This is a genomic window from Vibrio profundi (genome assembly GCF_043642225.1).
Lineage (GTDB): Bacteria > Pseudomonadota > Gammaproteobacteria > Enterobacterales > Vibrionaceae > Vibrio > Vibrio profundi_A.
In genome coordinates, this window is record NZ_JBHZSF010000001.1 from 1 (window position 1) to 115,343 (window position 115,343).

Sequence of the window (115,343 nt, forward strand, 5' to 3'; positions counted from 1 at the left end):
TCGGCTTCAATATTTATAAGTATTTACGGAGACAATTATGAAATGGGACATTGGTGTTGGCTTAGTTTCATTAAAAAGCCTCAGTTAAGACTGGGTTTTTGCTTTTTCCATTCCTAATAAGCCCTTTTCACTTAAATGCACTTAATTTACCGATTGAAAGAAATTCAATTGGAACTTCCGTTCTTCAACGGTATCCAATCTATACTTTGTAGTATTGAAGAGCGGAGCTACGCAGCTTCTATCTAACAACATCAGAAACAATAAAGCTTGAGAAGTACAATATCCTCTCATCATTTTTTGCTCTAAACACATTATCCATCATCGGTAAATCTATCTAATTTCTACTTAGACCGTCAACCTCCCTCGGTAATCACACCATTCCCAAAAAGTGAGCACTAAGGCGATCTTGTCCCAGAGCACGGTGTTTACAACACGTCTTTGAACAGAATCATTTAGAGTCGATGGTCTAAATAACCCTCGATTTATTACTTTATGTATTCTGACCCAACCAATACCGCTATACACATTAAAATCAGTAATGAATAAATACACAAAAGGCAAGGTACTCACGCCTTGCCTTTATTCTACTTAAGCCGCATACCAACCGTCAGCCAACACCTCAGCCTGCTCCAGCACAAGCTTAATTGCTTCTTCTGCCGCATCTGGCGGGTATTTCCATCTACGCAGTAATCGACGTACAAGATTACGCATACGAGCACGAACACTATCCCTCTTTTGCCAATCAACCGTAGCTGACTTACGCAGTTGATGAGTCAGTTCAATAGCAAGCTTACGTAAGTTGTCGTCACCAAGTTCTCTGACCGAAGATTCGTTGTCGACCAATGCGCGATAGAAGGCAATTTCGTCGACAGAAAGGTTGAGCTTATTTAGTAACTCTCCATCTTCTTGCATCTCTTTGGCCCATTGAATCAGCTCTTCAATGACCTGAGCCGTTTCAATACTACGGTTATGGTACTTTTGCAGCGTCGACATAATACGTTCAGAGTATTTCTTCTCCTGTACGACATCATTCTTCATGCGAGATTTAACCTCATCACGAAGCAATTTTTCTAACAGCTCTACCGCGAGGTTCTTCTCTTTCATGTTCTTTACATCTTCTAAGAACTCCTCAGACAGAAGCCCAATGTTTGGCTTATCCAGCCCAACCATAGAGAAAATATCATCAACCCCATCAGCTATAACTGCATTATTTAGAATTTGCTTTAACGCTGTATTGCGTTCTTCATCGGTGCGTTTTTTGTCTACCGTTGAATGTTTAATGAAAGCTGTCTTAATCGCAGAATAAAAAGCAATTTCGTTCTTATAACCGTGAGTTTCATCCATGGTATTACATAGAGAATATGCCTTAGTTAACGCTGCCATTACATCAAGAAAACGTCTCTTACCATCTCTTACTTGTTTGCCATTAGCATCAGTATGAGATAGTCCTGACAAATGGTTTACTGCTCCCGGTAACAAGCGCAATGCATCCGTTTCAAAATCTGGACGGTAATTGAAGACCTTTGTATCAACGGGTGTTGCGAACATCCCCCTGATGATATCAACTTTCTCCATCAATACTGAAAACGCTTCTGCCGTATCGACGGTGGGTTGCCCTTTTCCTTGGCTGTTGGTATAGGTTTTCAATGCATTTTTAAGCTCATTTGCGATACCAATATAATCGACAACCAAACCACCGGGCTTATCTTTGAATACTCGGTTAACACGAGCAATAGCCTGCATCAGGTTATGCCCTTTCATTGGCTTATCGATATACATGGTATGACAACAAGGCGCATCGAATCCTGTTAACCACATGTCTCGAACGATAACGAGTTGAAGCTCATCGTCAGTATCTTTGTAACGCTTCTCGAATAGTTTTTTGGTTTTCTTATCGTGGATGTGAGGCTGCATTTTTTCTTTATCGGATGCAGAGCCAGTCATCACAATCTTGATTGCACCTTTATCTGTATCTGGGTGATGCCATTCTGGTTTAATTGCCACAATAGCATTATAGAGATCGACACAGATTTCTCGACTCATCGAAACAATCATCGCCTTACCAGGAAAGGTCGACGTTCGAGTGGTGAAATGTTCAACGAGATCTTTTGCGACTTGTTCAATACGAGGCTCTGCGCCTACAAGTTTTTCTAACGTCGCCCATTCTGATTTAACTTTTTCACGATCTGCTGTTTCTTCATCTTCACCGATTTCATTATCGACTTTATCGTTAAGTTGCTCTATTTCATCTTGATTGATATCAAGTTTAGCAAGTCGAGATTCGTAATAGATAGGAACAGTGGCACCATCATCAACGGCATCTTGAATATCATAGATAGATACATATTCGCCAAATACACCACGCGTGTCTTTATCATCCATCGCGATTGGCGTGCCTGTAAAGCCGATAAACGAAGCATTAGGTAAAGCGTCACGCATATACTTGGAATAACCATAAACGTACTTGTGACCCGTTACCGTGCCATCCTTGTCCTTCACCTCAACCATTTTAGATTTATTGCCATACTGGCTTCGGTGCGCCTCATCAGAAACGACAACGATATTACTTCGTTCAGATAGTCGAGGGTGCTCTGTCTCTTCATCTAATAAAGCAAACTTTTGAATCGTCGTGAAGATAATACCGCCAGATTGGCGATTTAAAAGTAGTTCACGTAACGCGTCACGATCATCCGCTTGCTGAGGTATTTGCTTTAACGTCTCTTGCGCCATCCCGAAGGTGTTATAAAGCTGACCATCTAGATCATTTCTATCCGTCACCACCACGATCGTTGGGTTATTCATTGAGGCTTGCTGTAACAGTTTACTCGCGTAGCAAACCATAGAGATGCTTTTGCCACTACCTTGAGTATGCCAAACAACCCCAGCCTTACCACTGCCTTGCTTAATCTTTTCTAATGCAGGGATAGGGCTCTCAAGGAAGTTACCAGAGGTATTGGCGGCACGAACCGTCGCCTCAACAGCAGCTCTCACTGCGTGGAACTGGTGATAACCTGCAATTTTCTTGATTATTTTGTCGTTGTCGGTTTCGAATAGTACAAAGTAACGAATGTAATCGAGCAATAAATCTTGCTTAAAGAAGCCACGAACCATGGTTTCTAATTGAAACTCCAATAACGGTCTATCATCCTCTGTAGCAACGGTTTTCCAAGGTAAGAATCGTTCTTTATTAGCCGTTAATGAACCAACACGGGCAGTCCAGCCATCGCTAACAATCAACGCTTCATTGAAAACAAACAGATCTGAAATTTCATCTTTGTAAGTTTGAAGTTGATTAAAGGCATTCCAAATGTCGGCATGTTCATCGGCTGGATTTTTCAACTCAATAACAGAGATGGGTAGGCCGTTAATAAACACTACAACATCAGGGCGGCGATTGCCCTTGGTACCAGTAATGGTGAACTGATTCACGATAAGGAACTCATTGTTATCTGGCGTCGTAAAATCCATTAACTGAGCGTGAGTATGCTTTGTCTTCGATTCGCCATCTTCAACAGCCGTGTATTCAACAGGCACCCCTTCAATCACAAACTTATGGAAGGCGTGGTTGTTTTTAATAAGAACTGGCGTATCAGGGGAAGATACCGTGTTAACCACATCATTCAATGCCTCTATCGGAATCTCTGGGTTGATGATTTGTAATTGATTTAAGAGCCTCTTCTTTAAAATTACCTGGTGATAATCGTCACGTTCTGGAGTATCTCCGTCTGGAGCGATGTCATAACCATTTTTGTACTGATAGCCTTGTGCCATAAACCAATTGAGGCATTGCTGCTCTAATAGATCTTCCGTAATCATATAGCGCCCCCTAAACTTATTTTTTTGTTTGAGACATCAATCGCCAAATTAAGAATTTTTTCGAGTAATGAATGATCTCGCCCGGCAGCACTATACCAAATAGGTTTAATGTTCATACGTAATAAACGCCCCATTTTTTTTGCTTTTTCCTCAGCGTCACAGTCTGCCAGCAAAGCAAAATGACTTGGTATTTCAAAGTGCCCCTCTTCCTTAACAGATTTAAACAATTCAAGGGTTCTATCTTGCTCTAATGAACAACCAATAAATAATAACGAATAACTGATATAAATTTGTCTCAAAGAGCGTGGAAGTTGTTTTTTAAAATCTATTACGCCATCCCCATAAGCTTCTTTGTATTGAGATTCAGTAAAAACATAAGACTGTGGTTTTTCTGAGTCTCCGTGAAGCTTCATTAAGCAATTTTCCCCTTTGAGTAGTTGGCTTACAAAACTGTTTTCTTCTTGTTTTCCATACATGCAGCCGTCTAAAATTTTACCCGTATGAGTTTCAAAGCGCTTTTCAATTAAACGGTCAAAATTTGTCGTTACAACACAGCCTTTTGTTAAGTTGGGAAGCAATTCAATCACAGGGGGGAAAAGAGGTTTACCCTCTTCATGAGTTGGCTTTAACCTGAAATTGTTATGAACAAAGTATTTGAAAACGTCCTCATCTTTTTGATATAGCGTCTCTGCTGCTTCAAGATATTTGTAATTTGCAAGGTCTTCTTTGACCTCATTTTCAACGCCTCCCCCCATCTCTACAGAAAGTTGTTCAAGAGCAGCTCCCCAGCCTAAATAACCAGCAGGTTGAGATGCCCCAGCACCAATGAAAGGAGCAATACGTTGGCGTTTCAGTGCATCAACTAAATCCAAGAATACTGAAAATTGATTAGACTGTTTAAGAAAAAGTTTTGCTTCTTTATGTTTCTCTTCAAGCCTAACACCACTCCATTTTGTTAGCTCATCAAAATAGGTATCACGCTCTACCCAATAAAGTATATCGCTAACGTCATATTCAAAGGCTGTATCACAATCAGATAAGCTAGTAATTTTAACTTTTGGGCCTTTGGTCGAAATTTTTACCGCGGAACCAATATTTAGCTCTTTATTAAACTCATCATTTTCTTGCAGTTTTGATTCTAGATATTGCTCAACTCGTTCTATAACATGATGGCTGTCATTAAATGTTTTACTCACACTTAACCTCCTGCGTATCTAAGTCGATTTCGCCAGAAAGCAATTTAGGAAGTAACGTATCTCGCAGTGCCGCAAGCTCGATATTTTGCTGCTTATTGTTAGCTATAGTTCCGAAAAAAGATGCAAACACATCCTCTAGTTTTCTACATAGTTCTTCATTAGGAACAGCTATCATCAAGCGTTCGAAGTCTCTTGGATAAATATGTGGCTGGGCTGCCCCAGTTTGCATATCGAAAATCTTTTTCTGGTTATACCTGAGAGCAACATACTGTAAGAAAAACAATGGCGTGGTTGATTGACTTATGTAAGAGCAATCCGAAGCCCAAATATTTTCAAAATACAAATTAACATAGCCAGCATTTGCGCCAGAGGCACTGATAGTTATCGCTGGGCCATTAACATTGTGGGCGTTGTGAAAATATGCTGGTTTTAACCCACCTGCTACAACAGGAACATCGCCTTCAACAATGGTTTTCTTGGTGATGTTTTTACCTTTAGTTATTTTCACCCACTCAGAAAATGGTTTTACTTCCCAACCATTTGGGATCAAACCAAGTTCAGACTCAACTAGCTTTTCTGGGAATAGCGAGGCAGTGGTAGCATTCATACCTTCTGGTTGCTCACCACTCATCTTGGCTTTGACTGGGTCGAAATCGACAAACCATGACTTGAAGATGGCTTGTGCCATTTGTTCTAGGGTTTGATTAATCTCATCGTTAAGGTGAATCTTGTCATCCAGCTCGCCTAAAACCGCAGCAATACGATTTTGCTCTTCTAGAGCAGGAATCGGAAACAACAAACGTTCAAGAGTTTGAAGGTTTATATTGTCTTGTACACTACCAGTAGCTTGTGCCTGAATGCGCTTCCTTAATAATCGAAATACGTACTCTATGAAGTAAACATTACATTTTGATTCATCAGCAATAAAGCCAATAACACTGTCGGGGAAACATGCTGGGTAAGTAAGTATTCCGGTTTCTGCAATGTTAGCGGCTATAGTGATACACATAGTCCCCTTTGGCCACAATCGACTCTGAGCTAAACCCTCTTCGCTATACGTCTGAGAGTGCTGAGTAACGCGACCTTTAGAAGCTTTTACATCACCAGTTTGAACAAATGGGTAAGGCCCACCATACAAATGAGCCGCATCTCGTGGACGATGACGTGAACGCCCTCTATTAACCTCACCAAGATCGCTGAGTTTTACTTGAGACCACCCTTCAGGAATGTGAAGTTCAAAGCTCATAACCTAACCCCGCTAGGTTCTTCTTGATTTCGGCTTCTAACGTCGCCGACTCAGCGAACTGTTCACTTAACTTAGAAGTCAGCGTTACCATCTTCTCACCAAATGGAATACCATCGTCTTCTTCTTCAGCAGCACCAACGTAACGACCGGGAGTAAGTACGAAGTCATGCTTAGTGATTTCTTCTAGATTTGCTGATTTGCAAAAACCAGCATGGTCTTCATATCCAACTCCATTAACCTCTTCACCCGTTTTCCATGCGTGGTAAAGGTCTGCAACTTTCTTAATGTTATCAAAACTGAAGTCACGTAATACGCGGTCTTTCATGTAACCAAGGTTACGAGCATCGATAAACAGCACTTCACCCTTACGACCGCGCAGTTTACGTCCTGCCTTATCAACGCGAGGGTTCTTGTTCTTAGTTAAGAACCAAATACAGGCTGGAATCTGTGTGTTGGTAAACAGTTGACCGGGAAGTGCCACCATACATTCAATCAAATCATTCTCAATTAACGCCTGACGAATAGTGCCTTCGTTGTTGGTCGTTGAACTCATCGAGCCATTTGCCAACAGAAGCGCCTGAGAACCTTCAGGAGCTAGGTGGTGAAGCATGTGCTGCATCCATGCGAAGTTCGCATTACCTGACGGTGGTTGACCGTATTTGAAGCGCGGATCGTTATCATCAACGCCCGTGTTCCACTCTTTCATGTTAAATGGAGGGTTAGCCATGATGAAGTCAGCACGTAAATCTGGATGCTGTACATTGGTGTAGGTACTTGCAGGCTCTTTACCGAAGTCGTAATCAAGGCCACGGATCGCCATGTTCATCGCCGCTAGCTGCCACGTTGTATGGTTATATTCTTGACCGTAGATTGAGATCTTCTGTTTCTGCGTTATTGCGTCGACTTTCTTCTCATTCGCATGACGCTCAATGAACTTCTCTGATTGAACAAAGAAACCGCCAGAACCCATTGCTGGGTCATATACACGACCTTCAAACGGTTCAATCATCTCAACAATCAGCGTTACGATTGACGCTGGCGTGTAGAACTGACCACCTTTTTTACCTTCAGCCAGTGCAAACTGACCAAGCATATATTCGTATACATGACCTAGGATGTCTTTACTGTTGAGGTCGGCATGAACAAACGGGATTGTCGCAATCAGGTTAATAAGCTCATTAAGCTTGGCTTGGTCAATCTTCAATGAAGAGTATGATTTGTTAAGTACACCTTTCAGTTTCGGGTTATCACGCTCAATGCCTTCAAGTGCATTATCAATGAGGTGACCAACAGAAGTAATCTTCTTAGTTTTACCATTGATATCTAGCTCAGCACCACCAATAACCAATGGGCCGTTATCTTGCAGGAACTGCCAACGCGATTCCGTAGGTAGCCAGAACACGTTTTTCTCTGTGTAGAAATCACGCTGTTCTAGTTCAATCGCAATCTCTTCTGCTAGTTCTTCTTCCGAGAAGTCAGCAGGATCTAAGTAGTATTCGTGCTCAGGGTTAGCGATGTCAGCTTTAATCTCATCCTGACGCAGCTTAAACGCATCAGAGACGTACTTAACGAAAATTAGACCTAATACTGCGTGCTTGTACTGCGCAGCGTCTAGCGTTGATCGTAGCTTGTCTGCTGCGTTCCAAAGCTTGCCTTCAAGCTCTTTCAAATACTGTTGTTCTGTTTGATTCATCTTGTTTTTATTCACCTAGAAAGATTTTCTCCATGATAGCACCCAAGTCCCAAAACTCTGTAATTTATGCCTTACTTAATAGTGAATTTTATGAAGTAAGGAGCACATCATGGTTGCTTGGAACAAAGGTAAACGTGTTGGTCAGAAGAAAGCGTTCAAATTAGAAGATATTTGGCGAATTCGCATTCGATTAGAGCTGGAAGAGCGACTGTTCGAACTAGCGCTTTTTAACCTTGCCATCGATAGTAAGCTTCGGTCATGCGACTTACGGAATTTGAAAGTACAAGACGTCAGTCGCAGTGGTTGCGTGATGTCGAGAACCATCGTTAAGCAGCAGAAGACACACCAAGAAGTGCACTTCGAGATCACTCCCAAGACTCAACAGACGTTGTCGCAATGGATCATAAAAAATGCATTGTCACCTACCGACTTCTTGTTTCCTAGTCCACGCAGGGAGGGGCAGCCCATCTCGTATCACTACTACACCACATTAGTAAACAAATGGGTGACCGACATCGGCTTAGACAAAACACAATACGGGACGCACTCATTACGCCGCACCAAAGCTTCTTTGATCTACGCCAAAACCAAGAACTTACGTGCTATCCAGTTGCTTCTTGGTCATGCTAAATTAGAAAGTACGATTGAATACCTTGGTGTCGAGATTGAAGATGCGCTGAGGATTTCAGAGAGTTGTGAGACGTGAGATATCTCGCTCAATCAATAAGAAAGTATAATGAAATATAAAGAAGAATTTACGCTAGCTACTATTGGGCTATTATCGTCTATTGGTGTGTTAGTAGCTAGCACAGACCCACTGTTAAGCGTATTACAAGACACACTCATCGAATCAATTCTCGTAAATGATTTTTCCGGTAACAGCATCATTTTCAATTTGTCCATTGGTGTTCTTGTGAGCACCATATTCTACATAATGATGGTGTATATCCCTGAAAAGCGTAAACAAAAGCAAATTGACCCTACAATTTTTAACTTGATAGAAAAGTTAATCTCCAGCGGCTCCATGGTTGCTCTAGAGGTAAGTAACCAAGCAAATGCAAGTACGAGGTTCGCATCGAAAAAAGACTTCACAGAAGCCGACCTATTAGCTGCATGCCACACAGTCGACCCTAAAAGAATGATACTGCCGCCAAACAGCGGGATTCCGGCCGCATTCAATAAAACCAAGGGAGCAGCTATTCGATCGCGATGGGAGCAAACCGAACATCATTGTGACCAGTTGGTAAAGTACATTCAGTTTGTTGACACAGGACTAATCACCGAGATCAACAAGCTGAGCGACTGCTTCTTGCGTTACGAAATAAACTTGCTTGGCCACCCTAATGTCAATAACACTGATATGAGTGTACACAGCAAAGGTATCTTTGATTACCATCAGCAAGTGAAGGCCATAGCTGTCTACTACAAGAAAAACATTAACACCTCATATCAATCACGACACTTTGATTTATGATTAGAATAAACTCCTCCCCAAAGAGCTAACAACATAACTCGCTTTTGTCCCGAAGCGACCTTACCAACATAAAAAGTCATTTTTACTGCATGAGTCTTGTTATCGTCACATGAGCAGGGGTTGGGTAAATTCCAGTTTTCTACGAACGCGCATGTTGATGGCCGAATATAATAATGGGCAATAATAGGATAAGCCACTCCCAAAAAGTGGCTTTATAGGGATTCAAGATAACTACCAACTCAAAAAATCCAACTCAGCTCTAATATCACTTATCTGCTCATCCGTTAATTCTGGCAAAATGTTGAATTTCCCTTTTATTGCCTTTGGTTCGGGGTTAGGTTTGTCTGCCTTCAATGCCTTTGTGGTACGTTTTCGTTTTCTGGGCTGTACTTCTTTAGGCTCGACTAACATCCCCGTTATTACCGCCCCCAGAGTATCTACTGCCTCTGTCACATGGCATTCACTAACATGCATATAACGAAGTGTTGAAGAGATACGTTTATGACCAAGGAGCTTAGCGACCATCGGGAGCGGATAACCTTCCAGTACCGCATAACTGGCAAAAGTATGGCGTAAGTCATGAATACGTACATCTGCAATATCAGCTAACCCCCGTACTCTTTGCCATACCATCCCAACCTTAGTAGGCCGACTCACATAACAGCGAAGAGGTGGAAAAACATCATTACCATTAGAATCAAAAAACTGTTTCCCTATTCCCGAAAGGAGTTTTCGAGCATCTTTACCCACATAAACCACCTTCGCCCCCGTTTTACTGTCTGGCAAATGCCATTCATCTCCTTTGATAAAGGACCATTGCAATCCCGTCACCTCTGAAATCCGACACCCCGTCAAAAGCACCAGCTTTATGACCTGACAGCAACACGCCTCAATTTCTCCCTGCTGACTAACCGTTCGTAAAGCCCCTTCAAGTCGCGATAATTCCTCCAGACTTAAAAAGCGATTCAACTTCTTTTTTCGGTTCTGCTTGATACCATCGCAAGGATTTTTCAAGCAATACCCTTGTCTCTCGGCATATTTAAAAATGGAACGCAGCACATCAAGAGTGCGATTAGCCGCTCCAGCATAGTCTTGGCTTAACTCATCAAACCAACGCTGCACATGACACGAATCAATACGAGTGACGGGGTAATGCCCAAATTCTGGTAATAAGTGTTTATTTAATGCCCCTCTTGCCCCTCCCTGTGAGCTGGTTTTCCATGTTGAGCACACTTTTTGTAACCATTCACCCTGTACCAATACATCAAAACGCATCACCCCGATTGCCCTACTCTTATTATTACCCTGCATCAGGCTTAACGTTTTTTGACGAGCCTGACGAAGAGACAGGCTATCGACAGGTGCTATAATCTTATTGCCACCGCCTGTCTTCATGACATAAAAACAGGAAGCGTCTTTGCCTACTCGCACCCCAAGCCCATATTGCTTTGTATCCCAAACAACATAAGTTTTGGGTTGGGGCAATAAATCCTTAATCTTTTTCTGAGTGAGTTTGATATAGCTCATGAGCGCATCCCCTTAGCCAAAGTGGCTGATATATGAGAGGCTGCTTTACAAACATCCAGACTGCTTAAGTGGGCATATTTCAGCGTCGTTTCTACTTCCGCGTGACCCAGTAAGCGACTAAGCACCGTCAGATTAATATTGGATTGAATTGCAATACTGGCGTACGTGTGGCGTAAATCATGTAGGCGCACCCCGGCTAACTCGGCTAAACGGCGCACTTTATGCCAGAACGAACTCAAGGCCACTTGAGAGATCGGTTTGGTATGACATTGAGCAGGAAAAATATAATCACTCTCTGTTCGCCACTCTTTTAGATACGCCCTAACCTGTGAGCAAAGGTACACAGTTTTTGCACCTGTTTTACTGTCTGATAAATGCCAATGCCCTCCCCTGTAATCTTTCCATTGCAACGTTCTCACTTCCGAAGAGCGGCACCCTGTATATATCAATAAACGGATAATCATCACGAGAATTGGGTTATCGGCTTCTAACGTTTCGAGTACATGCCATAGGTTACGCAACTCTTCCGGACTAAGGTAGCGTTCGACCTCTCCCGCCTTATAACGCTTAAAGTGACGACAAGGGTTAGTGTTTCTATGTCGATATCCCCACGCTTCACACTGCTGCATCATGACAGACATCAACACTAACGCCTGATTCGCTGAGCCTTTCACGTGATTCAACTGAGCAAACCACCCTTCAATGTCTCTTCGCTCTATGGAATGAACCAGTTTATCGCCTAAAATAGGCGCGATATGTAAACGAAAGGCGCTCTTATTCTTTACCGTCGTTCTTGGTTTCCAATGGCGAGGATAACGCTTAAAAAATTCCTCTGCGAAGACCCGAATCGTTATTGGTGGCAGCTCTTTTATATCTGCCAGATAACGAGTCTGGTGAACTTCATTCACCACTTGCTTTCGCACCTCTCGTAATGATAAGTCTGTTGCTTTACCAAGCTTGCGGTGAATCCTTAACCCTTCATGCTGAAAGCGAATATAAAATCGCTTACCTCCTGACGGATAAACTCTTAAATACAACTCAGGGACTTTTGTATCGTAAAACTCTTGAACCAGATGGTTAGAAGGGATGCGCTCAACAAAGCGTTGTGTGAGTAAGATTTTTTTCATCATTTAGTACCTTCATATAGGGACATAGAATCACGAAATTTCGTGAAAACATGCCATACCAATGAAAGACACAAACTACACATCGCTTAGCTATCAAACACTTAATACAGACAACCATCCATAATCGCCAGATTATGACGTGGGGTGTGGTGAAGAATTGAAAATACAGGGGCATCTTGGGAACGCTTGCCAATTAGTCTTTGTTTTCGCTAAGAGACTAAATTATCGATGAAAAACGCCCCTATTGGAAGGGGTTGGGGTGTAGATTTGACCACACTGTTTTTACATTAACGCCTAGTTACTCTTATACAGGGGCACTTTACCCCCCAAAATACAGACCAAAAATGACGAGATTACAGTTAACTGAAATTAGCGCTAGAACGCCTCTGGACAATAAGCGAGTTAATCATTTTTAAAATCAATACAAAAAAGAGGTCACATTGACCTCTTTCGTAGATTCATTTTCTTGAGAGTAAACTACATCTATCATTATTTTGACCTACTGGTGTTTAATTACTCTTAATTTTTCTGCTCATATTCTTAGCTATCATGCGCTAATTTAGAAAGCGTTAAAGTTCCAGATCAATGCTCTAAAGATCGTAAAGCCTCACCTAGCAGGTCTTCTGGCGAAAGGCTAGAGTGGGTGTTCATTATACTTTCGATTCTCCTTGTAGGAAAAGATTTACAAGTCTTCCCTTTACCATCAAAGTCCTCTTGTCTTCTGCCGTATGCAATGTACACATTAATGAGAGTACACTCCCTCTCTCTCACTGAGCAGGTAATTTTCCTGAGTTTTTTTTGAAGACCTTCAAACATTCTATCGAGGCTTTGGTCACTATTTGCCTTAGTAAAGTGACCATAGACTTCAGAGATAGTGCTATTTATTGATAGCTCAAACCTATGTACTTCTTGTTTCATTTAAAATAACTCAAGTATTATTGGGATTTATATTACACATACTATAACCAAAAAAATTGAAAGTTATTGGTTAATCAATTTAGTCAGCTTTAGCTCTCTTTGTTATCAGCTTTTGTCGACAAAGCTAACTGCTTCCAGTTACAAAATACATCATTGGCACTCGCCATGAGTCGGTTTGTTGCGAGTATGACCACTTCATCACTATCGTTAATGACACTCGAAACCGTTTCTTTCATCCTCTGAGAAAACGTATCCGTCAAAACACACGTTGAGAACTTAGTCATGGGCACCTCAAAACACTGAATGGCTTTCATTCGAGTCTCTGGATCTAGGGCTCTTAGCAATGTGACCCGTGTGTCTAAGTCCGTTGTATATCTATCGAACAATGCACAGATTGCTTTTTCGAAGTACTTCATGTTGGTAATTTTCCCTAGATATGGAACCAACTTTTGGGCAGAAACATAATGTTCAGAGTTGGGATATGCAGCCCAATCAATGACTAGATACATCATAAAGAACTCGTCCGATGCATCTTTACGATGATTCTCTAAAGACAAGTGGAAGTTTCTCATTAGTGATTGTAGTTACAATTTATTGCATTAGAAATAGTAGTCATGCTTTGTTACTCGTAATTAACGATAGCCCAAACCCTATAAATATCCCGCCTGTAGCTCTGTTAAACGCTTTACTTACTTTTTCTTTCATCAGTAGAACACTTAACTTGTTAGCCGCTATTGCATACATTGAAAGAGCTACAAATGAGAGAAATGCAAACGTCAAAGTCAAAAGAACAAACTGCTTTGCAAAAGAATGTTCAAAGGCAATAAATTGAGGGAATAGAGCCATATAGAAGATAACTGCCTTTGGATTTGTGACTCCAACAATATACGCTTCACCCAATAACTTATATCGACTTACCCCATCTAACGTATTAGGTTGCATACATGCTACCTGAGTACTTGAGCGCCAAGTCTTGATACCAATATAGATGAGGTATAAGCCTCCAAGAATCTTCACTGAATGGTATAACGGCTCAGATGCTGAAATGACAACACCCAAACCGGCAGCAGATAAGCAAGCCATTGTAATCATAGCTGCAACATTTCCTCCAATACCCCACATCGCTTTTCGTAGCCCATGTACGGCTGAGTTTTTCACAGCTAAAAGTACTGCGGGACCGGGTGAAAAAGTAGCAACAATACAAATCAGTAGAAACAACAAATAGTCCATTATTTACCCTTAAGCTTTCTAATATCACCAAGAAGCATATCGCTCTGCTAAGCGGCAAATAATCCCACCACTTAACTTAAAATTCATACCTTACACACCTCTGCCAACCATCCCGACAATGCTACGCGTTTATTTATCCGTTTAGCAGTTTGTTAAGACTTGCTTCACAAACCGATTTCGCCTTGACACTGTAGCAAACGGCTAATGACAAAGCTGAAATCACCGCTAAACGACAGACAATACCGCTTTCAAACGATAAACACTCACTGTGCGAAAAAGCCTAACTCAACGAGTGCGATGAGAGTTTGTGAGAGCCACATAACCACTTCAATTTTAAAACGCGACAAACTCATCGAGTCTGGTTACCAAACTATTTAGCCTAAAAATAACATCGAGTCTCTACGCTTTTTAAACGGAGTTTTTCGGAATTTTTCCGAATCCCGTCCAGGTCTTACGATTAGATTGCTTTGCTTAAAAATGAGGTGCTGAATGATGCGGCTTGAGAACTCTAAGAAGCTTTTGGACACAAACAGCTTAGGCACCTTACATTAAGCCATAAGGTTAGACGAAGTATCTTGAGACTCTCAAACGTTTGGTTGTCCTTTGTAGTTAGTACATATAGCCAAGCCAGTCAATATGGCCGTCTCCCCAATTCTTTGCATTCATTGGCTTTATATAAAGTTCATCAACATGTTCAACAGCAACACCATAATTCGTGTGTTCATGAAGCCTTAACCATGAATTGGTTCCCTTAACTTGAATATACCCTCGTGCTGAATAGAAACTGTGCAGCTCTGAGACAAGAATGATGAAGTCTACCCCCTTACCTTCGCAAAACAAGGAAACCTCGGATAACATCAACGTACCAATACCTTGACCTCGATAATGTTCAGCAACACAAAAGTCGACTATCCCCAAAACCCTGTGTACTTCATTCCCAACTTTTATTACCCGATAATCTAATCCGAGATACCCGACAAGCACATCTCCTTCATACTGTAGCGCACGAAAGTGAGGGAGTTGTTTAAAATAGGAACGCGCGACGTGATGCTTTGGAAATGATTGGTTCCTCAACATCATTATTGCTTTATGCTGCTTTTCGGTCACATTAATTTCATACACAATTTCCATACCTATCCTTGTAGAACTTACGGCGCGACACCAGAAATTTTTATCCCTTGATATTGCATGCCAATGGTGAGCGATCTGATTATGTATTCAGTACCAAATTTCCAAATTAACACCAAGCAATGACCCTCCCCTAATTTTAAGAAGAGTTTACCAAAGCCATAACACCTAACAGTATAAAATACCCCCGACATGAAGGCCGAAAGCAGCCATTATTCCTACTTTCTTCCCTCCTGACACCGCTTGAGCAATACTATAAAGCATCGCTGGACCCGGCATGAACGCATATAACAAGGTAAAAACTAAGTAGGTAAACAATTCCGTATTTGAAGCCATTATTATTCAAACTCCCTTTTGTTTTTAACCATTTCATTATCCAAGACTACTTTCTATGTTGTAGTCATTCTTTTCTAACCCTAAGGCAGCCAATCGATGAAAATTTGTTTGTTGATTTCCTCGAACCGCGAGTAATTTGTCTCTCATCTTTGCGACCATCGCACACCTAACTTCTCTACCATTCACCGAAGAAAATGACTCACGAAATTTTCTGGCAGAAATTTGATCCTGTTTAAGCAAGAAAACATTCGTCCCAATCACGTCAAAAAAATCGGAACTAATTTTATTATGTCTCAGAGAATCAACTCTATTATAAGTAGGCCTACTTGTAATTTGTTGCCCATAGCTATTAACGAGAGTATTAGCCGCTTTCAGACTTTTCCCCCATTCGATCCTCATACTTTTAACCGTCAAATATTTCGTTGGTAGATTATACTTATTGTGTTCTCTGATGGCTATTTCCACTAACATCTGTGTATGATTGTCACTCAACTCCAGTTCATTCAAGTGAAAAGAACCATAATCCCTTATTAACTTCTCTCCCCCTTGCAGGATTGCTAGTGCCAAAGGGGTCCTCAATTGAGGCCACATTATACCCATAGACAAATAGCTATAGAATAAGGACCCCGATACCATCGCAATACCACCGAAAACATAAAATCTTTTATAGTAAAATAAACCACTAATCTCGATTTAATAAATAATTAAATCATAATTTATTAATTACAACTCAAGACATACCCTAGAATTACAGGTCAAAAATCATCGGAAAAATATAAGACATGGATAACTATAACGCCCATTGGAATAAAATACGCTGGCATAATGAAGAACACTTCTCTATTGACGAAGTTGAATTTCATTTGGTTTCTTGGGGGAGTCCAAAAAAGAAAACTACGGAAAATAATTTCGTTCTAGTTAAAGATCCTTCATTCGCCAAATCAATGGCACGAATCTGTGCACCTTTGACTCCAAAGAACATTATTGAGTTTGGGTTATATCACGGTGCTAGTCTCGTTTTACTAGATAAGATTTTCACCCCTGACTCCATCATAGGTATAGACGAACGCCAAGAACACCCAGCCTTAAGCCAATACCGAAAGGGATCTTCAGCACACTCTGTAATAGAGCCTTATTGTGGAGTAAAGCAAGATCATACAGACAAGCTCATTAAAATATTAGAATCACACTTCCCAAAAAAAAATGTAGACCTGATTATTGATGATTGCAGCCATTTATATGAACCAACAAAAGCCGCCTTTTTGACATCATTCCCTTATTTAAAATCAGGTGGGATATACATCATAGAAGATTGGGGATGGGCGCATTGGCCGGGCGAGTTTCAAAAGAAAGAGTTTTTCCGCGGAACTCCTTTAAGTAAATTGGTTTTCGAATTACTCATGCTTCAAAGCGTCATTCCAAATGTCATAGCTAAAATTGAAACTGATTATAATCACGTTGCTATTACTAAAGGAGAGGAGAGTAGCCCCAATAACCGAAAACTATTTGAACTCATAAAATGCAAGACCTCGATTCACATTGAGAAACAATGATAAGTTCATACTCCATACTAGCTATAGCTATTATTTTAAGTTCATTAGATAAATGGATATCACGAATCTTCCTTAAGAAAAATAATTTATGCAATGAATACTTACTAGCCTATCAAATAACATGCAGTGTACTAGCTGCGCTGTTTGTTGTATTCGAAATCAAACAAATCCCCACAACACTCGACAATACAAGTAAACTTTTGGAGCTGTTGATTTTGAGTATATTCAGTATTTTCTCGTGGATGGGTTTTGCATACTCGACCTTCAGGGCTCGTACTTCAATTGAATTAGGCGTTGTCTCTATAATCTCTAAAACAAAGATAATCTGGAGTGCTATTTTCGGAGTTAGCTTTTTAAATGAGAAACTTACTTTCCTTCAAATAGTGGGCGTTATGCTCATACTTGTCGCCTCACTACTCATCAGTAAAAATAACAAAATAGGTCTTCTTTTTTCAAACAATTTTCACGCGTGGCTCGCCCCAATCTTTCTCACTATAGCTATAGGTCTTGATAAAGTGCTTACGATGTACTTACCCTCTAGCATTATCCTTTTCATCGGTTTTTCTGGAACTGCTCTTTTGACGCCTCTACTATTTAAAGTTCATTATGGGTTAATCAAAAAAGTTCTAGCTAACGCGGTAATAACAGCTACTTGTGGCACGGCAAGCTACTATCTTCTCTTAAAAGTGCTCAACACTAGCGCTTTTAGTTTAGTCATGGCTTTATTCCAAGGAGCCTTCATCCTCGATATTCTTTTTGGTTACTTCTTTTTAAAAGAGCACACTAACCTTACAAGGAAAATAGTCTCTTGTTTACTCGCCACCCTTGGTATTTTTACTTTGGCTTCATAACGTACACTTATTTACAGAACTCCAAGTGTGGCTCCTCAAAACACAAACTTCACCAAAAAACCTAACCTTGAAATTTGATGTACTTATGTTATTCCGACAGATATTTTAATCACCATTCCCAAAAATCCACTTCATATCTAAACCGTTCAACCTCCTCATCGGTCAGTTCCGGTATTACTTTGATAGGTCTTCCTCTGCGTTTAGGGGAAGATTTCGTCGGCTTAGGTTTGGAGGCTCTCACTTTTCGAGTTTTAGGGTTATTCACAAGCTGGCCTGATACTATTCCACTAATAACTTCCCCTATCGCCTCAGCAGATTGCGATACTTGCACATCATCCACGTGAGCATAACGAAGCGTGGATGAAATACGCGTGTGACCCAACAGTTTCGACACCATCGGAATAGGGTACCCCTCTAACACCGCATAACTGGAAAAAGTATGACGCAAATCGTGAATGCGAACATCCTCGATATGGGCTAAGGCTCGCACCTATTGCCAGACCATACTAACCTTAGTCGACCGACTCACAAAACGACGCAAGGGCATAAACACATCATCGTGTGATTCGCTACGATGCTCCCATACTTGCTGTGGTATGTCTGAAAGGAATTGTTGCGCTTCCTTGCCCACATACACCACCTTCGCACCCGTTTTACTGTCCGGCAAGTGCCACTCCCTGCCTTTAACAAAAGACCATTGCAGGCCTGTTACCTCTGAAATTCGACACCCCGTTAACAGCACCAGTTTTAGCACCTGACAACAGCACGCTTCTATATCACCTTACTGGCTAACAATGATCACTCATCGGTTAACCATCTTGAGCGAAGGGGTTGCAGCCCGTGCGAAGCTAAAAGCCGAACAATGGCGACTGAATCGGAGCGAACAGGCAACGTGTGCCAGGATTGGAAAGGAGATCAGGAAGACGTCGTTTGCACTATAGCAGTGCAATGCGTGTTATTTGAAGTTTGGAGAAAAATAAACATCCTGGACTTTTTGGATGTATATTTTTCGGGCGCTCTCGGTACGTTTGGAAAATCCCGCATTATAAGCACCGACACTGTTCCAGTTATAACCATGACTGGCAAAATTAGACGCTAATACCCAAGCACCAAGCGACACGTTAAAGCAGGGTTCGTAAACATTGGATTCGTTAACATTGAATTCAGCAAGCCGAGGAAACCAAGACGAGTTAATTTGCATTAATCCAAAATCTCGACTTGTCATATTTCCGTGTTTGTCTTTGTTCACATTATATGCTTTGGGGTTGAAGCTGCTTTCCACTTGCGCGATCGCTCGGAGCAACTTTGGCGAAACATTATAATGCGCGGCGGCCTCTTCGAAACAAAAGGCCGAAACCGCACTAGGAAAAATAAGCAATAGTAAGCATGGTTTTTTCATAATAAAAAAATGGAGTCCGCCAGAACTCCATTTTATCGCAAATTTGAAGAGATTAATATTCACTAGGCAGCAAAACCGTGGTGACACTTCTATCTCTTTCGGTAATAATCCAGATACGAGCACCACATAATTTATATTCAGATAAAACACGTTCACCTGTTTTGGTGGCTTCATCATTCGTGATTTTATCTTCAATACAGATAGAGCCCCAATCACCATTTTCATGACGAGCCAGTGCATTAGACAAACTCCCCTGTGAACCAATGTTATTTTCTATTATATCAGCAACCCCTTGTGTCATTACCGTTTTTCCAAGCTCAAACGGAATAGCCGTACACATATAACTCTGCACTTTCAATTGTTCTTGTGATGATGTAGTAGTTATCTTGTTCATAATAAAGCACCCAGTGTATGATTGTGACCCTGCCTCAATGCTTCTGCCGATACATTGAGGCTTTTTATTTTCGCTTAATGCACGTCTTCTGTTTTACAAATGTGGCGATAGACTTGATAAATATCGTCGTAGCTGTAACCGTACTCTTCTAATTTTTCTACGCAGTCACAAACATTACCGGTATAAAAGCATTCGTGATTAAATAGCTCACGTCGAATAATGGCCTCCTTGCTATTTTCGGCAATGTCTTGTTTGATCCCTTCTTTTTGAATTTCCTCTAAGCGTTCGATTAATTTTTTAGCGTTGTTCTTAGGCACAATCATTCCCATACCAAGCGAGACATATTCAACGCCTTTTTTCTTTGCTGCATCGAACTGCTTATTAGAAAAAGCGAAAAATGCGCCTAGCTCATCAAATAAAGCGGTTTGTGGTTGTTGGGTGTAATCTGATAAATATTTCATAGCTTAAGCCTCAACATTAAAATTAATGTTGGTATCAATTAATGTGGCGGTGAGTGCTTTTGCAATCGCGCCACATTCTTGTTTTATTGCAGATATTGAAAGTTGCGAGGGTAGAAAATTCATAACGTGTTTCTCATCGCCATTTGACTCAACGGCCATGACTTGAAAGCCTTCCTCCCATTGCTCACGCGGCGTATCCCATGAACCAAAGTGCTCCCCACGAACGACCACACTAACCACCTTTGACGGGTCAAGATAAGCCGGTAACTGCTGAAGCAAATGACAAGAGATATCATTTTTTGGTGAGCTTTCGTGCCCAGCGGCGAAACGCTGGTCGCTGACCTTCGATTTAGAGAGAGTTGGGGTTGAGTGTCGTTGTGCCATAAGGAGTTTCCTTCTGTTTGAGTATCACTTTTATGGAGCCGCTTAGCTGTCCCATTCCTCAAACAGGGTTCTTCTTTGCAAGGGCGCGTAGCGGCTTCGCCCTACCTTGCAAAGAGGGTTCTGGGTGAGGATGGTTTACAGCCTGCGAGCGCCATCAAATGATACGAGTTGAAAGGAAAATCGGCATATAAGACACCGAGCCCTTACTCGAACTTAAGCGAAGTCAGTGAAAGGTTTACGTGAGGAGATACGACGAACGGCAACGAGGAAGTATGACGAGGCGCAGCTACGCAGTAGCGAAGGCGCTGGGTGATTGTCCGCAGGAACTTAGAGCCATATCGAGCTTGCTCGATGAACATGGCTCAAGTTATCGAGGGAGGAACGCAATGACGGAATGAACCGACCGGAGGGAGAACACCAATAATAATGCTTACATACAAAACTGCTATGTGACACTGAATTTAAACGGATATAACCTCTAAGCTGTTTCTGCCCCATACTTTCTTAGACCCAACAAACTAGTCACCTAAGGTTCACCATATTTGACCAAATTAATCTAACCCAAATGTTGAGGAAGTTATACGGAATGCTTCCGTAAACTCTCCGTACAAATTGTATAAGCCCAATCTTTGCACTATAATCGCAATTATTACGGAATATATCCGTACGTAGGAGGTTCTATGGCAACAGCACGTTTAGATATTCGCCTTGACGAAGAGATCAAGGCAAAAGCAGAAAAAGCATCAGCTTTGCTTGGTCTTAAAAGCCTAACAGAGTATGTAGTTAGGTTAATGGACGAAGATGCAACTCATGTTATTGAAGAACACGAAAGTATCGTAGTTAAAGATAGTGTCTTCGATGAATTTATTATGGCATGTGATAAAGCAAGAGCACCTAATCAAGCTTTGCTTGAAGCAGCAAAATTCACAGATGAGAGTGGCATCAAGTGAGGTGGGGAAAAGAGTTTGTTGAGCTTAGTAAATCAAAGCATGATCGTGGTTCATTTGATTGTGGTGAGTCAGAGTTAAATACAGTTATCAAAACTCAAGCAGCAAAACACATGCAAGCTGGTATTAGCCGAACTATGGTTTTACCAAGCTCTCAACCATTGCTTAATAAAAAGTACGCTATTTGTGCTTTTTATAGCGTTGCGCCTAGCTCAATCAGTCGAGAGACTTTACCTGCTAAACGAGCGAAAAAGTTACCTAGATATCCAATTCCTGTTTTTCTATTAGCTCAGTTGGCTGTTCATAAAGAGTTTCATGGCTCAGGGCTAGGAAAGGTCAGTTTGATTCGCGCTTTAAAGTACCTTTGGGAAGTTAACCACCATATGAAAGCTTATGCTATCGTAGTGGACTGCCTTACTGATTCCGCACAAGCATTTTATACGAAGTTTGGTTTTGAAGTCCTGTGTGAGCATAATGGTCGTATTCGTATGTTCTTAGCAATGAAAACAGTAGAACAGCTTTTTAATCAATAGGTCGTGAATATAACAAATAATGATTAAGGTGTTGCACAGCCAACACTAAATCCCGAGTGTTGAACTAGCCCGAAGCCACCTTATCAATCAGTTAGCTATTTACACTCTATCGTCTGATATCACTTCTCCTGTCGTTTTACCTTTATCATTCTCCTTATTATCGATGCCTTTCAGCTACATCGATCGACTCCCCCCACGCGCGTCATCTTATACTATAGAGCAGGGGCATATTCTTATTGCTTTGGCCTTAACGTCTCTACTAAAGGAGGTATGAGAGTGAGCAAGTTTACTGCCGTGTTGACTCTCCTTAATTCTACTTTGCAATACCTGAAATTATCCGTGAGATGCTAATTTAGAATATTCACTAAAACGTTAATGTCCAGAAACATTTTTAAAATTGATCAAACTCTATTGTCCTCCGACAGCAATGGCTAGATATAGAACGAGCATAGGGTCAGATAGAGTCTAAAAGTAGGTAGTGGTTAGGGGGGAGTTGGTGATCTTAATTACACATCCCTGTGTAACGTATTCTGAATGTCAGCTGGCTTTAAAGCGCTTCATAAATTGACTAAAGCTTGGAATCAGGTTTTGCACAGTCGGCGCATCGGGAATCTCATTTACAAAAATCATAAAGCGCTGTGCCTTACTTTTATCACCTTGAGCAGTCCCTGCTAGTATTGCTTGAGCTAAAATTACATGCTCAGCGGTAACGTCCTTATTCGAAAATTCGTGAATCAACATAGAAAATCCTAATAAGTATAAATACGGATATAATAATACAATATATTGATGTTTATATCGATAGCTTATGGCATTCATCAATGTCAGATTTGTGTAAAAGCAAGACAGTGATGTGCACCATCAATACTGGACAGTGAGCTTAGTGACTTTCCATACTTATGCTAATTCGTGATTTGCTAATACTTGGTTCTCCGAAACTCATTTCTGTCCAAAGATGTGCTGACGGGGTGTGTAACACAGAAATGCCCCGAAACCGTTTAGAGTAGTGACTCATTCACATCCTGTTAATGCGAGTTTGCCCTATAAAAAGTTATTCAATTTGACTTCAAACATTCAATTCAAGACAGTTTGGCCAATTGAGTTTGATAGTTAGTAGGTTGGCAGTTAAAATAATAATGTCAGACACCTTAGTAGAGTAAGCTTATGAAGCACGTCAAGGCTGAAGCGAACAGCTCCAAGACTAATCGTCAATTTGTTCCTAAAGCGAAAAACTTTAAAGTGAGCACGTCTTATGAAGGGCTTACTGCAGAAAGTAAATCTCAATCACTGGAAGCGTTAAAACGGCAATATGCGAGATAAGTACGGAGTCGCTCAGGACCATTATTGCTATCCTCACTCTAATACACTTATAAATCTACTTAATATTCGTGATAGCGAAAAACTGGATGAAGCTGAAGTCGCATTCTCTGAACATCGATATATTGAATATTCGAGTCTTGTCTCAGATTTAGAAGACTTCGATATAGGTCACTTTAGACATCTTCATTGGGTGCTTTTTCAGGATCTGTATGGATGGGCTGGAGAAGAACGTGATGTTGATATCAGTAAAGGCAACACGCGCTTTTGCCATTGCTCTTTTATTGAAAGAGAGCTTATACGGCAGCTAGAACGTATCCCCCAACTTCGTGAATGCTCAGATCGTGTTGAATTTATTCGACTAGTCGCAGATATTTTTTGTGAAATTAATATCATTCACCCTTTTCGAGAAGGAAATGGTAGGGCCACACGGTTTTTCTTTGAAGAGCTTGTTTTTGTGGCTGGATATGAACTTAATTGGCCTGAGATTCCAAAAGAACAATGGATTGAAGCCAACGTACAAGGATATCTTGGTGACGTATCATTCCTAGAGCTTATTTTTGATATGGCAATCAGTTAAAGCCCCTTCTATCTACCCAAAGTCCGCTCAGGCAACTGTTAAAGCTAGCCCTTTTCAAATCAAAAATGCCCCGTTACGAGTTTGCGCAACCAGACCCTGAAAAATATAACCTGATAATTGCCCAATTTTTTCTTATGTCTAGAGCTCTAATTATGCCGACAAATTCACTATGCCACCATACTTACTCACTACTAAATGAGGTTAATTAGTTTAGCAAATCTGCAAGTGTAATGAAGAACCGAAAGGCTGCCCTCGGTGTCTTGATAACATGTATGTAGCCGCGTTTGATGTTGTGATAGTTGTTGATGTTATAAAGTCTCTTACTCGCCACCCATTGTTAAAATATTTAACCTGAGAATCTACATGAGTGCTGCCATAAATAGTTGCGGTTATTCGATAGGTCGTAGCAACAACGTGATGTCCAATAGTACCCCATGGACTCCATTTTAGAGGTGGTGCGTAGGATCCCACTCGATAGCATTTAAATGGTTCTACTTCATCAATAAAGTCATGCTGCAAAGGGGCTAAGCTTGGATCTAGGTACACCTTCGAATTTGTTCCTAAATTTGACTCTACTTCAACAAGCTTACAACTAGCATCTGGAAGATTGGCCTCCTTGAGTGGCTGTATAGATGGGTTCCCGTAAAAATCAGCTTGAGAACAATCTAACTCTTCAAGTACTCCATTGTTATTCATACGTTGGTATGTGCCCATTAATCTATAGGTTCTACCATCATTGCTGTAGATGTTTTTTGTCACTCTGTCTTGATTCAACTGAGTAATATCTATTATTACTTCATTCCCATTTAGATCAGTTGCTACCCCTTCAACTGCATAGACAGAGAAAGCAACGAATGAAGATAATAGTGACGTTAATAATAGTTTTCTCATAATATTCCCTTTATCTCAAGCTAATTAATATTATAAGGAGGCGCACGAATCTAGCATCTATCTAATATCTAAAACCGAAAACTAAAACCCGACCAATTACCTGTGTCACTAACGCTGTCGTTAAGATTAAGCCATCGCAGCATCTTTATTATGGTCCCCTTAGCGGGTAGCGGGAAACAGAGATGGTGACGGAACTACGGAGTGTCAGTGCTTGTATGCACTTAACTATTTAAGAAAGAGATCGCTATTGGATGCAAATTATTAATCATAAATTATTCACTACCCCGCACAGAGTAGAATAACGGTATAGCTAGCTATTAAGCGCTCAACAATCGTTGCGTTCTAAATTGAAAGTGTCCAGAATCTTCACAGCCTGAGTTTTTACGCGTGGCACTTTCTAGCTCGAAAGTGCCCCTTTTTAATTTAGTCCTCAATCAAAGGGGAAATGAATTAATAATGATTTGACCTAATTCATCTTATGCATGTAATCTTATATCGATACAATAATAGTAGTGATATAGGGAACACTAATTGCGCTGTGAATGATCTTTTGAACAATTGGTGTTGAGACACCTAGAACAAGAAGTTTTGACACGGTTCACATAGTATCTTCACAGGAGCAGCGCTGTTATTTATCGAAGGCTTCAAGAAAACTCCTTCAGGATAGCAATATTTCTTTATATCAAAATGGCGAAGCCTCGAACGAGGGAACATGGAAGACGCAATACAAGTTAGAACTGCTAAGCGTTCAGATTCATCTAATATTTTCAGATTTATCAATGATCTCGCTAATCACGTAAAAGCCAAGAGTGATGTCAAAGCGAGCATCAATGATATAGAGGTCAGTTTGTTTTCATCAGACTCAACTGCTCATGCCCTGATATGTGAAGTTAATGATGAGGCTGTAGGCTTTGCGGTGTACTTCTACAGCTACTCTACATGGTTGGGTAAAAACGGATTATATCTAGAGGATCTTTACGTAGCGCCAAAATATAGAGGAATTGGAGCGGGAAAATCCATACTTAAACACTTGGCAAAGCTTGCTATTGAAAATAACTGTGGCCGTTTTGAGTGGAGTGTTCTCGACTGGAATGAACAAGCTATGGACTTTTACAAATCATTGGGAGCGAAGCCTCAGAACGAATCGGTAGTTTACCGTTTAGCAGGCAATGACCTAAAGAACTTAGCTAGATGACATTCTTACATGATAGGCCCCAAAAATCATAAAGTAACGGGTTATTTTAGATTTGGTCGCTTATAGAAAGCCCACCCCTTTTAGAGTTTGTAGAGTTCAATGACCCTAATTCACGCAAGATGGTCGCAAGGAAGATTGATATGGATTTCAGAAGCTTACACTTTCAATCAGAACCAGTTTTGATATGTAACGTTTGGGATGTATCGAGTGCAGTTATCGCGGAGCAGGCTGGTTACCAATGTATAGGTACATCTAGCGCAGCTATTTCTGGGATGCTTGGGTATTCAGATGGTGAAGACATGTCTTTTTCTGAGCTGCACGATCTTGTCGCGAAGATTAAGAGTCGAACAACCATTCCATTAACTGTTGATATTGAAGCTGGCTATGGGGAAACAGTATCTGAAATTTACGAGAATATTAAGGCGCTTACTGAAATTGGAGTCGCTGGAGTTAACATCGAAGATAGTGTAGTCATAGGTGGAAAGAGAGTTCTTAAAGATCCATATGTAATGGAAAATACCATCTCTGGTTTGGTAGAACTACTACGTGCATCAGACATTTCCATATTCTTGAACTCAAGAACAGATGCTTATTTGGTCAAAAACGACACTCCACTTGAGGAAACAAAGCGTCGTATATCCTTGTATCAGAAGGCAGGTGCAGATGGCATTTTTGTTCCGTTTTTAGAGGAAAAAGAAGATATTAAGGTTCTAGCGGAATTTGCGGATCTACCTCTGAACGTAATGTGTACCCGACATTTGCCGGATTTTAGGACTCTTACTGAATTAGGGGTAAAGCGCATAAGCATGGGGAACTATGCATATAGTAGGATCTATAAAAAGCTAAAAAAAGACTTGTTGGAAGTCGCCGATAGTCAATCATTTGCACCACTTTTTAGTAATGTCAATTGAGTTAGAGTGAAGAGAACTCTCTCCCAAACTTCTTAGGTGGGCGATTTTGTCCACTACTTCCATCTCTGGCACTGCGTTCAGCGGTACCTAATCACGATTTGGGATACTAAAACTTATGCGAAGGATAAATTGTAGCCAATGGCCCCAACTCATTAATGTCCAACTCCAAGTTAATTACGTGATTAACTTATTGCTGCCGAGGCACTCGCTGGATAGCAATGTGAACACAGTGTTCACGAACATTGTGGTATGCTCAATGTTCAACGGAGCACTTTGGTAAGCGCAGTACTTTAGTACTTCCCAATCTGTACAGTCATTAGCATAGTAATGGCGAATATCTTCAACAGTTAACTCATTGAGCGAGTCTGCAATACATCCCATAAACCACTTTAGAGCCGGATGTTTTCTAACTGTATCTGCAATCAGCCAGTTTAAGTATTCAGCTTCATTCATTGTTTAATGATGTCAGAACGTTACTATTAAAAAGCACTATAAAAGTATGGCTATTAGCGTTGTAGTTATCAGATTCTGTAGAGATCCAAGACTCACTAATTGATGCCCAAACTGTTTTAGAGCATGTTTGTTATGAAACATTGGGATTTAATTTATTTTTGCAAATATGGATTCGATTAGGAATGAGTGACTAAAGAGGACTCTATTAGAGTGAGAGTCCTGTCATTAGAGTGATAATCAAGAAATGACGGCTGTGATACTATATTCCCTATATGTTTTACCACCTAGAAACTCATCTATACTTTTAAGCCGTTTGTGATTTCGGCTATACCATTCGCCCGTACGTTTTGGTCGAAAGGTTTTACCAACTTTCCAAGACTCATAGTATGTTAGAAACATTGGAACATAAATCATGTGGACATCCCTTCCGGTACCGACCATCACATCTTTGGGGCGCGCGCTATTGAAGTCAGCTTTACCGAACTTTTTTATCTCTCCTTGATAAACCATCGCCATCATAACGGCATCCATCTCTCCAGCATTATTTGTCCCCCTTCCTTCACTAAATAGGTTCCAGAACTCCATCGCAAAACTCCCATCACGTAGAACACTAATTAGCATTGCTGCCATGATAGATGCATTAAACATAGAAGGGTTTAGATCCGTATGTTCATCAATATGCTTCAGAGCATTAACAACTAAGGGGTGTTTCTGCTTTAACTCATACATGGAATCATCTGATATAGAGGTATTATTGTTAAAGGCAACCTCAATAGCTGTTTTAATTCCTCTTTTTAAATAAAGGGCAACGAGGTACTCTACCAAAAGCGTCACGAAGAGCCGAAAACACTTTGTCTAATCCTGTTTCAACCGCTTTATTGCTATCATAAGACCTGTAATACTCTTTAGCCTCTTCTTCTGAGGTGACGGGGAATATCAAGGCTGTTACTTGATTCGGTTTATCTAGTTCTTCCGAGTCCCAACGAAAACATCTCGTATGTCCGTCCAGCTTCCAGCATTGGACTAGCTCTTCAATAAATGACTCCTCGGTAAGCGGTAAATCATCTTCATTAAAAATGGCAGCTACGGAAACTACTGTATGTGTGGGGTTTGGATACTTAAGGTGATGCTTTCCAGCCTTTTCTGCTCTTGCTAGTGTGTCACGCTGTCTAGGGTTGTCTTTGAGTAAAATGAATGTATCCGTATTCATTTTTACCACGATGGGGTTGAGATGTGGGTCTTTATACATTTTTTCGTACCTATGACTAAGACCGAGGCAATTCACGTTGATGCGGAATATAGTCATTTTGTAGAATTACGTATTCACTGTTGAGAACACACATAAGCCTTCTGAGTTTTTAGTGTAGCGGCTTCCTCTCCACTCCCTTGACGGTGCTCTTTATCTGTACAAAATTCAACCACCGCTATCAAGTTCATAGAGACCCTAGTTCCATTCTAGTTATTTATAATAGGCCACCCTTTACTTTCACAGGACTAATTGTCCTATTTTCCTCTTGATAAACTCAATTTTATGTCTACTAAGACCTAAATTATTAAAACTTGGGAAAGTTATGCCCCAAAATTTGTTAAATCAAATACTCTACACACGTTACGGGGCGTGCGTTTTCCCTACTAAACTTATTCGATTACGTTGATAACTGTTCATTCCCGTCATAGCCGACATCATACAGTCTAACGTCACTTAATGTTTCATAACTTGTTGATTATCAGTTGAGTTAATATGAATCACATTGCAATATTAAGGAGTAAAAGACGAAAATTCGTCGTCTATCTAATAAGTGTTAGGCTTTTTTCGAACATGGAGCGTAAAAATGAAGCAAGACTTTTCTAACTTAGCGACAACCGAGTATGGAAACATACTAACTAATGACCACTTTATTGATTACAACATCGGCCCTCTTTGGCAAGGTATGCCGCGCATCTATGGGGAGGCATTCACGGTTCAGTTAGCCTCAGGTGATAATTTAATGCTTCATTCGGCGATATACGAAGCGCCTGAAGGCTCCATAGTCGTCGTGGATGGCGTTGATAGCGAATATGCAGTCGCGGGAGGCAACGTATGCGCAGTTGCTAAGAAGCGAGGGATAAAAGGCTTTATTATTGATGGTGTAATTCGGGACTTGGGTGAAATTTCAGATATGAGGTTTCCAGTTTATGCAAAAGGTGTTCATCCTGTACCAGGCAAGAAAGAGGTCTATTGTGAGTTGGGTGTTTCAATTACTTGCGGGGGGGCAAATGTATCTACGGGAGATCTAATTGTCGCTGATGTAGAGGGTATTGTGGTTATTCCTAAAGAAAGAAAAGAGGAAGTATTGTTATTGGCCTCAAAGAAAGCATCTGAGGAAGCGTCATTAACTTTATCTGAGTGGGAAGCGAACCACAGAGCTAAAATAGCTCAAGCAATAAGCTCTGCCAAACAAAAAGCCTAACGAGCATTTAAGGCTTCAAGATACTTTTTCTAATCGATATCGAGCGCGTTAGCTCTCAAACTCTAACGCGTTTCTGTCCAAAGATGTGCTGACGGGGTGTGTAACACAGAAATGCCCCAAAAACATTTAGATTAAATACTCTGCACAATTGAGAGGACGTGCGTTTACCCTACTAAAACTTATTCGATTGAGTTGATAACTGTTCATTCTCGTCATTAGGCGACATCTTGCAGTCTCGTCATGTGCCATAACTTATTGATTATAAGTTGAGTTAATATGAAAACGATGGCATTACCGAAAGATGAAAGACGACAATTTGTGGTCTAATAAGCGTTAGGTTTCTTTGAGCCACCCCGTAAATACAGGGTGGTTAATTAAAGACTAGACAGTTGCACCGAGGTGGTGTTCAATTCTATCCACCACTTTAGCATCCTCTAACAGATCAAATTTTCGAGCGAAAAGATTAGGGCTCGATATTAAGTTGGAAATATCGGCCATTGTAAATGTCCTTGGCCTTAGCTTTATGTCTCCATCTGGTACCCAATCGATAAAACGCAAATCATCTTGAACTATTTCACCATGACAATCGTTATTCATCATAACCGTTTGGAAAAATCCCTCATCAGCAATAAAAGTATTTTTATAAAATTCTTTATAGGGCTGAGATGCATCCGTATTACAGACAAAATCACAGAACTGTCGCGACACAATCATCCATTGAGTGCCTATAAACGGTGTTATTCCTGACATGAATTTTCTGGCTATTTTAGGTCGGTAAATATGTCCTTTATATTCAAAACACATATTTTCTATGCGATTCATCGTTTCGGGCCTAGCTTCATTTTGGTCTAGTGCTCGAATGAATTCCTTGTCTGGATTATTTGACAAAAAGTCATGAATATATGGCTGAGTTTTCAATGGAAAATCTTGTCCACTTAGGTTTATAAAATGAGTCCAGCTTTTATTCATATTTAATAACTTAGCCATACCACGAAGTTCAATATTAACTAGGCTATACCCACCCCATAGCGCATCTTCTGATTCAAGAATTTCTGCATTTTTGTAATCACCTATAAACAAAGATATTTCATCTAAAATTTCTTTGCCAGAAGTTTTGTCAACATGGATAACGTAGTGATTATTTGGATGGTATATGGCATGAAATAACCGTTTAAATTGATCTGGATAGCGGTGAACGAGAATAAGATAAGCAATCATTAGATCATTCCTTGAGAAATCTGGAATATTTATTTTCACGCTCCAGTTGTCTCAGTTAGTGAATGTATGCTCTGAGTGGTAAGGCGTGTTCTTATCCTTATACCATATGGGGGCTCTGTCTTGATTAATCAATAGCAATGAAATATAAACCTACAAGCAATTTAAGGCTTCAAGATACTTTTTCTAATCCAATTTTGGCACGTTAGTATCCATACTCTAACGTGCTTTTGTCCAAAAATTATTTAGCACACCATTATCAAAATTCGGATACTCAAACTTTCATCATGCAACCCTAACGGGCTGCATGATTACGTTGATAAGGTTCACTTAATCAACTTAAACACGGAATGGCGTGGAGCCGGATTGGGACAAGCTTTCAGATTTAGTCACATCGAGGTTAAGACATTGACGCCTACCATAACTATTTAGCCATTACCCTTCGATGTTTTAATGAAACTCCTTCAGCGCCACCAAATTAACGTTAAGAGCGCCTCATTATGTATTACCTATGTAATACATAATGGCTTTAATTCATTTTGTCGATCAGTTTGATTAACTCTTCATCATCGATATTGCTTCGATACAAAACCAAAGCTCGAAACAATTTAGCGGCGGATACACTTCGCTCAGTCAACGCCTGTAAATCGTCCACCCAATCGCCTATTGCTTGTTTATCGCAAAGAGACATTCTCAACGTCAATGGAGGAACTTTATATGACGTAGTCACCTTCTTCTTAACGGTGGTAATCCCATTAGATTTACCTGAATCTTGTTTTTGGGAATTTGAGATCGCAGTAATAGAGCCGCGTTTTTTCAACTTACTCATATGTATTACCTATGTATTACACTTTTCGATAATAATTGACGCGAGTTTGCGATAATCATTATTGACAAGAGAACCCGCCATGTAAAAACGTACAGGCATGGAAACAGCATTGGCTTGACCAACATGTTCTGAACGACGAATGGATACCGACAACACTTTATCTTGTGCAACCTCTAGCTCTTCTTCAATAAATTCATTGATGATGGAGTTTCTCTGATCAACCTCATTTCTCAAAATCAAATAGTTTGCGTCATCATCTTTTATCTCAGAAACCGCTTCAAGAAGAGGGCTAATACCATCTAGAGAGAACGCACCGGAATCAACTGGAATCAAAATCAGATCGGATGCTTGGATCGCGTTGAGAGTTGTTAGAGCTAGGTTTGGTGGGGTATCTAAAAGAATAAAATCGTAAATATCAACCAACTTACTTAATTGCTTCTCAAGAATACGCTCTCGATTAATCTTTGTTAATGACGTTTCGATAATCCGAGACAACTGGAAGTCAGCTGGAACAATGTCTAGGTTTCTAATTGGATAATCGTCAAGCAATGCTGGTCGAACTAAATCAACGACCGACACAACCTTAGGTTTGTCGAACATAGCAGCAATAGTGTCTTCAAATTTGAAATTGCGTTGCCCTGTTAAAGTCTTAGAGCAGTTTCCTTGAGGGTCAAGATCTATAATTAACACCTTTTTTCTTCGCGTTAATTCAGCAGCTAAATTGACTAGGGTTGTGGTTTTCCCTACCCCACCTTTTTGATTTGCGGCACAAATAACGTTAGTTTTCATAACAAACACCAAGATGTATTACATATGTAATACACAAATAAGTTATAGAAAGTTCCCCTCTAAAGGGTCACTCGCACTTGGGGCTCTTTGCCCAGTCCAGCAGAAGACCCTGTGAAGGCTCTCAAGCTAAGATTTTAAGAGCTATAGAAACGATGACTCTTTAACATCAATAGAATCAGCACCAATAAAGCTGTATCACTTTTGAGTAAACTTCTAGAGCCTTCTCTCACCGCTTTTATTGCAAATTTAGGCTCACCAATTGCGAGCCTAAATTCTTAAAGCCACGTAACGAGGCCTACTATCTCTATGCTGAGTTCTCTTGAGACAGTATTACTTCAGGGCTATTGACGGTCTCTTGACTCGCATCGTTCTGATACTCCGTAAGCACCAAGCTCATTAAATAAATACCGATTTCAGCACGACCTGTAGCTTTTGTTTCCACGGCAACAGAATCAATAATAAAACTCATCACTTCAACTAGGTGGTTGTCTTCTAAAGATGACATATCCCTCTCCAATTAATGTTTGAATTTACCAATAGATACCGTTTTATGACTACGTGGTTGCGCAGAACATCACAACCTTGTGGTTACTACTATTTTTATTCAAGGAAATGACAACTTAGACAAGGTGCTTTTTTGCTTCATCACATAACCCACTAAGTACGGCTCAACAGGAGCAGATATCTGATGTACAGCATCATTAACATGACAAATCGGCCCGTTTCGTTCGCTCATAGCAAGTGCAGACCTAACTCGTTCAAGTAAATAAACATAACGACTGATTGTCTGACGACACAGGCGAGCCATACGAGCCACGCTACCAATCGTAAGTAGTTGGTTGCACCGAAGTAGACGTTGACAGGCGTGGACAATGCGACGAGCTGTATTCGTTCGGCGTATCCGGTGCGTTCTCCTGGCCGCTCTTCGCTGCCTTTCATGCAAACTCAAGCGTCTATCCAGTTTCATCACGCCGCGCTGACAGTCTGCTCTGGCAAAATACTTATCCCAAGTCCAACGAGATACGCTTTTCACTAGTGCTTGAACCTCACTACTTGGCAACGCTGGACTCTCCGGCATAGCGCTTACATTTTTGTAGCGCGCAAACCCCTCGATCCGTGCTTTAAAATCGATATAACATCCCTGCTCTCTTGCCTTGCCAACAATGCTGTAAGCGTACTGGCGGGTGTGTTCAAACAGTGTGCAGTTTCGGGAGTAGGAAGTATCATGCGCTTTTCGTTGCCACAAACGCTCTGTCTCAAGTTCAAGGGAATCTGCAAGCTCACCAAGCTCGTAAACACTTCGGTGGAGTTCGGTCGTCAGCCACTCAGCATGAAAAGGCGTTTTGGCCACTGGACCACAGTAGCTCATATCAGCCTCTAGCCTTAATGCAAGTGCTCGATAAATAGCTTGGTAATAAGCGATGGGTTTGGCGTTTGCGTTATCACTGGTGCAAACAGGCACAATGGCATAAAAAAGATGGGCTTTGTTGCTGGTGCGATCGCGCACAATCAAGTTCGGCGGTGGCAGCCCTTCATCTTGCCAGATGTAGGGATTTGGCAAGGCACGGTGTTCATGATCAATATCGAACACCATCCAAGCCTTCATATCTTTACGATTGACTTGCATGTATGACCACTTTACAGCGTAGTCACGTGGCCTAACGAGCATAGCGGTTTTATTATCGCTACACCTCGAAAAATAAGGCGCTTCCTCAATCAAGCGAGTTTTCAACGAATACGATGGGGCTGTGATATGAGCCTGGCCTGAACGAATCATCGTCATAATAAGGTCAACACAATTTACTTCTTAGTGCGCCAAAAAGCGCAAGGCCAAACACTACCTTCATCGTGGTGAATATCATCACGCTGGCTGAGTTGCGTTTAATTAGATCTCTCGATCGAACATTGATAGCAATGCCCTCTTTAGCGTCATTTTCTAAGACTAAATTGAGAGAAAGGCGGCATTCTTGATCTACCTTATAATTTAAGGCCTGAAATACTTGATGGTTCACAGGGTTTACCTTGTCTAGCCCCCTCCCAAGTTAGGAGGAGCCATTGGCAAAAATCAGGCTAATGTATATAACTTAAAGCCAACGTTTTCGGATCTTGTCTATTCGCTTTTCAACACCAAGTAAACGTATCCGCAGACGCACTTGCGCCAACACATGAAGTGTGTTGTGTAACTGGCGAATTAAGCTCTTCTGCTCGTGTAATAACGGGGAAAGCTGACGCCGATAAAGCTCATGTCGAATTTGCCTGACTTTTATAAGTCCTCTGCGTATGTCGTTCTCTGTCAAAAAACTAGAAGACCTGTCTGGGCATGGTTTATGGTAATGAACTACGGACATCGCTCCTCCAAATTGATACACGCTTACCCTGCCCTGACGACAGATTCAATCTCCATACATGGAGAGACATCTTGACTGAGTTTTTCAAGGCTATTGATGATCAAAACATGGTTACTGATACTGGCCTGTGCCGTTTGAACAATCTTATGTTTCATCGTTCGACTCAGCTCTTGCTTACCAACACAATCAAGCGCCATACGAGACAACTCACCAGAATAAATGGCGTTATCTATTGCCCGTCGCAACAAAGTCGCTTCAGTTTCGTCAGGAGGAATAAGAGCTGTTACTACACCCAGTCCTATAAGTAACGCGTTCACAATGGAATGATTCCCACTTATTTTTGAGATCGTAATGAGCTCTGTACAGCTGAGAACATGGGGTTGCTCGGGGTTGAGTTTATTGCGCAGCATAGTGGCATTCATATCCACGGCCTTTGCTAACTTGGTCATGTTCTCCGAGTTCGCAAATGCACAACACGCTTCATTAAATGCCTTTTTTTTAGAGCCACGGAATTCGCACATTGAGTCAATTTCGTTCATAGCGAATACTCAATTGAAGACAAACGGGACGAAAATGAAAGCCCAACCAAGGACATTAAGCCAAAGTGGGCAATGCTCTTTGGTAGGGATTAAGGAAAATAAGCGCATGGCAACCTACCCTAACTTTTCCATGGTTTCACGAGTCGCCATTTCTACTAAGGCGATCATGTTGATTAACGGAGTTTCTTTACCTTTTGCTTTAGTTTTAATAGGTAAGCGACCATCAGCAACCCAATCCATGATGGTACGTTTTGGCATTCCAGAGAACTGAGAGTATTGGTCATACGTCATGAAAGGCGTATTTAGGACTACTTGATATGAGAGCATAATGATATCCTGTTAAGTTACTAAATGCTTTATAACGGTCTAGTGAGCTGCACCTCGCTAGTCATTGAATTGAATTTTAAGTGATCATTTGAATGACTGTCAATAAGAAAATAGAACCATTTGAATACATTGGTGGGCGCGACTTCACATCTAAAGTCGTAAAAGTCATGAATTTAGAACGTTACAATCAGTTAACTGAAGTTCTCGGCGTGAACAAGGGTACAATTTCGACTTGGCACACTCGCAACATGACACCATTTGAGTTAGCGGTACGCATTCATTTGAGTGAAGGAGTGTCTTTGAAGTGGCTGTTGTTAGATGAAGGAGAACCTTTTCCTGATCAGAACGTACAAGATCACGTCTCCAAAAAGAATGAGGCTAAAACTCTTTTAGATTTAGATTACTTCACTCTGACGAATGGAAAACTTGTTGGAAATGAAACATTAGCTTTCGATAAGAGCTACTTAGATAAGCTTGGAGTTTTGAATGTAATGGGCATCGAGCACGATGGAACTACATTCATTGTCGATAAAGAAGTTCACCAAGCAGTAAGCGGAACATACCTAGTCGATATGGATGGCCTACTCTCGCTAAACGACATTCAGCGTTTACCAGGCAAGAAGCTAGCCATCAGCTTTAACGGCTCGACCCTAACAGTCGAAGAAGATGATGTAAGGGTTGTGGGTAGAGTTGCATTGACGATGGTAAAAAAGTGATTTGCAGTTTTCTATGAATATTAATATCTGTCAGTTATAGGTAATACAAAATGAGCAATTTTTTTGTTCCTCAAAGTCTCAAGGATAAAATTGAGGGAGGATGTGTAATCCCGCTAGTTGGCGCCGGCGTTTCCATGGCGATCAAAGATAAAAGTGGGAAGAAAGTTTTCCCCTCTTGGAAAGAACTACTTACATCTGCCGCTGATAAGCTAGGTGAGGAAGGTAAAGAAACAGAAAGACAAGTTGTTCTCGGCACCATAGAAATGAACCAGTATGGAATGGCAGCTACGATTGCTAAGGACAATTTAATGGGCTCACTATGGTATGAATTTTTAGATGACCACTTCAAAGTCGATTTTTCTGAATTAGACCCTAATAGTGCAAACCTTCAAAAAGAAATTTGGAAAATCAGTAACAAGATTATTACCTTAAATTACGATGATTGTTTGAAGTGGGCTAACCCAGCCCCACCAAATGTCGTCACTTTTGATAATATAAATAGCGTACAATTAAGACAATTTAAACTCCGTAACAATATTGACGAAATGATCTGGCACCTCCATGGAAATATCAACAATCCAGAAAATATCATTCTAACTCCAAATAGTTACGAACGACTCTATAATACAACTGAAAATACCAAGTCATCTTATGACGCTGCATTAGTTTCACTAAGAGAGGTTGTTTCTACAAATTCGATATTATTCATAGGTAGCTCTTTGAATGATATAGAGTTTATATGTGAACTTGAGAAACAAAACCAATTGTTCTCAAACAATACCGGCCCTCATTACGCAATCATAAAAGAATCTGACAAGCAGAATGTTGAACAGAGACTTTCACATATTTCTTCGAATATTGAAATAATCACATTTGAAGATTACGGACTTCCTTTAATACAATTAGTTCGTAGTTTGGGCAAAGACTCGAAATTTAATAATGTAGAACAAAAAGAAAAAGAACCTACACGACAAGACACAGAAAAAAGTTCCAAATTAGACATTGTGAAAATTTTTGAGTCCAACCCCTTAGACAAACCGAAAACTTATGACTCATTATATAAATCATTTAAAAAATTAAAGACCACAATCAATATAGAGCCATTTAACATTGATAATATTTATGAAAAAGTTGACTATGCATTTATATTTACTAAATGGTCAAGAAACGGTTTTTTGATGGAGGATGATGATGCTTGCAGTGATTACACTTCATTAATCGACATCTTAGATTGCTTGCCAAGTCAACTAAAAGGGCTGGTAATTTTAGTTGATGAGCTTCCTCAAGATATCGACATAGATATAATTGAAAGTCAGTATGATACTCCTGTATTAATTCTACCCCACAACAACTTTGACACCAATACCCTAAAAAAGTTGGCTCAGATTCAGCACAAAATTTTCAAAAAGAGAGATTTTACTTTCATTGAAAATACTATTGCAATCAACCACTCCAACTTCGACACAAATATAAATCTAACCGGAAAAAATACCCTAGTAAGAACTAGCTCTAACAATCTGTTTAATATCGACAAATCGAGTTTTTCCAACTTTGTAGGGAGAGCAAGTGACCTAGCTACAGTCAGCAGGGAAATATCACGTATTGAAGATAGGAATCTGGCCTTAGTTTTGAAAGGTAGTGGTGGAGTTGGAAAAACTGAGGTTGCAAAAAAAGTCGCGATTGAGTTGCACGCTAGAGGTAAATTTAGTGATGGTGTCACCTTTATAGATTGCGAACCAATTTCCGATTTAGATCAGTTCAAACAAAAGTTATCTTTAGCATTTAACAAACAAGGTAGTGATGACCTATTGGCCGAATTAGCCCAGTCCATTGACAATGGTAGCCGTCTCATTATTCTCGATAACTACGAATCTATTCTTAATATACAGAACCAAAAAAACGAATTCCTTAGTCTAATAGGCCCAATTACTGAATACGCCACAGTATTAATTACTTCTAGAGAAGTTTCCGGGGAATCCTGGGAGGAAGAATATACTCTAAGATCTTTAGAATCAGATGAAGCATTAGTATTATTCAACAATATAACAAAACATAGATATACAAGCGAAAGTAACCAAAAGTTTCTCAAACAAAACATCCTGGAGAACTTATTAGATCGAAATCCTCTAGCGATTAAGTTGATTGCTTCAAGCCTACCCCCTGGAAAATCACTACGTGAATTAGAAAACGACTTGGAAAATGAATTTTCTAACTGTGACGCTCTGAACCTTTTTTCCAAGGATATAGATAGAAACATAAATAGACAGCAATCCCTTCTTGCATCAATTGTCTACTCTTATAAAACCCTGAACACAAGTGAAAGAAAAGCATTAGAATTAATATCTTACTTTCCGGATGGTATAAATCTTTCGACATTAAAGACTATTGCAAATAAAAGTAACGAGTTAGACAAGTTAAAAGGAAGCAAAAATATAATATCAGATAAAGATATTAAAACGTTATCTGACAAATCATTACTAAATAGAGACTGCTCTAAGATTAAGCTTCATTCTATAATTAATAGATATATACTTGCCAAGGCAAACATTAATGAGAGCAATAATTATTACTGGACTGAAGTCGCAAAATACAACATGGCATTTTTTGACTATCTGTACAACATAAAGTCAAAAGACAAAAAAGTTGCTTTAGATCATGCCCTGTCAAATGCAAACAATGCTTTGCTAGCTGCATCTATAGGCGATAAAATCGATTTCTCACGAATTGAACAAGAAGAATATATAAACTATTTAGATACATTAGATTATTTTACAACTTCATTATCCATCTGTGATTCATTTCACAAGGTATTAGTTGATTTACTTGAACGTCTAAAAGAAAAGAAATTTGAAGAAAACTTCAACTTATCCATCGATATGTTACTTTGTAGTAGTTTATTCTTTGATGGGAATTTTGAAACATCCTTAGATTATTTAGAAGATAGGCTCCCTCTAGGTGTTTTGGTAAACTTTGAAGCTAAGTCATTTATTGATCATGTGGCAAAAAACACAGCGTGGCTAATTTACAATATGCTAGGACACTCCATGGAGTGTTATAAATTCAGAATAGAACACGATGAATATAAAAGAACAGGTTACCCTGATTATTTTTATGAGAGAGGTATTATTCTTCCTGAACTTCTAGATGTGTGCACAAAAAATATGGAGTACTATGAATCAAAAAGGTTAATAGGGATCGATTACTCTGACGAGATTACTGAGTCCATTAATAATCTACATGCATTGGAACATATTGAACGTTGCCAACTTAGTTATTTATTACATAAAATAAAACCACTCGATAATGAAGTTATCACAAAACTAACTAACACAAACTCTTATACTGTTGGCATAAAAAACCTTATGCTAGTATCAAATCTTGAAAGAGAAGTCATTAATTCTGGAAGTGTTGACAATGATACTCTTGAAAATATTCATGGCAAGTATAATTCAATTTTCTCAGACTTATATTATATAAAATACTTCTTAGTTCATGCAAAGTATCAATATGCATGTTTCTTAAAATCTATTAATCAGACACAAAGATTCCAAACAATTGTAAATAAGGGGATAGAACTTAGCCAGAAGTATTCATACCAACTATTTGAACATGAATTTAAAAGGCTGGATAACCCTGAGTTAGGTGCATTTTCTTTTAAACAACAGTCTTCTTACCCCTATAATTTAGACCCGGTACCATTTTCCAAAAAGGCAATTAAGTATATCTCGAGCAAGAAGTAACGACTAATCATGGGCTGGTTTTAATCAGCCCTTTTTATAACTTCACGTACGAGCATTCTAGATACATTGTTTTTTCCATCGTGCTTCCCCCCTTCAATCTTGTGGTGTTTTGGCATCCCTCCAAACAACAGAATGTACAATTTCCTCTCCCTATACGTTCCGACAACATAATGGTCTTTTTGTATTACGTATTCGACTACTTCAGCTTCTTCGTCAGTACACAAGTACTTAATATCGACGAGTTTGACCCACTTCAATCCAATAACATTTTCAGCTTCAATAAAGCCACCAAATGGTGCTGTAAACAACTTCCCAAGTTTCAACAATGCCGAGATAGTCCCATCATTCTTCTTGTGCATACCTATAGGGCCATCAGCGTTCATTTTAATAATACTGTACCCTGCGCTAACCTGAATGGATTGAAACATAACGAATTTAACCAGCCCTTTTTAACATTTGAAGCCAGGTTTGAGCATGTGCTCTCACCCCAATATAAAACATTGTTCTACGTTTTAGCTCGATTTATACTGTTTTTATATACAGTTATTTTAGGCTTTATTATGTCTGTCCGCAATTTAAAAGATGGCTCTAACAAACCATGGATCTGTGAATGCTATCCAAACGGGCGCAAAGGTAAGCGTGTTCGTAAGAAGTTTGCAACTAAGGGGGAAGCCAAGGCCTTTGAGCTGCACACAATGAAAGAAATTGACGATAAACCATGGATGGGCGACAAACCTGATCATCGAAGACTTTCACAACTAATTGAGATTTGGTATCAACTACATGGTGTAAACACCAAATCAGGGCTTAGAGCTAAGCGAAGAATGGAAATTGTATGCGAAGCTTTAAATGACCCTATCGCGAATCAACTGAATGAACGAATGCTTGCTCATTACCGCGCTAATCGCATCTATAAAGGCCGCGACCAAGGTAAACTCGCAACGAATCAACCTATCTCTATTGCCACACATAACCATGATCTCATTTGGCTTAAAACCATGTTTAGCGAGCTTATCCGCCTGAAGGAGTGGAAAGGCCCTAACCCAATTGCCAATATCCGAAAACTTAAAACCTCAGAGCCAGAGTTGGCGTTTCTAACCCTCGATGAAATCGCTCACCTTCTTGATGAAGTAAAAGATAGCGAAATGGGTGATGAACTCACTGCCATAGTAAAACTATGCCTAGCAACAGGAGCGAGGATTAGAGAAGCTATCGAACTGAAAGGTGCTCAACTATCTCAATTCAAGGTGACATACATTAACACCAAGGGAAAACGAAATAGAACGGTGCCAATATCAGAAGAACTTTATCACCTGATTCACAAAAACACATCAGGTCGCTTATTTAGCTGTTCATACAGCACTGTCTATAAATGGCTTACTCGTGCATTGCCTAATTTACCCAAAGGACAAGGAACGCATGTTTTACGCCATACCTTTGCAAGTCATTTTATGATGAATGGAGGGAATATTTTGGTATTGCAGAACATTTTGGGTCACACCGATATTTCAATGACGATGCGCTACTCTCACTTTGCACCGAACCATTTGAGCGATGCTATTCACTTTAATCCTCTGAATTCTTTGTCGCCAAAAAGTGGCGACAAAGTGGCGGCAGAGGATGTTATCTAGCGTTTAAAAGGGCTTTCAGACGTTTTTAACCTACAGCATCTCTTTAGCAATCAAATGCAGCAAAAACGTTTCGCGCTCAATGCTCATGCCCTTTTTCGGGCTCTCGGCCATGGTCTTCTCGTTATGAGCAATGGCCTCATGAATGTTAATCCAAACAGGTTTCATCCCATTTTTAATTTCATAATCTTCAAATGACGTTTCACCCAATTCACGATCGATTTTACAGGTATAGCAATAAGAAATCATATGTACGATATCGGCATCATCTTTATACCAAGGACGAAACTCCTCAAAGATACCAAACGGCTTGATGCTGTGAATATTTTGAGCACCCGTTTCTTCTTCCAGCTCCCTTACCATGCCTGCGATAACATCTTCATCTTTATCTAAACCACCTCCAGGGATGGTGTAGTCGTGGTATCGCTGGGTGTAAAGCATCAGAATGTTTTCACCGTCTAATACGATAGCGCGAGCCGCTTTACGCTGAAAAACCGTTTTGTCGTCTATATGTTCGATGTCAGGGTGAATGGTTGTTTTTAGGTGTCTCATAGTACGTTGTGTCTAAATTATTTTGGCGCATGGTAACACATTCATTGAACATTTGATGGATACAAAAAACCCCGCATGTGCGGGGCTTTTCTATATCCAACTATGGCTTTTCACGATTGTGGCTTAGCCATCTGCGGTAATTGCCGCAATGAGTTCTTGTTCGACGGAATCGGCATCTGCAGTTGGGATCTGACAAGTACCAGCAGCGTTATGTCCGCCCCCGCCGTATTTCAGCATTAGCTCACCAACATTGGTTTTTGAACCTCTATCAAAAATAGATTTACCCGTTGCAAAGACAATGTTTTGCTTCTGGAATCCCCACATCTTATGAATTGAAATATTACATTGCGGGAACAATGCGTAAATCATAAAACGGTTACCCGCATAGATAGTTTCTTCTTCGACCAAGTTCAGAACGACTAAATTGTCATGAACCGTCGCACAGCGCTGAACCTGCTCTTTGAATTTGTTTTCGTGATCACGGTAAAGGTCAATACGTTCTTTCACATCAGGTAACGCGAGAATCTCTTTTATCGTATGGTTCTTACAGTAATCAATAAGATCCATCATTAACGCATAATTAGAAATTCGAAACTCTCGGAATCGCCCCAAACCTGTACGAGCATCCATAAGAAAGTTCAGTAGATTCCAATCTTGAGAATCTAAAACCTCATCGCGGCTGAACTGTGCAGAGTCTCCTTTATCGACCGCTGTCATCATTTCTTCCCACTCAGCAGGAAAAGTCTCGGCACCACCGTAGTAATCCCAAACCACGCGAGCGGCAGAAGGCGCATTAGGGTCGATGATGTGATTATCAAGATCACCTTCATTCCGAATCGTTTCTGATAGGTGATGATCAAACGTTAAGTATGAGTCAGCAACATACGGTAAGTTCGTAACAATATCGTTAGAAGTAATCTCTACCTTGCCATCTTGCATATCTTTTGGATGGACAAACTTGATATCGTCAATTTCAAACTTTTGTTTTAGTAGCACCGCGCATACAAGTCCATCAAAATCGCTACGCGTGACTAATCGGTATTTTTGGTCTGACATTTTAATTCCTTTGCCATATAACGTTTACATCAAAGATAACCGCATAGAATACTTGCAATCAAGAAATGATTAGCAACCAGTGCACGGCATCATGTTTAAGCTTGACCTAGGGCTCAAAAAGAACCTAAACCTGTGTAAATAATAGTCTCAATCAATCTCTTGACCAAGTTCACACACCACTTTGTTAAATCTAAAATATACTGATTTCATATGTCACCCAAAATCACTTAGGAGAAAGTATGAAATCAATCGGGTTACTGATCGCGGCAACTGTCGTTTTGGCAGGCTGCGCTAATGAATATTCTCAATACAGTGAAAAAGAGCGTACATCGATGGCCAACCCTGCCGCTGTATACTGTGTGCAGCAAGGTGGTGAACTAGAAGCCGTTACAGAAAATGACCAACGCGTGACCTATTGCTCGCTGTCTGAGGAAGAACGAGTAGAACAGTGGGAATACTACCGCAAGAACCATCAAAAAGAGTCTGACTCAGAGCAAGTTTCCTAACCAACTCTAACTATTCATTTATTTCTCAAATTCTATATTCAGCTAAAGTTTCATGGGCTGAATATAGAATCCCTAACAATTGAACGGCGTTTCTTTCCTGACGCTCCCCTGACATTTCTCACAGGAACACCTATAAAATTGCGATTTATATCACACAATCTATAAGTTTTACCCATATGAAAAGCCAACAAAACTTTAAGCACCAGCACAAAGCGTTGTCCGTCGAGCTACCTGAATTTACGCTCTCTCACTCTACTTCAAAAGTGATATACCAACGCTGTCAGACTGCGCTTGTTGTGATGGCGATTGGCATTATTGTCAACCTAGCGATTCGCATTGATTTTGTGTTTTTAAATGGCTCTATTGGCGAAACGTCGGTTACCGAAATGCTCCAACAGCTTTTATTGCTAGTTTCCTCGGCCTCATTTGCTTACTTAGCCAAAGAGAGATGTGAGATTCGCCATGCTGCAATCTTAATTAGTGCTTTTTTCGCAGTCATGTTTGTTCGAGAGTTAGATTTCTGGTTCGATCAAATTGTTCATGGCGCTTGGGTTTATCCAGCCGTTGCTATTGCTGGCAGTGCGATCTTTTACGCTTGCAAAAATGGTAAACGCACCCTCGATCAACTTGCACTAATTTTGGCATCACCACATATGAACTTACTGGTAACTGGTGTGATGTTGCTTCTCGTGTTTTCTCGCTTGTTCGGAATGGGTAGCTTCTGGCAAGGCGTGATGGATGAGCACTACATCCGAAATGTTAAAAGCATCGCAGAAGAAGGGACTGAACTGCTGAGTTATTCATTGATCACTTTCGCTGCGATTAAGACCGTTCTAGGGCTGACTAAAAAACAGTAGCCACCGGTGTGGTTTATCGCCACCAGCGAGATTCCGAAGCCACTTCAGGATCCAAGTAACGATTCAACAAAGTCAGGTTAGTATCCAGCAACGCTAGGTACTCCCTGACTTTTTTTACAGACGTTTCTGGGGGGGTTCGCTCCACACACTCTGATAGCGCAGGCAAAAGTACGCCTAACAAAGGAAACTCAGTCTCACTTAGAAGTAACGATTTAGCTTTGCTTAGTGCGGTGGTCGCTATTTCAGCAGGCACCTCTCTCACGCTCACCAAATCTCGCTTAAATGCACCAGCAACGACTCCTTCCAAATACACACGATAAGTTGTGAGCTCATCCATCAATAAAAAGAGTTGCCCTTGTAGATGTTGGTGCGGATAGGGCACGACCACATGACGAGCTAGGTTATTATCGATTAAGAGCTGAATACCTAAATCTTCACATCGATTAGTTAGCACTCTTAATAGCCCTTGTTCGTCCATCAATTGCTGAATTTCAAAAATTCGATGCAGATGATAATCGTTTGAAGCGAACGTTACGCGAATTGGCTTGCCAGCGTTCAGTAATTGACTCTCGATCAGCTTCTTCGCAACGTTTTGGATGTTTTCGACTGTATTCGTGGACTCTTCTTCGAGTATCACCCCACCAAGAACAAATGGTGTCGCCATATTACTTTCAATTTCACGAAAGTAATGATGCATTCGGCTTGCCTCAGACACACTCTGTCCAGGCGTGACTCCACCACAAAATGCCACAGCTAACTCTTCACACGCATGACTGAGCAAATACTTGCTTAGGGCTTCGACACGGCTTTCGCCTTCTTTGGTCAATAAATTGTTATTTAGCCTTTTCCCCAGAACAATCAGTATGTGATTTATGCTCATTTTATGCTCAAGTCTCGTTTTTGTTATTCTAAAGAGTGAATTATGTATACAATTTTAATTATCAAAAGTACTTTTAGGCATCGATGATTTTAGGTGAGTCGCATTATCGCTCTCATATAACGACAAAATAATCACTTAAATTCAAAAGATGGTCATTAGCTCACATTAGATAAGTCTGACTTTGGAAAGTTGCGTGCCGTTACCGTTTAACAGCCCGCATTACTATACAACGAATATAGAGCTCGTTCAGCGAGCCATGCCTGCACAGGAAGTAATTATGTTATCTATCTTTGATATCTACAAAATTGGCGTTGGTCCTTCCAGTTCTCATACGAACGGACCCATGATTGCGGGTTACCAATTTACCCAATTGCTTGAAACTTGTCTGAAAGACGTGAATCGCATCCAAATAGATCTTTATGGTTCCCTTTCTTTAACCGGCCGAGGCCACCACACGGATCGCGCAACGATTTTAGGCTTGTTAGGGAATAAGCCTGATACTATCAAGATCACCAGCGCTAACTTAGCTATGCGCAAAGCCGTAGAAGATAAGCGACTCTCGGTTAGTGGCCAGCATGAGATCGACTTTGATGTCGATACCGACCTGTTGTTTCACGAAACGAACCTTCCACTCCACGAAAATGGCATGACCATCAGTGCGTTTAATAGCGACGGTGAGCAACTCGCGTTTGAAACGTATTACTCAATTGGTGGTGGCTTTATCGCTACCGCAGATGAATTAGAAAATGGCAAAAAAACGCAAGATGTAGACGTCGAGTTTCCATTTACGTCCGCAGAAGAATTTCTCAATAGCGCTGAAAAACATGGATTAAGCCTAGGTGGTTTAGTCCTGCGCAATGAAGTCTCTTTCCAAGATATGGATTCCATAGACCAAAAAACCGACCAAATTTGGAAAGTCATGTCTTTGTGCATGCAGCGAGGTTTCGACACCGAAGGTATCTTAGATGGCGGCTTGAATGTGACTAGACGTGCACCCGCGCTATTGAAAAAACTCGATGCGAATGCGGCGGTTGAAAGTGACCCGATGGAGATCATGGATTGGATTAACCTGTTTGCTTTCGCAGTGAGCGAAGAAAATGCAGCGGGTGGTCAAGTAGTGACGTCTCCAACCAACGGTGCGGCCGGTGTTATCCCCGCAGTGCTGATGTACTACCACAGATTCATCAAAGAACTCGACACTAAGCAGCTCAAAGACTTCTTAGCCGTCTCTGGCGCGATTGGCATCTTATACAAAACCAATGCCTCCATTTCAGGAGCCGAAGTGGGATGTCAAGGCGAGGTCGGCGTTTCGTCCTCAATGGCTGCCGCTGGCTTAACAGCGTTGCGAGGTGGCAGCAATGAGCAGATATGCATTGCTGCAGAAATTGCCATGGAACACTCATTAGGCATGACATGTGATCCAATCGGTGGCTTAGTTCAAGTCCCATGTATTGAACGTAATGCGATGGGTGCGATGAAGGCAATCAATGCCTCTCGCATGGCATTAAAGCGCACAAGCAAATGTCTGATCTCTTTGGACAAAGTAATTGAAACCATGTATCAAACGGGCAAAGACATGAACAAGAAATACCGAGAGACTTCTCTTGGGGGCTTAGCGGTCATTCATATGGCCCCACCATGTGAATAACCTCCTTTATATACAGAAAAGCCAGCATTTGCTGGCTTTTTTCTTTTCATACATACAAACGGAGTTCAGGCTTTCCCGTCGCCACTCTCACTCTCACTCTCACTCTCAACAGCATCGTGTTTATCTTCTGGACTGCCGTTCGCTAATCCAAACCAATACATGCTTCTTATCGTCTCGCCGGAAAATTTATTCACAAATTGAATATTTGCTCTAATTGTGAGCTTTTGTTGAATGTTGTTTGATCTGAGATAAATGTTTCAGTTTATGTATGACTGTAAATAATATTATAATTGGGTTATTACACTACTGTTAAACTCAAAAGCGAGAATAAAATAATGTGGAATAGATTAAATAAGTCCATGATGTTCTGCCAAATGATGTTTGGTCTTTCATTCTATGGCGTAATGGTCATACTCACGCGCTTCTTCTTAGAAGAGCTTAATTACAATGAAGCCGACACTATGATGGTCGTAGGTGCCTTTTCTGCCATCGGGCCTCTATTTGCGATCGCGGGTGGCTTTATTGCAGATAAGTTCTTGGGGGCTTACCGATCACTAACCATTGCCTACCTCGGGTTTTCGAGCGGTTATGTTTTGTTAGTATTAGGCGCATCCGCCACTAATATTCCGATGGCACTTTGTGGTATCGCACTCGCGAGCTACGCGCGCGGACTCATGTCTCCTTCGTACCCAAGTCTCTACAAGCGTACCTTTAAAACGCAGGAAGATTTTGAAAACGGCTACCCAATCAACTACTCCATCAACAACATCGGTGCATTCCTAGGCCAGTATCTATTCCCTATGCTTGTGCTGGTCGTTGGTTTCCATGGTGGCTTCATGCTATCAGGTATTCTTGCGGGCGCAGCTCTGTTCACTCTGATCACTTTCCGCAAAGGTTTGGTCGAGGTTGGTGCGGACATCGACCAAGCTCACGTGAGTACGAAAAACTGGATTGCGTTCCTATCGTTATCTGCCGCTATGATTGGCTTGGTATTCTTCATGTTCTCGAACATGGATATCGGTCAAAACATTGTTTATGCCATTGGCGCAGCGGCGATCATCTACTTCATTTCTTTAATGATCAAATCAAAGAAATCAGATGCGCTTAAAATGGGTACTATCCTGATCATTACCTTTTTAACTACGTGCTTCTTCGTGTACTACGGTCAAATGATGACATCGATGAACATGGTAGCGATCAATACCATGCGCGGTGACCTGTTTGGTTTTATCCCTGTCGCTCCTGAAGCTGCAATGGCGATGAACCCACTATGGTGTATGGTTGCAGGTCCGGTTATCGCTGGCTTCTTCTCTACATTAGAAAAGCGTAACATTAACTTCTCGACTGCCACTAAAGTGGGCTTCTCGTTCATTTTAACGGCAATCGCCTTCGGTATTTTGACCTTAGCAGTAACAACCGTTGGCGAAGATGTCCTCATTCGCCCGGAAGTTTTCCTAGCGATTCACTTCTTCCAAGCGTTCGCTGAAGTGATTGTTGGCTCTATGGTGGTGGCATTCATTCTATCGGTAGCGCCTAAACACATAGAAAACTTCTCTGTTAGCTTGTTCTCTGTTGCGATTGCATTAAGTGGTATCGTTGGTGCGGTATTCTCTACTTCTATTGCTTTGGAAAAAGGGCAAGAGATCACTCAAGAGATCGTTCAAACGGTTTACGGAGACTACTTCCAACTTCTCACGGTACTTGCCGTTGTTATGGTAGGCATTGCAATGGGTGCTTCACTGGTAATTCGTAAGATGCTTGAAGCCGCTAAGAAAGATGAAGTGGAACTCGTGGAAGCTGAAAGCTAATACTCGTCACCCTTAGCTGCACTAACCCTCATAAAAAATGCCCTAATGATTTTTCATTAGGGCATTTTTATACGTTTATTATCACCTTCATCAAGACATCAACTCTTCCGCCTGTACCACTTGATTACGGCCACTATTTTTAGCCTTGTACATCGCCTGATCCACACGCTTAAACCAATCATGTTTTGACTCATTTAACTTCAGCTGAGCAACCCCAAAGCTCGCGGTACAGCTAAAGGCATCATGAAATTGATGGCGTTCAAACATCACCCGTATTTTCTCCGCTAGAAGAAAGGCGTTGTCTATTGGGGTTCCAGGGCACACGATCAAAAACTCTTCACCTCCCCAACGTCCACATGTATCCACACCTCTAGTGTTCTCTTCTAGCAAAGAGGCGACTTCAACCAGCACTTCATCGCCGACATCATGACCATATCGATCATTGACCAATTTGAACTTGTCGATATCGAGTAAAATAATTGAAATCACTCTCGGACTTGCTTTGAAATTCCGGATTTCTACATCCAACAATCGTTCTAGGAACATTCGGTTAGACAAGTTGGTTAAATGGTCGGTATTTGAGAGCTTTTCCAACAGGTTTGCTTTTTCTTCCGTTAACTGTTGGCGTGTTTCGGTTTCAATCAAATCCCGGGTTCGATATTCGAGCTCTTTACTCAACTTATAAAAATGCGCGCCTAGGTCATCAACTTCATTGATCCCCGAACTCGACAATCTAGCCGTCGCAAGGAACTGCCCGGTGTCTTCAGTCAATAAGGTAAGATTTTCTATCGGCTTGGCAATTTTAGACGCCAAGACCTTAGCTTGTTGCTTGATATGCCAGTAAAAACCGACATAAAACAAAGCCATGATTAGAATAGCGATATAGCCAATCTTGGTGGTTAGCGTTTCTAACTTAGTCACCGGGGCAGTCAGCAGTTCATAATCCACCAGTGTCATCACCTGCCATCCATTTACCGGAACCGTGCCTTGCAATAACAAATAACGTTGACCCGCAACGTCGATCAGGGAAGAAGCGTCGCCAGAAGAAATAAATGATTCTAGCGGTTGACGAAAAGCTGTATTGGGAATGTTGCTTACATTAAACTCTTGAGGCTTATAGACATTTTTCCCGCCTTGTTCACTATAAGTTTCAGAGCCCAACTCACTTAACCCAGTTAACGCTTCAATTTCCGGAGGCATTGCTAAAATAACGCCGGATTCGTCCACAAGAAAGCTAGATGCCCCCCAAGGTAAGTCGAGCGCCAAGATATCTGAAATGAACGATCCAATCGTAATATCAATGCCACTCACTCCTTCGAGAAAGTCTCCGCTGTAAATAGGCACAACACAGGATGCAAGCCAACCTTGCCCTGCAGGATCTAAATAGACGCTCGTCCAAACCGGCTCTCTTGATGGGTTATTGTCGGCATCAGCCAAATAATAAAAATTGTAGTCCCGCATATTGATCGTCGGACCATAGACATCTGATACATTTTCAATGGCGGGATACAATTGATTCATGTTGTCCCAAGTATTGAAATACACCTGCTGGATAATATCACTTTCATCCACAATCGCCTTATATAACGCTTCCACATGCTGAATACGTTGGACTTTTTGCTGATGAATCGTCCCGATTTTTGTATCGCCAGAATAGTAATAAGACGTACCTTGAGGTTGCGCTTCCACAAAGTAACTGCCGTTAGCATGTTGAACCAATACAGGTAGCGTTTGATTGTCGAGTTTTGAATGAGGTAAGTTCAGTGCTTTTTGTTGTTCCGACTGTATGAGGTGGGCAATGCGATGCACTTCCCCCAATTGAACGTTAATCGTATCGATATGCTTTTGAGTTAGTAATGAAAGATTAGTGTTTGCTTCTTGTTCTAACGTTGTCTGATATTTCTCTTCAACAAATCCCGTCACAGAAAAATACAACGCCAATAAAGCAAGCTCGATGACAAGTAAAGGTATCAGCGCCGAAAATAAAAATCGGTCGTAAATCAACCTAAAGACGGAAAGATGCTTTTTATGCCTAAACGATCCCATCAGCGCCTCATTTATCATTAAGTTACTCAATAAGTTTAAGCAATTAGTCTACTTTCGCAACGTACGCTCACTGATAATCCTCAATTTTTCAATTAAATATCGCACTCCTATCAAAGATAAGATTTTCACTACACTAAGAATAGAAATAAGCCGTTATCACTATGCTCGATTTAGGCCATTTCCTAATGTAAATGCAAGTAAATGATAACTATTAGCATTGAGTTGTTTGAGTCGCATGTTTATGATGTAGCTTCAAAGTAAAAGTGAGTATTGATTATGAGCAAACCAGCACCTGTAACCCTAACCGTGACAAAAACAGTAACCGTAACTCCAAACATGCAAAGGTTAGAGCTTCAAGGAGATGGGCTCAGTAACTTCCCAACACACTGTGCCGGTGGCTATATCAAATTGCTTTTCTCCCCTAATGGCGATACGGATCTCTCTGACCTGAAGGAAGGTGAGAGACCAGTCATGCGCACCTATACAATCCGACAGTTCAACCAAGCAACGAATACTATCGAAGTCGATTTTGTACGCCATATTACGAAAGATCTACAATGCGGATTTGCTGCTCGTTGGGCTATGAATGCGCAGGTGGGCGATACCGTATCAATTGCTGGCCCGGGGCTTATTCAGGGGCTTAATTTAGAAGCAGATTGGTTCTTCTTAACTGCAGACATGACGTCCCTCCCTGCTCTTTCCGCCAAGCTACATAGCTTACCTTCAGAAGCAGTCGGCCACGCCATTATCCAAATCACTTCAGAGCAAGATAAACAAACTCTAGCTGCCCCAGAGGGCCTTAAAGTTCAATGGGTAGTAGAAGAGGCATCTGAGAAAACGTTAGCAGAAACCGCTCGTGAAGCAGAGTGGTTATCAGGCCAAGTATCGGTGTGGTGTGCTTGTGAGTTCGATTCAATGCGTCAGTTACGCCAATATTTCAGAAATGAAAAAGAAGTCGAGAAAGACAATATCTACATCAGTAGTTACTGGAAACGCGGTGTGACTGAAGATGGCCACAAAGTCATTAAACGCGAAGATGCTACCCTAGCAGACGCATAATCATGTTTGCCCTTATTGTTAACCAATAAGGGCAAATTTCTTGTCTTTAAATACTTTCGCCCACTTCGATTTGGTACCCCAAATCCAACTTAGCCTGCCAATCAGATTTCCCTTTCAATCGAGCAACGATTTCCTGCGCGGCCACCAAGCCGATCTGTTCACGCGGCGTGACTACAGTTGCTAATCTGGGTGTCATGGCTAAGGTAATATCATGGCCGTGGAAACCTGCAATCGCCATATCTTGTGGCACTTGAATACCGCGGCGAACACATTCGTAAAATGCACCAATCGCTAAGTCATCGTTAGTGCAAAAAATGCCGTTCGCTTCCGGGTGCGTATCTAGCAGCTCACCAAGCAATTTAGCACCCAAAGTAAATGACGAGGCCGCTTCGGTTTGTAATGTCATTGGCTCGGCATTCGCCTCTTCCATTGCATGCTGATAGCCCGCCATTTTCAAACGGGTACGCTCATCCATTCGGGCGGCAAGATAAGCGATGTTCTTACGCCCTCGCTTCAACATGGTTTTGGTCATGTCTCGCGCCGCTTCAAAGTTATCAAAACCAACGGCTTGCTCGATTCTTGGGGAAACGGAATCCATGATTTCAATTACTGGGATCGACGCGGTTTGCAGCATTTTTCTAGCGCGATCTGAATGCACGTTCTCCGACAAAATGATCGCATCAACATTGTAAGACAGCAAAGAAGCAATGCTTTGTTCTTCAAGTTCAGCACTATAGCCGTAATGGGCAATCATGGTTTGGTAGCCAGCTGGGCCTGTCACTTGCTCAATCCCCCGGATCACTTCTGCGAATACTTGGTTAGTTAATGAGGGAACCAACACACCAATCGCATTGCTTTTGGCGTTCGACAGAATGTCTGGAGCACGGTTTGGAATGTACCCTAGCTCTTCAACTGCTGAAGTAATTTTGTCTCTTAACGCGTCAGACACTTGTGAAGGGTCACGAAGGCAGCGGCTGACTGTCATTTTGGTTACACCAACTAAATCGGCGATGTCTTGGAGGGTAGGACGTTTCTTCTTGTTTACCATATTGCTGTTCTGATTATTATGTATGGGGTAGTAATGTTACTGGTAACATCTTATCTCAGTGGATCGTTTTTTGTAGCCTATTGTTTGTAATATTTGATGATCCGCTCAAACAATAACGCCCTCCAAATTGAGGGCGTTATTCAATATCAGTTATCGCTTAATTTGTGTTCGAGGATTTTGACTCCACATGATGTGAAACTTGTCCGCTTCCGGTTCATCGATACGCGAATACGTATGTGACCCGAAGAAGTCGCGCTGAGCTTGCAGTAAGTTTGCAGGCAATACTTCGCAACGTAATGAATCAAAATAGCTCAATGCTGAGCTGATACCCGGCATTGGTACTCCATATAGAGCGGAGTTTGCAACCGCAATTCGCCATGCCAGTTCGCGCTCTTGCACCTGCTCGATGAAGGTTTCATCAAAGAGTAAATTCTGCAGCGCATCGTTAGTCTGATAAGCCGTCGTAATGCTTTGCAGGAAAATTGCGCGAATAATGCACCCTGCTCGCCAAATCTTAGCGATATTAGTGAAATCTAGCTGCCAGCCTTCTTTCTCAGATGCCGTTTTCAGTAGATCAAAGCCTTGAGCGTAAACCGACAACTTCGCGCAATATAACGCATCGTGTAGCTCAGCGATCGCTTCATGCTTGTCGAGCTGGCGAGTGTCTGCAATCTTACCTTTAAGTAATTGGCTACCCTGCTGACGCTGCACTTTCTGCCCGCTCATTGCTCGCGCGTAAACGGCCTGAGCGATAGTTGGCGTTGGGCAACCTTCTTGTAGGCTGTTAACTGCCGTCCATAAACCAGTGCCTTTTTGCCCGGCTTTATCGAGCACCACTTCAACAAATGGTTTGCCAGTTTGCGGATCGTCCTGCTGAAGAATATCGGCGCTGATTTCCATCAGGTAACTGTTCAGTACGCCTTGATCCCACTGCGCGAATACTTCGCCAATTTCTTTTGCTGGCATCTCAAGTACATCACGCATGAAATGGTACACTTCGCAGATAAGTTGCATGTCCGCGTATTCAATACCGTTGTGCACCATTTTGACATAGTGCCCAGAGCCCGCAGGTCCTACATAAGCGGCACACGCTTCACCAGCTTCAAACTGACCGACAGGTAAACCGTTCGCGTCCACTTTCGCAGCAATTGCTTCCCACATTGGCTGAACATATTGCCATGCAGATTGATCGCCACTAGCCATCAATGCAGGGCCTACACGAGCGCCTTCTTCACCACCAGAGACTGCGGTGCTAAAGAAACGTAACTTGTTTTTATAGCGAAGTTCACGCGCTTCAGTATCAGTCCATAAGCTATTGCCGGTATCGATAACGATATCATCACTTTCTAAGCCCGCTTCTAATAAACTTTCCACGACAAGGTCAACAGGCTTACCAGCAGGCACAGACAAAGCAATAACGCGTGGCTTAGCCAATGTGCTCAATAAATGGCTCAGATCAGATGCAGCAGTGAAAGCCCCTTTAGAATTACCATCAACTGCATTGCTTGATTTAAGAGCATCCGCTTCGTGTTGAGCGCGATGGATATTGTCTTGGTTCAAATCGTAACCGGCTACGTCAAAACCATTATCTAGCAAGTTAAGTGCTAGGCTTTTCCCCATCACACCTAGGCCAATCATCGCGATATGATGCGTATTTTGCGCGCTCATTATTTGATATCCTTTTTTAGCAGGGCTAGTGCACTCTCAACAACTTGCTCGACGTCTTGTGCAATATCGACAAACAAAGCTTCACCTTTTTGAGGCTCAACTAATGCTTCGAATTGGCTTTTCAGCATTTGTTCACCGTTAAAATAATGATTTTCACGATTCTTATGGCGATTCCAGATCGTATCGAAGCTGCCCTGTAAGTACACAATCACCAGCTCTTCATTGTTTTTTCTCAGAATATCTCGGTATTGTGGTTTTAAGGCCGAGCAAGCAATCACCGCACTTGGTTGGCTGATGAATTGTTGGTTCAATGTTTCCAACCAACCCTGACGATCTTCGTCTGTCAAAGGGATACCTTGGCGCATTTTCTCTACGTTTGTTTCTGGGTGAAAATCATCACCATCAAAAAATTGTAGATCCAAAGCTTTAGCGATACGGCTACCAATCAAGCTTTTACCGCAGCCCGATACGCCCATTACTAATATTTTTTTACTTTTCATAAGACGAGACTTTCCTTAGCCCCAACTTTCACTGGGGCTGACAATCTATTGTGTATATGGTCTAACTCAGTAACTGGGAGTCGTTACTTCTCCTGCATGTCTATTGCCACCAAAGGGCTAGCTGCGGGAACATGATGACTAAAGAAAGAACCAAAACTTGTAAGCCGATGAATGGCAATAGTGAAGTAAAGATTTCACCTAAGCTGATGTCTTTTGGAGCTACCGATTTCAGGTAGAAAGCCGCTGGGCCGAATGGTGGTGACAAGAAAGACACCTGCATGTTCAAGCAGAACACCACACCGAACCAAATTGGGTCGTAACCTAAGCTAATAATGATTGGTACGAAGATAGGCATGGTTAGCAGTGCTACACCAACCCAATCAAGGAACATACCCAATACCAGTAGAATCACCATCATGATGAGCAGAGTCGCTAATGCGCTGCCGCCACTTAGAGCAAGAATGGTTTCTTCAACAAAATCAATACCGCCCATTAGGTTGTAAATACCAACCAATGCACTCGCACCAATACCGATCCACATGATCATGCCACAGGTTTTCATGGTGGCGACGGCACTGTCTTTTAGCATCGACCAAGACATTTCTTTACGAATCACCGCACTGATCATAATGCCTACAACACCCAGTGCTGACGCTTCAGTTACAGATGCCACACCTGTGTAGATACTACCCAGTACGGTTGCAACAGAAAGTAGCGGGAAGAACAGCGCTTTAAAGTAGCTCGGTTGGTTTTCAAGATCTTCTTCTAGCTCATCATCACTTGGGATTGGCGCTAACGCCGGGTTTAACTTACAACGGATTAATACATAAGCGATGTAACAGCCAGCCAAGATAAACGCTGGTAAGAAAGAGGCTTTGAATAAGTCACCGATTGAAACACTTGCCGTCATACCGTAGATAATCAAAACGATACTTGGTGGTAGCATGGTACCTAACGCTCCACCAGCACAAGTGGTGCCGATAGCCAGCTTGCGGTCGTAACCTAAGCGCAGCATTTGTGGCAGAGCAAGAATACCGAGTAGAACGGTTTCACCACCGATAACGCCAGACATAGACGCTAGCAATACCGCGACTAACAGCGTTTGCACCGCAACGCCACCGCGAACTCGGCGACCCACAGACTTCATTGCGTCGAACAAGTCACGTGCAATACCTGAACGGTCAAGCAATGCAGCCATTAAAACAAACATCGGGATAGCGAGGAAAATGTAGCCCGAAGAGAAACTGTACATACGGCTCGCGATAAGTGGCAGTGCATCCACACCAAACCAACCGAGCGTAAAGAAGATGGCAACAAAGCCAGTTACAAAGGCTAATTGCATGCCGGTTAACAGTAAACCGATCATCATAGCCAGCATGAGTAAACTACCCCATGCGATTCCCATTGAAGATAAATCAAACATCGTTATTCTTCCTTAGGCCTTGAATTTCTTGGATAAGATGTAAAATAAATTGAACCACGAGTACGCAAAGCGTAACGAAAATAATGCCTTTCAATAATGCTGGGAAAGGAGGGTTTAATGACGAGCCTGATGTTTCAAGCCTAAACTCACCCCATGGAGTAAACCATGCCCCTTCCGCCATGACATACGCGGCGTAAGCCATCATGCCCGCAAAAGCCAATCCAACGACATGGTGAACAAGGTTTAAGTAACGACGAGTACGATCAGAAACGTAATCGTAGATAAGAACAACGCGCACGTGCTTATTGTTCGCAAAAGAATAAATACCGCCAAAGACAAACAGAGCCCCTCCTATGAAAGATGCTGTTTCGTGAACCCATGTGGTAGGAGAATCAAATACGTAGCGCATTAACACTTCGTAAAACGAAATCACAACTGTGATGATAAAAAGTAAGCTAAGAGCATTGCCCAACTTCAAAACCCACTTGTCGAGTAGATTCCTAGGTTGCTCTTCTGGCTCAACAGGAGCGTGGGGAGTGTTGTCATTCATACCGCTAATATCCCAAAGGAAATAGAGGGCGAGAACCGCCCTCTTAGTCGTATCTCTATCTTAGTTATTATTTAAAGCTTCGAGATAACCATGTTGTGTTGATAGGTAAAACTTAAAGTAGACCGTTAGCTTCAAGGAAGTTAGTTACTGAGTCGTATACTTTCTTCGCGCTTGGTGAACGCTCAGCAAACACTTTCCATTGGCCTTTAGCGATTTCACGGAACTTCTTACGCTCTTCTTGTGACCAATCGTGGATAGTGATTTCTGGGTTTGCTTGCGCTTCTTTCACAGCCGCTTGGTCTGCAATCTTAAGCTGTGTTGTCATGTCGTAAGAGAAATCACGAACCGACGTTTGCAGCATAACTTGTAGATCTTCAGGCATCTTGTCCCACTTCTTCTGGCTGATTGAAATATCGATCAATGGCAGTGAGTGGAAACCTGGGTGAATTGGGTGGTGAGCAACGTCGTTCATGCCCGCTTTTTGGTTAGTAGAAAATACCGTGTAGTCAGCCGCATCAATTACGCCTTTGCTTAGGCCCGTAAATACTTCAGAACCCGGTAGGTTTACTGGAGTCGCACCTGCTGCTGCAAATACTTGTTGAACTAGGCCTTCAGGGGCACGCAGTTTCAGACCTTTTAGATCTTCAACTGAGTCGATTGGCTTTTTAGAAATGAAGGCTTCTACACCTGTCGTTGATGCGCCGATGAATTTCACGCCGTATGGTGCGTAAAGCTCAGTCATTAGCTCGTTACCGCCACCGTAGTTCATGTATTGAAGTAGCTCTGTTGTGTCAGACCAAGCACCAACCATGTTACCGATTAGACCGAACGCTGGATCTTTACCAGAGAAGTAACCCGTTGCCGTTACGTGACCATCTAGGATGCCCATTTTGATAGCGCCTAGCGTTTCCGTGTGCTTAACCACAGCACCTACAGGTAGTAGATCGATGTCGATGCGACCATTAGACATTTTCTCAACGCGCTCGGCCCAGTTTTGCTGAACTTTATAGTTCAAATCACCAGAAGGATCCGAAGATTGAATCTTAAGTTTAAAGTCTGCAGCAAGTGCTGAAGCTGAAAATAGGCCAGTAATCGTGGCAGCGATTAGCGTTTTAGTCATAGCTTTCATCGGGGTATCCTTATGAGTTTCACAGAGTCCGGTTTGTTGTTATATGTTACCGGTAACGTTTGAGGCGATGTTACCGGTAACTTTACGTAACTGTCTATGAGGAAGATCACACCTTGAACATAGATGAAAACAGAACTATCAATAGCAACTAAGCGTGAACAAAGTCACAGAAACAGGATGGGGGTACTTAAATTTAATTATTTTAAATCAATGAGATAACTAAACCCGATAAGATTAAAATGACTCCAACACCGCGAGTGACGTGCCACTTTTCCTTCAAAAAGTAGATCCCCATCACAACTCCAAAGATGATACTAATCTGACGAAGTGCCACCACTAAGCTGACATTCTCAGTCATGGTCATTGCGAACAAGACCAAACCATAAGTCGCAGCCATCATTACCCCTGCTGCCGTCGCTCGTTTGCGCTGTAGCCAAGCATTTTCAAATTCAACACGCTGATTACTGACCAACAACCACAAGCTTAAAGGGATCACTATCGCCCAAAACTGCATACCTAAATAGAAAATAGAAGAATGCTTATTAGTGATAGTAGAGTTCTGAATTTGATCCAAAATGATCAACGACTCTTTGTCGATAATCGAATAACCCGTCGTACCAATCGCCGCGACTAGAGCCCACAATACCCCTAAGTTTAAATAAGCCTTAATTTTCAGATCTTGAAAGCTTTTCAAGGGGACAAACAAGCAACCTAAAGTGATAAGCGAGAACCCAAACCATTGATTGGTTGACAGTTCATAACCAAGAACCACCGTGCCAACCCCGACCATAAGCACAGGTAGCGCTCTTGCCATTGGGTAGATGACCCCAATATCCGCCTGTTTATACGCGACACCTAACCCAATTAAATACACAATCTGACAAAGACCACTAAGTAACAACAGCTGCCAAAACGCATTTGGTAACTCGGCGAAACCAATCGTATTCATGTACCAAGTTAAATACGGAGTCAGCAGTAGCGCCGCCGCCAGTCCAGAAGCAAGAAAAAACGAAGAGCCAGAGCCTTGATTTGATTTACCTAAAATATTCCAACCGGCATGCAGCAAGGCCGAAAAAATCACGATAAGAATCGCCGACAGTTCCATATATTTCCCTGAAAAATTCCATAAAAAAGGCCTCCCTATAGGAAGCCTATTCATTATTTATTTACTAACCAAACGACCCACAGAGCGCCGAGGTTCCATAATCCGGTTAACGCTCTAATTTGGCGACAGATTCAATGCTGATAGCATCATGTCGCCAATACTCGATATCACAATCTATCAATTCACCGTTTTGATTGTAATTGACACGCTCGACCACCATTGCCGGGCAGCCTGAAGTGGCACGCAACGCTTGAGCGGTATCTCCAAGCAACGACGTGGTGCTGACTCGGTAACGGATCTTCTGATAAACCACTCCATAATGCTCACGATAAATATCAGTCAATGACTTCGATAAATCGTGATCCAACAGATTAGGAAAAAGCTCTGGGCGGATAAAGTTGGTTACGTATACCACTGGGCGATCTTCTAAATATCGCACGCGGTCAACGCGGTACACATCTGAAAACGGTGGTAACTGCAACAAGTTCGCCGCTTGCTTAGTCGCCAGTAAACCTTTTGCTGCCACGAGCTCAGTTTTAGGCTTACGATTTTGTGCCAACGCCATATTGGTAAAGTTGAGCGTTTGGGTTGGGTCATAACGTAAAGGCTCTGGCGAGATAAACCAACCACGACGGTCTTCACGGTAGATCTTCCCTTCCGCTTCTAATAAAGACAGCGCCTCTCGCAGCGTCACTCGCGTCGTATCAAACGATTCAGCCAGCTTACGTTCTGCTGGCAACTTCTGCCTTGGAGAAAGCATGCCAGACTCAATTTGCTCTACAATGACATCTTTAATGTTTACGTACTGCACGCATTATCCTTTCTTAGTATTTGTCACGGTTCGCCATCCAATGGTTTTCCATTCGCTGTTCATTGAAAAACGAGCCTATTCTAACGCTTACGCCAAGCCTGAGTTCGTTTTTCAAAGATTTTATTGGTGGCCATGTGAATCAGCTTAGCGCTCGCTGCCGATACCATAATCATCACAGCCATCGCTGCCGCCGCCCCTGTTTGCCCTGCATCGTCCATATTCAATACCGAAACAGAAGCTGGAATCGTATCCGTTGAATATAGGAATACTACCGCAGATGTAGTGGTCAGTGCATTAATAAACAGATAGGTCGCGATATCTAGAATCGCAGGTAAGCACACGGGCACCGTCACTTTAAAAAACAGCTTATACTGAGGCAAGTTTACCGATGCGGCTGTCGCTTCTATTTCTTCAGGAAGCTGTTTTAACGCGGTTAATGCCGTCATGTGCCCCACGGTATAGTAGTGAACAACCGTATTAATGACCAAGAATGCCATGGTGCCATATAAAACATTCAGCGGATTGTTGAGATCATTAAAATAGAAGATGTAACCCAAGCCTAACACCATGCCAGGTACAGCCATTGGTACCACGCTCATCATCTGCATCGCTTGGCGAACCGGGGCAAACGCTCTGCCTTTTTCAATACAATACGCACCCAAGAAAATCAGCACCGTACCTATAATCGCCGTCCATGCTCCAAGGGTAAGAGAGTTAAAAAATGGCGTCCAACCGTATGTGCTCATTTCTGCGAAATTGTAATTGTTAAGCGTGAGCGCTTTATTCCACGGCCAGAAGGTCACCATAGAACCGTACACCGCCATCCCTAATACCGCGAGTACTGCCGCTGATATCACCAAGCAATAAACGAAACATAGTCCGTCTCGCATGGCATTAGGCTCTGGCTGATACGCCACCGAACGTGTGTCGAACAAACTCTTTTGTTTTTTCTGCACCCAACGGTCAGCGCCGAACGCCAACATTGCAGGTACAAGCAGCAAGATACTGGTCACGGCACCCATAGAAAAGTTTTGCTGCCCTACGACTTGTTTAAAGATGTCAGTCGATAGCACGTTGTAACTCCCACCGATCACTTTAGGCACGCCGAAATCAGTCACTACTAACGTAAACACGACGATTAAAGTGCTAATTAAACCGTACTTAGCCGCAGGCAGAGTCACCATGAAAAAGGTTTTAAATGGTGATGTATTCAAGGCTCGCGCGGCTTCATATAAGCGAGCGTCTGAAGTTCTCAAAGACGTTGTGAGAATCATCAGCGCATGAGGAAACGTCCAAAAAATCAGGCCTAACGAAATACCAATCAAACCATAAACGGAATGGCCACCAAGCACATCTTTCGCAATGCCTTGATTACCGAATAAGAAAATCAAACTGATCGCAGGAAGTAAGGAAGGCGCGAGAATCGGCGCTGACCCCAACACCTGAAATAAACCTTTATACGGCATACAAGAACGGGTGAGCGCGTACGCATAGCCAAACGCCAGTACCCCGACAACGGCAGTCACGAGCAGACCGAGTGTGAAAGTGTTGCCGACCGATTGCCATAAACTCTGCGAAGAAAAGTAAGTCGCAAAATTTTCTAAACCAACATAGTCGCCATTCAAATTTTGTACGCTTTTTTTCAACATAGCCCATAGCGGCATTAAGATAAACAGCGTCATAACCACAGAAAGAAAAGCCAACAAGCCAAACAAAATCATGTTGTCTTTACTGAGCCTAGCGACAAAAGGTTGTACTCGACGTTGGAAAAGCAGTTTTGATTGCATCATTTGTGTAGATTCCATTGTCGCCTCACGCCGCTTCATCTTTGTTTTCAGACAAAGCAACCGCCTGCTCTGGCGCTAGACTCGCGTAAGCTCGCAGTCCTTCTTGGTCGAATGCGATATAACGGATGTCGCCTCGGCGCAGCTTACGTTCATTGAATTCTTTCACTGGCATATCCACACAAATCGTTTTCGCGGTCGAGTCATGTTGTAACTCACACTCTACGCGGTAAAACGCGCCAAGAAATTCGCTAGAAAGAATTCGTACCGGTAAAGATTCAGAGAAACTATCGACGAATTGAATTTGTTCTGGGCGTACTGCTATGTCAAAACGGTCACCAAGCTTTGGATTTAAATTATCGAGCTTAGGTAAGGTCAACATCGATTCGCCAATACGCATCTTAGATTCAGCGGCCACTGACGCTTGAACGAAATTCATACTGCCCACAAATTCGGCGACAAAACGGCTGGTTGGTTTCTGATAAATATCTTGCGGCGCACCGACTTGTTCAATCACACCGTGATTCATCACGACGATGCGATCAGCCATGGTCAACGCTTCATCTTGGTCGTGCGTCACCATGATGGTGGTGATACCCAGCTTACGTTGTAGCTGACAAATCTCATCACGCAAGTGAGTGCGCACTTTTGCATCCAAAGCAGATAAAGGCTCATCCAGTAACAGTAGCCCCGGTGAAAGTGCTAATGCGCGCGCCAAGGCAACACGTTGTTGCTGGCCACCAGAAAGCTGGTTTGGAAACTTATGGCCTGACGTTGGCAAACCTATGCTTTCAAGCCATGATTCCACTTTATCAAGCGCTTCTTTATTCGACTTACCTTGGTTCTTAAGGCCAATGGCAATGTTTTCTTGAACGGTCAAATTAGGGAAGAGCGCGTAAGATTGAAATACGATGCCAAAGTCGCGCTTTTCAGGAGGCAGAAAAGTCGTTTCAGCACCGTTTTGATAAATAGCTCCTGAAGTAGGTAAATCAAGGCCAGCGATCGCACGTAATAACGTGGTTTTTCCACAGCCAGACGGCCCAAGGAAACATACAAATTCGCCCTTTTCGATCGACAAGGAGATCTGTTTTAACGCCGTAAATTGCCCAAACTGCTTCACGACATTTTCAATATTCAAATAAGGTTGATTGCTCATCTTACAGCACTCTTTAGATGGTATATACCAAATTTAAACTTTGAATATTTCAGTTGAGTGACAAATTTATAGAAGCTAAATGACAGTTGTATTGCAGAACCAATACCCATCAATGAGAAATCTTAGTCATTAATACATGCCATGAATTTTCGCTCCGCCCTAGAATTGTAATAACAATAAATTATCAAAAACATAATTTTTGATAATTTCCCATATCACTGTCAATTGCTTAATATTCTCCCATCGAAACAGTTCGACGAATTAATCAAAAGAATTTGGAGCAAGTTATGAAAATGAACCACGTAGGCATCATGGTTGGCGATATGGACAAAGCGGTAGAGTTCTACACTAAAGCGCTAGGTTTACGTATTGTAATGAACAACACCAAAGTAATCGAAGAACGTGAATCTGCGATTGGCCGTATGTGTATTGCCGTATTTGGTGAAGGCTTTAAAGGTTTCAATATCGCTCACCTAGTAACGACAGACGGTATTGGTGTTGAACTGTTTGAAATGAAAGAACGCCAAGAACGTCACGAAGTAGATTTCTCTCGCCTAGGTATCTTCCACTTCTGTCTACAACTGCCAAAAGAACAGTTTGCTTCAGCAATCAAACGTGTTGAAGAGTTTGGCGGTAAGGTTCGTATGGACATCATGCGTTACCACCCAGAAGATGACTCTAAGCAAGCGCAAATGGTTTACCTAGAAGACCCGTTTGGTAACTTATTCGAGTTCTACTCACACTCATACGAAGATACATACGCTTCTGACTACGAGTAATTCTCTACTCCAAATTGTCACTTTCTATGCCCATTAGTTGCTTGAACTAGTGGGCATTTTTGCTCCTCTTTCTCCATTACGCGCGTAATACACGGTTAGTCGATTGAGAAGTTCACCTTTTCGTTAAGATAACGATGACTTATAAGAAATGTCTCTAAATAGTACAAATCACACATCACATAGAGTTAGCCTGTTGTCGAAACCACCCCTATTTGTGATTTTCTTTGCCCTGTAAATGTTCTGCATACTTTTTAGAAATCAGTTGATGTATATGAAGCCCGGTTTTACGGACGAGATACCAATCTATCGCAGCTAATATGACTAAGCCTATTATCGTTCCCATCTAAAACCCCCATGCATATTGAATCATCACTCTATCAGACCAATGATAATTTCTATAAAAAAGGAGGAGGTTTATGTTAAGTAACTACGATTTTCAGAGAAGTTAGAGTTTATTGAGAGCTAAAAATGAAATTCTACAAAGCATGCGAGGGACGGTGTTATGTAGGTAAACAGTAGCGCCAAAGATTAACTATTGACGCCTTGGTCATTTGTTATTGCAACTTTTCCTTCAGAATCATCGACCGTACAACAGTCGCAATTAAGGTTCCTACTACTAGCCCTAAGGCATTTGCACCTAAATCGAGCCATTCACCATAGCGATTTACATATGGTTGAACTAACTCAATAACCCCACTACACACTAATAATCCTGCTATCACGAATAACCACTTTTTGGGTCTCGCTAACGCTATTGGAAAGGCCAAAGCCCCATAAGCAATAAAATGGTGAGTCTTATCTGTACCAGGAACAGGAGGGAGGCTTTCCACTGGGTATAGGGACAAACCCGTGATTATCAGGGCTATTACAATAGTAAATAACAACCACTGGATTTGAACTAAATTTAATACAGATTTCAAAATACACTCCGAATCGCTAAAACGCCCAGCTAAGGTATGAACAATACTGACACCTGACCTAAAGCATTGTGCCATAGTCTCTTGTTATATTTTTCTAAACTCTAGCGCATACTTCTTTTGGGATTTCACAGCTTTATAAAACTTAACGTGATTCCACTCATGTGATTCCACTCATCAGTAGACAAAAGTCGCTTTACTGTCTCTATGTTACGTTCGGACATTCTTAAACCAAAAGTAATATCTGTTACCGCACTCGGTAAAAAGTCCACTGCACCAAATTGATGACGTAACAAGCGCCTTTCTTTTTCATATGCCCAGTGAGTATATTTAGTGCCAAGCACTGAATACATAATATCACCGGCAATTGTGTCTTTGTTATTGGCACCTGCTATTGCTTGAAAATACTTAAATCGAACAATAATGTCCTGATATGGGTAGTCTGCTTGATAGGTCACTTCTATCGGATAAAGATATTGATTAGTCTCAAGTAGCTTAGATTCATTAAAACCAATGCAAAGACCTTTATGCTCATTAGCATAATGAGCCCACATCAGCTGATTTTTCTTAGTTTTGCAAAATGAGCAAATACCCGTTTTCTCTAACTGCTGATCTAAAATTCGTTTGTATGCATCTTGCTGATCTTGAGGGAAAGGGTATTCAGCCCACACAGCTTCAAGAACACTTTCATATGACGATTCAGCCTCAAAAGGATCATTCAAAGTCGCTGGACTGGCGAACCAGAGCTGCTTATTGATTAGAAGTTCAAGACTACCTTTATTAAAGTCTCGAAATTTATATAAGTTAGTCATTTTTCCCTTAAAACTATAACAGTTATTAAACAAAAAGTTCCTATATTTAAATGCCGAATTTTTCTGTCTAGTTCTTTTCAACAATCTTACTGGAATTTTTCATTTATAACAGTGGGTTATCAACATGCATAAGCTGCTAAACTCAAGAATATAGAATTATTCTGTAGAGATTAACTAAAAACTCGTGCGTAGGCTCGTAACTAAAGAGTTAGATAATACTTTGTATGCCAAACAAAAAAGAGCTGACATATTGTCAGCTCTTTTTGTAGGTTGCACTCAATCAAAGATTATGAGTTTTTCAGCCAGATGTCTTTTTCTGCTGCCATCTTCTTTTTACGCTTTTTCTTACCGCCTGTTCCGGCAGGTTTCGCGACAGGTTTTAATGCTTCAACAAGTGCCTTAGTAGCTTCTTCATCAACTTCAAAACCTTCAACTTGCTCACGTTCAAGCCTGATTTTGTTCTTCTTCTCGATCACTTTGAAGTGGTGGTAATCCTCATGATCAATCAGCGAAAGCGCCAAACCAACTTCACCCGCACGGCCGCTTCGACCAATACGGTGCATGTAATCTGAAGGGCTGCGTGGTAAATCAAAGTTAATCACCACTGGCAGTTTTTCGATATCAAGCCCGCGCGCTGCAATGTCTGTTGCGATCAATACATCGATCTCACCGGCTTTAAAATCTTCAAGAATACGAGTACGAGAGCCCTGACCTTTATCGCCATGAAAAACGTCAGCGTATACACCGCGCTTGTATAGCTTGTCAGCTAAATGCTCACAACTGTTCTTCGCGTTCACGAAAATCAATGCTTGGCGCCATTCGTGCTTTTTCACCAAGTGAGCAAGGACTGCGGTTTTTTCACCTTTGTTTACGGTAAATACGCGCTGAACCACTGTGCTTGCATCACTACTTTGTAATTGAACTTCAATTGGGTCGTTCAATAGTTCACGAGTCAGTACTTGAACTTGCTCTGGGAAAGTTGCAGAAAACAAAAGCGTTTGTTTTTGTTTTGGTGTTAGCTTCAATAATGCCGCTAATTCTTCGGTAAAGCCTAGGCTCAACATACGGTCAGCTTCGTCCAGAACTAAAGTTTTCACTTTGTCTAGCTTCACCGCATTACTTGAAATCAAATCAAGTAAACGGCCTGGGGTCGCGACTAAAATATCCGCGCCACCACGTAACGCCAACATTTGGGTATTCACCGACACACCACCAAATACCGCGACGGTTTTCAACGCACCATTGAAGTGAGTCGCATAAGACTTAACGCTGTCTGCAACTTGTTTTGCTAACTCACGGGTCGGGACCAAAATCAGACCGCCCACATAGTTACCTCTTGCGCTGCTTTTGCCTTGAGACTTTTCTTCATGCAGCTGTTGAAGCAATGGAAGTGCAAACGCAGCCGTTTTACCTGAACCAGTATTGGCTCCAGCAATGAGATCACGCCCAGCAAGGACGCTTGGGATTACTTCCGCTTGAATTGGCGTAGGTTGCTGATATTCAAGCTCTGTTAAACGAGCTAAAAGAGGTGAAATAAGGCCAAGCTGTGAAAAATTGGCAGGCGTTGTGACTGTCGTCATTATGGAAAGGACTCAAAGCAAAAATAAGAGCGCGCTATGTTAACGTATTTAGAGGCATTTAAGTAGAGTTATAGACGCTCGTTCTATGCGAAGCAAAACAAGGCGAGAAGCTAAAACTTGCCGATAGTAATAATCTAACAACGATTTATTGATAGTTTAATAAGCGCGGTTCAATTTGAGGCTAATGTGATTTTGTAGTACTTTCAAATTGATACAGTGATTATTCAATCGATACTAAAGATGGTGATGATATGTCGAAAACCACGAAGATCCTTAATGAAGACAAGCTAGTAAAGAAGGCCGTAGAGGTCGCGTTTAAACTAGCCAAGATGCAAGGAATGGATTTACCCGCAACATCTGCACCAATCAAAACTAAGGCTGCTTATCTGTTTCTAGCCGAAGTGAACCAAATTACCCCTCTTCCAGAAGATAAAATGGATGGCCCAAACATTAAAAAACGTTTGGCATTATGGATGCACCAAGCATTACCAGATAATGATCCATTGAAGTAACACCGACCAAAAAATACGAATCCATCACTTTCGGAGTCGCATGGTGCGACTCCGAACTTATCTGCTAGTTTTATCTAAGCCCTCTATCGACGCCAAGCCCCTACCGACTCCAACGCAGTACCTGCCACTCTCTGGGCTTCGCATGCGCATGTAAGCGTTCGCATGGGTTCACCAAGTAGGAATGGTCGGCGTATTCGCACAAAGGTAGGTCATTAATCGAGTCTGTAAAGAAATGCAGTTGGTTAAACGACTCTATTTGCTCTGTCATCCACTGTTCCAACCTGATCACTTTGCCTTGCTGATAGCTTGGCGTTCCCAAAACTTTCGCGGTGTAGTGACCAGATTCCTCAATAAGCTCAATACCGATTGAGTTTGAAATACCCAGCTGCTTAGCGACCACATCGACAATAAAAGAGACGGTCGCAGAGACAATTATCATCGGATGACCTTGGGACTTGAGTGTTCCTATTAATTCCATCGCTTGAGGGAAAATTCGTCCGAGAACTCGAGTTTTTACGCACTCTTCGACAAGTTCTGCCACTTGCTCAATTGAGAAGTGTGTAATCGGCGCCATGGCAAACTTGAGATACTCTTCCATATCCAATTCACCTTTGGCATAAAGCGCCATCAGTCTTTTGTCTTCTGCAAGGAAATCAGGGGAGTCGACCAAGCCTTTTTCGACTAGAAACTCGTTCCAAATCATTGCACTATCGCCATCCAAAAGAGTTTCATCCAGATCAAAGATATACAGCGGTGTCGTCATATCATTTACTCGCTTAATTAGGTTTGCCATAGCTGCATAGTACTTTGCCTATGGAGTGTGAAGGATTAAAGACAATAATCAGTAACTGCATTACGATTCGACTTTATCCGCCTTACCTGCCGCGCCAGCCAATTTAGCTAACTGCTTATCTAGCCACACGGGTTTAAGCCCGGCGTCTTCAGCATTTTCTTTTCTGCGGACAGCATCTCTCACCATCATCGCACCTAACCAACGGATAGGCTCTGGCGGAAATTGACCAAGCGGCCCTTTAGTCAACCCGCTTCGCGTCCAACCATTGTCTAGTCCTAGTACCATCGAGGAGAGCACTTTACCGCCCATTCGTGTTTGCGCGACGCCGTTACCTGAATACCCCAAACCATAGTAAATATTAGGCTGCCCCTTTAGGTTGCCGAAAAATGGCAAACCCGTGACAGAGCGGTCAGAACCGCCAGACCAGTTATAGTCAAAGTCAGTTTGTTCCAATTTAGGAAAGAGAGTCTGGAAAGACTGATTGAGCAAAGGTAGATAAGATGTTGGCTGATTGAACATACTCTCAACCTGATTGGCGAAGGAAAACTTATTTCCTCCTTTACCTAGCATTAAGCGTCCATCTTGCGTATCTCGGTAATAGTGAACGAAGATCCGCGAATCTACGACAGCTGCGCCTTTTTCAGGGCCGAACTGTTTCAGCTTTTCAGGGATGGGCTTGGTCATCACCATGTCGGATGATACGACAACAATGCTGCGTTTGAATTCTTTGAATTGGTCGAGCATCCACGCATTGAGCGCGAGCACCACTTGATCTGCATACACGGAAGCATTCTTGGTTTTGACTCGTGCAGGCTTGCCGTAATCAATCGACTCCATTGCGGTGTTCTCAAAAATTTCAACACCAAGCTCGATGGCAATTCTGCGCAAGCCTCTCGCAAGTAAGGCTGGCTGCACACTACCAGCAGCTTCTGAGTAAAACCCTTCGATATGTCGATGCGAGCCTGCTTTGTCGGCAATGGATGAATCGCATTTTTTCCAGCTGTTAATACCTTGCTTAATAAGCTCGTTGACAACAGGTTGCATGCCCCCTTTCTGCGCTTCATTCGTTGCGGTGTAATAAGTACCGCTACGATATAAGTGGGCATCAATATTGTGTTGCTCGCAAAAAGCTTCAATTTCGAACACGACTTTCTCAGACTCTTTGACCAACCACTTCGCTTGTTCTTGACCATACAATTTTTTAAGCGTTGGGTACTTAGTTGACCAAGTCAGCATACAACCACCATTCGCGCCAGACGCCCCGCTGCCACACAGCCCTTTCTCAAGAACTACAACATGTTTGTTAGGCTGTTGCTGCTTGATTAATATCGCAGTCCAAAGGCCCGTATAACCTCCACCCACAATCGCGATGTCGCAATGGATATCGTTGTCTAGTGGCGTTGCTGGAGTTGGTTGTTCTAATTCAAGGGCTTGCTTGAACCAATAAGAATAGTGTTTTGACATATTACTGCACCTGTCATGCTCAGCGTGGCGAAACCAATCTTGGCTAATTATGTAGCGGCTCGATGTAACCCGTTGGTTTGCCATCATGTCGCGATAAAAACATAGAAAGGAAGGCCTAAGCCTTCCTTTTTTACTGGATTACAAATCGATTACGATTTTGGCTCTGACTTAGCATCAAACTTTTCAGACCACGTTTTTAATACTTGCGCACGCTCGTTACCCATACGCGTAAAGTCCATTTTCGCCATGTTCTTTTCTACGTTCGGGAAGTTTTTCACCGTTGCGGTAACGTCTTGGTGGCCAACAACAGGATACATTTCAATGTACAGTTCATTTGCTGTTTTCGAGATAGACCAATCAACAACACGTTGCGCAGCTTCAGACGGCTTAACTAGGCCAACCGCTTCTGACTCCCAGCCAATTCCTTCTGGCGTGATCACTGATAACGGCGCACCTTGTGTTTTGAGTTTCGCACCACGGCTCGCCATTGAAATACCAATCGCGACTTCACCCATTCCCGCTTGAACACACGGCTTAGAACCGGAGTGAGTGTAATGCGCGATATTTTTATCTAGCTTCTTCATGTAGTTCCAACCTTGGTCTTCACCCATGTTTTGCAGCCATGCCGATACTTGCATGTAGCCAGTACCCGATGACGCTGGGTTCGGCATCGCAATGTGCCCTTTGTAAATTGGCTTAGTCAGATCTTCCCAAGATTGTGGCGCTGGTAAGTTAAGCTGCTTCGCTACCGCTTCGTTAAAACAAACTGCATTGAAGAAAGCGTCATTTCCGTACCAAGCTTGGCCGGATTGCGGATCATTGAGATTAGCGCGCAGCTCATCGACACCCTTTGGTGTGTAAGGCTTCAAAATACCTTCATTTTTAAGCAGCGCCATCGATGAACCAGCCAAGCCCCATACTACTTCAGCACGAGGATTGTTTTTCTCTGCCAATAATTTAGCCGTCATGATTCCTGTTGAGTCACGTACCCATTTGATTTTCACATCTGGGTTTTCGCTTTCAAACGCATTCTTATATTTCGCTAGAATGTCGGTTTCAAAAGCCGTGTAAACCGTCACTTCCTGTGCAGCAAATGCATTGCTTGCTAACAGTGATACAAGTGCAGCCAGTGATCCTTTCATAAAACGGTTTTTCATCATCTTCTCCAATTAGACAGTACGCCTACAAATTGTTTGTTTTTACATTTGAGTAATCAGATACACCCTTTAAATTGGTATGTACCAGTTAACGAGTAATAACCTAAGTGATGTTTATGACGGTTAAATGAACAAAAAATGGCAATTCAAAGGTATTCATTTAACGAATGGGCGACCATTAATTATCAATATGAAGCTTTTATGAAGATGCATTTGAGGCTATTTACCTCCATTCATTTCCGTTGCTAAAGTAGTCTTAAGTACTGGTATAGTCCAAATGGAAATTAACATGAGAAGTGAATACTTATTGCTGACCCCTGGCCCTCTATCTACTTCTGAAAGCGTTCGACAAGCGATGCTCAAAGACTGGTGTACATGGGATGATGAATACAACAAAGACATTGTCGAAGTAATTCGCCGTAAGTTAGTTGCACTCGCAACCACTCATTCAGGCTATACAAGCGTACTGATGCAAGGCAGCGGCACGGCATCTGTAGAAGCAACGATCGGCAGCGTTATTGGTGCTAACGGTAAATTGTTGGTGGTTGATAACGGCGCTTACGGTGCTCGCATTGCTCAAATTGCTGAATACTTAAAAATTCCATGCCATGTCGTTTCCCCAGGTGAAACATCACAACCTGACTTGAACGAAATGGAAACGGCATTGGCGATGGATCCAAGTATCTCTCATGTGGCGATTGTTCACTGCGAAACGACAACCGGCATGCTTAACCCTATTCAAGAAATTGCGAGCCTTGCGAAGGCTCACGATAAGACCGTGATCTTAGATGCGATGTCTAGCTTTGGGGGCATACCTATGGATATCGCCGAGCTTGGCATCGACTTTATGATCAGCTCGGCAAACAAATGTATTCAAGGCGTGCCCGGATTTGGCTTCGTCATCGCTAAGCAAAGTGAATTAGAAAAATGCCAAGGGCAAGCTCGCTCACTAAGCCTAGATTTGTACGACCAATGGCACTGCATGGAAGTCAATCACGGTAAATGGCGTTTCACCTCACCCACTCATACTGTGCGTGCCTTTTATCAAGCCTTGCTCGAATTGGAACAAGAAGGCGGCATTGAAGCTCGCTATCAGCGTTATTCCACCAACCAGACAACATTGGTGGCTGGAATGCGATCATTGGGGTTCGAACCACTATTAAACGATGAGCTTCATTCTCCAATCATTACTTCTTTTTACTCGCCCACTCACAGCGATTATCAATTCAAAGCGTTTTACGACCGTTTGAAAGAACAAGGTTTTGTTATTTATCCAGGCAAAGTCTCCAACGCAGACTGTTTTCGTATTGGCAACATTGGAGAAGTGTACCCAGCCGATATTGAACGACTCATAGGCGCGATAAAAAGTGCAATGTATTGGGAAGTTGAATCATGAGCATCACTTCACCAGTGACACCTGAACAGCAAAAGAAGGCGGCCTTGGCTCCTTGTGCGACTCACCTGCGCAGTGAAGGCGATGTTAACACTACGCCCGCTCGCGAAAAGTGGAACGCCTCTTTAAACGATGAAGCAACCCAATCGCTATTGAAGCGCGATGCTGATGTGTTCCTTCACCAAGCGATGTCGACGCCTTGCTTAGATACACTAGAAGCCGCCCACGGTATCTATATTCAAGATACAACGGGAAAAAAGTACATGGATTTTCATGGCAACAACGTTCATCAACTTGGTTATGGGCATCCGTATCTCATCAACAAGGTCACCCAGCAAATGGCTGAGTTACCTTTTTCTCCGCGTCGCTTTACCAATGAAACAGCCATTCAATGTGCTGAAAAGCTTACCTCGATTTGTGGTGGTGGGTTGAACCGAGTGCTGTTTGCGCCCGGAGGCACGTCAGTGATTGGTATGGCTTTGAAATTAGCACGCCATGTCACCAACAACTTTAAAGTCGTGTCGTTATGGGATTCCTTTCACGGCGCTTCGTTAGACGCGATCTCTGTAGGAGGCGAAGCGTGTTTCCGCGAAGGCATGGGGCCATTGATGGCCGGAGTGGAGCGCATTCCACCAGCGGTTTCTTACCGTGGCGCTTTCCCGTTCAATGAACATAAGGCCAATGATTCTGAAACCGCATGTGACGTGCATTACGCTGATTATTTGGAATACGTGATTGAGAAAGAAGGTGGAATCGGTGCGTTTATCGCAGAAGCCGTGCGCAACACCGATGTTCAAGTGCCAAGTAAAGCCTATTGGAAACGCGTTCGAGAAATCTGTGATAAGCACAACGTGTTGTTGATTATTGACGATATTCCTAACGGCATGGGGCGCAGTGGTGAATGGTTTACTCACCAAGCGTTTGACATCGAACCCGACATTTTATGCATCGGAAAAGGGTTTGGCGGCGGCTTAGTCCCGATTGCCGCGATGATCACCAAAGACAAATACAACACTGCCGCACAAGTCTCGTTAGGTCATTACACCAACGAGAAAAGCCCGATTGGCTGCGCTGCGGCTTTAGCGACTATGGAAGTCATCGAGCAAGAAGGTTTGCTGGAAAAAGTCCAAACTGATAGCGAATTTGTTCGTCAGCAACTAACCGCTCTGAAAGACAAATACCCGATTATTGGTGACGTTCGGGGGATCGGCCTGTTATGGGGAGTCGAGTTAGTGACTGATCGTCTAACCAAAACACGCGCCTTTGATGAAGCAGAAGCTGCGCTTTATCAATGCTTGAACGACGGCCTGAGTTTTAAGGTTTCACAGGGCAATGTGATCCAACTAAGCCCGCCATTGATTATTGAACGCCAAGATTTGCAAACCGCGCTTTCTATCTTTGAACGCGCCATCGCCAAAGTCTCACATGACTTCAACTACTGAATCTGAATAAAACACCATAATCCACCAGACAACCGAACAATTTAGGGAACAACCATGACACATTCAACACAATCTCCAGTTCAAGCCGTTATCTTCGATTGGGCTGGTACTATAGTCGATTTCGGCTCATTTGCACCAACGAGTATTTTCGTTGAAGCATTTAAACAAGGCTTTGATTTTGAAATTGATTTAAGTGAAGCACGTGAACCAATGGGATTAGGAAAATGGGATCACATCCAAGCTGTAGGTCAATTACCGTCGGTTGACGCACGCTGGAACGAACAATTTGGCCGCTCGATGACGAGTGAAGATGTGGATGCCATCTATGCGGCGTTCATGCCACTACAAAAAGCAAAAGTTGCAGACCATGCAGCGCCAATCCTAAACGCGATTGAAGTAGTTGATAATCTAAAAGCGCAAGGCATCAGAATTGGCTCTTGTTCTGGCTACCCGCGCCAAGTGATGGATGTATTGGTGCCTGTTGCCGCCGATTATGGTTACCAACCTGACTGTGTTGTCGCTACCGATGATTTACCGCAAGGCGGTCGACCAGCGCCATACATGGCATTGAAAAACGTTATCGATTTAGCCGTTACTAATGTGTCAGCTTGCATCAAAGTCGACGATGCAGCGCCAGGCATTGATGAAGGACACAATGCAGGCATGTGGACGGTTGGTTTACTGCTTTCAGGAAACGAAGCTGGCCTTACATACCAAGAATACCTAGATGCCGATGCTCAAACGCTTGAGACTGCTCGTGAGAAAGCGCGTGTTAAACTAAGCAAATCGACACCGCACTATCTCATCGATACTATCGCTGACTTCCCTGAAGTGGTCGCCGATATCGAGAAGCGCTTACTTGCAGGGGAGCGCCCTTAGCCCCCTAAAAAGCATAACTAATCATTAAGTTAAGGCCGCACATTGCGGCCTTTTTCATTTCTAGAGTCAAAAGATTTTCTAACTCACGTTCCCTACTGACATGTTCTGACAGTCACTGCACTTATTCTTTACCTGAGCGCAAAAAGCGCCACATTCAAAACTTATCAACATCAAAAGGAAAGGTCATGGAACAGGTAATCGAATTAGTTAGCTTCAAGTTAGTACACGGAACAACACAAAAGGATTTCATTGAAGCAGCAGAGAAAAGTCAGAAGTTTGTGAGTACACTGCCGGGCTTTCTTTACCGCTCACTCAGCCACAACGAGGAGCAAGATAGTTGGACCGATACGGTTTACTGGCGCTCGATGGAAGATGCAAAATCGGCAGGTGAGCAGTTTATGAGTTGCGCTGACTGCCAACCATTAATGGCTATGATCACACCAGATTCTGTCAATATGCAGCATCAGCAGATTAAAATGGACAGTGAGTGCCAAAAGTAACGATACTTAGGCTTAACGGAAATTTCGTTAAGCCTTCATTTTTAAAGGGAACATAATGAGTAAAGCTGAACGCCTTTTTGAGCTACTGACACTGCTACGTTCAAAGCGCTATGCGGTCACCGCAGCAGAACTAGCAAGAACGATGGAAGTCAGTGAGCGGACTATCTACAGAGATATCCAGTCGTTGCTGCTTTCCGGTGTTCCAATTCAAGGAGAAGCGGGAGTTGGTTATTTACTTAAAGATGGCTCCCACTTGCCACCGCTTATGTTCAGTGAAAAAGAAATGATGGCGCTGGAGCTTGGAATGAGAATGGTTCGAGCTTGGTCTGATCAAGAGCTTGCCGACGCTTCTCGGTCTGCGTCTGCGAAAATCTTGTCCGTGTTACCTGATCACCTTAAACAACAAGTAGAAGCGTTTCCTATTGTTGTGCCCGACTTTCACATCCAGTCTGACACGGCTAAAAAAGGGCAAGCATTAAGGCATGCCACCGACTTGAAAAAGCGAGTGATGTTCGATTATGTCGCAGAAGATGGCTCTCAGACACAGCGAATTCTACAACCTTTAGGGCAAATTTTTTGGGGAAAGAATTGGACGCTCGTGGCGTGGTGTGAATTAAGAGAAAACTACCGTTTATTCAGATTAGACCGAATTCAAAAAATGAACATATTGGAAGATAGCTTTGAGACCAATGATAATAAGAGCTTGAAGCATTATCTAGCTCAGTATACTTCATCCTAATAATCGCCGAATAATAACGCCGACAATCACTGCCTATAGATTAAATAAACCTCGTGAGAATAGAGTTACGATAATAGGATAATACAGTTCACAAAATCTTCCGCGGTACGCCTTTTACAAAATTCGGTGAGCGAACGGCAGCACCCTTTCTACAGAAACCCGGTTAATCAAAGAGTTAATACCTTTCCGGCTCTAGCATTTCATAACAGCGCAAAGCCCCAAATACCTTAACACCCTTATCTAAGATCCCAATCACACCTTCTCATAATTGAGATTTAATCGGTTAAGTCTATATTTCAATAGGAAGCTATTGATCATGATGCGCAACATAATCAACAATGCAACCGTAGTTTATAAAATAATCACAATAAAGATATCTTGCTAACGATCTGACAATTGCAGTCTTAACGCCTTATTCGAAGATTACTTAGCCATTTGATACAAAACTCAAAGGAAAGAGTAATGAAACAACTCTCAAAAATAATGTGTGCTTTAGTTGCAACTAGTGCTTTAGCATCTCAAGTAAGCTTTGCTCAAGACGTTTATGTGGGAGCAAAAGTTGGTAGTGGTTGGTTAGACAGTGGCTGTGCCGTTAGTACTAACTGTGATGATGACGCTATTGGTGCAGGCATTTACACCGGTTACCGCTTTTCCGAGCAATTTGGTGTTGAACTAGGTACTGACTACCTAGGTGAATACGACACTAGCTTCGCTAGCGGAGGCACTGTTGCTCAGTTTAGTGACTCTATCATCGCGATAACCCTTGCCCCTGTATTGACACTTCCTCTTCACGAAGAATTTTCGCTCTTTGTTAAAGCCGGTCCGGCTTACATTTCTCATGGTGGTGAAGACGACATCGTGGGTACGGTTGGTCTAGGTGGTGAAAAACGTTTGTCTGACAACTTTTCTCTGCGTTTGGAGTACCAATACTTCAACGACTTTGAAGACAAGTATATCCATGATCTAAACGCTAACTTCCTTTCTATTGGACTGAGTTACTTCTTCGGAAACGCAGCTCAAACCGCAGCACCAGTCGAACAGAAAGTTGTTGAACCAGCACCTGTGACACAACCAGTCGCCGAGCCACCGGTAGAGCCAGAAGTTGTTGTCGCAACGATGAAAACTCAAAAAGAAGCGTACACAAAAGGCTTATTTGAAACTAACGGTACTCAAGTATCAGCGGAAGGTGAGCAAGAGCTGCAATCTTCATTGGAGACACTACTTGCACACCCGCAAGCGACAATCGAAATCGTGGGTCATACCGATTCATCTGGTTCTGCAAAATACAATATGACACTTTCAGAAAAGCGTGCCGAAGCCGTAGCAAACTTTTTCATTGAAAATGGTGTCGACGCTTCTCGTATTACTGCTAGCGGTGAAGGGGAGTCAAACCCTGTTGCTTCAAACGATACTCCTGAAGGGCGTAGCTTAAACCGACGTGTAGAAACTACAATTCCAAGCTTTGAATACGAAGAAACCGTTCAATAACAGTTTCTCACCATTCCATAATAAAAAAGGCTCAACAGCAGAAGCTGTTGGGCCTTTTCAATACCAAAACCTTTCAATTGATTACACAATTTCCCAGCTGTGTGTCATCTCAATGCCAGCACCTAGCATTAGGCACACTGAACAATACTTTTCTAATGAGTCCGCGCATACTTTTGCCACGATCTCTTCATTTAGGTTTTCACCTGACACTTCAAAATGAATGTTAATACCAGTAAAGATACGAGGAGCAGTTTCACGGCGTTCAGTATTCAGTTTTGCATTACACGCCGTTACGTTTTGGCCCGCTTCTTTTAATCCATCAACCACATCAACAGAACTACAACCACCAGCAGCCATCAAAACCATTTCCATCGGGCTTGGAGCCGTCGCGCCACCGTTACCATCCATCACGATAGAGTGTCCCGATTGAGATTGACCTAGGAACTTAAAACCTTCAATCCATTTCACTTCTGCTTGCATTCTGCCTCATTAACGCTCAATCGCGTGTCGTCTGTTTAACATATCCGGTATCACCTGAGCGATACTCTTCTTTGCCGACAAAGTACTACTGCTTAAGCTGAGAGGCAAGGTCATAGGCGTATTCTGTTAGTACCCTAGCGTTATCTGCCCGATTACTGTCCCCACACTTATATTTTTGATAATAGAAGTTCGGGCTCGAATAGATTGGCAGAATATTATCTTGGTAGCTCATGACCGTCCCTGCATTTCCGCAAAGCGCTCCGCGAGCATAGGCTTTGATTTTGTGCTGATCCCATGCGGGTGTGGTGTCTTCAAGATCACTGTCTAATTGCTCAGCGAGCGTAGCGGGATCGTGTTCTGCCCATGCGAGATGCCCCAACTCATGTTCGAGAGTTAACTCGTCTGCGCTTTCAGATAAAATAAAGAACTTTTCAAACTCAGACCGAGCGGTTTGTCCTTCTTGAATGCCAGCAAAATAACCACTGTCGTCTGATAACACGACGCCGTAATAGACATTGGGAGCATTCTTGATACTCGCTATCTTATCCTGGCCGGTGAACTGCTCTAACCCAAAGTGCACCCATCCTAGATTCAGCATAAAACGCTCGTCGATTTCGACATAAGTGACACTAGCCAGTTTCCTTCTCATGGGTATACAGCTATTTTCTAGCACTGTATTCGCCATCCCAATGTCATTTCTGATTTGACTCACAATGTCTCTATTTTCCCTAACGCCTAGCTCAACAAAGAAATGAATCGGCGTTGTGACGGCAACTTCGCGTTCGCAAGTCGGTAAATCAAGCTCAACAGAGGCAGCAGAAGACAAAGAAGCAAACATCGAGTTAACAGCAACGACTGCCGCTAAACGGAAATTATTCATGTTAGTTATGTCAGGTTAATGGGCAGACTCCGTTTTATAAAGCAGCATAGACAAATATGCAAACCGACCAATAGCAATACGTGAAATAGAATTGCGGATCATTTTTATTATCTATCATCGAAATTTTTCCAAACTTTCTCCTGTCTATATTCGTACATTCACATTGAATGAAGTGAAAATACTCAAAGAGGTAACTATGAAAAAACTGTCTAAGATATTGGTATCTCTAGTGGTCGCTGCACCGCTATTTTCTTTGATATTAAGCCAAACAGGCACTGCCAATACTATGGATAAACACACGCCACAAGGAACTGTGGAAGTCGCAACCCTCGCTGGTGGTTGTTTCTGGTGTACAGAGTCTGATTTAGAAAAACTGGAGGGCGTTCTTGATGTCGTGTCTGGATACTCCGGTGGTACTTTAGAAAACCCGACATATAAACAAGTCTCTTCGGGAAAATCGGGACATATTGAAGTAATCAAAGTGAGTTACGATACGTCTGTCGTAAACTATGAACAAGTACTGGACCAATTCTTCCGTCATATCGATCCTACCGATGATAAAGGTTCATTCGTTGATAGAGGCCGTCATTACCGACCTGCAATTTTCTATCATAACCAAGACCAAAAAATGATTGCGAAAGCGTTCATGGCTGAAATTGAAGAAACCAATATCTTCAAAAAGCCGCTAAAAACTGAACTTATCGAGTTTAAGAAGTTTTGGCCAGCAGAGGACTATCATCAGGACTACTACAAAAAAAGCAAAGTTAGATACAACTACTACCGCTACGCTTCTGGACGAGATCAATACTTAGACAAGATTTTTGGTGATGACCGACAAGATAATCCGAAAACTCTACGCCAGATTATCGATTCAATGAACACGGCTAAAAATTTGAAGCTCTATTCCAAGCCATCTGACTCTGAAATCAAAGAAAAGCTGACAAAGCTTCAATACGATGTGACCCAAAACGATGCCACAGAACGTTCATTTAACAATGAGTATTGGGACAATAAGCAAATGGGCATTTATGTGGATATTGTTACTGGAGAGCCACTATTTTCTTCAGAGGACAAGTACAAATCAGGGACAGGCTGGCCGAGCTTTACCAAGCCGATTAACGAAGGGTACATTGTAACCGTCACCGACTATAAATTGCTCTACCCGAGAACAGAAGTACGCAGCCGATTTGGTGATTCACACTTAGGCCATGTATTCAAAGATGGCCCCGCTCCTACTGGACTTCGATACTGCATGAACTCTGCCGCTATGCGATTCATACCTTTGGATAAGCTGGCAGAGGAAGGTTATGAAGAGTATTTGCCACTATTTGAAGGCTAATAGAAACTCCTCAAATAGCAGAAGCTATTGAAACAAAAAAGCCAGTGATGATTCACTGGCTTTTCTATTACTGGCATATGAACTGGCTACCCCGTAAGTACACTGTCTTCTGGGTATTTCAATAAAGAAGGTTCCGGCCTTGCTAGCATATATGCAAGGGTTAACGGGCCAATTCGGCCGATAATCATCACCACAATCATGATGTATTTACCAGGTTCTGAGAGCGTGCTCGTTAACCCAGCGGTTAACCCCACAGTCGCGAATGCAGAAATCACCTCAAACATCACCTTATCAAAAGCAGCTTGCTCCGTTAGCATGAGCAAGAACATGGCCGTTGTCAGCAATGCGCCACTGACGACAATAATCGCTAACGATTTCGTTACCGCCGTCCATGTTACCGTCCGTTTGAACATCACGACATGCTTCTTTTGTCGCAAAAAGGTCCATGTTGCAACGAGCGCAACAGCAAAAGTCGAGACTTTAATGCCTCCCCCAGTGGAAGTCGAACCTGCTCCAATCAACATTAAAACGATCATCACCAATAATGCTGGCTGCGTATATTGCGCCAAGTCGACGCTGTTAAAACCCGCCGTTCGTGCACTCGCAGATTGGAAAAATGCCGCCAGCCACTGAGCATGGATAGGTAAATTTTCCATCGTTGCGCTATTGCTTCTTTCCAACAACCAGAAAAGAACGGTACCTACTGCAAGTAACATTGGAGTGGCCGTCAACATTATTTTTGTATGCAAGTGCAGGTGGTTGAACCCTTTACGCCAATTGCTTGCAAGATCGCCGACTACAGTAAAACCTAAGCCACCAAATATGAATAAACCCGCCAAAGTGAAAATAACCAAAGGATCATCAACAAAGCTCATCATACTGTCGGAAAATAACGCGAAACCGGCATTATTAAAGGCAGAGATTGAATGAAAGAGAGCGTAGAAACTGCCCGTCGACCAACCAAGTTCTGGAACCCAGCGAAAGCACAATAATACGAAGCCAATCATTTCCGCTATCAGCGCAAAAATAATGATTTTTTTAACTAAGTTTCTCAGGTTTACTTTTCTATCTTGCCCCAATGCTTCTTTGGCAAGAGCTTGCTGTTTGATACTCAAACGAACCCCGAACATATAAAGTAAAACGGCGGATAAAGTCATCTGCCCTAACCCACCGACCTGCATTAAAAACATCAATAATATTTTACCGGCCAAAGTAAAATGTTCCCCAGTATCGACCACACCAAGGCCAGTTACACTAATGGCAGAAGTCGCAGTAAATAGTGCGTCAGTAAAGCGCAAACCAGTCACTGAGAATACAGGTAAAGTGAGCAAAATAGCGGAAGGGAAAAGCACCCCAAGAAAGCTAGTAAGAATGATCTTAGGTTCAGAACCTTTCTTCTTATTATCATCTTGCTTTAAGGAGTAGAACACGCCACGGCGTTGAAACGGATTCATGCATTCACCTAACTAAAGTTTACGAAGTTTCTTCGCCAATATGTCTTTAGGGCCAGCGATGATGATCATATCGCCTATTTCTAGACTTTTACCTAGATCTGGCGCTTTATGCAGAATTGGGCCTCGCTTAAAACCCAATACTTGAACGTCCGGTTCTTTACACAAGTTGAGATCAGACAGCCTCTTTCCTAAATACTTATGCCCAATGACTATCTCGGTCATGGCTAACCCACTGCCTAATTCGATGAACTCCAACACCCTTTGATCCAGCATTTTACGAGCCACTCGAATCCCCATATCTCGTTCAGGTAAAATCACGTGATCGGCACCGATTTTGTTCAGGATCTTGGCATGGAACTTATCATTCGCTTTCACCCAAACCGTTTTACTTCCTGCTTCCTTGATAACTAAAGTCGTGAGTATGCTGGCATTAACATCGGCACCAATCGAAACCATGACCATGTCATAATCATCCAGTTTAAGTTCCGAAACTGTTTCTTCATTAGTACAGTTAGCCACAATCGCTTGTGAGACAAAACCTGCCGCTTCTTTCACTCTTTCTTCGTTAATATCAACCGCAAGTACTTGCGCCCCTGAATCTAGTAACTCTTTACATACTGACAGGCCAAAACGACCCAATCCTATTACTGCAAATTGCTTATCACTCATCACGAGACCTATTATTTACCGAACTAATCAGTATTTATTGAAGTAAACTAGTGTGCGCCTCACCTATACATAATTCAAATTGATACGGGAAATCCTAACAATACCCTGACTTATCACGCTGCTGTAGCTAGACTCATAGAAACAACAAATGCTGCGCTAATTATTTGATTTATAAAGGTAGAGAACAAACTTAAATTCTGCTAATTTCGCATGCATAATTCCAGTGGTACTACACATAATGAATGACTACCTCATCCAAATTCAAAACTACCTCACCCTTCATAGCGATGAGTGGGGAAATAGCGTTTTATTCATTACCATCGCAAGTTTTTTTGCATGGATTGCTTGGCGCATACTACAAAGCCATCTAACGGTACTTGCCGAGAAAACCCCTTTTCATTGGGATGACTTGCTTTTAGACGCTCTGAAAACCCCTATTAGCACACTTATTTGGTGTTGGCCCGCGACCGTCTCTTTAGGCTTTATTCTTCAAGACCAAATAGGCAACAAAATAAATTGGCTCAGTACATTAAAACTCATCTTAGTCATTAGCGTATTTGTTTGGATAACTCTAAGGTTGATCAGCAATGTAGAAGAATACGTGCTGAATCAAAAAAAGCGCGATGAAACCACCGTCCAAGCAATAGCAAAGGTTGCCCGACTCTTTTTCTTAGTCATTGGTACCTTAACGATAATGCAGTCGTTCGGGTTGAGTCTTTCCGGCCTGCTCACTTTCGGTGGTGTAGGTGGATTGATTGTCGGTTTAGCCGCAAAAGATCTACTGTCGAACTTTTTTGGTGGGATGATGATTTACTTTGATCGCCCTTTCAAAGTGGGTGATTGGATCAGGTCTCCAGATAGAAATATCGAAGGGACTGTCGAGCGAATTGGATGGCGGATGACCATTATTCGAACTTTTGATAAAAGGCCACTGTATGTGCCCAACTCCGTTTTCAGCAATATTGTGGTTGAGAATCCATCACGAATGCTCAATCGACGTATTTACGAGACAATTGGACTGAGATATGACGACGCCAGTAAGCTTGATACGATTGTTGTTCAAGTCAAAAAAATGCTAGAAAATCACCCTGATATCGACGCTAAGCAAACACTGATCGTCAACTTCAATGCATTTGGTCCGTCGTCGCTAGACTTCTTCGTTTACACCTTTACCAAAACCGTTAACTGGATTCGCTACCACGAAGTAAAGCAAGATGTGCTGCTTAAAATCCTAGATATCGTGCATGCAAACCAAGCAGACATCGCTTATCCAACGCAAACACTTAAAGTAGAACCCCAAGCGCATGGGTTAGAAGAAAAGAACCAGAGTTTACTAAGTCAGTAAGCAGTACAAATCATGTTACTATTGCGTTAGAAACCTAACTTAATCATCCGAAGTAACATGATTTTACCTGTCATTTTAGCAGGCGGCTCAGGTAGCCGCCTGTGGCCTTTATCCAGAGAAGAATACCCAAAACAGTTCTTAAATGTTGCAGGAAACTCTTCCATGCTCCAGCAGACATTCTCTCGATTATCAGGCTTGGACTTTAGTGACCCCGTTGTAATATGTAACGAGGCTCATCGTTTTGTGGCGGCTGAGCAAATCCGAACGGGCGGTTTTAGGCATTCAGGGATCATACTAGAGTCCGTTGGACGAAATACCGCCCCAGCGATAACCTTAGCTGCGCTGAATGCTCTAAAAGAAAACCCCAATCAAGACCCAATTTTATTAGTGTTGGCTGCTGATCATCATATTTCTGACGTAGCTACGTACCAGGCCTCATTAAAAGCAGCAGTACCAATCGCAGAAGCAAACATGCTTGTCACATTTGGGATTACTCCAACTGCGCCTGAAACTGGTTATGGTTATATAAAACAAGAATCATATCTTCCATTCCAAGTCAGTGCTAGCCACGCATTTTTCAACATTGAACGATTTGTTGAAAAACCAGACAAAGAGCTTGCTCAAGAATATCTTGATTCTGGTATGTATTACTGGAATAGCGGAATGTTTATGTTTAAAGCTTCGCAATACCTGCACGAACTAAAAACATTCAGGCCAGACATTTTTAGCGCCTGCACTTCTTCCTTTGAAAAAAGCACTACAGATCTCGATTTTATTCGAGTGGACCCCAACCTTTTTGAAAAGTGCCCAAGCGACTCCATAGATTATGCCGTTATGGAAAATACATCCCACGCAGTAGTCACTCCATTGAATGTTGGCTGGAATGATATCGGCTCGTGGTCAGCACTCTGGGATGTAAGTAAAAAAGATAAACAAGGCAATGTCTGCCAAGGTGATGTTATTGCCGTCAGCTCTAATAACAACTACGTACACTCAGAAAATAAGCTAGTTGCTACTGTTGGTATCGACAATCTTATTGTCGTAGAAACAAAAGACTCCATCCTTGTTGCACATAAAAAACATGTTCAAGATGTCAAAGAGGTCGTCAATTATCTAGACGCACATCATCGAAGCGAGCATAAAGTTCATCGTGAAGTATATCGGCCTTGGGGAAAATATGACGTAATTGACAGTGGTTCAAGAGATAAAGTAAAGCGCATTACGGTTAACGCTGGTCATAGCCTTTCCTTACAAATGCACCATCACCGAGCAGAACACTGGGTTGTTGTTGCTGGTATCGCTCAGGTTCAAATTGACGACCAAACTCTATTGATCAGCGAAGACCAATCCACGTATATACCACTTGGCAAAGTGCATAGCTTAAAGAACCCTGGGCTAATCCCTCTAGAAATGATTGAAGTGCAGACCGGTACCTACTTAGGTGAAGATGACATTGTACGCTTTCAGGATCATTATGGCCGAGAACAGGCGAAGTAAAATGACATCAAAGACTTCATTAACTTGCTTTAAAAACAATGATATTCGAGGGATCGTAGATGTCGACCTAAATGAGGAAGTTATCCATCAAATTGGACGAGCTTTTGGGCTTTACCTCATGACGAATAGTACTCTCAGTGGTTCATCTGTTATTGTTGGAAGAGATAATCGTTTTAGCTCAGAAAGATACAAAGAGGTGTTTGTTGACGGGCTGATGCTCAGTGGTATTGACGTTATCGACATAGGTGTCACTGGTACAGAAGAAGTTTACTTCGCAGTACAAGATCTAAAATGTCTAGGCGGTGCACAGATTACTGCAAGCCAAAACCCAATCAACTATAACGGCATAAAACTGGTTCAAGAACGGGCAAAGCCTCTGAGTAAAGATTCTGGTTTGCAGAAGATAAAACAGCTTGCTGAAGCTAACATTTTTCCAGTAGCCCTCCACAAAGGTAAATCGAACCTTTGTCATCATCGGCAGCATTACGTTAACCACTTATTAAGCTATAGAAAACCTAGTGAAATTAAACCACTGAAGATTGTTGCAAACGCAGGAAATGGGGTTGCAGGGAACGCCCTTGATCTTATAGAAGAAACACTCAAATCACTTCAGGTTCCTATAGAATTCATCAAAATTAATCATAGAGCGGATAGTTCATTCCCTAACGGCATTCCAAACCCGCTGATACCAGAAATCGAGACTCCACCTCTAAAGCTGTTCTCAAACATGAAGCGGATTTCGGAGTCGCTTGGGATGGTGACTTCGACCGCTGCTTCCTTTTTGATGAACACGGACAATATATTGAAAGCTATTACGTAGTCAGTCTGATAGCTGAGTCATTTCTGCTAAAAGAGCCGAACGCGCATATTATTCATGATACTCGATTAATCTGGAATACGATCGATACCGTAACAAGGTTCGGTGAGACACCTCATATGGTCAAGGCTGGCCACTCACTAATTAAGGAAAGCATGCGTAAAACAGATGCTATCTATGGAGGGGAAATGAGTGCCCATCACTATTTTCGGGACTTCGGTTACTGTGATTCGGAGATGATCCCATGGCTACTCGTAGCTAATTTGTTATCCGTCAAACAACAAACGCTTTCACAAGTCGTCAAAGATTACCTGTCCAAATATCCTTCTTCTGGCGAAATCAATTTGATCGTTGATGATGCAGAAGCAGTGATAAAGGAAGTACTAGAGTCATACCAGGATGGGAAAATAGATACTACAGATGGCATTAGTGTTGATATGGGGGAATGACGCTTCAACCTAAGGAATTCCAATACAGAGCCATTACTCAGACTCAACTTGGAAACCAGAGGGGATAAAAAGCTATTAAAGAATAAAACGCTCGAACTCACCACACTGATACAATCCATTTCCTAACCACTTAACGTGGCTATGTTTAAGGCAGACTCCTAATTGGGTCTGCCCTATCACTTCTAAAGAAACTCGTACGTTACTTTAACTGAATTTGAGTGAAGCTTTCGCTAATTAAGCCCTGCCCTTTGCGTTTCTTCATAGTAACTTTAACGCTACACTTAGCATCTGCAACATCATATCGAATCGCCTGCCCCAAAAACTTGTCGTTCCTTTTAGTTTCACGAGTATCTAACTTTATCGTTTTATTGGCACGATTTACCTTGCAACGATAATCCCAATCTTTACTGCCATCTTTCACATCGAGCAGTACTTTTTGATTTGTTTTCCAGCCGTAGCCTTAATTGCTCGTGGCTGTTTTTCTATCGCTAACGACAAGCCAGCTTTGCATAACTGTTCATTAGTGAAAGAAGATGCGGTGGCCGAAAATGAAACCAACCCACCAGCGATGAGAAGTGAAGTAGAGCAGAGAAATGTTTTTAAACGCATGGTCGACACTCAATTTAACTGGACGCCGTTTTATTAAATAACACCTAATGAATACCAACAAGTATTTTATGGTACTCCATTCCCAGTAAAATTAGGAGGCAGTCGACTGGCCCAACGAATCGTTTCGTTTATAAGCCAGTACTCAGGCTACCCTAAAGCCACTAGCACAAGGTTTACTAGATAAAGTTAGTGATTGTAGAAGGCATTTATTATTCGAAAGTTCAACCTACAAAAAAGCCCCGTTTACGGAAGTAAACAGGGCTTTTCAATACAAATATTTTCAGTATAAAGAGTTACTTAGAACGACGAGTAACAACAGCGTCTGCTAGTTGACGTAGTACCTTCTCAGTGTCATTCCAACCAATACATGCGTCTGTGATCGATTGACCGTATGTAGCGGCTTTGCCGTCAACCAGATCTTGACGACCTTCAACGAGGTGAGATTCGATCATAACGCCAAAGATTGCGTTATCGCCACCAGCGATTTGCGAGCTAACATCATCAGAAACGTTGATCTGACGTTGGAACTGCTTAGAGCTGTTTGCGTGGCTAAAATCGATCATCACTTTTTGTGGTAAACCAGAAGCTTCAAGCTGCTTCTTAATTTCACCAACGTGGTCTGCGCTGTAGTTTGGCTCTTTACCGCCACGTAGAATAATGTGGCAATCAGGGTTACCTGCTGTTTCTACAATTGCAGAGTGACCATATTTCGTTACAGATAAGAAATGATGAGAAGCGCTTGCAGAGCGAATCGCATCTGTCGCAATCTTGATGTTGCCATCCGTACCATTTTTGAAGCCAACCGGGCAAGATAGACCAGAAGAAAGTTCGCGGTGAACTTGAGACTCAGTGGTACGCGCACCGATTGCGCCCCAGCTGATCAGATCAGCCACATATTGTGGAGTGATCATATCTAGGAATTCACTTGCCGTTGGCATTCCCATATCCGTTAAGTCTAGTAGTAACTTACGGCCAATACGTAAACCATCATTCAGTTTGAATGTGTCATCCATGTACGGGTCGTTGATAAGACCTTTCCAACCCACCGTTGTACGTGGTTTCTCAAAGTAAACGCGCATTACGATTTCCAGGCGGTCACCTAGCTCATCGCGCAGTACTTTCAATTTTTTACCATATTCAATCGCAGCTTCAGGATCGTGAATTGAACATGGGCCAACGATAACTAGCAGGCGATCGTCTTTGTCTTCAAGAATGTTATGAATAGCTTTACGGCTTTCAAAAGTGGTTGAAGAAGCAATTTCAGTCGCCGGAAACTTCTCTAAAACAGCAACAGGTGGTAATAACTCTTTTACTTTGTTAATTCTTACATCATCAGTCTGGAACATTGCTTACTTCTTCCTATGTCTATCCTTGTGCTATGCCTTGTAGCTAAAAGGCTACAGATTAATCAGCACTTATTTTCTTGTTCCCTGTAACTTATCGACTAAAAACCACAACTTCAATCACTATTTTAAAAAGAACGCAATTTTTTTTATGTTTTACATTATAAACACCTTGTATATTTATATTTACATCCAACTTTGTTCATATTGAGAGTCTTCTCAGGGATTTCTGTTCAAACAGCGCTTAGCTACATGATGAGGTACATCCGCTGGCTATGACTCTTTAGATAAAATAATGGTCTACAAGCAATGCCACGAATAGCAACATTAGGTGATAGATCGAGAACTTAAACGTTTCTATAGCCGAGTCATTTCTCGAGTTGTATTTCAGTTTCCATGCATGCCAGATAAAACCAGCATTTAACACTATCGAAGATACTAGATATAGCCATCCACTCATACCGACTAAAACCGGTAATACACAAACTAGAGTCAACAAAATCGTGTACAGAAGAATAGAGGTTTTGGTGTACGTCACTCCATGAGTCACCGGCAGCATCGGAATGTTGACTTTGGCGTAATCGTCTTTCCTATGAATAGCTAATGCCCAAAAGTGTGGCGGAGTCCAAATGAAAATAATCATCACGAGTAACCAAGCGTTCGAGTGAAGCTCATTGGTCACCGATGTCCAGCCCAGCAATGGTGGCATAGCGCCGGCAATTCCTGCTATTACGATATTTTGGGGGGTCGCTCGCTTTAGGTACATCGTATAAACAACGGCATAACCAAGTAAGCTAGCAAACGTCAGCCAAGCCGTTAATTCATTTACCCAAACAAAAAGAACACCAAACCCTACGACGCCAAGTACAAGAGCAAATGCAAATACACTCACGCCTTTCACTTCTCCTGAAGGTAGCGGTCTGCGATGTGTTCTCACCATCTTTGCATCTATTCTTCGATCAATTAGGTGGTTAAAGGCTGCGGCAGAGCTCGCCATTAAACCTATTCCGAATAAGCCCAAACAAGTTTCTCGTAGTGGCAGCGGTCCGGAAACAGCTAAACACATGCCGACCAATGCCGTAAGCAGCATCAACGCGACCACTTTTGGCTTAGTGAGTTTTAAGTAAGTTCTCCACGTAGACCATAGAGGGGACGATTGTTTCTGAGCGAATTCTATAGACTTATTTACCGTCGCTTTATCCATCGTTTTCTACCTCATGCTTGTCATTAATCATTAGCTGGCTGTACTCCACTTGTTGTCGCCATAACAAATAGTTGATGATGATGCCCCCAACTAGCATTAACGCCGCCCCAAGGTTATGAAGCACGGCAACGGCGAGTGGCAAATGAAAAACCACGTTACTGACTCCTAAAGACAATTGAGCCGTTAGGATTCCAGCAATCATCCACCCTGCTTTATTTAGCGTATCACTAGGCTGGCTTATCAACTTGAACACTAATGCCGCAAATACCAAAGTTGTCACTATCGCACCAAACCGGTGAGTTACATGGATCGTCATTCGCGCAGGGTATTCAAGTACACCAAATTCATAGTTATCGTGACCTGATTGCAATAAATCAAAAGCGGTAGAGAAATCTAGATGGCGCTGCCAGTCACCTTCGCAAATCGGTAGTGAGGTACACATCAAAGCAGCATAGTTAGACGACGTCCATCCACCGAGGAATATCTGCATTACGAGTACTACTAGCCCTGCAATCGCTAAATAACGTATAGAGGGGTCAACTGAAAGGTGATCGATGTTTTGTTGAACTTGCTTCAATTGACAGTAAAGAAGGGTAAGAAGAGATAAAACGGTAAAGCCACCAAGTAGATGTGCCATTACGACCAGTGGCATTAACTTCAGTGTCACGGTCCACATCCCAAGAGCAGCCTGAAATACGATCACAACCGCTACTGCGCATGGCAATAATTTAGATATCCCTTTATTGCTCAGGCACCAACTGGTGATTACAAAAACCAAGAGTCCAAGAGTACCAGCGAAATATCGGTGTATCATTTCTAGCCAAGCTTTCTCAGGTTCAACAGCCCTTTCCGGGAAAAGCTTATTTGCTTGGCTAATTTCTTCACTTTGAGTCGGAACCGATAGCTGTCCATAACACCCCGGCCAATCAGGACAACCCAAGCCGGCATCAGCAAGCCTGGTATAAGCGCCAAGTACGATAACGACCAGTGTCAAATACAAAGCGATACGAATTAACATCAATAAATTTGGAGACGCTTCATTTCCCATTTTGCATCCTTTCAATTGTGATTGTTAACTTCCATTATTTAGAATGAACTTTTAACCAACACGAGACAGCTTTAAAAGCTTTCTTAAATCATGCAGCATCCCTTTCGACTGAGAGACAAGATCACCATCATCGCCAACACTCATGTACCGCATCACTAACTGACCGCGGGGATCTATAATCACGATTGATGCCTCAGGCAAATCACGAAAATGAGATTGGGCAATTGAAATGGTGTCTGACGCAAATGCCGGAAAACTATCGATATCGCTTGCCGTTGTTGAGAATAACGCTGGAGTCACTCTTTCTTTATATCTACCTAAAGCAATATAACTTTGACCGAGCAGGTGCACTTGCTCGACACAGCGTTCATTGCAATTATCTGGGACGACATATCCGAGGATCCATCCTTCTTTTAGCTGACTCGACTCTATCCCCAGGCTAGATAACGTCACATTCCCTTCAATTAGCTCCCCGGTATTCGTAACACCCGCTTGATACCAATTTTGCGTTAGAACAAGTTGAGCAATTAGCGCAGGTAACGCAAAAATCATTACCAACCCGATCAAGGTTAATCTGCTTTTTACTCTTTTATCCATTGCAGCACTCCTTCGCTACGTTAGCGCTCATTGTGTTTACGATAAGACTTCCAACCAATCGTTGTCATAATCGTTGTTAATACAAATGCCATGACAAACCACTGAACGGCATAGCCAAAATGTTTATCTGAGCTCATGTTGGCCGGCACCCATACAAATTCATTTGGCCAAGACTCTAAATTTTGTGGTTGAAGAATCATTGGGTACAGCGACAAATTTTCCTTCTTAGAAAGTGCTTCAATATCTAAGTTTTGTATGCGGACAGGCTGCGTTTCTTCCAGCCCTAACTCCGAGCTCAGCGGGTTTTTTGACTTTCTATATAGCCGCCCAACGAGGGTTGTCTTAGCATTAATTCCCTTAACTTTTGGCAATTCATTACGCTGCTTGCCCGCTTTTACAAACCCTAAGTCAACCAAGAGGGTGATTTGCCTTTGCTCAAAGTTAGTCTCCACAACCTGATAGACGATATAGCCAACCTTCCCGTTCAAAGTTTGATTATCTAACAAATAGATCGATTCACGTCTTCTTGGCTCTGCCGTTAAATGAATTTTCTGTCCCACATATTCGATAACATTATTTTTTCCACTCATCAGATTGTTGCTGGACTCAAATTCACTAAGCGCTATAGGTATCTGATTGCTACGATTCGCAAGGTCATTTTCTAGCTGAACTTTTTCAATTCCTCGAGACATTTGCCAAAATCCAAGTTTGACCAAAACCGAAACAGTGGCCAAAGTTAACAGTGTGGCCAAAACCACTCCCTTGAATTGCCACACTTTATTAATCACCGATACCCAACGATTAGGAGTGCCTATGCTGTCATCACTTATTGTAAAAATCGCTTTAGTGCTGTTTCTATTTTTCATCATTTTCAACTTAGCAAAAGCCCTTTTCTACATGGTCAAAGGCGATAATGCAGGCCAACCCATTAGTCATTACCTTGGGCGTCGAGTGTTCACCTCTGCTCTGGTCGTTGTTTTAATATTGCTTGCGTTTGCATTCGGCATCATTGAACCCAACCCTCGCCCGTATTGAGCTAAAGCACGTACACAAAAATAAACAAGCATAGCCACACCACATCGACAAAGTGCCAGTACCAGCTCCCTGCTTGAAAAGCGAAATGGTCCTTAGGGGTAAAATGATCTTTCGCAATTCTAAACAGTAATACGACCAAGAAAATGGTACCCAAGCAGACGTGCAGCCCATGGAAACCCGTTAGTAGGAAAAAGGTATTGCCATAAACCCCTGATTGAAGAGTCAGACCAAGCTCTTGATACGCATGGATATACTCCTCTCCTTGGAAGTACAGAAAGAAACCCGCAAGGACAATCGTAAGTTCGAGCCAAACAATGAGCGCCATTCGCTTATTCGCTTCCAAACTAATATGCGCCATATGCAGGGTAACGGAAGACAATAGAAGCAATACCGTGTTTTTCAGAGGGATACCTTGCCACGACATTGCTTCGGTCTCTGTGCCGTTAGGAGTAACAGTAAGCGGCCAAACCGATTCAAACATTGGCCATAGCACTTCATGTGTCATGGCGTTGTTACCAGCTCCTCCTAACCAAGGAACCGATAAGATACGGGCGTAGAAAAGTGCCCCAAAGAAAGCGCCGAAGAACATAACTTCAGAGAAAATGAACCAACTCATCCCTTGACGAAAAGATCGTGCGATTTGCTCAGAGTATTTTCCGGTTAATGATTCTGTAATCACGTTGCTAAACCAACCAGCCAGCATGAATAACAAAACTCCAAAGCCCACAAACAGAACGACCTTACCAACAAGGCTTGCATCCCCCTGCTCTTCAAGATTTTGAACGGTCAGCCCAGCCCCAACCGCAACCAAAAATAGCGCAATTGCACCAACAATTGGCCAGCTGCTTTCTGAAGGTACATAGTATGTGTCTTTTTTAGAACTCATAACTCAACTCCTTGTGTTGAACTTCGTTCTACTGGTTGAAGGGTATTTAGCGCCACGGGTTGCCCTATCGCCTCTTTACCTTGCTCAGAATCTGTAATATTGAAAAGCGTATAAGACAAAGTCAGCGTATGAATGGAATCAGGAATATCTGGCTCTATGTAAAAGATGAGCGGCATTTCAGTCCGATCACTGCCATTCAATAGCTGTTGATTGAAGCAGAAACATTCAATTTTATTGAAATAAGTTGCGCCATTCCCTGGAGAGACGGAAGGAACGGCCTGGCCCACTAAGGTTTCAGAGGAACGGTTGGTCGCGAAATATTTTGTTTGGATCACCTCACCAGGGTGAACATCCATCGTAACTTTGCTTGGCTTAAACTCCCATGGCATATCCGGCTTAATATTCGCCATAAATTCGACACGAATACTCCGCGAATAATCAGGAACCATTCCTTCAGGCTGAATCGCCGAAACTGTGTTGGTTTTACCGTTAATACCCAAGGCATCACACATCACATCGTATAAAGGTACGAGTGCAAACCCAAACCCGAACATAGCGATGACACTCAAGCATAGATAAGCCGTAAGTTTCTTCGTCGACTTACTTTGCGAGCCTGCGTCAGCCGCAACATTGTCATCGGACGTGGGTTTGGCGTCGTCACTGTTAGTTCGATCGTTTGGTTTTTTCATACACCCTCTCAGTCTACTTTTGGTGGGTGAGTAAAGGTGTGGTGAGGTGCCGGGCTTGGAACTGTCCATTCCAATCCTTCCGCTCTATCCCAAGGTTTCGCAGGAGCCTTTTCCCCTCCTTTCACGCACTTAATCACTAGCCACAAGAAAATGAGCTGAGATAAACCGAAGGCAAACCCACCAATCGAGACAATCTGATTAACATCAGCAAACTGAATCGCGTAGTCAGGAATACGACGTGGCATACCAGCGAGCCCTAGAAAGTGCATCGGGAAGAATAGAACGTTAACGGATATCACCGATGTCCAGAAATGCCATAAGCTAAGGCGTTCGTCATACATATGGCCTGTCCATTTGGGAAGCCAATAATACGCCGCCGCCATTATTGAGAACACCGCCCCCGTCACCAATACATAATGGAAGTGAGCCACAACAAAGTAGGTGTCATGGTATTGGAAATCAGCTGGCGCTATCGCGAGCATTAGCCCAGAGAAACCACCAATAGTGAATAGTACGATGAATGCAATGGTAAATAGCATCGGAGTTTCAAAGGTCAATGCTCCTCGCCACATGGTCGCAACCCAGTTAAACACCTTCACCCCCGTCGGCACCGCTATCAGCATCGTGCAATACATGAAGAAAAGTTCTGCAAATACTGGCATCCCAGTAGTAAACATGTGGTGAGCCCAAACCAGAAATGAAAGCAATGCGATACTACAAGTCGCGTACACCATCGAATGGTAACCGAAAAGTTTCTTGCCACTAAAGGCAGGAAGAATTGCCGATACAATACCAAAAGACGGCAATATCATGATGTACACCTCAGGATGCCCGAAGAACCAAAATATGTGCTGAAACATAACAGGATCACCGCCGCCCGCCGCGTCGAAGAAACTGGTACCAAAGTATTTGTCCGTCAAGACCATAGTGACTGCACCGGCGAGCACTGGCATGACCGCTATCAACAAGAAAGCTGTGATTAGCCAAGTCCATACAAACAGTGGCAACTTAAACCACGTCATTCCCGGCGCTCTCATATTCACAATGGTGACGATGACGTTTATCGCGCCCATAATTGAGCTGATCCCCATAATGTGAACCGAGAATACAAATAATGCCGTACTATCTGGCCCATATGTCGTTGAAAGAGGGGCATAGAACGTCCATCCGAAACTAGGACCGCCCCCTTCGGTAAACAGTGAGCCAATCAAAATGAGAAATGCAAAAGGCAGAATCCAAAAACTCAAATTGTTCATCCTTGGTAGAGCCATATCCGGAGCACCAATCATCATCGGGATCATCCAATTCGCAAGCCCCGTAAACGCAGGCATGACCGCACCGAATACCATGACCAACCCATGAACAGTCGTCATTTGATTGAAGAAATCCGGTTCCACCAGCTGTAGCCCCGGCTGAAATAACTCAGCACGGATCACCATCGCCATCGCTCCGCCCGTTAAAAACATCGCGAAACTAAACCATAAATAAAGGGTTCCGATATCTTTATGGTTAGTGGAGTAAAGCCAACGCTTTAACCCAGTTGGGGTGTGATGCTCATGTTCTGAGGCATCAACAGGTTCAGCAACCGTAGAATGATGAGCCGTCGAACCGCCAGACTCTATGTCTACAACTGGCGCTGACTTCACTGATTTATCCGTAGATGAACTCATTGATCCTCCTTAACACTCTGTTGAGCATTTAACGCGTTCACATCAGAGGCTTGAACCACATCCCCAGTTTCATTTCCCCAAGCATTTCTTTGATATGTCACCACAGCCGCGATTTCCTGCTCCGTCAGCTGAGTATTAAACGCCTGCATTGCCGTTCCCGGTTTTCCGTTCAAAACAATATCGATATGCTGTGAAATATCCCCAAGTGCAATAGGACTTCCTTTGATAGCAGGGAACGCACCAGGAATACCTTCACCGTTAGCTTGATGACATACTGCGCAACGAGCCTTGTATATTGCTTCGCCGCTAGCATACAGCTCATCCATGGATAACGATTGACCTAAAGCTTGCTCGGCGGCTTGTTTAGCCAGTGCCAACTCTTCTTTTTTTGCCAAAAGCCAAGCGTCATATTTATCTTCTTCCATTGCGTGTACGACAATAGGCATGAACCCATGAGCTCTCCCACATAACTCGGCACATTGTCCCCGATACACACCTGGCTCATCGATTTTCGTCCACGCCTCATTGATAAACCCCGGAATCGTATCTTTTTTGACAGCAAACGCAGGAACCCACCAAGAATGGATCACGTCATCAGAAGTCATAATGAATCGAATTTTCCGATTAATCGGCACAACGAGAGGGTTATCCACCTCTAATAAGTAGTTGGCGCCTTTGACTTCTTCACCTTCGATCTGCTTGTCACTCGTCGCTAACAAACTGAAAAATTCGACTTCTTCGCCAAAATAGCTGTAATGCCATTTCCACTGTGAACCCGTGATTTGAATAGTGAGATCAGATTCGGAAGTGTCTTCCATTGCGATAAGAGTTTTAGTTGCGGGGATTGCCATTGCGACAAGAATGATGATGGGGATAATAGTCCAGAGGATTTCTACTTTGGTGCTTTCATGAAAATGGGCAGCGACCGCGCCCTTCGACTTTCGATGGTGAATGATCGAATAAAACATCACCCCAAAAACCACCAACGCAATCGCGCAGCAGATGTAAAAGATCAGCATGTGCAGGTCATAAACCTTACCGCTGACTTCCGTAACACCTTGAGTCATGTTGTACTTCGATTCTGCTGATATAGCCGGCGCTGCAAAACCTACAAGCATTAGATCCGTAAACAGCATAAGAGTGATCAGTAATCTCTTCAAAAGACATCTCCTCATCTCCAGTCAACCTGGACGCGCTACCTAAGTGTCATTTCACCAATGGCTACATCATGCTTTTCTCATCAACTTGGTTTAACGACTTTGCTAGTTTCGTGATGTGTCATCACAAGAAAAAGTGCGTAAAAAACAGCGAACTCGGCACTTTTTGTTATATTTATGTTAAAAGGCTAGTTAGAGATCTAAGAATGTTCAAGGTTGTTTATTCACTCCAGACAAAACAAACCAATAAGCACCTCTAGTCATATGGGTTTATTTATTTTTCTGCGACATACAGTTTAACGATTGCTCTCTCGCAATTGATAATGAAAATCATTTATATTTGTAATATTGAAACACAAGGGTTTTATTTTATGATGCAGCAAGTAACAGATTGGCTAGCGAGAGATCCTGATCCCCGGACTCGCGAAGAGCTTCAATACCTAATTGATGAAAAGATGCTAAACGAGCTCAACGACCGCTTTAAACAGCGTCTCGAATTCGGGACAGCTGGACTAAGAGGCAAAGTCGGATGCGGCCCAAATCGTATGAATCGACTCGTCATCCAAGAAACCGCAACTGGGCTTGGGCATTACTTAGTCGATAACGTCAAAGATGCGTGTCACCGAGGTGTGGTTATCGGTTACGACGGACGTACCGATTCCAAACAATTTGCCCATGATACTGCGTCGGTTCTTACCGCTCTTGGGCTCAAGGTTTATCTGACCCACGATGTGGCGGCCACACCAATTGTTGCGTTTGGTATTAAACATTTCGATGCAGCCGCGGCAGTCGTAGTAACCGCGAGTCACAACCCGCCAGAATACAACGGCTTCAAAGTGTATTGGGAAAATGGTGCTCAAATCATTCCACCCCATGATTCAGGTATCGCAGCGGAGATCGAATTAGCGTCGACTAAGCCAATTCCGCTGATGTCACTCTGTGATGCGGAAAAAGCAGGGAAGCTAGTCTGGCTAGAAAAAGATTACTATGAGACTTACCGCTCCGCCGTCAACAATTTATCTTTCATTAAGCATCCTATCAGCTATGAACCCCTTACTATTGCCTATACGGCAATGCATGGTGTCGGTGCACAAATGGCTGAAGACTTAGTGCATGACAACGACTTTGCCAACTTCTTCAGTGTCGCAGAACAGCGTGAGCCTGATGGTAAATTCCCAACGGTTAATTTCCCCAATCCAGAAGAAGATGGGGCAATGGATCTCGTCATTAAGTTAGCGGAAAGCCTTGAAGCCGATATTGCCTGTGCCAACGATCCAGATGCGGATCGATTCGCAGCTGCTGTTGTGCAAGCCGATTCTAGCTACAAAATGTTATCTGGCGATCAAGTCGGTGTGTTGCTCGCGAACTATTTGTTATCTCTAGAACATGAAAAACAACAGCTGGTAGGCAACAGCATCGTTTCGTCTACGCTGCTAGAAAAAGTCGCCAAGTCTCACGGTGCCACTTACTTCCAAACACTAACAGGATTCAAATGGTTGGCGAATGTTGGGATGCAATTGGAAGATGATAATCATGAGTTCTTGTTCGCCTATGAAGAAGCGCTTGGTTATACCATTGGCTCACTAGTCCGTGATAAAGATGGGTTATCTACGCTCGTTGTATTTGCTCAACTAGTGGCGAAATTAAAACGTGAAGGGAAGACGGTTTGGGACGAACTCGCTAAATTGTCATTCGAGCACGGTGTTCATGTTAACGCTCAGCAAAGCATAGCGTTAGACCCTGAATCACCGCCTATCGGCAACAAGTTAAGGGCGAAGCCGCCCAAGTCCATCGCAGGTATTGAAATTGCGGCGATTGAAGATCTTCAATCTTCTCTGCGTTTTAATATTGGTGGCAGCACAGAAGCGATCAACCTGCCTGCAAGTGACGTGTTGATTTACCACTTAGCTAACGGATACAGAATAATTGTAAGGCCGTCGGGTACAGAACCGAAGTTAAAGGTGTATTACGAAGTAATTGAAGAGTTTGAAGGGAAGGAAACTTACTTCGATACCCTGGCTCGCTCTGAAGGATTAATGGAGCAACTGATTGCTACTCACCAAGCTGAATTGCAACAGCTGTAGCGCAACATAACGCGATATCAAATGGACGAACAATTGTTCGTCCATTTTTCGTTTAGTTCATAAGCCGTTTTTGCAAAAAATGCTTATTAACCCCTTTCGTCGGGAAGTCCTTGAACTCCCCTACGCTTTCAAATCCTAGCTTCAAATAAAAGCCCAACGCCTGAAAACTGTATGTGTCTAAGCAGATGTCTTCTACACCTCGCTCCTTTGCTTCCGCTTCAATTTTTTCAATCAGCTTACGCCCTAAGGACGAACCTCGACTTTCCGGAGATACCCATAAGTAATTAATGAATAATGAGGTAGTAAAAAGTTCAGCGGTCAATCCAGCAACAATTGTGCCTTGCGACTCTTTTGCAAAGCAGCCCAAGTTAACAATGTCTTCCTCTGGAAAGTGCGGTCGATTAAACTCTAATAGCCCTTGATAGACCGCATTCTTATCTGATTCAGTCGGGTTTATCACAACTTCAATATCCATGTAGGTTCTCTTCTAATCCAATTCCGTCCAATCTTACTAACCAGGCATAAAAAAACCAGCCGAAGCTGGTTTTAAGTGACTCGTCTAAAAGTTTCTAGATCAATGCATCAACAAGTTACTGAGCATCCACAGCGAAAGTGCGATAAACACGCAACCCATCACTTTATGCTGGTATATTCGAAAACTTTGATTTTCTAACAGTCGTTTGCCGACAGTGCCAACCGCACCAACAAGAAGAAAGTTGAATGTTAACCCTAGAACATTCAGCAGCAAGCCTAGCATTAGCATTTGCTCTCCTGAGCTCGCTGCGATATTGCTTGATACAAACTGAGGTAGAAACATCACAAAGAAAACCAAAGCCTTAGGGTTCAACAAGTTACTTACTAAAGCTCTTTGATAATAGGTCTTCGCCGCCGCCGAATCACCATCAAGATCAGGTGCAGTATCTGCATCGGCTCGTAGACAATCAGTCCCCATTTTTAATAGATAAGCACCGCCCAAAAGGTGTAGTGCTTGCAATGCGAGAGGGTTCATCGCGATAAGAGCTGATACACCCATCGCAGCAAGTACTGTCAAAATCACACCTGACGTAGCGTTGCCCAAGCTGGCAAAAACACCGACCTTACGTCCAAAGCTTATACTCGAGCTAGCAATCAATAACATATCAGGCCCAGGCAGCAAAAGTAGGGCAATCACAGCCGTCAAATAGACTGGCAAAATAGCGAAATCAATCATGATAATTTTAGTTTATAAAAATAAGGCGCGGATTTTATACCAGTGAAAAAGTTTGATCCAGACTTTAATTTCAATCAAACAAAACAATCCAGACTTAGTAACCAACTATCGAAGGAAATTCAGATTTAGGCTCTAATCAAGCCGCAATAAAAAATCGCAATATTGTACAAAATTATCTTCGCCTCCTGAGGTACACTCATACAGCAAGGAGTTGGCAATGAATGAAAAAAACAGCGTAAAAGAAAAAGCAACCTTCAGTTTCGCTCAGGAATTAGGTGGGATAGAACTGTTAGACGCTAAGTATGAGAAACAAAATTTTTCTCGTCATAGCCATGAAGGTTACACCGTCGGAGTGATAGAGAAAGGAGCGCAGCGTTTCTTCCGAACCGGCGGGAATCACATTGCCCCTGAAGATAGTATTATCTTGGTCAATGCCGACGAAGTACACAATGGGCACTCAGCCACAGAAGGTGGTTGGGAATACAAAGCGATGTACCCGTTACCTGAGCAATTTTCTCATATCACTCAAGAACTGAGCAGTAATATTTCTGGGGCGCCTTACTTCCCACAACCCGTGGTGCACGACCCAGAACTCGCTGATCAACTCAGGCTTGTTTTCAGCACCTTAAATACCTCTTCTAATCGCTTACTTCGTGAAACCATCATGTATGCAGCCATGGTGAAACTTATCTCACGTCATGGAAAGTCAACAGTCAGCGATACTACGAATAAGAAAGTGCCTCATGTTCAGCTCGTCAAAGAATTTCTAGATGACTTTCCACAAGCTGATGTTTCGTTAGAAGAACTATCGAAGCTTGCCAACATCAGTCCATATCATTTGGCGCGGAGTTTTCAAAAGCAGTTTGGCTTGCCACCACATGCCTACCAAATTCAAGCCAAAATACGTTTAGCAAAGACTAAGCTTCGTCAAGGCTACAACATATCTGATACCGCTCAAGAATGTGGTTTTCATGATCAAAGCCATCTACACCGTCATTTCAAGAAAGCGTTAGGCGTCACACCCGGACAATATTTAAAATGCGTGACCTAATATGAGTGGCATAAAAAAGCCCCGGTAAACCGAGGCTATGTCTTTAACGATGCATGGTTAAAATCTAGTTACGTGACCAAGCATCTTCCCAAGCTTCGCCTTCTCCAGGCACATAGGCTGGTGCATCGATGTTGCACCATGCTCCGTATGGATATTCACGGCAAGAATATGTATGCCCATCCGAGCCTAACACAACCGTTTCGCCCTCTACGTAATGGCCAATACCATCCGGATATACATAGTCATATTCAGCTGAACCTTCCGCCTTCACTTCAAACTGTTCAGAGTAGACAACATGATGCTCTGGTTCTTGATTGTAGTTCGCTGTAACTTCTAAAGTATGCATACCTTCTACGTGAGCTTTCACCGGAAGCTCAACAGGCTTGCCATGCAAAACTGCGCTATTTAGCCAAGTTTGAGTGCCATCCGCTCGAATGACTTTTACGTTAACAAGAACGTTATGCCCTTCTGTTGATACTGTTGGCGTAATCGTCGCTTCACCTTCAGACAAATAGTAAGTGCTTTCTACACCTGTCACGGTGACTTCTGCTGGTGGTAGTACTTCAATATCGCGAATATCTAGCGAGTAACGATAGTCCGGGTTTTTCGTGTGCACCTTATTGAAGAACAAGTTTGATTCATCGTATTCAACTTCACCATTTTGTTGCTTAACACCCACCATCGCAGTGTGTGAATAAGTTGAATTGATCTTTTCAGCAAGTTGGTAAGTCCAGACACTTTGATCGACGTTACTGCTATCAATTGGGAAGCTTTCCGCTACGACCTCAGAGCCTTTTTCATCAAATATTCTAAACAACACTGCTCGGTCTACTTCAGCTTCAAAGCCCGATGTCACATACTGGGCAATTTCTTCCCACTCTGGAACTTCAGCTTCGCCAACAAACTTTACATCCGAACAATTGTAAAAACCTTCTCCGGCAGGGTCGACGCGCTGCCATCGACTAAATATCGTGACTTCTTCACCATCACGACCTTCCGGCAATTTAATTTCAAACTGGTAATGATCTTCGCCGTTTATCTTTACAGGCTCGACATTTCCTTGAGTCGCGAACAACTCAACATCGTCCCAAGTTAAACGGGAATTTGCCGGGTTATAACCCGGTTTACTGATATAGATTTCCCAATAAGACGGGTTATGTGCTGCTGTAGCTCGATATTGGAAATTGATAGTATCGCCAGACACCAGCTCAGTTCGTTGCCAATTCTCGGACGCAACCCCCATACCACTGTAACTCGCGATAGACGCATGACACAATTCGCCATCTTTAATCACGGCTTTTACGGCTTCAGGATTTTCGTGATCAACCACAAGCGCCGCATAGCCATTTTTGTTGTTGAATGCGCCTTCACCGGACTCTTGATACGCTACACGACACGCTTGGTTTGGGATCGTAGAGCCATCTCCCCACAAACCTCCTTGTTCATGACAGATATGTTGTCTCGCCGCTGGATAAACCGCATACCCATGAGAATGGGCAATACTCGGTATCACTGCTGATATCGCAAAGCCTGCTGCCGTTAGTTGCTTAATCATATTATTTCCTATTATTTTGATTAATTAATGGTCCACCACACACTGACCCACTATTTCACTCATCTAAAACACGTTAATTTGTGAGTAAAGTGTATTCGATAAGAACGACAAATCTTAAAATCGCAGGTGAAATTTAAACATTATTTAAAAATCAAACTTAGAAATAAAAACATCAAAAAACCTAAATGATGGTCATGCGCCTCCTAATATAATTAATATCGATAATTAAACACCTATAAACCCCAGCTTATTTATATAAGAAGTTGTTAAACTACAATGGTTTCAAATAACATATAAAACTATGAACGCTCATCACACTTGTTCAGTAGATACTAAGAAACAACAAATGCATAATTCACAACACCTCTCCTCTTATTAACGCACTGCCATTTCCTAGTGTTGAAAAAAAAGCGAGCCTATGAAAAGCACATCTCTCTCGCCTGTTTGGCTCCTAAATGGACGTTTATTAAGCCCTACAAGCCAATCAATTCTAGATGGCGAAACTCGACATAAATTGGGTTCAGCCGATTACAAGATACTCGAGATTTTGTTGGAAAACCTTGATATTCCAGTGTCTCGCGAGACATTATTTGAACAAGCGTGGGAAGGAAAAATAGTCACTGAAGCTAGGTTAACTCAATCGATATTTAACATCAGGTATGCCCTTGGGGACGACGGAAGAGCTCAAAAGGTTCTAAAGACAATTGCTAAGAAGGGTTATATGCTGAGTGGAGAACATGTCTCTATTAATAATGAAAACAAAGGGGATACTAACAGTACAAAACAAGGAAAATTTCTGATCCTTAACACTTCACATATAGTAGTTCTCATTGGGTTGTTTATCGTTTCTTTTATCTTTGGAGCAATCAAGAATCCAGGAAAAGACTATTTAGATAACATCGACGAAGTGAAGTTCCTTCCCTACAACGGGCTTTTCAACGGAACTAACAATATCAGTATATTTCTAGATCAAGATATTGAACCGACATCACTAAATAACATTTCAACGTTTATTCCACCAGCCATCTATGATTACACTTTTAACATCTACATACTAAAAAATAATTTCAAATTAACATATATCCTTTATTCACCGGACAAGCAGATGAGTATTAATTTTGAAAAAAATCTTTCACTCATCAAAGGGCTCGAAGAAAGCTTAAGGATATTCAATGAAAATCAGCCTTAATCACCTTGTCTTTCTTATTTTATCCATCTTAATGCTACTTTCAGGATATTGGCTTGGATTTCAAAGCCTCGACAACAACATTCTATTTCATGCCAATGTAAGAGCGACCTACATAGCCCAAGACCATCAATTAGAAAGCTATGATCGTAAAGGAGAGATCATTTTTGGCGATCATTTCCTCGCCAGCCATGACATTATTGCCTCTAAAAGTGGAGTGCTCGCCGTACAATCCTTGTTTGAATGGCGTCCCTTTAACTCTGAGTTAATTAAGAAAAGCGTCACACGTCAGTTTTCAGGAACCGTACAGAACTCACTCATTTTAGACTTACCTGATGAAATAAGGCTAAACATGTATCCCGTTGAAATCCCGAATGATACAGGGAAAAAACTTTACCTATTCTACTTTAGAGACATCGCCTTGCTACTGATCGAGAAGAACAGAGATCACCACAAAATAAACTAACGGTTATGTACCAATAACTTAGTAGCCTCATAAAAAATGATTGTCATCACAACAAAATCCTTTCGTTAGACACCATCATCATTTTAGCCGTTAATGCGCCTGACTTTTGATTACTGCTACAAACCACAGAGCGTGCAAAGTCAGGTGTGAATTCGAATTGCCGAATCACCTTTCTCTTCTATGTTTCTTGCGAGATTGGCTATGGAACAAACAAAACTCGACCGCGTTCGCGCAGACTACAACGTCCACTACTGGAGCCAAGGCTTCTACGGCATCGACGATAATGGTGAAGTATACGTATCACCGACCAATGAAAAAGCACATCAAGTGCCGCTGAGCAATATCGTCAGCCAACTTGAAGCTAAGGACTTGAACTTACCCGTATTAGTTCGATTTCCTCAGATCTTACACCAAAGAGTGCACAACGTTTGCCAAGCTTTTAACCAAGCCATAGAAGAGTACCAATACCAAAATAAATACTTGTTGGTTTACCCAATTAAAGTCAATCAACAAAAAGAAGTCGTCGATGAAATTTTAGCAAGCCAAGCTCAACTCGAAACCAAACAGCTTGGTTTAGAAGCGGGTAGCAAACCAGAACTGCTGGCCGTGTTAGCACTGGCTCAAAAAGCAAGCTCTGTCATCGTTTGCAACGGGTACAAAGACCGTGAATACATTCGCTTAGCGCTGATTGGAGAAAAACTGGGGCATAAGGTCTTCATTGTTTTAGAGAAACTCTCTGAACTTGATCTTGTCCTCCAAGAAGCAAAGAACCTTGCTGTGAAACCTAGATTAGGTATTCGTATACGCCTTGCATCGCAAGGGGCTGGTAAATGGCAAGCGAGTGGTGGCGAAAAATCTAAGTTCGGTTTATCAGCATCTCAAGTTTTGACGGTCATTGAACGTCTAAAGCGTGAAGAGCAATTGGATGCGATGCAATTAGTGCATTTTCACCTTGGTTCTCAAATGGCTAATATTCGCGATGTTCGTAATGGCGTCAATGAATCCGCTCGTTTTTACTGTGAGCTTAGAGAAATGGGCGCAAACATTGAGTTCTTTGATATTGGTGGCGGGCTAGCGGTTGATTATGACGGGACACGAAGCCAATCATCAAACTCGATGAATTATGGGTTAATGGAGTACGCACGCAACATTGTTACGACTGTTGGGGATGTGTGCCAGCAGTATGAGCAACCAATGCCGGTCATCATTTCTGAATCGGGTCGTTCCATAACTGCGCATCACGCAGTGCTGATTACCAACGTAATAGGTAATGAAGGCTACACTCCCGAGGATGTGAAAGCACCACTGCATGACGCACCCACATTGTTACAGAACATGTGGCGTAACTGGGAATACCTACAAGATGGTACCGATGCTCGAGCTCTAATTGAAATTTACAACGATACTCAGAGCGATCTGGCTGAAGTCCATTCGCAATTTTCGGTAGGCGTTTTGAATCTACAGCAACGTGCATGGGCTGAGCAGCTTTCATTGAGAATTTACTTTGAGTTAAACCGCCAAATGAGTAATAAGAATCGCTTCCATCGTCCGATTTTGGACGAACTCAGTGAGCGCTTGGCGGATAAGTTTTTTGTCAATTTCTCACTGTTCCAATCATTACCAGATGCATGGGGGATAGACCAAGTTTTCCCGGTTCTTCCTCTTTCTGGATTGGAGCAAGTAGAAGATCGCCGAGCGGTAATGCTGGACATAACCTGTGATTCAGACGGTGCAATCGAGCAATATGTCGAAGGCCAAGGCATTGAAAAAACGTTGCCAGTTCCAGCATTCGACAAAGACAAACCGTACCTCATGGGATTTTTCCTCGTGGGCGCATATCAAGAGATTTTAGGTGACATGCACAACTTGTTTGGAGATACACATAGCGCGGTCGTCAATATCGATGCATCCGGAAACCCGGTTATTGAGTCGATCAATGAAGGCGATACCGTCGAAGACATGATGCGATACGTCCATATTGACGTCGACCGTATTCGTACTAATTATCGCGAGTTGGTGAGTCAACGCGTCGCTTTGAACGAGCAACAAAGTGTCCTACTGGAGCTAGAACAAGGCTTGAGTGGTTATACCTATTTAGAGGATTTTTAAATGAATGATTTGTTTGATAAAACCGATTATTCGCTTTATTCAAATTCGATGACGTTTCTACGCCGTCCGTACGTAAAAAACCCTGTAACTGCGGATGCTGATATTGTTGTATTAGGTGTGCCATTAGACATGGCCACCTCCGGCCGCCCAGGTGCGAGAATGGGCCCCGACGCGATACGACGCGCATCCGTCAACCTAGCGTGGGAAGGGAAAAAATACCCGTGGGGCTTCAACGTATTTGAAAAGAATAAAGTAATCGATGCTGGAGACTTGGTATTTGACTGTGGGGATGCAGAGGATTTCACCTACCGCCTAGAAGCCGCCACATCAGAAATATTAAAAAGCGGGAAGACTATGCTCGGCTTAGGAGGAGATCATTTCATCACCCTTCCTATTTTACGAGCCTATGCAAAGCATCATGGGGAGATGGCGCTGATCCACTTCGACGCACACACTGATACTTATGCCAACGGCAGTGCATATGATCATGGGACGATGTTTTATCACGCTCCGAATGAAGGGCTGATTTCGCCAAAACACTCTGTGCAAATTGGCATAAGAACCGAGTATGAACGCCACGATCACGACTTTAATGTTATCGATGCCATGCAAGCCAATGATTTATCAGCGCAAGAGATTGTTGCCCAAATCAAAGATATTGTTGGTGATAAGCCGGTTTATGTTACTTTCGATATCGATTGCCTGGATCCAGCCTATGCCCCAGGCACAGGAACGCCGGTTTGTGGTGGACTCACCTCAGATAAAGCACTAAAAATTCTGCGGGGGTTAGCTGGTATCAATATTGTGGGAATGGATGTTGTCGAAGTATCCCCTCCATACGATCATAGTGATGTCACGGCGTTATCAGGCGCAACCATCGCCCTTGAGTTACTCTACGTTTGGGCTTCGACACAGCTTAGCTCCAACGAGTAGTGCATTACATCGTAAATCTAGTTCTAAGAGGGCTTCGGCCCTCTTTAGTGTTTTATCCGCTTTCGCTGTAAACCGCAAGTTTGTACAATCCTAGTCTCGATGCTTTCATTATGTTGAAACGACATTCATCACTTTAAATCAGTAAGGACACAATGACTAACGAATCCAAACCAATTTCTCGTTCTCGTTTATTCCTCAAAGGCACGCTCGCCATGCTTCCTCTGAGCATCGCTGTTTTACCGTGGGGGCTACTTGCCGGTTCTTTCGCCATCGATGTGGGCTTACACCCATTAGAAGGCCAAGCGCTTTCCGCCATTTTGTTTGCAGGAGCAGCTCAACTTGTCGCAATGGGCATGTTTAAGGCTGGAGCAGGGCTGACGACAATGCTAGTCACCACATTCTTTATCACGTCTCGTCATTTTCTATACAGCATTTCAATGCGTGATAAGATCAGTCCACTCCCTTTTCGTTGGAGGCTCACACTCGGCTTTCTGCTCACAGATGAACTCTTTGCTATTTGTGGCAATCAATCAAAAGAGAAGTTTCAGCCTTGGTATGCCTTAGGGGCGGGACTTAGTTTTTATTTGTTCTGGAATGCCGCAACTTTGGTTGGCATCGTTGCAGGGAGTACGATTCCAGGCTTGAATCAATGGGGACTAGAGTTTGCGATTGCCGCGACCTTTATTGCGATAGTCATTCCAACAATCAAAAACTTCCCCATTTTATGTACCGTTCTATCTGCCCTCGTTTTATCGGTAACATTGGAGCATTTCAACTTAGAAGGGAGCCTTATTTTTGCCAGTATCGGAGCAATGTTGATTGGCTATCTAACGGAAAGTTTACGAGGAGAGAACACATGATTTTTGGATATATACTGGCGATGACAGCCGTTGTGTTCTTGAGCCGCTATCTATTTTTAGAGCCTAAGCTTCCAATAAAACTAGGGGTAAGAACGCAGAAGTTGCTGGCCTACTCTAGCCCGGCCGTATTAACGGCGATTTGGGGGCCGATTGTATTTCTGCCAGAGAATGAGCTGCTATTAGCCACCGATAATGCCTATCTTTGGGCTGCCATACTTGCGGCTTTATTGGCATGGAAAACAAAAAATGTGTTACTGACTACCGTTATTAGTATGGCAGTGTTTTTGTACCTAAATTTAGAGTGGTTTCAGTAAGTAAGATAAGCTCACTTCTTAGTGAGCTAACCACTCAATTTCAATCAGTGTCTTTTCACCACACTTCAAACGACCTAAGAATACATCCCCTCTGTGCACTTCCCCGACACCTTGTGGTGTACCAGTCATCACTATGTCCCCGTCGAGTAACGTGGTATATGAATTAAGCTCTTCGAGGATCACTTTTGGAGAGTAAATCATTTGTTCAACATGCCCTTTCTGAACCCGAACGCAATTGATGAACAGTTCTAAGTGGAGGTCTGCCGTATTTAGACCGTTCAGTGGAACAAAGCGGCTGAAGACAGCGGAGTTGTCAAAGCTTTTGGCTCTTTCCCAAGGCAGCCCCTTACCTTTTAGGTAAGATTGGAGTGAACGTTTCGTCAGATCAAGTCCAAGGCCAACTCCGGTATAACTACCATTTTCCACCAAAAAGCAGATCTCAGCTTCATAGTGCAACGGCTCTTGATGAAAAGACGACAGCGAAGAAGTAACGCTGGTGCTCGGTTTATTGAACACTACCATTTGTTCAGGGACGGCGTTGTTTAACTCTTGAATATGATCGAGATAATTTCGACCAACACACAGCACCTTTGTCGGGACAAATGTTTTCGTATCCATCACTACTGAGTTCATCGGCTTTCCTTGACCTTATAAAGTGAGAGCAGAGTTTAACCGATCCTAAAATGTCGGTCTTTCCGATTAACAAGTAAGTACTCAAAAATCAGATCTTGAACTCAATCTTTGCCCTTAATCCAACGTTTTCATTACTTTTTCACATAAGCGTTTTAACTCCATAAGCTCGTCTAGTTCTAAATCAAACTTACATCGTAGCTTTTGGGGTACTTCCAAAGCCGCTAATTTCAAACTTTGCCCTTGGTCGGTCAAAAATAACTCTCTAACTCTTTCGTCATGTTCACCCCGCTTTCTCACAACAATACCTTTGTTTTCAAGCCTTTTTAGCAAGGGGGTCAATGTTCCAGAGTCAAGGTTTAGCTTAGCGCCTAACTCTTTAACGTTGATACCATTCTGTTGCCACAAAACCATCATTACTAAGTACTGAGAATAAGTCAGGTCTAATGCATCGAGTAATGGTCGGTAAGCTCTGATCACAGCATTGGCCGCACTATATAGCGGGAAGCACACCTGATTTTCTAACTTGATCAGCTCTTCTTCCATTGAATCGACATCGTTCGTTGCTTTCGAATGACATGTACTCATAATTCCACCACAAAAAATAAATTGCGCACAATATACTTGCAATCACCCTTAAGATCGAATTATAGTTGCTAACAATTAGATTGCACACAACTTAAATTAACAAGAGATTACTATGACTACTTTATATTCAACTAAAGCAACAGCATCTGCCGGCCGTAATGGAAACGTAAGTACTGAAGACGGATTACTTAACATCGAACTAAGCTATCCAAAAGAAATGGGGGGAACGGGCAAAGCAACTAATCCTGAACAGCTCTTTGCTGCAGGATACTCTGCATGTTTCTCTAACGCTATATTACACGTTGCTCGCGAAGTGAAAGTTGCAGTTAAAGAAGCTCCGGTAAGTGCCATTATTGGCATTGGTCCAAATGAAACAGGTGGCTTCGCTTTAACCGCGAGCCTTGAAGTTTCTCTAGACCTTGCGCAAGAGCAAGCCGTCGAATTGGTAAAAGTCGCTCACCAAGTATGCCCATACTCAAATGCAGTGCGCGGTAATATTGATGTGGCGGTCAGCGTAAATGGTTACGCTCTTTAAACTCTATTTCGTCCGAATAAGAAAAAGCCACCCTCAAGGGTGGCTTCGTATTTGGCATGTGACTATTTACTAACTAACGATTATAGGTAGTAACGTGCACCCATTAGCCACTTGTTGTCTGAATCAGACTTGTATGAACCAGAACCTTGTAGGTCGAATTCATAACCAGCAAAACCAACAAACTTAGGAGTGAAGTTGTATTCAGCTTGGATTGCAGAAGTGCTGTATACCGTCTCGCTTGCTTTGTCGTCTTCTACTGATTCGTAGTTAACGCTTAGGTTTAGGCTGTTAGATAGCGCGTAAGATGCTAGTAATTCAACCGCTGTTGTTTCTTCTAGAGCAACGCCGTCATGTGAATTCATGTAGCCGTTCATCGCGTAAACACCAGCAAGGTAGATGCCTTCTTTACCGTAAGAACCGTAAGTTGCACTTAGTACGTGAGAGTCAGCTGTTTTAGTAGCAGCACCGCCGAAGTTTACATCACCAGTGTTGTAAGCGTAGTTTGCCGTAACATCTGCAATTGCGTAGTTAAGAGCGATTTGCGCACGGTTACCGTAAGTATTTTCAACTCCGTCTACAGTATCCTTCTTGCGACCTTGCCATGCAACGCCAAGACCTAGAGAACCAGCTTCACCTAGCTCTAGAGTGTTGCCGTAGCTAACCATCTCTTCACCACGACCAGTACCTAGGTTGCCGTGATCATCGTAAATGAAGTCGTTAGCGAATGCGATTGGCATATCTGCAACGCCAGCAACACTGTAGTAAGGTGCCCACTGAGTACCCACTACTGCGCGGCCAAGTTCTTCATGAGTAAGACCTACGTAGCCTAAACGAGTTGTGAACGCTTGATCACCACCGTCTAGCATGTTTAGCGCCCACTCACCTTTAGCGTCAGCAGTGAAACCATTGCCTAGATCTTGAGTTGCATTGAAGTTGATACGTGGAGAAACTGACTCAACACCGATGTCATCGTCGTTTTGACGATCATCGCTGTTCACGTCACCAACAGCTACAGATACGTGACCACCGATAGAGAAAGTTGTACCGTCGTTGTTGTAAAGCTCAACAGCAACAGCTTGAGTACCAAATGCAGCAGCAGAGATTGCTAGCGCTAATAGTTTTTTATTCATTGTTTCGTCCATTGTCCATTAATGTAACTTTTTGGTGTTTCGTTAAGGCAGGAGTTTTTAAGCTGAACACATAGGGAAATGTTACCTGCACTTAACATGTGAGATGGACTTTAAGCGAGGGGGATCGAAAAAGTTGCATGAAAATATATAAAATAACAAAAACCCAAACCATAGAAATATAAAACAAATAAAAACAACAACTTAAAACATCAATCTTCGCTTTTATTTAGTTCAAACCTTGTTACATTTACTGATAAACCCTCCAACAACGGCTATTTTTGAACATCACTTACTCTCATTCAGGTCAGTTACGCTACAATTTAATTGGTAAGAAATGTTAAAAAACAAAGAAAAACTCGAATTGGAAACTGGTTACCACTTCGACATTTTCAGCATGATTCTACAAGGTTTTCTATTTAAGGAACTTCACTTACATTAGAAATCCATTGAATACCCAAGTAATAATACGATATACTGTTACTAACTTTTTAAAATATGAACCTTGTCTTAAAAACTGAACTGCTTTATTGAGCAGGCAAACATCAAGATTATAGTGAACAGGTCGAAGTATAAGGGAATTCTATGTCGCATTTCTCCAGCCAAAACAAATACCGACCAACCATTCGCCATTTCCTATTCGCTGGATATTTAGTTGCCGTTGCTCTTATCACCCAAACATTGCTTGTTGAGCATCAGGCGTTGCGCGGAATATACCTTCTCTATCCTTTATCCATGTGTGCGGCACTCTTTCAAGCCAATAAAACCATAAAAGCTGTTGCTGCCTGTTTATCGATCTCGGTTATTCTTATCGGCGGATACTTCGAGCCATTGGAACTGGATGCGATAGAAGAAGTCTTTATTCTGATCCCACTCACTTATTTGATCGCATTCCCAGGTTCAATGTGGCCGATCGCTTCGGCGATGCTCCTAGTCCTCAGCTACTTATACGAGCTGCCTGAAGAAGACTTTTCAGAGTTCATAGAGGACGCAATTGAGCTTATCGTCATTTCTGTATTTGCAACGGTGATGACGTACTACCAACAAAACTTCCGTCGTCAAATGACTCGTTACAGAAAAGATGCACTAACCGACTTCTTAACTGGCACTAAGAATAGAAAAGCGTTTTTCCTTGACCTTGAAGAGATACAAAATCAAGAATGTGACGCCTTTGCTCTGATTCAGATCGACCTCGATAACTTCAAACTTGTTAATGAAAGCATTGGACACTCAAACGGGGATGTTCTTCTTAAACACTTCGCTACTAAACTTCTGCAGCTTGATCATGCTGAAATATCGATTTACCGCTTAAGTGGAGATGAGTTTATTCTGCTAGTCTCTGAGCAATCAGACTTAATCAGGGAACTCAGTGCTATTGAAGAGTCTTTACACTTCTTGAGTAATCAAACTTATTGTGTCGGCCAATACTCATATAAACTGACTTTCAGTGTAGGCATCGCCTTACTTAGCGAAGCAATGGGAAGCACTGAAATCTTATGTAAAAACGCTGACATTGCCGTTGAGAAAGCAAAGAGTTTGGGTAAGAACTCCGTTCGCTGGTATGACAATGAACTGCTTAATGAAACCATACGTCAGCACCAAATCGAACAAGAGCTTTCCAGTGCGCTTAAATTGAACCAACTCAAATTGGTGTATCAGCCTAAAGTGGAAATAGACAGCTACCAGATATGTGGAGCCGAAGCCTTAATACGTTGGAACCACCCTGACCTAGGCGTTATTTCTCCAGCAGAATTTATATCCATCGCCGAAAAAAGTAAGCTCATCGTGTCCATTGGCCGCTGGGTAGTTGAAACCGCAGCAGCTCAAGCGAAAAATTGGTTGGATCAAGGTAATGAAGTGTGTGTCTCTGTAAACGTATCAACGGTTCAGTTTGAGCACGACGATATGTATACAACGGTGACTCAAGTCCTGAATCAAACCGGATTACCTCCACACTTATTACAGCTAGAGATAACAGAAACGACGTTAATGCAGCAATCAGAACAGATTATTTCTAGCTGCAATAAACTGAGGAAGCTTGGCGTAACCATTGCCATAGATGATTTTGGTGTCGCTTATTCCTCGCTGAATTACCTGCGTAAATTGCCGATTGATGTACTAAAGATTGATAAATCATTTATCGACGACTGTGTCCATCACCATGATGATCACATGATTGTCAGAACCATCATTCAGCTTGGTCACAACTTAGGAAAAAATGTCATTGCCGAAGGGGTTGAATACACCGACCAGTTTGAGCTATTAAAGTCCGAATCTTGTAATCAATTCCAAGGCTACTTATTTTCTAAACCACTATCGGTCGCCGACTTTGATGAGTTATTGATACGTAGCCTTCCCTAAATCGCGCGTATCATCGAGTGGTCGGAAAAGAATTCTGACAATTCGATGACATTAGATAGCTTGTAGGCACAGGCCAACTTCTCTACCCTAGAACCCTCTAACACCTAGAATGAAAGAACTTGCGCTACTCAAACGCTCAGCAACGTAAACATGCCTTTTGGTCAATAATGCTTACTGGATTGGTTGTCCTTACCTGTCTAGCAAGTACACTTGCATCAAGTTCTTCTTTTGCTTCATCAAACCTTTCAGCACTTCCGGCTGCTCAAGAACAGCAAATCCAAAACTTGTACCAACAAGTATTCACGGTTAGTGATGCCGTTAAGCCCCTGCCTGGAAAAGAAGCCTGCTCATTGAGTAAACAGCTACTAACATTTGCTTCCCCCAAACTCGACTGGTTAGCCGCGTTTGTCGTTCTATCGATTGTTACCTATAGCCTCATACCTCAGGCGATCAGTCGTAAACGATTTGAACGTCACCAGTTCCCGATTCCGAAACAGCGGCTCCACGTTACTTACTGTATATTCCGAGAGTAAATAGACGGGTTTTCACTGCACCCTCACTATTTATTTTTGGAGAAATTTTTGTGTTAAAAACCATCTTTGCGCCTAGCATTTTGCTATCTAGGCTAGCTATGCCTACGCAGGCAGGCTTTCGTACTCTTGCAAAACTTTTACTCGCATTCAGCTTGCTTGCCTTCTCGGCTATCTCATTAGCTCAAAGTACCGGCTGGATTAGTGTGCCAGAGCACCCACCAGTAAAATTAAGAATGATGTCTACGGGCGAGCAGAACCCAGACAACAAAACCATTGAAGCCGTTTTAGATATAGAACTAGATGATGACTGGAAAACCTACTGGCGCAGCCCAGGCGAAGGTGGGGTCGCGCCTGAATGGGATTGGTCTAACTCAAGTAATATTGAATCGGTAGAGTGGCACTGGCCAATCCCTAGCTATTACGAGCAGTTAGGGGTGATGACTCTAGGTTA

Annotated in this window: 113 protein-coding genes and 1 pseudogene (1 of these 114 running past the window's edge); 45 read left to right on the plus strand and 69 right to left on the minus strand. The window is 42.4% G+C overall.

Going from position 1 to position 115,343, the window contains the following annotated elements; genetic code table 11:
• Window positions 1–588: 588 nt before the first annotated feature.
• From ACHUFI_RS00005 to ACHUFI_RS00020, 4 genes are read right to left on the minus strand one after another with little or no spacing between them, the layout of a single operon-like run.
• Complete coding sequence (locus tag ACHUFI_RS00005) at window positions 589–3,816, minus strand: type I restriction endonuclease subunit R (RefSeq protein WP_394245986.1); 3,228 nt, start codon at window positions 3,814–3,816, stop codon at window positions 589–591.
• Complete coding sequence (locus ACHUFI_RS00010) at window positions 3,813–5,012, minus strand: SIR2 family protein (protein ID WP_394245988.1); 1,200 nt, start codon at window positions 5,010–5,012, stop codon at window positions 3,813–3,815. The genes ACHUFI_RS00005 and ACHUFI_RS00010 overlap by 4 nt, the downstream gene beginning before the upstream one ends.
• Window positions 5,005–6,258 (minus strand): restriction endonuclease subunit S, encoded by a 1,254-nt coding sequence (locus tag ACHUFI_RS00015; RefSeq protein ID WP_394245989.1) that lies wholly within the window; start codon window positions 6,256–6,258, stop codon window positions 5,005–5,007. The genes ACHUFI_RS00010 and ACHUFI_RS00015 overlap by 8 nt, the downstream gene beginning before the upstream one ends.
• Window positions 6,248–7,951, minus strand: coding sequence for a type I restriction-modification system subunit M (locus ACHUFI_RS00020; RefSeq protein WP_394245990.1), 1,704 nt, complete (start codon window positions 7,949–7,951; stop codon window positions 6,248–6,250). The genes ACHUFI_RS00015 and ACHUFI_RS00020 overlap by 11 nt, the downstream gene beginning before the upstream one ends.
• Window positions 7,952–8,060: 109 nt before the next feature.
• On the opposite strand from ACHUFI_RS00020, the gene ACHUFI_RS00025 reads away from it, so the two are divergent.
• Window positions 8,061–8,657, plus strand: a complete 597-nt coding sequence (locus ACHUFI_RS00025; RefSeq protein WP_269999602.1) for a tyrosine-type recombinase/integrase — start codon at window positions 8,061–8,063, stop codon at window positions 8,655–8,657.
• 30 nt (window positions 8,658–8,687) lie between these two features.
• Window positions 8,688–9,425 carry a hypothetical protein gene (locus ACHUFI_RS00030; RefSeq protein ID WP_394245992.1) on the plus strand — a complete coding sequence of 246 codons (738 nt, stop codon included), beginning with the start codon at window positions 8,688–8,690 and terminating at the stop codon, window positions 9,423–9,425.
• A 231-nt stretch (window positions 9,426–9,656) separates the two neighbouring features.
• Here ACHUFI_RS00030 and ACHUFI_RS00035 read toward each other — a convergent pair whose 3' ends face one another.
• The 7 genes from ACHUFI_RS00035 to ACHUFI_RS00065 form a co-directional block, all read right to left on the minus strand.
• The gene (locus ACHUFI_RS00035; RefSeq protein WP_394245993.1) at window positions 9,657–10,952 is read right to left on the minus strand and encodes a tyrosine-type recombinase/integrase; all 1,296 of its coding nucleotides are present in this window, start codon (window positions 10,950–10,952) and stop codon (window positions 9,657–9,659) included.
• Window positions 10,949–12,082, minus strand: a complete 1,134-nt coding sequence (locus tag ACHUFI_RS00040; RefSeq protein WP_394245994.1) for a tyrosine-type recombinase/integrase — start codon at window positions 12,080–12,082, stop codon at window positions 10,949–10,951. Before ACHUFI_RS00040 ends, ACHUFI_RS00035 begins: the two co-directional genes overlap by 4 nt.
• Before the next feature lie 1,004 nt (window positions 12,083–13,086).
• Window positions 13,087–13,509, minus strand: a complete 423-nt coding sequence (locus ACHUFI_RS00045) for a hypothetical protein (RefSeq protein WP_394245995.1) — start codon at window positions 13,507–13,509, stop codon at window positions 13,087–13,089.
• Window positions 13,510–13,609: 100 nt separating this feature from the next.
• Window positions 13,610–14,227, minus strand: coding sequence for a LysE family translocator (locus ACHUFI_RS00050; RefSeq protein ID WP_132714927.1), 618 nt, complete (start codon window positions 14,225–14,227; stop codon window positions 13,610–13,612).
• A gap of 609 nt (window positions 14,228–14,836) precedes the next feature.
• Window positions 14,837–15,358: a GNAT family N-acetyltransferase gene (locus tag ACHUFI_RS00055; protein WP_394245996.1), complete on the minus strand. Its 522-nt coding sequence runs from the start codon at window positions 15,356–15,358 to the stop codon at window positions 14,837–14,839.
• Window positions 15,359–15,523: 165 nt separating this feature from the next.
• Window positions 15,524–15,691, minus strand: coding sequence for a hypothetical protein (locus ACHUFI_RS00060; RefSeq protein WP_394245998.1), 168 nt, complete (start codon window positions 15,689–15,691; stop codon window positions 15,524–15,526).
• 36 nt (window positions 15,692–15,727) lie between these two features.
• Complete coding sequence (locus ACHUFI_RS00065) at window positions 15,728–16,258, minus strand: hypothetical protein (protein WP_394245999.1); 531 nt, start codon at window positions 16,256–16,258, stop codon at window positions 15,728–15,730.
• A 215-nt stretch (window positions 16,259–16,473) separates the two neighbouring features.
• Between ACHUFI_RS00065 and ACHUFI_RS00070 the strand changes: the two genes are divergently transcribed.
• Together ACHUFI_RS00070 and ACHUFI_RS00075 are read left to right on the plus strand one after the other, a co-directional pair.
• The gene (locus ACHUFI_RS00070; RefSeq protein WP_394246000.1) at window positions 16,474–17,244 is read left to right on the plus strand and encodes a class I SAM-dependent methyltransferase; all 771 of its coding nucleotides are present in this window, start codon (window positions 16,474–16,476) and stop codon (window positions 17,242–17,244) included.
• Window positions 17,241–18,095 carry an EamA family transporter gene (locus tag ACHUFI_RS00075; protein WP_394246001.1) on the plus strand — a complete coding sequence of 285 codons (855 nt, stop codon included), beginning with the start codon at window positions 17,241–17,243 and terminating at the stop codon, window positions 18,093–18,095. Before ACHUFI_RS00070 ends, ACHUFI_RS00075 begins: the two co-directional genes overlap by 4 nt.
• A 109-nt stretch (window positions 18,096–18,204) precedes the next feature.
• Here ACHUFI_RS00075 and ACHUFI_RS00080 read toward each other — a convergent pair whose 3' ends face one another.
• From ACHUFI_RS00080 to ACHUFI_RS00100, 5 genes are all read right to left on the minus strand, one after another.
• On the minus strand, window positions 18,205–18,585 hold the full coding sequence (locus ACHUFI_RS00080; RefSeq protein ID WP_394246002.1) for a tyrosine-type recombinase/integrase: 381 nt from the start codon (window positions 18,583–18,585) through the stop codon (window positions 18,205–18,207).
• Between the two features lie 465 nt (window positions 18,586–19,050).
• Window positions 19,051–19,494 (minus strand): lytic transglycosylase domain-containing protein, encoded by a 444-nt coding sequence (locus ACHUFI_RS00085; RefSeq protein WP_394246928.1) that lies wholly within the window; start codon window positions 19,492–19,494, stop codon window positions 19,051–19,053.
• Between the two features lie 52 nt (window positions 19,495–19,546).
• On the minus strand, window positions 19,547–19,888 hold the full coding sequence (locus tag ACHUFI_RS00090) for a type I restriction endonuclease subunit M (RefSeq protein WP_394246004.1): 342 nt from the start codon (window positions 19,886–19,888) through the stop codon (window positions 19,547–19,549).
• Between the two features lie 74 nt (window positions 19,889–19,962).
• On the minus strand, window positions 19,963–20,349 hold the full coding sequence (locus ACHUFI_RS00095; RefSeq protein ID WP_394246006.1) for a DUF7659 family protein: 387 nt from the start codon (window positions 20,347–20,349) through the stop codon (window positions 19,963–19,965).
• A gap of 3 nt (window positions 20,350–20,352) precedes the next feature.
• Window positions 20,353–20,733 (minus strand): hypothetical protein, encoded by a 381-nt coding sequence (locus ACHUFI_RS00100; protein ID WP_394246008.1) that lies wholly within the window; start codon window positions 20,731–20,733, stop codon window positions 20,353–20,355.
• Between the two features lie 680 nt (window positions 20,734–21,413).
• Here ACHUFI_RS00100 and ACHUFI_RS00105 point away from each other — a divergent pair.
• Window positions 21,414–21,683, plus strand: a complete 270-nt coding sequence (locus ACHUFI_RS00105) for a type II toxin-antitoxin system TacA family antitoxin (RefSeq protein WP_394246009.1) — start codon at window positions 21,414–21,416, stop codon at window positions 21,681–21,683.
• Window positions 21,680–22,213, plus strand: a complete 534-nt coding sequence (locus ACHUFI_RS00110) for a GNAT family N-acetyltransferase (protein WP_394246011.1) — start codon at window positions 21,680–21,682, stop codon at window positions 22,211–22,213. The genes ACHUFI_RS00105 and ACHUFI_RS00110 overlap by 4 nt, the downstream gene beginning before the upstream one ends.
• 537 nt (window positions 22,214–22,750) lie before the next feature.
• Here ACHUFI_RS00110 and ACHUFI_RS00115 read toward each other — a convergent pair.
• Window positions 22,751–22,954: a pyrophosphatase gene (locus ACHUFI_RS00115; RefSeq protein WP_394246013.1), complete on the minus strand. Its 204-nt coding sequence runs from the start codon at window positions 22,952–22,954 to the stop codon at window positions 22,751–22,753.
• A gap of 423 nt (window positions 22,955–23,377) precedes the next feature.
• Here ACHUFI_RS00115 and ACHUFI_RS00120 point away from each other — a divergent pair, with 423 nt between their 5' ends.
• Window positions 23,378–23,533: a hypothetical protein gene (locus ACHUFI_RS00120; protein ID WP_394246015.1), complete on the plus strand. Its 156-nt coding sequence runs from the start codon at window positions 23,378–23,380 to the stop codon at window positions 23,531–23,533.
• Window positions 23,523–24,110: a Fic/DOC family protein gene (locus tag ACHUFI_RS00125; RefSeq protein WP_394246016.1), complete on the plus strand. Its 588-nt coding sequence runs from the start codon at window positions 23,523–23,525 to the stop codon at window positions 24,108–24,110. The genes ACHUFI_RS00120 and ACHUFI_RS00125 overlap by 11 nt, the downstream gene beginning before the upstream one ends.
• A 210-nt stretch (window positions 24,111–24,320) precedes the next feature.
• On the opposite strand, the gene ACHUFI_RS00130 is transcribed toward ACHUFI_RS00125, so the two are convergent.
• Window positions 24,321–25,001, minus strand: a complete 681-nt coding sequence (locus ACHUFI_RS00130; protein ID WP_394246018.1) for a hypothetical protein — start codon at window positions 24,999–25,001, stop codon at window positions 24,321–24,323.
• A gap of 712 nt (window positions 25,002–25,713) precedes the next feature.
• Between ACHUFI_RS00130 and ACHUFI_RS00135 the strand changes: the two genes are divergently transcribed.
• Together ACHUFI_RS00135 and ACHUFI_RS00140 are read left to right on the plus strand one after the other, a co-directional pair.
• Window positions 25,714–26,196: a GNAT family N-acetyltransferase gene (locus tag ACHUFI_RS00135; RefSeq protein WP_394246020.1), complete on the plus strand. Its 483-nt coding sequence runs from the start codon at window positions 25,714–25,716 to the stop codon at window positions 26,194–26,196.
• Window positions 26,197–26,336: 140 nt separating this feature from the next.
• Window positions 26,337–27,107, plus strand: a complete 771-nt coding sequence (locus ACHUFI_RS00140; protein ID WP_394246022.1) for an isocitrate lyase/PEP mutase family protein — start codon at window positions 26,337–26,339, stop codon at window positions 27,105–27,107.
• A 174-nt stretch (window positions 27,108–27,281) separates the two neighbouring features.
• Here the strand turns inward: ACHUFI_RS00140 and ACHUFI_RS00145 are convergent, their stop codons facing one another.
• The 3 genes from ACHUFI_RS00145 to ACHUFI_RS00155 all read right to left on the minus strand — a co-directional run bounded on the left by ACHUFI_RS00145 (window position 27,282) and on the right by ACHUFI_RS00155 (window position 28,809).
• Complete coding sequence (locus tag ACHUFI_RS00145) at window positions 27,282–27,560, minus strand: hypothetical protein (RefSeq protein ID WP_394246023.1); 279 nt, start codon at window positions 27,558–27,560, stop codon at window positions 27,282–27,284.
• 237 nt (window positions 27,561–27,797) lie between these two features.
• Window positions 27,798–28,394: a hypothetical protein gene (locus tag ACHUFI_RS00150; protein ID WP_394246025.1), complete on the minus strand. Its 597-nt coding sequence runs from the start codon at window positions 28,392–28,394 to the stop codon at window positions 27,798–27,800.
• Window positions 28,342–28,809 (minus strand): hypothetical protein, encoded by a 468-nt coding sequence (locus ACHUFI_RS00155; protein WP_394246027.1) that lies wholly within the window; start codon window positions 28,807–28,809, stop codon window positions 28,342–28,344. The genes ACHUFI_RS00150 and ACHUFI_RS00155 overlap by 53 nt, the downstream gene beginning before the upstream one ends.
• Before the next feature lie 583 nt (window positions 28,810–29,392).
• Between ACHUFI_RS00155 and ACHUFI_RS00160 the strand changes: the two genes are divergently transcribed.
• A complete protein-coding gene (locus tag ACHUFI_RS00160; RefSeq protein ID WP_394246029.1) occupies window positions 29,393–30,010 on the plus strand; it encodes an RraA family protein in 618 nt (205 codons plus the stop codon).
• Between the two features lie 381 nt (window positions 30,011–30,391).
• On the opposite strand, the gene ACHUFI_RS00165 is transcribed toward ACHUFI_RS00160, so the two are convergent.
• The 7 genes from ACHUFI_RS00165 to ACHUFI_RS00195 form a co-directional block, all read right to left on the minus strand.
• Window positions 30,392–31,228, minus strand: a complete 837-nt coding sequence (locus tag ACHUFI_RS00165; protein WP_265688999.1) for a beta-1,6-N-acetylglucosaminyltransferase — start codon at window positions 31,226–31,228, stop codon at window positions 30,392–30,394.
• Window positions 31,229–31,754: 526 nt separating this feature from the next.
• Window positions 31,755–32,054 carry a hypothetical protein gene (locus tag ACHUFI_RS00170; protein ID WP_394246031.1) on the minus strand — a complete coding sequence of 100 codons (300 nt, stop codon included), beginning with the start codon at window positions 32,052–32,054 and terminating at the stop codon, window positions 31,755–31,757.
• A 9-nt stretch (window positions 32,055–32,063) separates the two neighbouring features.
• The gene (locus tag ACHUFI_RS00175; protein WP_394246033.1) at window positions 32,064–32,843 is read right to left on the minus strand and encodes a ParA family protein; all 780 of its coding nucleotides are present in this window, start codon (window positions 32,841–32,843) and stop codon (window positions 32,064–32,066) included.
• Window positions 32,844–33,147: 304 nt separating this feature from the next.
• Window positions 33,148–33,348, minus strand: coding sequence for a hypothetical protein (locus ACHUFI_RS00180; RefSeq protein WP_394246034.1), 201 nt, complete (start codon window positions 33,346–33,348; stop codon window positions 33,148–33,150).
• A 99-nt stretch (window positions 33,349–33,447) separates the two neighbouring features.
• A complete protein-coding gene (locus tag ACHUFI_RS00185; RefSeq protein ID WP_394246929.1) occupies window positions 33,448–34,617 on the minus strand; it encodes a replication initiation protein in 1,170 nt (389 codons plus the stop codon).
• Window positions 34,618–35,214: 597 nt separating this feature from the next.
• A complete protein-coding gene (locus ACHUFI_RS00190) occupies window positions 35,215–35,730 on the minus strand; it encodes a phage regulatory CII family protein (protein ID WP_394246035.1) in 516 nt (171 codons plus the stop codon).
• A 114-nt stretch (window positions 35,731–35,844) separates the two neighbouring features.
• The gene (locus ACHUFI_RS00195; protein WP_063522797.1) at window positions 35,845–36,057 is read right to left on the minus strand and encodes a hypothetical protein; all 213 of its coding nucleotides are present in this window, start codon (window positions 36,055–36,057) and stop codon (window positions 35,845–35,847) included.
• Window positions 36,058–36,149: 92 nt separating this feature from the next.
• On the opposite strand from ACHUFI_RS00195, the gene ACHUFI_RS00200 reads away from it, so the two are divergent.
• On the plus strand, window positions 36,150–36,773 hold the full coding sequence (locus tag ACHUFI_RS00200) for a helix-turn-helix domain-containing protein (RefSeq protein ID WP_394246038.1): 624 nt from the start codon (window positions 36,150–36,152) through the stop codon (window positions 36,771–36,773).
• Between the two features lie 50 nt (window positions 36,774–36,823).
• Window positions 36,824–40,513, plus strand: a complete 3,690-nt coding sequence (locus ACHUFI_RS00205; RefSeq protein ID WP_394246039.1) for an SIR2 family protein — start codon at window positions 36,824–36,826, stop codon at window positions 40,511–40,513.
• Window positions 40,514–40,533: 20 nt separating this feature from the next.
• On the opposite strand, the gene ACHUFI_RS00210 is transcribed toward ACHUFI_RS00205, so the two are convergent.
• On the minus strand, window positions 40,534–40,941 hold the full coding sequence (locus ACHUFI_RS00210; RefSeq protein WP_394246040.1) for a hypothetical protein: 408 nt from the start codon (window positions 40,939–40,941) through the stop codon (window positions 40,534–40,536).
• 132 nt (window positions 40,942–41,073) lie between these two features.
• Here ACHUFI_RS00210 and ACHUFI_RS00215 point away from each other — a divergent pair, with 132 nt between their 5' ends.
• On the plus strand, window positions 41,074–42,144 hold the full coding sequence (locus ACHUFI_RS00215) for a phage integrase (RefSeq protein WP_394246041.1): 1,071 nt from the start codon (window positions 41,074–41,076) through the stop codon (window positions 42,142–42,144).
• 30 nt (window positions 42,145–42,174) lie between these two features.
• On the opposite strand, the gene ACHUFI_RS00220 is transcribed toward ACHUFI_RS00215, so the two are convergent.
• A complete protein-coding gene (locus ACHUFI_RS00220; RefSeq protein WP_394246042.1) occupies window positions 42,175–42,693 on the minus strand; it encodes an NUDIX hydrolase in 519 nt (172 codons plus the stop codon).
• 123 nt (window positions 42,694–42,816) lie between these two features.
• Window positions 42,817–43,749, minus strand: coding sequence for an exopolyphosphatase (locus ACHUFI_RS00225; protein ID WP_394246043.1), 933 nt, complete (start codon window positions 43,747–43,749; stop codon window positions 42,817–42,819).
• Window positions 43,750–43,988: 239 nt separating this feature from the next.
• On the opposite strand from ACHUFI_RS00225, the gene ACHUFI_RS00230 reads away from it, so the two are divergent.
• Together ACHUFI_RS00230 and ACHUFI_RS00235 are read left to right on the plus strand one after the other, a co-directional pair.
• Window positions 43,989–44,255, plus strand: a complete 267-nt coding sequence (locus ACHUFI_RS00230) for a putative hemolysin (protein WP_394246045.1) — start codon at window positions 43,989–43,991, stop codon at window positions 44,253–44,255.
• Window positions 44,256–44,431: 176 nt separating this feature from the next.
• Window positions 44,432–45,112, plus strand: coding sequence for a hypothetical protein (locus ACHUFI_RS00235; RefSeq protein ID WP_394246047.1), 681 nt, complete (start codon window positions 44,432–44,434; stop codon window positions 45,110–45,112).
• A 13-nt stretch (window positions 45,113–45,125) separates the two neighbouring features.
• On the opposite strand, the gene ACHUFI_RS00240 is transcribed toward ACHUFI_RS00235, so the two are convergent.
• The gene (locus tag ACHUFI_RS00240; RefSeq protein ID WP_394246048.1) at window positions 45,126–45,992 is read right to left on the minus strand and encodes a YdcF family protein; all 867 of its coding nucleotides are present in this window, start codon (window positions 45,990–45,992) and stop codon (window positions 45,126–45,128) included.
• Between the two features lie 277 nt (window positions 45,993–46,269).
• On the opposite strand from ACHUFI_RS00240, the gene ACHUFI_RS00245 reads away from it, so the two are divergent.
• Window positions 46,270–47,640: an L-serine ammonia-lyase gene (locus tag ACHUFI_RS00245; RefSeq protein WP_394246930.1), complete on the plus strand. Its 1,371-nt coding sequence runs from the start codon at window positions 46,270–46,272 to the stop codon at window positions 47,638–47,640.
• A 335-nt stretch (window positions 47,641–47,975) separates the two neighbouring features.
• A complete protein-coding gene (locus ACHUFI_RS00250; protein WP_394246049.1) occupies window positions 47,976–49,448 on the plus strand; it encodes a peptide MFS transporter in 1,473 nt (490 codons plus the stop codon).
• Between the two features lie 90 nt (window positions 49,449–49,538).
• Here the strand turns inward: ACHUFI_RS00250 and ACHUFI_RS00255 are convergent, their stop codons facing one another.
• Window positions 49,539–51,494, minus strand: coding sequence for a sensor domain-containing diguanylate cyclase (locus ACHUFI_RS00255; RefSeq protein ID WP_394246051.1), 1,956 nt, complete (start codon window positions 51,492–51,494; stop codon window positions 49,539–49,541).
• A gap of 276 nt (window positions 51,495–51,770) precedes the next feature.
• Between ACHUFI_RS00255 and ACHUFI_RS00260 the strand changes: the two genes are divergently transcribed.
• Window positions 51,771–52,553, plus strand: a complete 783-nt coding sequence (locus tag ACHUFI_RS00260) for a siderophore-interacting protein (RefSeq protein ID WP_394246052.1) — start codon at window positions 51,771–51,773, stop codon at window positions 52,551–52,553.
• A 46-nt stretch (window positions 52,554–52,599) separates the two neighbouring features.
• Here the strand turns inward: ACHUFI_RS00260 and gntR are convergent, their stop codons facing one another.
• The 10 genes from gntR to ACHUFI_RS00310 form a co-directional block, all read right to left on the minus strand.
• On the minus strand, window positions 52,600–53,601 hold the full coding sequence (gntR, locus tag ACHUFI_RS00265; protein WP_137356844.1) for a gluconate operon transcriptional repressor GntR: 1,002 nt from the start codon (window positions 53,599–53,601) through the stop codon (window positions 52,600–52,602).
• A 150-nt stretch (window positions 53,602–53,751) separates the two neighbouring features.
• A complete protein-coding gene (gndA, locus tag ACHUFI_RS00270; protein WP_394246054.1) occupies window positions 53,752–55,269 on the minus strand; it encodes an NADP-dependent phosphogluconate dehydrogenase in 1,518 nt (505 codons plus the stop codon).
• Window positions 55,269–55,769, minus strand: a complete 501-nt coding sequence (locus ACHUFI_RS00275; RefSeq protein WP_394246056.1) for a gluconokinase — start codon at window positions 55,767–55,769, stop codon at window positions 55,269–55,271. Before ACHUFI_RS00275 ends, gndA begins: the two co-directional genes overlap by 1 nt.
• 100 nt (window positions 55,770–55,869) lie before the next feature.
• On the minus strand, window positions 55,870–57,192 hold the full coding sequence (locus ACHUFI_RS00280) for a TRAP transporter large permease (RefSeq protein WP_394246058.1): 1,323 nt from the start codon (window positions 57,190–57,192) through the stop codon (window positions 55,870–55,872).
• Window positions 57,185–57,742: a TRAP transporter small permease subunit gene (locus ACHUFI_RS00285; protein ID WP_394246060.1), complete on the minus strand. Its 558-nt coding sequence runs from the start codon at window positions 57,740–57,742 to the stop codon at window positions 57,185–57,187. The genes ACHUFI_RS00280 and ACHUFI_RS00285 overlap by 8 nt, the downstream gene beginning before the upstream one ends.
• Before the next feature lie 112 nt (window positions 57,743–57,854).
• Window positions 57,855–58,871 (minus strand): TRAP transporter substrate-binding protein, encoded by a 1,017-nt coding sequence (locus ACHUFI_RS00290; protein ID WP_137356839.1) that lies wholly within the window; start codon window positions 58,869–58,871, stop codon window positions 57,855–57,857.
• A 202-nt stretch (window positions 58,872–59,073) separates the two neighbouring features.
• Entirely contained in the window at window positions 59,074–59,976 is a 903-nt protein-coding gene (locus tag ACHUFI_RS00295) for an EamA family transporter (protein WP_394246061.1), read from the minus strand.
• A gap of 106 nt (window positions 59,977–60,082) precedes the next feature.
• A complete protein-coding gene (phnR, locus tag ACHUFI_RS00300) occupies window positions 60,083–60,787 on the minus strand; it encodes a phosphonate utilization transcriptional regulator PhnR (protein WP_394246062.1) in 705 nt (234 codons plus the stop codon).
• An 80-nt stretch (window positions 60,788–60,867) separates the two neighbouring features.
• On the minus strand, window positions 60,868–62,577 hold the full coding sequence (locus ACHUFI_RS00305; RefSeq protein WP_394246932.1) for a putative 2-aminoethylphosphonate ABC transporter permease subunit: 1,710 nt from the start codon (window positions 62,575–62,577) through the stop codon (window positions 60,868–60,870).
• A gap of 22 nt (window positions 62,578–62,599) precedes the next feature.
• The gene (locus tag ACHUFI_RS00310; protein ID WP_394246064.1) at window positions 62,600–63,727 is read right to left on the minus strand and encodes a putative 2-aminoethylphosphonate ABC transporter ATP-binding protein; all 1,128 of its coding nucleotides are present in this window, start codon (window positions 63,725–63,727) and stop codon (window positions 62,600–62,602) included.
• Between the two features lie 287 nt (window positions 63,728–64,014).
• Between ACHUFI_RS00310 and ACHUFI_RS00315 the strand changes: the two genes are divergently transcribed.
• Window positions 64,015–64,506: a VOC family protein gene (locus ACHUFI_RS00315; RefSeq protein ID WP_137356834.1), complete on the plus strand. Its 492-nt coding sequence runs from the start codon at window positions 64,015–64,017 to the stop codon at window positions 64,504–64,506.
• A 554-nt stretch (window positions 64,507–65,060) separates the two neighbouring features.
• On the opposite strand, the gene ACHUFI_RS00320 is transcribed toward ACHUFI_RS00315, so the two are convergent.
• From ACHUFI_RS00320 to ACHUFI_RS00330, 3 genes are all read right to left on the minus strand, one after another.
• Window positions 65,061–65,426 (minus strand): VanZ family protein, encoded by a 366-nt coding sequence (locus ACHUFI_RS00320; RefSeq protein ID WP_394246065.1) that lies wholly within the window; start codon window positions 65,424–65,426, stop codon window positions 65,061–65,063.
• 125 nt (window positions 65,427–65,551) lie between these two features.
• Window positions 65,552–66,235: a DUF2971 domain-containing protein gene (locus ACHUFI_RS00325; protein ID WP_394246067.1), complete on the minus strand. Its 684-nt coding sequence runs from the start codon at window positions 66,233–66,235 to the stop codon at window positions 65,552–65,554.
• A gap of 287 nt (window positions 66,236–66,522) precedes the next feature.
• Window positions 66,523–67,815, minus strand: coding sequence for a DEAD/DEAH box helicase (locus tag ACHUFI_RS00330; protein WP_394246068.1), 1,293 nt, complete (start codon window positions 67,813–67,815; stop codon window positions 66,523–66,525).
• A 251-nt stretch (window positions 67,816–68,066) separates the two neighbouring features.
• Between ACHUFI_RS00330 and ACHUFI_RS00335 the strand changes: the two genes are divergently transcribed.
• Complete coding sequence (locus tag ACHUFI_RS00335; RefSeq protein ID WP_137356823.1) at window positions 68,067–68,327, plus strand: DUF5062 family protein; 261 nt, start codon at window positions 68,067–68,069, stop codon at window positions 68,325–68,327.
• A gap of 100 nt (window positions 68,328–68,427) precedes the next feature.
• Here the strand turns inward: ACHUFI_RS00335 and ACHUFI_RS00340 are convergent, their stop codons facing one another.
• From ACHUFI_RS00340 to ACHUFI_RS00350, 3 genes are all read right to left on the minus strand, one after another.
• Window positions 68,428–69,090, minus strand: coding sequence for an HAD family hydrolase (locus tag ACHUFI_RS00340; protein ID WP_394246933.1), 663 nt, complete (start codon window positions 69,088–69,090; stop codon window positions 68,428–68,430).
• A gap of 90 nt (window positions 69,091–69,180) precedes the next feature.
• On the minus strand, window positions 69,181–70,584 hold the full coding sequence (locus tag ACHUFI_RS00345; protein ID WP_394246070.1) for an FAD-dependent oxidoreductase: 1,404 nt from the start codon (window positions 70,582–70,584) through the stop codon (window positions 69,181–69,183).
• 149 nt (window positions 70,585–70,733) lie between these two features.
• Complete coding sequence (locus ACHUFI_RS00350; RefSeq protein ID WP_394246071.1) at window positions 70,734–71,744, minus strand: putative 2-aminoethylphosphonate ABC transporter substrate-binding protein; 1,011 nt, start codon at window positions 71,742–71,744, stop codon at window positions 70,734–70,736.
• A 286-nt stretch (window positions 71,745–72,030) separates the two neighbouring features.
• Between ACHUFI_RS00350 and phnW the strand changes: the two genes are divergently transcribed.
• From phnW to ACHUFI_RS00380, 6 genes are all read left to right on the plus strand, one after another.
• On the plus strand, window positions 72,031–73,137 hold the full coding sequence (phnW, locus tag ACHUFI_RS00355; protein ID WP_394246073.1) for a 2-aminoethylphosphonate--pyruvate transaminase: 1,107 nt from the start codon (window positions 72,031–72,033) through the stop codon (window positions 73,135–73,137).
• Window positions 73,134–74,576 (plus strand): aspartate aminotransferase family protein, encoded by a 1,443-nt coding sequence (locus ACHUFI_RS00360; protein ID WP_394246074.1) that lies wholly within the window; start codon window positions 73,134–73,136, stop codon window positions 74,574–74,576. The genes phnW and ACHUFI_RS00360 overlap by 4 nt, the downstream gene beginning before the upstream one ends.
• Window positions 74,577–74,630: 54 nt before the next feature.
• Window positions 74,631–75,455, plus strand: coding sequence for a phosphonoacetaldehyde hydrolase (gene phnX, locus ACHUFI_RS00365; RefSeq protein WP_394246075.1), 825 nt, complete (start codon window positions 74,631–74,633; stop codon window positions 75,453–75,455).
• A gap of 185 nt (window positions 75,456–75,640) precedes the next feature.
• Window positions 75,641–75,955, plus strand: coding sequence for an antibiotic biosynthesis monooxygenase family protein (locus tag ACHUFI_RS00370; RefSeq protein WP_394246077.1), 315 nt, complete (start codon window positions 75,641–75,643; stop codon window positions 75,953–75,955).
• 55 nt (window positions 75,956–76,010) lie between these two features.
• The gene (locus ACHUFI_RS00375) at window positions 76,011–76,694 is read left to right on the plus strand and encodes a helix-turn-helix transcriptional regulator (RefSeq protein ID WP_394246079.1); all 684 of its coding nucleotides are present in this window, start codon (window positions 76,011–76,013) and stop codon (window positions 76,692–76,694) included.
• A 462-nt stretch (window positions 76,695–77,156) separates the two neighbouring features.
• Window positions 77,157–78,182, plus strand: a complete 1,026-nt coding sequence (locus ACHUFI_RS00380; RefSeq protein WP_394246080.1) for an OmpA family protein — start codon at window positions 77,157–77,159, stop codon at window positions 78,180–78,182.
• 81 nt (window positions 78,183–78,263) lie between these two features.
• Here ACHUFI_RS00380 and ACHUFI_RS00385 read toward each other — a convergent pair whose 3' ends face one another.
• Window positions 78,264–78,662: an OsmC family protein gene (locus tag ACHUFI_RS00385; RefSeq protein ID WP_394246082.1), complete on the minus strand. Its 399-nt coding sequence runs from the start codon at window positions 78,660–78,662 to the stop codon at window positions 78,264–78,266.
• A gap of 85 nt (window positions 78,663–78,747) precedes the next feature.
• Window positions 78,748–79,542, minus strand: a complete 795-nt coding sequence (locus tag ACHUFI_RS00390) for a hypothetical protein (protein WP_394246083.1) — start codon at window positions 79,540–79,542, stop codon at window positions 78,748–78,750.
• A gap of 196 nt (window positions 79,543–79,738) precedes the next feature.
• Between ACHUFI_RS00390 and msrB the strand changes: the two genes are divergently transcribed.
• Complete coding sequence (gene msrB, locus ACHUFI_RS00395; RefSeq protein WP_394246085.1) at window positions 79,739–80,881, plus strand: peptide-methionine (R)-S-oxide reductase MsrB; 1,143 nt, start codon at window positions 79,739–79,741, stop codon at window positions 80,879–80,881.
• 86 nt (window positions 80,882–80,967) lie between these two features.
• On the opposite strand, the gene ACHUFI_RS00400 is transcribed toward msrB, so the two are convergent.
• The gene (locus ACHUFI_RS00400) at window positions 80,968–82,335 is read right to left on the minus strand and encodes a TrkH family potassium uptake protein (RefSeq protein ID WP_394246087.1); all 1,368 of its coding nucleotides are present in this window, start codon (window positions 82,333–82,335) and stop codon (window positions 80,968–80,970) included.
• Between the two features lie 12 nt (window positions 82,336–82,347).
• The gene (locus ACHUFI_RS00405; RefSeq protein WP_394246089.1) at window positions 82,348–83,004 is read right to left on the minus strand and encodes a potassium channel family protein; all 657 of its coding nucleotides are present in this window, start codon (window positions 83,002–83,004) and stop codon (window positions 82,348–82,350) included.
• Between the two features lie 238 nt (window positions 83,005–83,242).
• On the opposite strand from ACHUFI_RS00405, the gene ACHUFI_RS00410 reads away from it, so the two are divergent.
• From ACHUFI_RS00410 to ACHUFI_RS00420, 3 genes and pseudogenes are all read left to right on the plus strand, one after another.
• The gene (locus ACHUFI_RS00410) at window positions 83,243–84,349 is read left to right on the plus strand and encodes a mechanosensitive ion channel family protein (protein WP_394246091.1); all 1,107 of its coding nucleotides are present in this window, start codon (window positions 83,243–83,245) and stop codon (window positions 84,347–84,349) included.
• Between the two features lie 57 nt (window positions 84,350–84,406).
• Window positions 84,407–85,846, plus strand: coding sequence for a mannose-1-phosphate guanylyltransferase/mannose-6-phosphate isomerase (locus ACHUFI_RS00415; protein ID WP_394246092.1), 1,440 nt, complete (start codon window positions 84,407–84,409; stop codon window positions 85,844–85,846).
• 1 nt (window position 85,847) lies between these two features.
• A pseudogene (locus ACHUFI_RS00420) lies at window positions 85,848–87,238 on the plus strand (phosphohexomutase domain-containing protein).
• A gap of 73 nt (window positions 87,239–87,311) precedes the next feature.
• Here ACHUFI_RS00420 and ACHUFI_RS00425 read toward each other — a convergent pair.
• Complete coding sequence (locus ACHUFI_RS00425) at window positions 87,312–87,533, minus strand: hypothetical protein (protein WP_394246094.1); 222 nt, start codon at window positions 87,531–87,533, stop codon at window positions 87,312–87,314.
• A gap of 15 nt (window positions 87,534–87,548) precedes the next feature.
• Between ACHUFI_RS00425 and ACHUFI_RS00430 the strand changes: the two genes are divergently transcribed.
• A complete protein-coding gene (locus tag ACHUFI_RS00430) occupies window positions 87,549–87,758 on the plus strand; it encodes a hypothetical protein (protein ID WP_394246095.1) in 210 nt (69 codons plus the stop codon).
• A 256-nt stretch (window positions 87,759–88,014) separates the two neighbouring features.
• Here the strand turns inward: ACHUFI_RS00430 and aroG are convergent, their stop codons facing one another.
• The 5 genes from aroG to ACHUFI_RS00455 form a co-directional block, all read right to left on the minus strand.
• Window positions 88,015–89,067 (minus strand): 3-deoxy-7-phosphoheptulonate synthase AroG, encoded by a 1,053-nt coding sequence (gene aroG / locus ACHUFI_RS00435; RefSeq protein WP_394246097.1) that lies wholly within the window; start codon window positions 89,065–89,067, stop codon window positions 88,015–88,017.
• Between the two features lie 280 nt (window positions 89,068–89,347).
• Window positions 89,348–90,268, minus strand: a complete 921-nt coding sequence (gene cyoE, locus ACHUFI_RS00440; RefSeq protein ID WP_394246098.1) for a heme o synthase — start codon at window positions 90,266–90,268, stop codon at window positions 89,348–89,350.
• Entirely contained in the window at window positions 90,261–91,316 is a 1,056-nt protein-coding gene (locus tag ACHUFI_RS00445) for a COX15/CtaA family protein (protein WP_394246100.1), read from the minus strand. The genes cyoE and ACHUFI_RS00445 overlap by 8 nt, the downstream gene beginning before the upstream one ends.
• A 51-nt stretch (window positions 91,317–91,367) precedes the next feature.
• Window positions 91,368–91,913, minus strand: coding sequence for a hypothetical protein (locus tag ACHUFI_RS00450; RefSeq protein ID WP_394246102.1), 546 nt, complete (start codon window positions 91,911–91,913; stop codon window positions 91,368–91,370).
• 20 nt (window positions 91,914–91,933) lie between these two features.
• Window positions 91,934–92,665 carry an SURF1 family protein gene (locus tag ACHUFI_RS00455; protein ID WP_394246103.1) on the minus strand — a complete coding sequence of 244 codons (732 nt, stop codon included), beginning with the start codon at window positions 92,663–92,665 and terminating at the stop codon, window positions 91,934–91,936.
• A 61-nt stretch (window positions 92,666–92,726) separates the two neighbouring features.
• Here ACHUFI_RS00455 and ACHUFI_RS00460 point away from each other — a divergent pair, with 61 nt between their 5' ends.
• Complete coding sequence (locus tag ACHUFI_RS00460) at window positions 92,727–92,948, plus strand: DUF2909 domain-containing protein (protein WP_394246104.1); 222 nt, start codon at window positions 92,727–92,729, stop codon at window positions 92,946–92,948.
• Window position 92,949: 1 nt separating this feature from the next.
• Here the strand turns inward: ACHUFI_RS00460 and ACHUFI_RS00465 are convergent, their stop codons facing one another.
• From ACHUFI_RS00465 to coxB, 4 genes are read right to left on the minus strand one after another with little or no spacing between them, the layout of a single operon-like run.
• Window positions 92,950–93,834, minus strand: a complete 885-nt coding sequence (locus tag ACHUFI_RS00465) for a cytochrome c oxidase subunit 3 (protein WP_394246106.1) — start codon at window positions 93,832–93,834, stop codon at window positions 92,950–92,952.
• On the minus strand, window positions 93,831–94,523 hold the full coding sequence (locus tag ACHUFI_RS00470) for a cytochrome c oxidase assembly protein (RefSeq protein ID WP_394246108.1): 693 nt from the start codon (window positions 94,521–94,523) through the stop codon (window positions 93,831–93,833). The genes ACHUFI_RS00465 and ACHUFI_RS00470 overlap by 4 nt, the downstream gene beginning before the upstream one ends.
• Before the next feature lie 8 nt (window positions 94,524–94,531).
• Window positions 94,532–96,193 (minus strand): cytochrome c oxidase subunit I, encoded by a 1,662-nt coding sequence (gene ctaD / locus ACHUFI_RS00475; protein WP_394246110.1) that lies wholly within the window; start codon window positions 96,191–96,193, stop codon window positions 94,532–94,534.
• Complete coding sequence (coxB, locus tag ACHUFI_RS00480) at window positions 96,190–97,353, minus strand: cytochrome c oxidase subunit II (protein WP_394246111.1); 1,164 nt, start codon at window positions 97,351–97,353, stop codon at window positions 96,190–96,192. The genes ctaD and coxB overlap by 4 nt, the downstream gene beginning before the upstream one ends.
• Before the next feature lie 371 nt (window positions 97,354–97,724).
• On the opposite strand from coxB, the gene ACHUFI_RS00485 reads away from it, so the two are divergent.
• Window positions 97,725–99,434, plus strand: coding sequence for a phospho-sugar mutase (locus ACHUFI_RS00485; protein ID WP_394246935.1), 1,710 nt, complete (start codon window positions 97,725–97,727; stop codon window positions 99,432–99,434).
• Between the two features lie 52 nt (window positions 99,435–99,486).
• Here the strand turns inward: ACHUFI_RS00485 and ACHUFI_RS00490 are convergent, their stop codons facing one another.
• Both ACHUFI_RS00490 and ACHUFI_RS00495 read right to left on the minus strand, forming a co-directional pair.
• Window positions 99,487–99,909 carry a GNAT family N-acetyltransferase gene (locus ACHUFI_RS00490; protein ID WP_394246112.1) on the minus strand — a complete coding sequence of 141 codons (423 nt, stop codon included), beginning with the start codon at window positions 99,907–99,909 and terminating at the stop codon, window positions 99,487–99,489.
• A gap of 99 nt (window positions 99,910–100,008) precedes the next feature.
• The gene (locus ACHUFI_RS00495; protein ID WP_394246113.1) at window positions 100,009–100,644 is read right to left on the minus strand and encodes a LysE family translocator; all 636 of its coding nucleotides are present in this window, start codon (window positions 100,642–100,644) and stop codon (window positions 100,009–100,011) included.
• A 217-nt stretch (window positions 100,645–100,861) separates the two neighbouring features.
• Between ACHUFI_RS00495 and ACHUFI_RS00500 the strand changes: the two genes are divergently transcribed.
• The gene (locus tag ACHUFI_RS00500; protein ID WP_394246115.1) at window positions 100,862–101,695 is read left to right on the plus strand and encodes an AraC family transcriptional regulator; all 834 of its coding nucleotides are present in this window, start codon (window positions 100,862–100,864) and stop codon (window positions 101,693–101,695) included.
• A 64-nt stretch (window positions 101,696–101,759) separates the two neighbouring features.
• Here the strand turns inward: ACHUFI_RS00500 and ACHUFI_RS00505 are convergent, their stop codons facing one another.
• The gene (locus tag ACHUFI_RS00505) at window positions 101,760–103,250 is read right to left on the minus strand and encodes a lytic polysaccharide monooxygenase (protein WP_394246116.1); all 1,491 of its coding nucleotides are present in this window, start codon (window positions 103,248–103,250) and stop codon (window positions 101,760–101,762) included.
• Window positions 103,251–103,668: 418 nt separating this feature from the next.
• On the opposite strand from ACHUFI_RS00505, the gene ACHUFI_RS00510 reads away from it, so the two are divergent.
• The 6 genes from ACHUFI_RS00510 (at window position 103,669) to ACHUFI_RS00535 (ending at window position 109,118) form a co-directional block, all read left to right on the plus strand.
• Window positions 103,669–104,439, plus strand: coding sequence for a winged helix-turn-helix domain-containing protein (locus ACHUFI_RS00510; RefSeq protein WP_394246118.1), 771 nt, complete (start codon window positions 103,669–103,671; stop codon window positions 104,437–104,439).
• Window positions 104,423–104,902 (plus strand): hypothetical protein, encoded by a 480-nt coding sequence (locus tag ACHUFI_RS00515; protein ID WP_394246119.1) that lies wholly within the window; start codon window positions 104,423–104,425, stop codon window positions 104,900–104,902. The genes ACHUFI_RS00510 and ACHUFI_RS00515 overlap by 17 nt, the downstream gene beginning before the upstream one ends.
• 201 nt (window positions 104,903–105,103) lie before the next feature.
• The gene (gene speA / locus ACHUFI_RS00520; RefSeq protein WP_394246121.1) at window positions 105,104–107,011 is read left to right on the plus strand and encodes an arginine decarboxylase; all 1,908 of its coding nucleotides are present in this window, start codon (window positions 105,104–105,106) and stop codon (window positions 107,009–107,011) included.
• Window positions 107,012–107,944, plus strand: coding sequence for an agmatinase (gene speB / locus ACHUFI_RS00525; protein WP_394246123.1), 933 nt, complete (start codon window positions 107,012–107,014; stop codon window positions 107,942–107,944).
• Between the two features lie 152 nt (window positions 107,945–108,096).
• Window positions 108,097–108,804 carry an AzlC family ABC transporter permease gene (locus ACHUFI_RS00530; RefSeq protein WP_394246125.1) on the plus strand — a complete coding sequence of 236 codons (708 nt, stop codon included), beginning with the start codon at window positions 108,097–108,099 and terminating at the stop codon, window positions 108,802–108,804.
• A complete protein-coding gene (locus ACHUFI_RS00535; RefSeq protein ID WP_394246127.1) occupies window positions 108,801–109,118 on the plus strand; it encodes an AzlD domain-containing protein in 318 nt (105 codons plus the stop codon). Before ACHUFI_RS00530 ends, ACHUFI_RS00535 begins: the two co-directional genes overlap by 4 nt.
• An 18-nt stretch (window positions 109,119–109,136) precedes the next feature.
• Here the strand turns inward: ACHUFI_RS00535 and ACHUFI_RS00540 are convergent, their stop codons facing one another.
• Both ACHUFI_RS00540 and ohrR read right to left on the minus strand, forming a co-directional pair.
• Entirely contained in the window at window positions 109,137–109,751 is a 615-nt protein-coding gene (locus ACHUFI_RS00540) for a fumarylacetoacetate hydrolase family protein (RefSeq protein ID WP_394246128.1), read from the minus strand.
• 114 nt (window positions 109,752–109,865) lie between these two features.
• The gene (gene ohrR / locus ACHUFI_RS00545; protein ID WP_394246129.1) at window positions 109,866–110,336 is read right to left on the minus strand and encodes a transcriptional regulator OhrR; all 471 of its coding nucleotides are present in this window, start codon (window positions 110,334–110,336) and stop codon (window positions 109,866–109,868) included.
• 112 nt (window positions 110,337–110,448) lie between these two features.
• Here ohrR and ohr point away from each other — a divergent pair, with 112 nt between their 5' ends.
• A complete protein-coding gene (gene ohr / locus ACHUFI_RS00550) occupies window positions 110,449–110,871 on the plus strand; it encodes an organic hydroperoxide reductase Ohr (RefSeq protein WP_394246130.1) in 423 nt (140 codons plus the stop codon).
• A gap of 80 nt (window positions 110,872–110,951) precedes the next feature.
• Here the strand turns inward: ohr and ACHUFI_RS00555 are convergent, their stop codons facing one another.
• Window positions 110,952–112,001, minus strand: a complete 1,050-nt coding sequence (locus tag ACHUFI_RS00555; RefSeq protein ID WP_394246132.1) for a porin — start codon at window positions 111,999–112,001, stop codon at window positions 110,952–110,954.
• Between the two features lie 582 nt (window positions 112,002–112,583).
• On the opposite strand from ACHUFI_RS00555, the gene ACHUFI_RS00560 reads away from it, so the two are divergent.
• From ACHUFI_RS00560 to ACHUFI_RS00570, 3 genes are all read left to right on the plus strand, one after another.
• Window positions 112,584–114,359 (plus strand): putative bifunctional diguanylate cyclase/phosphodiesterase, encoded by a 1,776-nt coding sequence (locus ACHUFI_RS00560; RefSeq protein ID WP_394246134.1) that lies wholly within the window; start codon window positions 112,584–112,586, stop codon window positions 114,357–114,359.
• A gap of 119 nt (window positions 114,360–114,478) precedes the next feature.
• A complete protein-coding gene (locus tag ACHUFI_RS00565) occupies window positions 114,479–114,892 on the plus strand; it encodes a hypothetical protein (protein WP_394246136.1) in 414 nt (137 codons plus the stop codon).
• A gap of 98 nt (window positions 114,893–114,990) precedes the next feature.
• On the plus strand, window positions 114,991–115,343 hold the start of the coding sequence (locus ACHUFI_RS00570) for a protein-disulfide reductase DsbD family protein (RefSeq protein WP_394246936.1). It continues 1,741 nt past the right edge of the window; 353 of the gene's 2,094 nt are visible here — the first part of the coding sequence; its start codon is at window positions 114,991–114,993; the stop codon falls past the right edge of the window.

What these genes read in the sequence shown, in the direction of transcription:
- ACHUFI_RS00005 (WP_394245986.1), bottom strand. Translation starts at nt 3,816, where the DNA reads ATGATTACGGAAGATCTATTAGAGCAGCAATGCCTCAATTGGTTTATG.
- ACHUFI_RS00015 (WP_394245989.1), bottom strand. Translation starts at nt 6,258, where the DNA reads ATGAGCTTTGAACTTCACATTCCTGAAGGGTGGTCTCAAGTAAAACTC.
- ACHUFI_RS00020 (WP_394245990.1), bottom strand. Translation starts at nt 7,951, where the DNA reads ATGAATCAAACAGAACAACAGTATTTGAAAGAGCTTGAAGGCAAGCTT.
- ACHUFI_RS00025 (WP_269999602.1), top strand. Translation starts at nt 8,061, where the DNA reads ATGGTTGCTTGGAACAAAGGTAAACGTGTTGGTCAGAAGAAAGCGTTC.
- ACHUFI_RS00030 (WP_394245992.1), top strand. Translation starts at nt 8,688, where the DNA reads ATGAAATATAAAGAAGAATTTACGCTAGCTACTATTGGGCTATTATCG.
- ACHUFI_RS00035 (WP_394245993.1), bottom strand. Translation starts at nt 10,952, where the DNA reads ATGAGCTATATCAAACTCACTCAGAAAAAGATTAAGGATTTATTGCCC.
- ACHUFI_RS00040 (WP_394245994.1), bottom strand. Translation starts at nt 12,082, where the DNA reads ATGATGAAAAAAATCTTACTCACACAACGCTTTGTTGAGCGCATCCCT.
- ACHUFI_RS00045 (WP_394245995.1), bottom strand. Translation starts at nt 13,509, where the DNA reads ATGATGTATCTAGTCATTGATTGGGCTGCATATCCCAACTCTGAACAT.
- ACHUFI_RS00050 (WP_132714927.1), bottom strand. Translation starts at nt 14,227, where the DNA reads ATGGACTATTTGTTGTTTCTACTGATTTGTATTGTTGCTACTTTTTCA.
- ACHUFI_RS00055 (WP_394245996.1), bottom strand. Translation starts at nt 15,358, where the DNA reads ATGGAAATTGTGTATGAAATTAATGTGACCGAAAAGCAGCATAAAGCA.
- ACHUFI_RS00060 (WP_394245998.1), bottom strand. Translation starts at nt 15,691, where the DNA reads ATGGCTTCAAATACGGAATTGTTTACCTACTTAGTTTTTACCTTGTTA.
- ACHUFI_RS00070 (WP_394246000.1), top strand. Translation starts at nt 16,474, where the DNA reads ATGGATAACTATAACGCCCATTGGAATAAAATACGCTGGCATAATGAA.
- ACHUFI_RS00075 (WP_394246001.1), top strand. Translation starts at nt 17,241, where the DNA reads ATGATAAGTTCATACTCCATACTAGCTATAGCTATTATTTTAAGTTCA.
- ACHUFI_RS00085 (WP_394246928.1), bottom strand. Translation starts at nt 19,494, where the DNA reads ATGAAAAAACCATGCTTACTATTGCTTATTTTTCCTAGTGCGGTTTCG.
- ACHUFI_RS00090 (WP_394246004.1), bottom strand. Translation starts at nt 19,888, where the DNA reads ATGAACAAGATAACTACTACATCATCACAAGAACAATTGAAAGTGCAG.
- ACHUFI_RS00095 (WP_394246006.1), bottom strand. Translation starts at nt 20,349, where the DNA reads ATGAAATATTTATCAGATTACACCCAACAACCACAAACCGCTTTATTT.
- ACHUFI_RS00100 (WP_394246008.1), bottom strand. Translation starts at nt 20,733, where the DNA reads ATGGCACAACGACACTCAACCCCAACTCTCTCTAAATCGAAGGTCAGC.
- ACHUFI_RS00105 (WP_394246009.1), top strand. Translation starts at nt 21,414, where the DNA reads ATGGCAACAGCACGTTTAGATATTCGCCTTGACGAAGAGATCAAGGCA.
- ACHUFI_RS00115 (WP_394246013.1), bottom strand. Translation starts at nt 22,954, where the DNA reads ATGTTGATTCACGAATTTTCGAATAAGGACGTTACCGCTGAGCATGTA.
- ACHUFI_RS00120 (WP_394246015.1), top strand. Translation starts at nt 23,378, where the DNA reads ATGAAGCACGTCAAGGCTGAAGCGAACAGCTCCAAGACTAATCGTCAA.
- ACHUFI_RS00125 (WP_394246016.1), top strand. Translation starts at nt 23,523, where the DNA reads ATGCGAGATAAGTACGGAGTCGCTCAGGACCATTATTGCTATCCTCAC.
- ACHUFI_RS00130 (WP_394246018.1), bottom strand. Translation starts at nt 25,001, where the DNA reads ATGAGAAAACTATTATTAACGTCACTATTATCTTCATTCGTTGCTTTC.
- ACHUFI_RS00135 (WP_394246020.1), top strand. Translation starts at nt 25,714, where the DNA reads ATGGAAGACGCAATACAAGTTAGAACTGCTAAGCGTTCAGATTCATCT.
- ACHUFI_RS00140 (WP_394246022.1), top strand. Translation starts at nt 26,337, where the DNA reads ATGGATTTCAGAAGCTTACACTTTCAATCAGAACCAGTTTTGATATGT.
- ACHUFI_RS00145 (WP_394246023.1), bottom strand. Translation starts at nt 27,560, where the DNA reads ATGAATGAAGCTGAATACTTAAACTGGCTGATTGCAGATACAGTTAGA.
- ACHUFI_RS00155 (WP_394246027.1), bottom strand. Translation starts at nt 28,809, where the DNA reads ATGTATAAAGACCCACATCTCAACCCCATCGTGGTAAAAATGAATACG.
- ACHUFI_RS00160 (WP_394246029.1), top strand. Translation starts at nt 29,393, where the DNA reads ATGAAGCAAGACTTTTCTAACTTAGCGACAACCGAGTATGGAAACATA.
- ACHUFI_RS00165 (WP_265688999.1), bottom strand. Translation starts at nt 31,228, where the DNA reads ATGATTGCTTATCTTATTCTCGTTCACCGCTATCCAGATCAATTTAAA.
- ACHUFI_RS00170 (WP_394246031.1), bottom strand. Translation starts at nt 32,054, where the DNA reads ATGAGTAAGTTGAAAAAACGCGGCTCTATTACTGCGATCTCAAATTCC.
- ACHUFI_RS00175 (WP_394246033.1), bottom strand. Translation starts at nt 32,843, where the DNA reads ATGAAAACTAACGTTATTTGTGCCGCAAATCAAAAAGGTGGGGTAGGG.
- ACHUFI_RS00180 (WP_394246034.1), bottom strand. Translation starts at nt 33,348, where the DNA reads ATGTCATCTTTAGAAGACAACCACCTAGTTGAAGTGATGAGTTTTATT.
- ACHUFI_RS00190 (WP_394246035.1), bottom strand. Translation starts at nt 35,730, where the DNA reads ATGAACGAAATTGACTCAATGTGCGAATTCCGTGGCTCTAAAAAAAAG.
- ACHUFI_RS00195 (WP_063522797.1), bottom strand. Translation starts at nt 36,057, where the DNA reads ATGCTCTCATATCAAGTAGTCCTAAATACGCCTTTCATGACGTATGAC.
- ACHUFI_RS00200 (WP_394246038.1), top strand. Translation starts at nt 36,150, where the DNA reads ATGACTGTCAATAAGAAAATAGAACCATTTGAATACATTGGTGGGCGC.
- ACHUFI_RS00205 (WP_394246039.1), top strand. Translation starts at nt 36,824, where the DNA reads ATGAGCAATTTTTTTGTTCCTCAAAGTCTCAAGGATAAAATTGAGGGA.
- ACHUFI_RS00210 (WP_394246040.1), bottom strand. Translation starts at nt 40,941, where the DNA reads ATGTTTCAATCCATTCAGGTTAGCGCAGGGTACAGTATTATTAAAATG.
- ACHUFI_RS00215 (WP_394246041.1), top strand. Translation starts at nt 41,074, where the DNA reads ATGTCTGTCCGCAATTTAAAAGATGGCTCTAACAAACCATGGATCTGT.
- ACHUFI_RS00220 (WP_394246042.1), bottom strand. Translation starts at nt 42,693, where the DNA reads ATGAGACACCTAAAAACAACCATTCACCCTGACATCGAACATATAGAC.
- ACHUFI_RS00225 (WP_394246043.1), bottom strand. Translation starts at nt 43,749, where the DNA reads ATGTCAGACCAAAAATACCGATTAGTCACGCGTAGCGATTTTGATGGA.
- ACHUFI_RS00230 (WP_394246045.1), top strand. Translation starts at nt 43,989, where the DNA reads ATGAAATCAATCGGGTTACTGATCGCGGCAACTGTCGTTTTGGCAGGC.
- ACHUFI_RS00235 (WP_394246047.1), top strand. Translation starts at nt 44,432, where the DNA reads ATGAAAAGCCAACAAAACTTTAAGCACCAGCACAAAGCGTTGTCCGTC.
- ACHUFI_RS00240 (WP_394246048.1), bottom strand. Translation starts at nt 45,992, where the DNA reads ATGAGCATAAATCACATACTGATTGTTCTGGGGAAAAGGCTAAATAAC.
- ACHUFI_RS00245 (WP_394246930.1), top strand. Translation starts at nt 46,270, where the DNA reads ATGTTATCTATCTTTGATATCTACAAAATTGGCGTTGGTCCTTCCAGT.
- ACHUFI_RS00250 (WP_394246049.1), top strand. Translation starts at nt 47,976, where the DNA reads ATGTGGAATAGATTAAATAAGTCCATGATGTTCTGCCAAATGATGTTT.
- ACHUFI_RS00255 (WP_394246051.1), bottom strand. Translation starts at nt 51,494, where the DNA reads ATGGGATCGTTTAGGCATAAAAAGCATCTTTCCGTCTTTAGGTTGATT.
- ACHUFI_RS00260 (WP_394246052.1), top strand. Translation starts at nt 51,771, where the DNA reads ATGAGCAAACCAGCACCTGTAACCCTAACCGTGACAAAAACAGTAACC.
- gntR (WP_137356844.1), bottom strand. Translation starts at nt 53,601, where the DNA reads ATGGTAAACAAGAAGAAACGTCCTACCCTCCAAGACATCGCCGATTTA.
- gndA (WP_394246054.1), bottom strand. Translation starts at nt 55,269, where the DNA reads ATGAGCGCGCAAAATACGCATCATATCGCGATGATTGGCCTAGGTGTG.
- ACHUFI_RS00275 (WP_394246056.1), bottom strand. Translation starts at nt 55,769, where the DNA reads ATGAAAAGTAAAAAAATATTAGTAATGGGCGTATCGGGCTGCGGTAAA.
- ACHUFI_RS00280 (WP_394246058.1), bottom strand. Translation starts at nt 57,192, where the DNA reads ATGTTTGATTTATCTTCAATGGGAATCGCATGGGGTAGTTTACTCATG.
- ACHUFI_RS00285 (WP_394246060.1), bottom strand. Translation starts at nt 57,742, where the DNA reads ATGAATGACAACACTCCCCACGCTCCTGTTGAGCCAGAAGAGCAACCT.
- ACHUFI_RS00290 (WP_137356839.1), bottom strand. Translation starts at nt 58,871, where the DNA reads ATGAAAGCTATGACTAAAACGCTAATCGCTGCCACGATTACTGGCCTA.
- ACHUFI_RS00295 (WP_394246061.1), bottom strand. Translation starts at nt 59,976, where the DNA reads ATGGAACTGTCGGCGATTCTTATCGTGATTTTTTCGGCCTTGCTGCAT.
- ACHUFI_RS00305 (WP_394246932.1), bottom strand. Translation starts at nt 62,577, where the DNA reads ATGATGCAATCAAAACTGCTTTTCCAACGTCGAGTACAACCTTTTGTC.
- ACHUFI_RS00310 (WP_394246064.1), bottom strand. Translation starts at nt 63,727, where the DNA reads ATGAGCAATCAACCTTATTTGAATATTGAAAATGTCGTGAAGCAGTTT.
- ACHUFI_RS00315 (WP_137356834.1), top strand. Translation starts at nt 64,015, where the DNA reads ATGAAAATGAACCACGTAGGCATCATGGTTGGCGATATGGACAAAGCG.
- ACHUFI_RS00325 (WP_394246067.1), bottom strand. Translation starts at nt 66,235, where the DNA reads ATGACTAACTTATATAAATTTCGAGACTTTAATAAAGGTAGTCTTGAA.
- ACHUFI_RS00330 (WP_394246068.1), bottom strand. Translation starts at nt 67,815, where the DNA reads ATGACGACAGTCACAACGCCTGCCAATTTTTCACAGCTTGGCCTTATT.
- ACHUFI_RS00335 (WP_137356823.1), top strand. Translation starts at nt 68,067, where the DNA reads ATGTCGAAAACCACGAAGATCCTTAATGAAGACAAGCTAGTAAAGAAG.
- ACHUFI_RS00340 (WP_394246933.1), bottom strand. Translation starts at nt 69,090, where the DNA reads ATGACGACACCGCTGTATATCTTTGATCTGGATGAAACTCTTTTGGAT.
- ACHUFI_RS00345 (WP_394246070.1), bottom strand. Translation starts at nt 70,584, where the DNA reads ATGTCAAAACACTATTCTTATTGGTTCAAGCAAGCCCTTGAATTAGAA.
- ACHUFI_RS00350 (WP_394246071.1), bottom strand. Translation starts at nt 71,744, where the DNA reads ATGATGAAAAACCGTTTTATGAAAGGATCACTGGCTGCACTTGTATCA.
- phnW (WP_394246073.1), top strand. Translation starts at nt 72,031, where the DNA reads ATGAGAAGTGAATACTTATTGCTGACCCCTGGCCCTCTATCTACTTCT.
- ACHUFI_RS00360 (WP_394246074.1), top strand. Translation starts at nt 73,134, where the DNA reads ATGAGCATCACTTCACCAGTGACACCTGAACAGCAAAAGAAGGCGGCC.
- phnX (WP_394246075.1), top strand. Translation starts at nt 74,631, where the DNA reads ATGACACATTCAACACAATCTCCAGTTCAAGCCGTTATCTTCGATTGG.
- ACHUFI_RS00370 (WP_394246077.1), top strand. Translation starts at nt 75,641, where the DNA reads ATGGAACAGGTAATCGAATTAGTTAGCTTCAAGTTAGTACACGGAACA.
- ACHUFI_RS00375 (WP_394246079.1), top strand. Translation starts at nt 76,011, where the DNA reads ATGAGTAAAGCTGAACGCCTTTTTGAGCTACTGACACTGCTACGTTCA.
- ACHUFI_RS00380 (WP_394246080.1), top strand. Translation starts at nt 77,157, where the DNA reads ATGAAACAACTCTCAAAAATAATGTGTGCTTTAGTTGCAACTAGTGCT.
- ACHUFI_RS00385 (WP_394246082.1), bottom strand. Translation starts at nt 78,662, where the DNA reads ATGCAAGCAGAAGTGAAATGGATTGAAGGTTTTAAGTTCCTAGGTCAA.
- ACHUFI_RS00390 (WP_394246083.1), bottom strand. Translation starts at nt 79,542, where the DNA reads ATGAATAATTTCCGTTTAGCGGCAGTCGTTGCTGTTAACTCGATGTTT.
- msrB (WP_394246085.1), top strand. Translation starts at nt 79,739, where the DNA reads ATGAAAAAACTGTCTAAGATATTGGTATCTCTAGTGGTCGCTGCACCG.
- ACHUFI_RS00400 (WP_394246087.1), bottom strand. Translation starts at nt 82,335, where the DNA reads ATGAATCCGTTTCAACGCCGTGGCGTGTTCTACTCCTTAAAGCAAGAT.
- ACHUFI_RS00405 (WP_394246089.1), bottom strand. Translation starts at nt 83,004, where the DNA reads ATGAGTGATAAGCAATTTGCAGTAATAGGATTGGGTCGTTTTGGCCTG.
- ACHUFI_RS00410 (WP_394246091.1), top strand. Translation starts at nt 83,243, where the DNA reads ATGAATGACTACCTCATCCAAATTCAAAACTACCTCACCCTTCATAGC.
- ACHUFI_RS00415 (WP_394246092.1), top strand. Translation starts at nt 84,407, where the DNA reads ATGATTTTACCTGTCATTTTAGCAGGCGGCTCAGGTAGCCGCCTGTGG.
- aroG (WP_394246097.1), bottom strand. Translation starts at nt 89,067, where the DNA reads ATGTTCCAGACTGATGATGTAAGAATTAACAAAGTAAAAGAGTTATTA.
- cyoE (WP_394246098.1), bottom strand. Translation starts at nt 90,268, where the DNA reads ATGGATAAAGCGACGGTAAATAAGTCTATAGAATTCGCTCAGAAACAA.
- ACHUFI_RS00445 (WP_394246100.1), bottom strand. Translation starts at nt 91,316, where the DNA reads ATGGGAAATGAAGCGTCTCCAAATTTATTGATGTTAATTCGTATCGCT.
- ACHUFI_RS00450 (WP_394246102.1), bottom strand. Translation starts at nt 91,913, where the DNA reads ATGGATAAAAGAGTAAAAAGCAGATTAACCTTGATCGGGTTGGTAATG.
- ACHUFI_RS00460 (WP_394246104.1), top strand. Translation starts at nt 92,727, where the DNA reads ATGCTGTCATCACTTATTGTAAAAATCGCTTTAGTGCTGTTTCTATTT.
- ACHUFI_RS00465 (WP_394246106.1), bottom strand. Translation starts at nt 93,834, where the DNA reads ATGAGTTCTAAAAAAGACACATACTATGTACCTTCAGAAAGCAGCTGG.
- ACHUFI_RS00470 (WP_394246108.1), bottom strand. Translation starts at nt 94,523, where the DNA reads ATGAAAAAACCAAACGATCGAACTAACAGTGACGACGCCAAACCCACG.
- ctaD (WP_394246110.1), bottom strand. Translation starts at nt 96,193, where the DNA reads ATGAGTTCATCTACGGATAAATCAGTGAAGTCAGCGCCAGTTGTAGAC.
- ACHUFI_RS00485 (WP_394246935.1), top strand. Translation starts at nt 97,725, where the DNA reads ATGCAGCAAGTAACAGATTGGCTAGCGAGAGATCCTGATCCCCGGACT.
- ACHUFI_RS00490 (WP_394246112.1), bottom strand. Translation starts at nt 99,909, where the DNA reads ATGGATATTGAAGTTGTGATAAACCCGACTGAATCAGATAAGAATGCG.
- ACHUFI_RS00495 (WP_394246113.1), bottom strand. Translation starts at nt 100,644, where the DNA reads ATGATTGATTTCGCTATTTTGCCAGTCTATTTGACGGCTGTGATTGCC.
- ACHUFI_RS00500 (WP_394246115.1), top strand. Translation starts at nt 100,862, where the DNA reads ATGAATGAAAAAAACAGCGTAAAAGAAAAAGCAACCTTCAGTTTCGCT.
- ACHUFI_RS00505 (WP_394246116.1), bottom strand. Translation starts at nt 103,250, where the DNA reads ATGATTAAGCAACTAACGGCAGCAGGCTTTGCGATATCAGCAGTGATA.
- ACHUFI_RS00510 (WP_394246118.1), top strand. Translation starts at nt 103,669, where the DNA reads ATGAAAAGCACATCTCTCTCGCCTGTTTGGCTCCTAAATGGACGTTTA.
- ACHUFI_RS00515 (WP_394246119.1), top strand. Translation starts at nt 104,423, where the DNA reads ATGAAAATCAGCCTTAATCACCTTGTCTTTCTTATTTTATCCATCTTA.
- speA (WP_394246121.1), top strand. Translation starts at nt 105,104, where the DNA reads ATGGAACAAACAAAACTCGACCGCGTTCGCGCAGACTACAACGTCCAC.
- speB (WP_394246123.1), top strand. Translation starts at nt 107,012, where the DNA reads ATGAATGATTTGTTTGATAAAACCGATTATTCGCTTTATTCAAATTCG.
- ACHUFI_RS00530 (WP_394246125.1), top strand. Translation starts at nt 108,097, where the DNA reads ATGACTAACGAATCCAAACCAATTTCTCGTTCTCGTTTATTCCTCAAA.
- ACHUFI_RS00535 (WP_394246127.1), top strand. Translation starts at nt 108,801, where the DNA reads ATGATTTTTGGATATATACTGGCGATGACAGCCGTTGTGTTCTTGAGC.
- ACHUFI_RS00540 (WP_394246128.1), bottom strand. Translation starts at nt 109,751, where the DNA reads ATGAACTCAGTAGTGATGGATACGAAAACATTTGTCCCGACAAAGGTG.
- ohrR (WP_394246129.1), bottom strand. Translation starts at nt 110,336, where the DNA reads ATGAGTACATGTCATTCGAAAGCAACGAACGATGTCGATTCAATGGAA.
- ohr (WP_394246130.1), top strand. Translation starts at nt 110,449, where the DNA reads ATGACTACTTTATATTCAACTAAAGCAACAGCATCTGCCGGCCGTAAT.
- ACHUFI_RS00555 (WP_394246132.1), bottom strand. Translation starts at nt 112,001, where the DNA reads ATGAATAAAAAACTATTAGCGCTAGCAATCTCTGCTGCTGCATTTGGT.
- ACHUFI_RS00560 (WP_394246134.1), top strand. Translation starts at nt 112,584, where the DNA reads ATGTCGCATTTCTCCAGCCAAAACAAATACCGACCAACCATTCGCCAT.